Genomic DNA, 115,343 nt, shown 5'->3' with positions numbered 1-115,343 from the left:
ATCGGACACGTGTTTTACTACTGAATATCTTGGCCGGCAATGCAATTTAAAGATCAAACCATTTAAAAACCTGCCTTATTTTATAGTGGTATTTGAAGATAAGGAATACAATGATACCCGCGACACTGAAGCCTACTTTTTCACTTTTTCGATGCTGATTTGCCTGTTGTTATTCCTGATCATCCAATTTGGGGTGGTGTTTTTTGTATCAGCGAAACGATCATTCTTCAAAAAACAGCTATTCGACACCTCGTGGATCGGCCCAAAAGATTTTTCACATGAACAGTACAACATGGCTTCGATCGGCAACCTGATCATCATTCTGCTGCTTGGGGTTTGTTATTTTTTCAGTTCGTTCCTGCTTTACCTGTTTATCCTGCTTATTTCTATCACTTTTTCGTCACTCCTTCTTACCGGGTTGTTTGCACGTAAGTACCGCGACCGTAATTTATACCTTTTCAATTTCAAAAAGATAGCGGTAGGCTGGCTGTGCTTTTTTGCATTGCTTATCAATATAGCTGCCTGGTGGATCATGGGCCGGTCGCAAAACCTGCTGGGCCTGGGCCTGTACGAGTTAGTATTAGCAATACTTTATTTTACCTTCTATTTTTCGGGCTTTAAAGTACTTGCCCTTTGCTATGGTATCTTATCAGGCATAGGGCGCATAACTATCGGCGTGCGTAATTATGTTTTCAAACCTTACAAAAACAATTATGTGCTGCGCATCCCGTGGACCTACACGCACAGTTTTTCGTTAATGGCCACAACGCGCTTAGTTATTATAAGCGGCATCCCTGTAGCCGTGTTCTTTATCTATTCGTTCAATTATGAACAAAACCTTGACGCACGTTACCGCCAATTGCTTTTTGCCAGGCAGCTAAGCGGCAAAATATATCACCTTGCAAACAACGGAAAAGACGAATTAAAAAAAATAAACGAAGGCACGGCTTATACCTCAGGCATATATACAGACAACCACTTTATCAATGCAATTTCAGAACCCGACAAGAAATACCGGGATAGTATTAAACCCTACAACAGGGAATATTATGCTACTGCCTGCGTGCTGGACGCATTCAGGGCACACCTTAACAGCGTTGCTGTAAAAAATGATAAAATGAATTTGTCATCGATAGGGAACGAAGCGTATTTTAATTTCCCGGTTTCACATGCCTATCTTAGAAAGCTTCCGACAACAACGTTTTATCACCTGGGTGGCACCGACAGTTACATCCGTGTGAGTTCAAGACACCTCAGCTACTCATATCCAGAATGGTATCTTGGTCTTATATTTATCATTTCCATCGGTGCTTTTTATTACCTCATCCATAACATCATCCGGAAGCTGTTTGCCCTAAACCTGCCGTCGATGGGAGCATGGAAAAATATGGATGAGGAACTGATTAGCGATAGTGTATTGAATAGCCTGCTTTTTATAGTCGGCTCACCGGGTTCGGGCAAGCTGACAAAACTGAAAGAAAAGATCAGTTCGGGCCAATTGTGGGGACACGATAATCAGCAATTGACATTTGGCAGCGCCACCCAAAAAGGCAACGTTTACATAGCCGACATGATACTGATATCGCCAACCGGCGGCGAGAACGATCCGGAATGGAAGCGGTGTAAAAAAGAGGCCATGAAAGATCATGCCCTGGTTATTATTAATCACTTCGAATACAATATAAAAGACCTTACCACCAACAGCATCAAGCTCGATTTCCTGGAAATGCTGATGCACAAAGGCACCAGCAAGATCATCATCGTATCCACCGTTCATCCTGTAACCTTCCTGGATTCCTTTAACAATGATAACGCCTTCTTGTCAAAAGATGATAAGGGTCGCATTCCTGAAAATGAGCTCGAACGCTGGCACGTATTGTTGGGACATTTCAGGATAGTTATTGAACCACTTGTTTGCTCATCTATTCCCGACGATACAAGTGTGTTAAGAAGAATGGTGATGGAGGAAACGCAGTACAGCCATTTTCTGCACAAAATGCAGCCGATGACCTTATCACATATCCCTGCTTCGGAAGCTGACGGTATTGGCCCGATAAGCGACTCCCTGATATTTAAACTGCAATTAACCTCGCAATATTTCTACACCTACATATGGCAGTCGTTAACCAAAGAGGAAAAATTTTTGCTGTATGATCTTGCTGAAGACGGTTTGGTAAATCCATACGATGATCATAACCTGACCATGCTTATTTGTAAGGGCCTCATCATAAAGCCAAGCGGAACGCTTATGCTTTTCAACAAGGGTTTCCGGAATTTTATCCTGACGGCGATCGGGAACACCGAAGCTAACCGGATAAAAGAGCAGGTAAAAGACAACGGTAGCTGGGGCAGCCTGAAGACACCGATGAACCTGGTTATATTGGCCATCTTGTTTTTCCTGCTTTTTTCGCAACAGGAGGCCTACTCGCGAATCATTACCTACATCACTACAATAGGCGCAGGGCTTACAGCTATTTTGAGGATATTCCCGATGCTTAGTAATACCAATACACAGAAAACAGAATAGAAATTTCAGGCGACTAATGCGTCCTTATTATATTTGTTCCTGTAATCAACCGGCGGCATGCCGGTTATTTTTTTGAAAACATCCCTGAATGCTTTAATATCGGTATAACCAACATCGTACATCACTTCATAGATGGTTTTCCGGTTGCTTTCAAAGCTTTTTTTGGCGGCCTCTATTTTAACACGCTGTATATACTCCACTACCGTATTATGGGTCGATTTTTTGAACCGGCGTTCGAAGGTGCGGCGAACAATATTAAATCTTTCAGAAAGGTCATCCACGGAAATCTTCTGTTGAAAATTTTGCTCGATATATTCCTGCGCATTCTTTACTACCTCGTCTTCATGATCTTTTTGCCCCTTGAAAATAGTGAAAGGCGATTGATCATTACGCCCGATATCGACAACAAAATATTTGGCAGCCAGGATGGCCATTTCACGGTTGGTATATTTTTCTACTAAATATAGCAGCAGGTTCCAGTAAGAGTTGGCGCCGCCGCTCGAATAAACATGTCCTTCTTCGGTAATTATCTTTTCGTCAACCAGTTCAACCTCCGGAAACATATTGCGGAACTGGTTAGCAAAAAACCAATGTGTTGAACATTTTTTCCCGTTCAACAATCCTGTTGAAGCTAACAGGAAAGCGCCAATGCAAAGGCTGGCAACTTCGGCACCTGCATCGTATTGGTCAATTATCCACGGCAGAAGATCCTTATTTAATCTGATAGCGGCATTCAAATCGCCGAAAAGAGGCGGGACAATAACCAGGTCCGATTTCTTTACTTCATCCAGCAACAGGTCGGTATGGATGGAAAACGCACCGCCATTAAGTTTCACTTCATGCGTTCTGCCTACAAGCTGCACCTTAAATAAGGGAGATTTGCCGGAATTTTCCAAAAACTGGTTTACCGCGGTAAAAATGTAGCGCGGATCGGCAATACCCTGTAGAACCGAGCTTTCGGGCACTAATATCGAGACTGTTTTCATAAAGTAAAGTTAAACCTGGTTTCTGTCGCAATCAACCCGCCTGAATGTCGTATTTGCGCATTTTTTGGCGATGATAATCATACTAATTTGCATCAATCAATTTGTTAAACAAAATAAATATGAAAAATGACTTGGTAGCGGAGATCGAAAGCACAAAAGAAATGCTGCTAACAGCGCTTGGTTCCTTCACTCGGCAAAATATAAACACGGTACCTTTTGACGGGAGCTGGACAGCGGGCCAGGTTGGCGAACACGTGTTAAAATCGGCATCGGGTGTTTTGCAGACCATAACCGGGCCCGTAAAACCTGCCGGGCGCGACCCGGAACAAAATGTAAAACCGCTTGCCGATGCGTTTTTGAATTTCGAGATCAAATTTCAATCACCCGATTTTATTATACCATCCAATGAGCCTAAAGACAGGGACTACCTGCTAAGCGCATTGAACGAAGCTTTTGAAGGGATAAGAAAAGTGACCGGGTCAGCCGATCTGAACCTGGTATGCACGGGCTTCGAAATGCCCGTAATGGGACAGATGACCCGATTGGAATTTATCAATTTTACCGTATTTCACACCAAAAGGCATACACACCAGCTAAACAATATTCTGAAGTATTTTTAAAGTTTAATGCCATGACAACATTGAACCCATATATCAATTTTAACGGCAACTGCCGGGAGGCAATGCAATTTTACCAGCACTGCCTTGGGGGCGAGTTGAGTATACAAACAGTAAAGGGATCAGCCATTGAAGACCAGTGCCCGCCTTCCATGAAAAATAAAATACTCCATGCAACACTTTTGAACGGTGCGGTTTTTATTATGGCTTCGGATATGACCGGACCCGGCGGGGTTGCAAACGGCAGCTCGATAGCGATCTCTGTAAATTGCTGCAGTGAGGAAGAGATCAACGCGTTTTACAATCGCTTTGCTGAAGGCGGAAAGATAATCGACCCGCTAAAGACCCAGTTTTGGGGAGGGATGTTCGGTGTGGTGGCAGATAAATTTGGCGTAAGGTGGATGTTCAACTACAATAAAAACGAAGAGAACTAAAAACAGCGGTTTTTTATAACTTGATCTTTAACCAATTAAAACTCAAATAAAATGGCAATAGTAAATTCCTATTTAAACTTTAGCGGTAATACCGAGGAAGCTTTCAATTTTTATAAATCAGTGTTCGGGACCGAATTTTCAGCGCTGGTGCGTTTTAAGGACGGGCCCGGCGGTGATAGAATCCCCGCTGAATACCTGGACAAGATCATGCACATTGCCTTCCCCGTAGGTAACGGCAATTTGCTGATGGCGACAGACATGATCGAATCGATGGGGCAAATATTGAAAACGGGCAATAATTTCAGCCTATCCATTACCCCAGGCAGCGAAGAAGAAGCGCTGAAGTTTTTCAACGGCTTATCGGAAGGGGGAACAATAGAGGCGCCTTTTAAAAAGGAATTCTGGGGGGCGTACTTTGGCATGTTCGTGGATAAGTTCGGCATCCGGTGGATGATCAATTATGATCCTAATGCGAAATGATCATGAATATGAAAACGATCAAAATACTCTACTGGGTATTACTGGTAATCTTTTGCCTGTTCCATGTTGCGGATGGTTTCGGCGGAATTATGAAAACGCAGGCTGGTATCGATGCTATGAATAAATTAGGCATGCCTGCTTACTTAATGCCTTTTTTAGGTACGTTAAAAATATTGGGGGTTATTGCCTTAGTTCAAAACAAATTTAAAACCATTAAGGAATGGGCCTTTGCCGGTTTTGCGTTTACTTTAATGGGAGCGGCAGTAGCTAATGCCTGCGCAGCAAACAGCCAAACCGCTTTTGTTATTATGCCTATCGGCTTGCTCGCGGTGCTGTTTTTGATATACTACTGCTGGCGGAAACTGGAATTAAACACGGCAAAAAAATAATGGGGCGAACGCCCCATTATTTTCACTTCTTATCCTTTGGCTTTGGCGCGTCGTCATCGAGGCGCAATGTGTAGGCCGACTCCGCCGCATCAAATGACTGCTTTAGCAGATCAGCGTCCGCTTCTTTTCCCTTTTCCAGTTCTTCTTCGCTTGGATCTATCCCTGTCGAGTGGATATCCTGCTGACTCATCTGGTCTTCCTTGTCCGACCCTTCAAGGTCATCCAATGGCATTTCGTCTTTTGGTTCTATCATGGTGATGATGTTTAACGTTTGGTTGATAACAAATCTAAAGTACAAAAGGGGTTAATTAGATGATCAATATCAAAAAAAAAAAATGCTACTTCAACCCGTAAACCATAACCTGGTTTGAAAATGTGGCTACGTATACTTTACCATTGGCAATAGTCGGTGCGCAAAACTTGGCGTAGCTGCCGGGTGAATCGCCTATAGCCTGTGTACTGTTCCAGAGTTCCTTACTAACATTTGCCGCATCGAACGCCCTTAATATGCCCCCGCCTGATATTGAATAGTATGCCCAAACTATACCTGTTCCTGCGGTTGTACCTTTAGAAGAAACCGACAGGGAAGGCCCTGGATACTGCGGACCATTTGCAGCCGAAAATGCAGCGCCATAAGTAAGCTGCCCGCTGCCTGCGTTAAATGCAAGCGACTGCAACTGAGCATGTCCGGGCCATATATAAACAAACTCGTTAGCGCTGCCTTTGTAATACGCAGGCTGGCAATGCATCGATTGGTTCATGGGGATGGTCTGTGTAATTTGATTGGACGATCCTGAGTAGCCGCCCATATTATCTTTGTTTAACACGTACACATTGCCGTCCTTGCACGCTGTGAGGTAATAATTTGAATTCGGGATCAGCATTGAGCCCATTACACCATAATCAAGATCGTTAACATTCAGGTCGACGTAATTGGTGGGCGTAAAATAGCTGGTTACCTGCATCGTATTTCCGGAGGGTGTGAGGCGCAACGCGCTCTCGGCGCGGTTGGCCGGATTCGTCGGGTCAGGATTAGGTGTTCTTTCATCTGTCCCATTGGTTGTTGGGTTGTACAAATTACCCTTTCCAACGGTGCCGTTTCCGGTGGTGACGTACAAATTTCCTGCCTGGTCGGCTTTTATACCCATGCCGCATTCCCAAATTCCGCCGCCTTCGCCATCGGGTGTATCATTGTAGGCCACCGTCTGCTGCAATGTACCGGCATCATAACCAAGTATCCAGCCATGATACGGGTTCCAGTCGCAATGCGAAGAAAAGCTGATATAAACCACGCCGTTTACAAGCACCAGGCCCTGGCGCTGGTTATTCCGCATCGGATCAAACGACGACGTGCCCCCGCTGCTTCCGTCGCCGGTACCAGGTACACTGGCAGTAATTTTTACCGGGCTGCCCGACCGCTCGGCCCCGCTTGTAATATCAACTGCATGCAGGTATTGTACAAAGTTACCTTCGCCGGGACCCTTCGTGCTCCTGGCAACAAAATAAATTGTCTGCGCAGCCGAATCAATAACCGGCGTGCCGACGATGCCGATACTGTTAGCAAAATCGTTGTACGGATTACACCAGCTCGAATTCATGTCGCTGGCGATCGGCGGGCGCATACCATTGGCCGTATAGTTATTGCTCCAATATTTGGTACCATTATCGGCATCATAAGCATATACGGTATTGTTTACTGTGGCTATATATACAACATTGTGCGTACCCGAACTGATAGACACATTACCTACAACCAGGGGCTGGGCATATACCTGTGCATCAACCGAAAGGACGAACTTCCTGCCGAAATGCGCCGTGTTCACGTTGGAGGTGTTCAAGGCAGCTTCCTGGCTGTTCAACCCGGCCCTGGTATTATCATTGTGCTGGGTGAGTACAGACACATGTTGTACATTTGCCGAATCTTTAGTTGTACCGCCGCCGGTATTACCGGGATCGACTTTTTCCCTCTTTTTACACCCGAAACAAATGACCCCTACCAGCAAAACCGGCAACAGGGTATTTTTTAACATCATATACTTTTTTATTATTTGAGGTTTATATACACGCCTACCAGTTCATTAACGGTCGACGATCTGCATTTATCTATATCTAAGGGCAATATAAGAGTTTAATGGCTTATTTTTCTGACCAAATTATTTTGATAATCGGCTACATAAATATTGCCTTCCTTGTCAGCGGCGACGCCGAAGGGTTGGTTAAATGTCGCTTTAGCGGCATCACCATTATCTGCCCCGCGTTCGCCCGTCCCGGCTAAGGTAGTAACAACACCGGCGGGAGTTATCTTACGTATTTTGCTATTGCCTGCATCGGCAACATAGAGATTACCTTCCCTATCCACAGCAATACCGCAAGGATTGGAAAAAGAAGCGGTGGCACCTTTACCGTCTTTGGCGCCATTATTATGCTTACCCTGTTTGGCGGGTTTTCCTGCAATGGTGGTAACAACCCCCATTGGGTCCACCTTGCGTATCATATTATTGTAAGTATCAGCGATAAAAAGGTTCCCCTTGTCATCTAATGCAATACCCTCGGGTAAGTAAAATGACGCGGCGGTGCCCGTCCCGTCCTTTGAGCCGGGTTCGCCGGTACCGGCAATGGTGGCCATTTTGCCATCGGGAGTTATTTTGCGGATAACATCCTTTGCCCAATCGGTAAAATACACGCTACCATCTTTTCCTGCTACTATCCCATGCGGATTATCTAAACGTTCAGGATGTTCAGGGTTATCCTTCGTATCCGGTGTAAGGGCGCCTGCAATGGTGGTAACTGTTCCGTCGGACGCTATTTTGCGGATGAGGCTGTTGCGTGTATCAGCGACGTATACATTCCCCCCGGGCCCAACTGCCAGCGCAGCGGGGAAAAAGAACGACGCTCTATCCGCTTTCCCATCGGCTGCACCGGCTACACCGTTGCCTGCCAGCGTAGTCACTACACCATCCGTACTTATTTTGCGGATGAGGTTATTGCGGGAATCAGCTATGAATAAATTGCCTGCCGAATCTACAGCAATGCCCATCGGGTTTGCGAATGATGCTTCGGAAGCTTTGCTATTCGCAGCTCCAATAGCCCCGCTGCCTGCAAAAGTAGTGACCATAGCACCCTGGTGCTTTTTACCGCAGGCAAAGAGAAAGCCTGTGGCAATAAATATAAACGCGAACTTTCCTCTCATAAAAGGCAATGGAATGTTTTATAATGATGTCTTAAAACTAAGATTATTCCTTATAAAACTTACACTTTTTTATCCGCTACCATATCTGTATATACTTCTTCAAACGGCTTTCCCCTGTGCTGCTGCCACAGTGCAGAGAATTTGATCTCGATATTTTTTAACAGACTAATGCAAAGCTGTTTGTCGTCTTCATCCAGTTCCATGGTCATCATGCCGGCTACCTTCCGCATCTGCAACATACAGAGATCTATCGCCTTCGCCCCTGCCGCGGTTAATTCGATACGTTTGGAGCGTTTGTCTTCTTCGTCATCATATTCCTTTATCAGGCCGCGTGTTTTCAGCCGGTTCAGCATATCCGTTCCGCTGGACAGCTCGAATAAATTAGCATAAATGATGTCGGTTTTTCGCGGGTTGCCTTCCTGTTGCACCGTTAGCAATATGCCAAACTCTTCAACCTGGTTAAGGCCCGTTCCCTCAAGCGCGCGGCCCGCATAGTTCATATTGAGTTTATGGATGCGCCCTATCATTTTTAACAACAGTCCTTCGCTGGTAGGCGGCACAACACCACCGGTAAGCGGACCGGTAATTTTTTGCTGCTGATGACTTGCAAGGTAATGCCTGCAAAAGTCGTCGATACTGGCGCCGGGGTGTTTTTCCTCAAATAAGGCCCATTCGTTTACCAGTTCCACTGTCTTATTCATGTCATTTTATTTCGGTTTCGCAGTAAAGATATGAAATTTACTTCGCAACTATTGTTTATTACGAAACCGAAGCATAGTTTTGATTTATACAACGAAAACGAATCAATTATTATGAGCTCATCAACATTATTGCAAACCCTGCTTGTACTGCATATCAGCGGCTTTGTCACCCTTGCCGGCACTGTAGTGGCCGATACAGCTATTTACAGCCGGGTAAAGAAACATTTATTAACCGATAAGGGCAAAGCGTCGGTTATGCTTGACGGTTCGGCCCTTTTCCCTGTTTTGATCAGGATAAGCGCTATCGTGGTTATTATTACCGGCATGGGAATGGTGGGTATTGTGCATGCATTTACGGATATGCTGTGGTTCAGGCTGAAAATGCTAATGGTGCTGGGCATTATCATCAACGGAGCAATAGTTGGCCGGAGTTTGATGGCGAAACTAAGAAACCTGCTTTCTGGAGACATTACCAACGGCGTAGAAATTGAAAAGATACAAAGCAGGTTAAACCTGATGTACACCGTGCAGTTGATCCTGTTCCTGATCGTATTCACCCTGAGTGTTTTTAAATTTTGATCGTATGAAAATAGAACAAGCAAAAATTAACCTGCTGGTTATAGGCGCAAATGGAGGCATTGGCCGGCAAACAGTAGAACTGGCGCTTAGTTACGGGCATCATGTTACTGCGGTATTGCGCAACCCGGCCAAATTATCACTAACACATCCAAATCTGACCATAGTTAAAGGCGATATCATGAAGCCTGACGCCTTTGAAAAATACCTGGGGAACCAGGATGCGGTCATTTCAGCTATCGGCGCGAGCGGTGGCATAACTGGCGATGCACCAACTACGCTTTATTCGCAGGGTAATGCGCACCTTATACAGGCCATGAAAAAGATGGAAGTTAAACGTGCTTTTTTTATCTCGGCTTCGGCAGTAGAAATAAGCCCGGTACTCCCATTTTATGTACGTTTTGTAGCTAAATATATTCTTCAGAAGCTACTGAAATACATGTATGCCGATCTGCTGCGGATGGAAACCCTGGTAAAAGAAAGCGGTTTAAACTGGACCATAATACGCCCGCCCCGGTTGACCGATAAAGCAGGTACAGGCAAATACCGGGTTTCCATAAACAGTTTTTTGAAGAACGCCCTCAGCATTTCAAGGGCCGATGTCTCACACTTTATGATCAACAACGTGAACAATGAAGCGACTTACCGATCTACTATCGAGATCGCTTATTAGGTACAGGATCATGAAAGTGATCAAAGCCATAGTATTTAAACATCATATAGATTATGAAAAAAGATAAAAAAATTTACTGGTCGGCAACGATAATTATCAGCCTGATCATGCTTTTCAGTATTTACAAGATGTATACGCCTCTTTACGAGCACCTGGGGTTTCCGTCTTATTTCAGAACTGAATTACTTGTAGCAAAGATACTTGGGCTGACGGTATTGGTTGTCCCTCAATTTTCATTGCGGGTTAAAGAATGGGCTTACGCAGGCTTCGGCATTGTGCTTATTTCGGCTTCTGTGGCACACTTCAACAGCGGCGATGCTATCGCTAATGTTTTTGAACCGTATATATGGCTTGCAATACTGATTATTTCGAATATTTATTTGCACAAAGTTCGCGGCGCCAAACCTGCGGCAAAATAAGCGGTTATGGAAATATTAGTTTTTAAAACAAATGTAAATAGCAGGCGAAAAGCAAACCGGATAGGTAGTTTGCTGGCCGCTACTCCAACTGTCAGGCATTGGAACTTTGACCTGGATGATTGCGATAAAGTGCTGCGCATTGAAGCAACCGGGTTAGATACAAACATGGTAGCATCGCTGCTGCGCGCTGCGGGATTTGTTTGTGAGGAACTGGATTATTAAGGAGCCGGGTACAAAGCCACTCCACTGCGCATTACTCTGATACTTTTTGATGAGAATGAGAACCGCCCCCGTCGCCGGGCCGTTTCTTTTTCTTGAACTTGCTGCGGTTATTGTTTCGCCTGTTATCAGATGGGCTGCGCTCCCTGAATACCGGAGCTTCGCCTAACTCGGCCGGCAACGGGGTCGCTATTATCTCGCGACCTATCAATTGTTCAATGCTTTTCAGCTTGCGCGAATCACGTTCGTTAACCAGGGTTATAGCGGTGCCTGTGGTTTCGGCCCGGGCAGTACGGCCTATGCGGTGGATATAATCTTCAGGGTCGGAAGGCACATCGTAATTAATTACCAGGTCTATCCCTTCCACGTCTATTCCGCGCGACAATGCATCGGTACCTATGATTACGGGTAAAGTGCGGTTTTTGAAATCTAATAATATTTGCTCGCGTTCAGCCTGCTCAAAATCCGAATGAAAGGCATTTACTTTAATATGTGCACCTTTCAGCTCGCGCGCCAGGCGTTTTACCTCGTCCTTGGTATTAGCGAATATGATGGTGCTGGTATAATTGCCGTTTTTAAGCAACAGGGTTACCAGCTTTGACTTTTGTTCGTTATGTAACTTATATATCTGTTGATCGATACCCTGCGCCGGTTGCGACGTAGCCAGGTTGATCTGCTCGGGGTTTTTCATGATGGAGCCGGCCAGTTTGCGTATTGGTCCGGGCATGGTTGCTGAAAACAGCAGTGTTTGGCGATGAGCCGGTATATCGCGGATGATGCGCATGATATCGCCCATAAAGCCCATATCCAGCATCCGGTCGGCTTCGTCCAATATCAAATATTTGATATTATTGAGCTTTAGCACACCTGATGTAAGGTGAGCGATCAGCCTGCCGGGTGTGGCTATCAGTATATCTACATTGTTCTGGATGCCGCGGCGCTGTTGCTCGTAAACAATGCCATCGCCGCCGCCGTAAACGGCAATGGAGCTGAGGCCAGTAAAATAGGCCAGCCCCTCAACCTGCTGATCGATCTGCTGGGCTAGTTCGCGGGTTGGCGCCAAAATAAGCGTAGTGGTACGGTGGCCTTCATCAGCCTCGGCAATTTTATGCAGAACGGGCAATAAATAAGAGGCAGTTTTACCCGTACCGGTTTGGGCACAGGCTATTAGGTCCTTACCCTCTAATACCACCGGGATCGCCATTTCCTGTATTGGCGTGGGTGTGGTGTATCCCATGCTTAGGATACCTTCGGTAAGGTGTTCGTTAAAATTAAAATCCTGGAATGTCAAATAATTAATAAATAATGGTAAAGATACGAAAATTTACCGCTTCGCGCATTTTCCCTGTTTGCCCGGCAGCGGAATCAAATTAACATCACGTCCGTCGACAGGAGGCAACTACGAGGCCGCTTTCACTATAAACAGTCAACTCCATTCAAATTAGTGCAAATATAGTTGGGAAAGCCGAATTGGCATGTCAATTTATGGTTAACCTGTTTTTTGTCTATTTTAACACAATATTCTTATAATCAGATACTTATATTATTAATACAGAAAAAAGTATTAACCATGTTAACCCTACTGTATTAACTAGAGAAATGTCGAATGGCTTGATAGAGTACATGGTCTGAAAGCAATTTCTCCAGCAGTTGAACTATCCGGCAACATACTTGCCGATGTACGGTATTTTACTCAAAATGAATATCAACGCAAACGAAAGTATAAAACACACCAGGGCTATTAACGGGATACCCAGGTAAGGATTAAAAAGTTTATAACTAAAGTCCCAGTCGGCCAGTAAGGTTAAAAACAGGGCATGACAAAGATAGATACCCAGGCTGTAGTTTCCGATAAGATCGCGAATGGGGATAAGGAATTTAGGTATTTGATAAACTGTTATTCTTGCCAGCAAAAATATGCCGGCCGCATATAAAATAATGAACGGACCCAGGGGCTCGTACATCAGGGTACTGATATTTCCGGATGATGCCGTGGTGAAATACGTGCCAACGGTTATCCCGGCCAGGCATAAGAAATAAAAGATGACCAAACCGGTTTTATTTTGCTTTTCAGGCAGTTCCTTAAAAGCTAAGTAATGACCCAGTACCAGGTAACCGACGTATCCTGTAAAATAACGGACATCAACCTGCGGCCAGAAACGGGACAGGTAGGGCTGCGTAAATGAAATGACCGTGAACCAGACGACTAAAAAGTACAGTATTTCCTTTTCTGTAGCCGCACGCGCAAACCGGCCGATAACGGGAATGAAAAAGTACAGCCCAACGAGCATATACACGTACCATAAATGATAGTAGGCACCGTATTTGAGCTGGTGGAGAATCAGCAGAACGTTCTTCCAAACATCCGCTGTAAATACGATCTCTTCATCGTACAGCGAATAACCGACGTACACCAAGCTCCAGAACAGGAAGGGCCAGATGATACGCGAAAGGCGGCGTTTTAAAAAATCGCCGATCTCATATTCGCGGTGCAGCAATAAGGCGCCGGTGATCATCACAAAAACGGGAACAGCAAACCGGGTGAGCGCGTTGTACAGATCGGCCGCCAGCCAGTCGCTCAACGATGCTTTTTTGAAATCCATCAGTAACAGCGAAGCGGTGTGCAACACGATGACGGCGAATAACGAGATCACCTTCAGATTGTTTATCCAATCGATGGTTGGGGGTTTCGCTATCTCCGGATTAATTGTTTGTGCGGTTTCCAGGGTTGAAAGTTTCGATAAAAATAGCAAAACTTAGCTGACTAAGCCATGAACGGAAACCCGCTTAACTAAAAAACCCGCCCCGGTAGTAAACCGGGAACGGGCTCATTATAGGAACAGTTAATGTGTGCGTTGTTCTTATTTCTTCAACTCGTCTATCTGCATTTCAGGTTTTAGCACATTGTGTACTTTTTCGACAATGATGGTTTTTGGCAGATCAAATTTCTGTGACTTTTTAATGTCGGTTGACGAAGCGCCAACTTTTACGGTATAGGTACCTGCTTCGCTAACCCAGGCCGATTGTGCCGTGTTGAACGATTCGAGATCCTTCGCCGACAAGGTGAAACTCATGGTTTGCGACTCTTTAGGCTGCAGGGTTTTGGTTTTGCCAAATGCGCGCAGTTCTTCTTCGGGTTTCTGCAAAGTTGCTACGGGCGCGCTTACATAAAGCTCAACCACTTCGCGGCCGGCAACTTCGCCTGTATTGGTAACCGTAACAGTTGCAGTTACCGAACCATTGAAAGTTTTGGAGCTCAGCTTCAAATCGCTGTATTTGAATTTGGTGTACGATAAGCCATAGCCAAACTCATAAGCCGGTTTCACATCAAAGGTTGTAAAGTAACGATAACCCACGTAGATACCTTCTTCGTAAGTAACTACAGCAGGGTGACCGCGCATCGGGTTGGGTTTCTCACCTTCCGGCATTGGTAATTCCTTGCCCGGGAAGTTTTTGGCCGAAGGTTCATCTTCATATTTCACCGGGAATGTTGTAGCCAGTTTACCAGATGGGTTAACTTTGCCACTCAACACATCAGTAATAGCGTTACCGGCCTCAAGGCCCGGCTGCCATGCCAGCAGGATGCCGTCAACCTGATCGCGCCAGCTGGCGGTTTCAATAACGCCGCCAATGTTCAATACTACTACCAGTTTTTTGCCTTTAGCATGAAAAGCGTCCGAGATATTTTTGATCAGGGCCTGTTCAGAATCCATCAGGTTAAAATCATTTTCCACCTTACGGTCGGCACCTTCGCCGGCGTTCCTGCCGAGCGTCAGAATTGCCACATCGGCACTCTCAGCCTCCTGCGAAAGCATGTCAGGCGTTATCGCCATTTGCGGAATAGGCGGCGGCAGCATAAAAAACGACATCCTGTTCTTTGGCTGTTTGGCTTTTGCATCGTTTATATAAGTCTCATAAGCGCTTTTCAGGTTAGCATCAACAGAATAGCCGCCATTAGCAAGGCCCTGGATAAGCGAAATAGTATACGCCTTATTCACGTTACCGCTACCGGTCCCGCCAGCTATCAGATCGTAAGATGTGTTACCGAAAAGAGCAACTTTTTTACCTTTCAATGGTAGCGCTTTATCATCATTTTTTAGCAGTACCATACCCTGTGCCGCTGCCATACGCGATACGGCTGCATTCTTTTTCAGGTCGGGTTTGCTTGAGTATTTATACTTTTTAAACTCGGGCGACTTAAGGACAATATTCAATATCCTTTCGACATTGGCATCCAACTGCGACATCTTGATCTTGCCGCTATTAACCGCCTCTAAAATCGCCTTCGATTGCATGGTGGTGCCCGGCATCAAAAGGTCGTTACCAGCGTTCACCTGGGCAACCGCATCGCGGCCGCCAAACCAGTCTGTCATTACAAATCCTTTAAAGCCCCACTCCTTTTTTAGTATTGTGGTTAACAGATCAGGGTTTTCAGAAGTATAAGGGCCGTTCAGCTTATTATAGGACGACATTACTGTCCACGGGTGCGAAGCCTTAATAGCAATTTCGAAATCCTTCAGGTATATCTCGCGCAGCGCCCTTTGGCTTACAATAGTATTAACGCTGTTACGATTAGTTTCCTGGTTGTTTGCGACGAAATGCTTGATAGATGTCCCCACCCCCTGCGACTGAATGCCGTTAATGATAGCTGCCGCCATACTGCCCGATACCAGGGGATCTTCAGAATAGTATTCAAAATTACGGCCGCCGAGAGGGTTGCGATGGATATTGGCGCCCGGACCTAATATTACATCAGCACCGTACTCATGTATTTCGTTACCAAATGCAACACCCACTTTGTGCACCAGGTTAACATCCCACGAAGAGGCCAGCAAAGTGCCCACCGGAAAAGCTGTAGCGTAGTAGGTTTTTGAACTGTCGCCATTACGTATCGGGTCGATGCGGATACCAGCGGGACCGTCCGAAACGGTGATAGAGGGGATACCAAGCCTTTTTATAGCGTGTGTGCGTCCTGCAGCACCGGGCACCTTTTCAGGGATATCATCACTTGGATCGATTGGGGGTAAGGTAAAAGCAGGTGGCGTTGCCGCAGGTACTGCCGTTGTCCCGGTTTCTTTCTTTTTTGGGGCCGAGCTGGCGCCTGGCATTTTAAAGCCCATACCGACCACCAGTCTAACTTTTTCTTCCACGGTCATAGCTTTTATAACCGCCTTCAAAGGGCTTTTTCCAAGCTGCGGGGTGGCCGCAGCAGGCTTTTTTTGAGCCGATGCGCCCACACACCATACGATGGCAAGGATGGACAAAAAGGGTACTTTTCTTTTCATTGCGAATTTTATTTGGTTTGATCCGGAATAAATCACCGGCAGCACAATTGGTTTGACAAACTGATAGTGTCAATTAGACACAATGATAAATATTATTTTATGAAATATGAAAGACACTTATACTATTTTAAGAAATAATAGACGCGCAGCCCTCAAATGCAGATGAGGGTCCGTTTTTTATCTATCAACGCATAAGTAAAAACCGATGCGCTTTCGGCAGGTGAGATTTGATGCACACACAAGCGTGAATCGTTTTAATTGATTACTTTGCGCCACTTTATTATCAAAAACACAAATGACTTACTGCTTAGGAATCAAGGTAAAGGAAGGGTTGGTAGCCATTGCCGACACACTGATAACGTCGGGGACGGAAACGGTTTACAAAAAGAAAGTATTTGTAGAACAAAAGGACAATTTTTCGCTTTTTATCATGACAAGCGGGCTTAGGTCGGTGAGGGATAAAGCGGTGGTATATTTCAGGGAGCAACTGGATAACCAGGAATTCAATAAATTATACAAAGCGGTAAATGCTTTTGGCCTGCAGGTAAAGAAAGTGGCTGAGGAAGACAAGGATTCGCTTGAACATGCCGGGTTTAAATTCGATCTGAATACCATCATCGGCGGGCAATTGAAGGACGACAAAGAACCAAAATTATTTCTGCTGTATCCCGAAGGAAACTGGGTTGAACTGGGGCAGGGCGCACCGTATGTTATCATAGGTAATTCGGGGCACGGCAAGGCTATCCTTAACCGGACGTTAACGGAGGAGTCGAGTATGAAACTGGCGCTAAAGGCGGGGTTTCTCTCGTTTGATTCGACCAGGGTAAGTTCGAACAATGTGGATTTTCCGATAGATGTGGTGCTTTATAAAAAGAATAGTTTTTCGCTTACCGAGCAACGATACGAGCAAAAAGACCTGCAGACAATATCGGCGCAATGGGCCGAAGAATTGAAGAAAGCGCTGGAGGACATTCCCGATGAATGGATGGATGCCGCGTTCTCAAAATTGCCTCAGCAGGATGATTAACACCAGTCGATGACATATATTGTCAAGTGGTTAGTCATTTTTAATCCTTATCCAAACAAATCCCAACAAATCAGCTTAATGCAAGTTAGTCACTAATCAACTGAAGGATGAAATTCAATGTGTCTGCCCAAATGATTTATGATGTGCGTTCCGCAGGCACACTGATATTAAATATTCACGCCTTGCGTACTCCCGCGCAGGCAGTATTGGAGGAGACACTTACCGTAGACCCTTATTTGAAAGTTGAGGAATTATTTGCCGTTAATGGCGAAAACAGGATCATCCGCCTGGAAGTGCCCGAAAAAAGCATTGTACAGATAGCCTACGAAGCGATAGTAGACAATGATTTTGAGATAAAGGACCATACGGGCCGCGAGGAGATCCTGGTCGGCAAAATGGACCCGGCGGTACTGCCCTATTTATATCCAAGCCGGTATTGTCAATCGGATAAACTATTCAGGCTGGCTAATAACCTGTTCGGTCATATTTCGAACCCCTTTGAAAAAGTCGTCACACTTGCCAACTGGATCAACAAAAATGTAGAATACCGCAGCGGGTTCAGTAATGCGCAAACATCGGCTTATGATACCGTTACCGAGCAGGCGGGTGTTTGCCGCGATTTTGCTCACCTGGGCATAGCGCTATGCCGCGCGCTTACTATCCCGGCCCGTTATTACACCGGTTATGCATACCAGTTAAAACCAGGAGATTTCCATGCATGCTTTGAGGCTTACATTGGCGATGAGTGGATATTATTCGATGCCACGCGACTGGTACCGCTGAACGGCCTTATCAAAATTGCTACCGGCCGCGATGCCGCCGACACAGCCATAGCCAATATTTTCGGCGACATCCTGTTCACTTCCATGCTCGTGAAGTGTGAAGTGGCTGACGAGAATTTCGTACCGTTTTACTATTGATCCGGCTATACCCGTCTTTACACGTTATTCAGATCAAAAGGCAATTTTCTTACACGTTTGCCTGTTAGCGCAAAAACAGCATTGCATAGCGCCGGCGCTAAGGGGGGCAGACCGGGTTCGCCAACACCTTTGATAACCGGCCCGCCATCGGCAAGTATGTGTACTTCTATTTCGGGCATTTCGTCGATCCGCAACATGCGGTTATTATGAAAGTTCGACTGAACTGCCTTTCCATTTTCGAAGGTTATCGCATCTTTTGTGGCGGCGGTAAGGGCCATTGCAATACCTCCCTCAACCTGCGACCTTACATTGTCCGGATTTACCACTGTACCAAGATCGATCACCGAATATACCTTGTCTACTTTTACAGAATTGTCCTTCCGCCTTGAGACCTCAACAACATGGCCGCATAATCCTGCGAAAAAGTTCCATTGTGCCACTCCGCGCGCTTTGCCCGCAGGCAGCGGTGTATCCCAATGCGAGACTTCTTTAAGCTTCATCAGCACTTTTTTGCTGTCCGATGGTTTGTTAAGCATGCCCAGCCTGAACGCCATTGGATCTTTACCCGCGGCAACTGCCATTTCATCAATAAAACTTTCGTGTGCAAAAGATACTGTAGATGCGGTAACCGAGCGCCACCATGTTAACGGTAGATGAATTTCGGAATAGACATAGGCATTTCTTACATTCGGTATTTCATAGGGTTGAATGCTGATCCCTTCCACCATGTCCTCGTCGACCTTGCTTTTGTCGAACTTATCCATTATAGTAGCATTGATTGATGGAGAAACCACCTTATGTTGAAAGGCAACAGCCTTTCCATCGCCCGATAATCCACCCTTCATTGCTGAAAAAGTTGGTGGCCGGAATGGCCCGAGTGACGTGTCGTCTTCGCGGGTCCAGATCAGTTTGACAGGTTTATTAATTGCCTTCGCGATCGATGCGGCCTCTACCGCGAAGTCCTGCGATATGCGCCTGCCAAAGCCACCGCCGCTGAACAGCATATTTACCTTTACGTTTTCTTTAGGGATGGACAAGGCCTTTGCTATCTCGTCGCGTGTCCATGCCGCACCTTGCGACGATACCCATACTTCTATTTTACCATCTTTCCATTCAGCCGTACAATTCATTGGCTCCATCGGCGAATGAGAAACAAATGGGGTTTCGTACAACGCCTCAATTTTTTTCGCAGCATTGGCATAACCCGAATCAAAGTCGCCATCCTTGTGTGCGGTAAGCCCTTCCGTTTTGGAAAGTTCACGAAGGCTCTGTTCGTAATCCTTTGAGTTGAATTTATCAAGCCCCTGGTTATCCCAGGTCACTTTCAGTGCTTTCCTGCCCTGTAATGCCGCCCAGTAATTTTCGGCAATGACGGCAAGGCCCATATAGTGGTTTTTGAAAAATATGCGATCGGTTTTAACCACCTGTGTTACTCCTTTTATCTTAAGTGTATCGCTATCGTCGAAACTCACAAGTTTACTGCCCAACACCGGGCAGCGTTCGATAGACGCATAGACCATACCGGGCACATCAGCATCTATACCGAAAACAGCCTTCCCTTTCACCTTTAACGGAATATCATTTCGCGGCGATGATTTACCGAGTATCCTGAAGTCTTTAGGATCCTTTAACGCCGGTTTTTTTGGCACGGGCAGCTTCGAAGCTCTTTCGGCCAGGTCGCCATAGCTAATGCTTTTACCCGACGGTTTATGATGCACCATCGCATTTGCTGCATAGCACTCGGTTACAGGGGCTCCCCACTTTTCACTGGCTGCCTTTACCAGCATTTCCTTTGCTGCTGCTCCTGCTGTACGCAGGGGCAAATAGTTTGTGTTGACCGACGAGCTTCCCCCCGTCATTTGCTGATCATCCGGAAATTTCGCTTCACCGGAAGTTAATTTCACGGTCACCTGGTCCAACGACACCTCCAGTTCCTCGGCAATCAACGCCGGGACTGATTGGTAAGTACCCTGCCCCATCTCGGCCTTGGGATTCATCAGGGTTATCTTGCCCGATCTGTCAATAATAATGTAAGGGGTAAATTCCGACCCGGCGTCGACACCACTCATGTTCACCAGTTCGCCAAGTTTTGTTTCTTTTAACAGGGCGTATCCTAATACCAGGGCACCGCCTGCAATTCCCGAAATCGTAATAAATTTCCTGCGGTTTATCTTCGTTTTTTCTTCCATGGTGATCTCCGGTTATTTGGCTTCGGCTAAGTTATTTTGCCTGATCGTCTGTCCCGCAGCCTGGTGAATGGCTTTGCGGATACGCTGGTAAGTGCCGCAACGGCAAATGTTGCCCGACATAGCGACATCAATGTCGGCATCGCTGGGGTTAGGGTTCTTCGCAAGGAGTGCGACAGCCGACATGATCTGCCCCGACTGGCAATAGCCACACTGCGGCACCTGCTGATCGGTCCATGCTTTTTGTACAGGGTGGTCGCCGGTTTCAGATATTCCTTCGATGGTGGTTATTTTTTTACCATCGGCGATAGATACCGGAATGCTGCATGACCGCGTTGGGTCGCCATCGAGATGAATCGTACAAGCGCCGCACTGCGCTATTCCGCAGCCAAATTTTGTTCCCTTCAGGCCGATAACGTCGCGTATTACCCAAAGCAGGGGCATCTGAGAATCGATATCAACGGTATGGGATTGGCCATTAATAATTAGGGTGTGATCAGCCATGAGGTTGTGATTGAGTGTATAAAGCTACTTAATTACCATTAATAAACAATACATCAAAAGGCTGGCATCAACGAACTAAATCTTCAGGGTTATAATTTCGCCGCCAGCCTGATATGCTTGGTTATTTTCATTAATTTACCGGCAATTATTCAATCATCCCATGACTGAGACGCCTCTTATACAAATACGTAATCTTTCCAAATCCTATGGCCAGAAACAGGTATTAAAAAATCTTTCTCTCGATATTTACCCAGGTCAGGTTATCGGATATATAGGGCCCAACGGTGCCGGAAAATCGACCACCGTAAAAATCCTGACAGGACTCATTCCCGATTTTGAGGGCGAGGTACTGGTTGAGGGTATCAGCCTGGCAAAGGACCCAATGGCTATCAAAAAGCTTTTTGGCTACGTACCCGAAAACGCCGAGATATACGATGTGCTTACCCCTATGGAATACCTTGATTTCATAGGCAAGCTATACGGCATGGAAGAAAATGCATTGCAGGACAGGGCCCGGAAATTACTTGCTGCGTTTGGGTTAGGTGTTAATGCGGATGACAGGATGGATACTTTTTCAAAAGGGATGAAGCAAAAAGTGCTTCTTATTGCGGGCATAATTCACAACCCCAGGATCATTATACTGGACGAACCACTGTCCGGGCTGGATGCAAACGCCGTTATTATGATCAAAGAATTGATCACACGGTTATCGAAAGAAGGCAAAACCATATTTTACTGTTCGCATATGATGGATGTGGTGGAAAAAGTTTCGGACAGGATATTACTCATCAACAAAGGCGAGATAATTGCCGACGGGACATTTGAATCGCTCAAACAAAATCACAGCGACACGCTGGAACGTATCTTCTCCAAACTTACGGGAAGGGAAGATTCCTCCAGTGAAACGGACGCGATCATTAACGCTTTTGACTGACCTGCCTTATGATGGACAAAATATTTCTCCGCTTCATAACATTCCTTAATCCCATTTTGGCACGCACAGGTGTAGACACCTATCAGCTGAACGAGATATTACGGGTAAAACTTATGATCGATAACCGCAGGCCCCGCGTAGCATTCGCTGCACGAAAAAATGCGAAGAACAAGAAGCAATCCTCGTGGGTGATAAGTTTTTTCACTGTGTTAATGGGTTTTTTTATAAGCCTGGTACTTTTTTTAAATAAAATGCCCTATGTAGGGCAAACGCTGTATTTCAGTGTGTTTATGGTGTTAATGGCCCTGACGCTGATCTCGGATTTCACTACGGTTTTGATCGATGTTCGCGATCAGTTTATTATCCTGCCCCGGCCAGTCAGCGACCGTACAATGGCCGTATCCCGCATTTTGCATATCAGTATTTATGTTCTCCGCCTGGCCTTATTGCAAGGCGCCCCCGGTTTAATAATGATTGGCTTTATCGACGGGCCGCTTTCCATACCGGTTTTCTTTGTCCAGATAATTGAGGCTACTTTTCTCAGCATTTTCATTGTCAATATTGTTTACCTGGTGATCATGAAGTTTGTGAGCCCACAGAAATTCAAAGATATTATCAGCTATATCCAAATAGGGTTTTCTGTTATCATATTTGCCGCCTATTATTTGCTGCCACGATTGATCAATGTAGCAGTTATTGAAAATATCAGTATTCTTAGCCATTGGTATGCTTACATTTTGCCGCCTGTATGGATCACAGCATTAAATGAACTTCTCTTCCATCACGGCCCCACTAACCTGGTAAGCAGCCTGCTTGCCATTGCGGGCCTTGTGGTACCAGTATTCGGGCTATGGCTTGTTGCCAAAGTATTGGCGCCGGGCTTTAACCGGCGCCTGTCTGCCATAGCGACTTCGGATGGCAACAGCGGCTCACCTGCTATCGCAAAAAAGGAGAAGCGATCGGGATTATTGGATAAAATAGCAGGCATCGTGGCTCCGGATCCGGTTGAGAATGCCGGGTTCAAGATCACCTGGAAGCTTTCGGCCCGGACACGCGAATTCAAAATGAAAGTGTATCCGGCTTTTGCCTATATTCCTATTTATTTTATCTACTTTACATTAAACGGCAAAGGGCAAGACCTGGCCGAACGTTGGGAAAATTTAAGAAATGGGCATAACTATATAATTCTTGTATATCTCTGTACATTTATTCTTTCGGCGATATTGACGAATATCTCTATGTCAGACAAATACAAATCGGCATGGGTGTATTACTCTACGCCTATCAGCGAGCCAGGCAAAATATTGTCCGGGATGTACAAGGCTATTCTGACTATCTATTTTTTACCTTATTGCCTGGTTTTGGGCATCATTATTTTTTTCGTCTGGGGGCCTTCAGCGGTCAATGATATTATCCTCGCCATGCTGGTCTGCTCCATTTATGGTGTACTAATGGCCTTATTTTTGGTCAAAGGTTTGCCGTTTTCGAAGCCCGTTATAGTAAAACAAGGCGCCGGGCGTATCTTCACCTCTTTAATGGTAATGCTTTTCCTGGGCGGGATAGGCGTAGGGCATTATTTCCTGATGAAATGGGAAAATGTGATATGGATACTTTGTGCCTTATTCGTTCTTATAGCCTGGGTTATGTTGCATTATTATAAAAAGACAAGCTGGGAAAGTTTGGAAATGGCCGATGACTTGTAGGCTGAATTGAGTATGCTAATTTGCTGTTATACCCATATCGATCGCCAATGGACTGAGCAGGAGCTTAATGAAAAGCTTTTTTTGCTTCCTGATAGTCTGCACGGCGAAGCGTTGAGAAAGAGGCAATGGATAGATAAGCAGTTAAATATCACTGGAAAATTGCTGCTGATAGAATTGCTGAAACAGTTTAACTTGCCTTTATCATTAAGTGAACTCGAATACAATACTCATCACCGGCCTTATTTCGATAATAACTTTGATTTTAATATAGCTCACTCAGGGAATTTTGCTATTTGCTGCGGAACGGACGCCGGCAAGGTTGGCATCGATATTGAACAAGTCAAACCTATTAACCTGAATGATTACATTGATCACTTTACAAACAACGAATGGCGCGTCATCCGGAGTTATCAGGACATCGTTAAAGGTTTTTATATCTTCTGGACACGAAAAGAGGCTTTATTGAAGGCTATTGGTACCGGTTTTCATACGCCGCTATCCTCAGTAGAAGTATCGGGCGATACAGTTACCTACGATGGCGTTACCTATTATATACAACAACTCAATATCGTTGATGGTTATGTATGCCATATCGCTGCCACAACGCAACCGATCGGGGTTAAGCTGTTGGTAGTCAACCTTTAAAACATTATCTTGTGTTTTTGGTTATCTGTATCGTTCGATCTAACCTGTTATGGAAAACTATCATTCAAAAAGGATTCAATATTTCCCTTTGATCATCAGCATATTGATCACGCTCGCCATTGGTATCGGTGCATCATTTTTTACACGCCCCGAAATAAGCGGCTGGTTCGCCACATTGAAAAAGCCTTCGTTCAACCCGCCAAACTGGATATTTGCTCCTGTTTGGACAACTCTTTATATTCTTATCGGCATTTCGGCATACCTGGTATGGAAGCTGCGTGATAGTTCCGGTACATTTAAACTAACCGTTACCATCTACGTCGTTCAACTCCTGCTGAATTTTTCCTGGTCACTGGTATTTTTCAGGATGCACGAATTGTTTGGCGCACTTATAGTCATAAAGCTTTTATGGCTTACTATACTGGCCAATATTATTTATTTCGGAAAATTCAGCAAACCCGCTTCGTGGCTAATGGTTCCCTACCTGCTTTGGGTTAGTTTTGCTACTATGCTAAACTTTAGTATTTACCTGCTTAACCGATAAAAAATATTACTTTTATTTCAACATCGCGACCGGCCAGGCCGTACCCTGAAATATGAAAAAAATTTTACTGTTTGTCTGCCTTCTCGTATTTTCCGTGGGCGTATCTTTTGCTGATACCGTAACGATCAGGCACTTCGCCATTAAGGAAAACCCTTTTGCACAAAGCGAGATAGCTGTGGTTGCGGTAGATACATCAGGTAATATCCTCGAAAACGTGAACGGCATTTTCTCCTTTACCGTTAACGGTTTTCAGAAAGACCTTCGCTTTGATAAGGGCACGGCTTTCTATCACGAAAAGCTCGATAAATCAAGCTTCCTGTATGTGAAACATGTAGACGAAGCGGGTACACATTCCATACTTTACTACGTTTACAAAGGCGACCATAAATTGACCCCGGTCCACATTAGCTGGATCGTGCTACTGGCTATCCCGGTATTGCTCATTATATTGGGCTATATGTTCAAAAAGTTTATCGTTATAGCGGCGGTCATTTTTATTATATTTATTTATTTCAATTACAACCACAACCTGGGAGCAGGTACTTTTTTCGAAAGCATTATCGACGGCTTGAAGGGGATGTTCGGTAAGTGAGCTTGAAGCGGAAAGCCCTGAAGGCTGCTGCTATCAATAATTCAATAAATCAATAATTGATCAGAAAGGCATACCTACGCCAAAGTTTAGCTGCATAAAGTTATAGCTGTCGCCATTGGTTTGCCTGTAGGTGTTTTTGAATGTGCCGGAATGGAACAGCTCGTCGCCATGTTTTAGCAGCACCCACTGATCGGAGCCTGAAAACTCAGGATCCTTAAATTTAAAAGCAGCGTCCAGCCTGAATACGAAGAAGGTGAGGTCGAACCTGAGGCCGGTACCTACTGCCATAGCCGTAGAGGGCAGAATGTTATCTAGCCTGAACTCCTGGTTAGGGAACTGATCCTGTTTATGCAAACGCCAAACATTGCCTGCGTCTACAAAAAAAGCGCCCTTTAATGCCGATCCAAAAAAGTTGTTGGCAATCTTATACCGGTATTCGGCATTCGCTACGAATTTAATTTCGCCAAATTGGTCGAGGTAGCGTAAGCGGCTCCTGAGTTCATTAGCAGCGGCGTCTGAGCCATAACTTGCCCTGTTAAATTGGCCCGGCCCGAGTGTACGCGGTATCCAGGCCCTGATATCGTTGGCGCCCCCCACGTAGAAGTTTTTTTCAAATACCAATTGCGAACTATTGCCGTATGGGACACCTATTCCCGGATTAAGCCTCAAGATAAACTGCTGTTCGTGACCCAAATCTTTGTAAAACCTGACATCGACCTCCGCTTTGGAATATTGTGCAAAGGTGTAGCCGAAAAACGTGCGCTGCCCCGCCGTATCGCGCGGCGTATTGAAAACGTTGCTTAATAACGACAGCGTATTGCCGCCAATATCCAGGCTGCCTCTGAAGTAAATAAAGTTTTGATACGAATTCAGTTTATTGGCATTGAGCTGGTAGGTGTATTGCGAGCCCGACGTAAAAATGGTACGTCCGATAAGGTACACATACGAGTAGTACCCTTTGTTCAAAAGCGAGTCCCTGGCTTGTTCGTTTATTGTTCCTCTTGAAAATTCGATATCAATTGGTGTTACCGTATGTATTTTACTTGCCGTCTCTGTAAAATCATAGCTGATAGAGTTTACAAAACTCTGCCGTTCAACCAGACCTTTTTGGAAGAACAAAGAATAACTGCTGGCGAACGTAGTGTGCGGTACGCCATATTTTCCCAAAATAGGCAAATGAAAAGGAAAAAGTATTTGGGGGTAAGTAACGCTTGCTCCAAGTTTAAACTCCTGGTTCTCAACTGCGCCGCGCACCGTAGAATTGCTGCCGTTGTCGAACAGCGTATTATAGTTGAGCTTTACCTGTAAAATGGTGGCCGACTTGAACAGGTTTCTGTCAGTAAAAGTATTGCCAATGTTGAACCCATATCTGCCGCCGTTGAAAAGGAACTCGCCCTCCACCCTGTCCGACATCTGTTTCAATGGCACAAGGTCTATTCGCTTGTTAAGGCGGTTAGTACTATCGGCCAGCTTTTCATAGGCCGGGTTAGGCACATTCCTGAAAACGTTCAACTCGGCCAGGCGCGACGTTGTCAGTATTTGCCTGTCGATATTATAAAGTTCACCCTTTTTCTGGAAATCGTAAATGGTGATGATACGTGGGTTAAATTTATGCGAATAGTCGATAAATTTATATTGGGAATCTACTTTGAGGGTATCTGCAGGCCCGGTATTCCTGCCGCTGGTGTTGGATATCGTTATCGTGGTGTTGTTGATCTTATATGTGGGGTGTGTACTTTTGCCCTGCGGGTTATCAATAATCATTTTTACATCGGCAACGCTTTTGTTAAAGGTAGTATCGGCATCGAAAGTGATGTATTGGCGCAAAAAATCATAATACCCGTTCCGCTTCATCAGGGTGTAAATTCCATCGCGTTCGTACGCCAATGTATCAGCATCATATCGTCCGCCAGGCCTTACATGGGTAAATGAAGAAAGATATTGCCGGTAAAGGTGCTCCACCTTTTTATCCGCAATGCTATCGCTATATTTTCGAAACCTGAACATTGGGCCCTCGGTTGCTGTGAATATGAGTTCGGCCCGCTTATTTTTTACCTTTATGGTATCGGTAACGGCCGCTTTCAGGTACCCCTTATTCCTCAAAAATTTTTGTATCTGCTGTTTTGAAAATTCTACCAGAGACGTATCCACGATATTAGGCGGTTCGCCGATGTCTTTTTTCCCGTTCTTGCTGAACCAGTAATATAACCGGAGATTAAATTTGTTATTAGGCTGCTGGTCTTTATCTACATAGTTGATGGCAGCTTCAGAAAACTCTTTATCGACCCCTTTGATGGTAATTTTACGCACAAGCGCCTGGTTATCCTTAAGCCGCCGGGTTAAACTGCAGCCCGAAACCAGAAAGACAAGAAGAATACTTAATATTGTAAGGCGGTAACCTTCTGTACTATATGCTTTCAAAATCCCAAATCAATTTATTAAAGTCATTACAACATAAAAAGTTTCGCCGCGAAGCAGGTTTTTTTTTGGTGGAGGGCCACAAATCCATCATCGAATTTGTCAATTCGCCTTACCAAATAGAAACTATTTATCATATTCCCCGGTTCGATTCAAAAGTGCTGAAATTATCCCAAAAAATAAACTTGTGTGAAATTTCTGTTACCGACCTTGAGAAAGTAAGCAGCCTTAAAACGCCGCAGGATGTTGTAGCGCAAATCAAAATACCAGCATGGGGGGCTTTGGGCCACAACGAATTGAAAGGGAAGTTTTCGCTGGTATTAGATGGTATCCAGGATCCTGGTAATATGGGAACCATTATCCGCATTGCCGACTGGTTCGGCATTGAGCAGATCATTTGTTCAGAAGACACGGTTGATGTTTACAATCCGAAGGTGGTACAGGCCAGCATGGGTTCCCTGGCAAGGGTTAAGGTTTACTATACCGGTCTGAGTGCGTTTTTGCCGTTGGTTAAGCTGCCTGTATTCGGGGCTTTGCTAAATGGGAATAACATATATAACACTGATTTTGGTAATGAAGGGCTTGTGTTGCTGGGCAACGAAGGAAACGGGATCAGGCTTGAAACGGAAAAATTGATTACCAGCGCAGTAACTATACCGCGTGCCGGTAAGGCGGAATCATTGAATGTAGCGATAGCAACGGCGTTATTTTGTTCGGAAATAAGCAGAAAAGCTTTAAAATAAAATTGCCAGCCAATAAATATTTACTATTTTTGCACTCCTTAAAAAGGGTCGGATGGCCGAGTGGCTAGGCAGAGGTCTGCAAAACCTCCTACAGCGGTTCGAATCCGCTTCCGACCTCGAGGTTTACAATATTAAAATTACAACACCATGGGCGTTACACGTTTAAAAAGAAAAGACAGAAGAAATAAAACTTTCTCACGTTTAGAGGTTCAGGGCCTTAAGCTGGCTACCAACATCGAGCTGGGAAGCCGTTCGGCGGAGCCGAAAAAAAGCCAATTAGTGAAGAATAACGAAGCTATTGCGAAGGCTTTAGGTAAATAAGCCCCCTCTAAATCTCCCCCTGCCGGGGAGACTTTATTGATCAAGTTACAAATCCTGTTTGCTTAGGCAGACAGGATTTTTTTATTGATCCGGCTGATCAAACCGGGGCCTTCATAAATAAAGCCGGTATAAAGCTGCACCAGTGAAGCCCCAGCCTTTAATTTGTCCATGGCATCCTGTGCGGAATGGATGCCGCCCACCCCAATAATGGGGAAAGCACCCTTTGACCGTTGGGAAAGATAGCGTATCACTTCGGTGGAGTGTTCCGTTAGGGGTTTTCCGCTTAGTCCGCCTTGCTCCTCTGTATATTTTGCTGATCTCAACCCTTCACGAACGACGGTAGTATTGGTGGCAATCAAGCCGGCAATCTTTGTTTGGATAACGATGTCCACAATATCATCCAATTGCTCGTGGGTCAGATCGGGGGCGATCTTTAATAATATCGGCCGGCTGATACCATTTTTGGAATTTCGTTGCTGCAGGGTGTTCAATATATTCATCAACGGCTCCTTCTCCTGCAAAGCACGAAGGCCTGGCGTATTGGGCGAACTCACGTTCACAACGAAGTAATCAACCACATCAAACAGACGGTCAAAACATTTGATGTAGTCATTTACGGCTTCTTCGTTGGGTGTGACTTTGTTTTTGCCAATGTTACCACCTATGATCAACCCCTTTTGCAAGGGCTTGGCATTGCGGCGGTAAGCGGCAATACGCTCGGCTACTACATCAGCTCCCATGTTGTTGAAACCCATGCGGTTAATGAGCGCCTTATCTGCCGGCAGGCGGAACATCCTCGGTTTAATGTTGCCTGGCTGCGGTAAAGGAGTTACGGTCCCAACTTCAATAAAGCCAAAACCAAGGTCGGCCATCTCGCCTATCACTTCGGCATTCTTATCAAAACCCGCAGCAAGGCCCACAGGGTTTTTAAACTTAAGGCCGAATACCTCTTTCTCCAGGCGGGTATCCTGTATATCCCATATCAACCGGCTTACCTTTGAACCACCGGGAAAGCGATTGAAGCGTTTTAAATTACGGGTAACAAAATAGTGTATATTTTCAGGGTCGAACCGGAACAGCAGCGGTTTTATCAACTGGTACATGCCGCGAAGTTAGATTTTTTAGTTCATAGTTCACGGATCATAGTTCATGGCGTCTATCGCTTTTTGCTTTCTGCCTTAAGCTTTAAGCCTCAAAAACCGTATCTTTGCGCGCAAATGATCGCTATAAATAATCTTACGTTCGAGATAGGTGCGCGGGCTTTATATGATGAGGCTAACTGGCATATTAAACCGGGTGAAAAAATTGGCCTGATAGGTGCTAACGGCACCGGGAAAACTACCCTGTTGAAAATGATCGTTGGTGAGTATTCGCCAACGTCGGGTACTATATCCATGGCCAAGGACCTGACCATGGGCTACCTAAACCAGGACCTGCTCTCCTACTCTTCCGAAAAAAATATATTGCATGTGGCCATGGAGGCTTTTGAGCGCCAGAACCAGTTGCACGACGAAATAGAGAACCTGCTAAAAAAGCTCGAAACAGATTATAGCGAGGACCTGCTGCACAAACTGAGTGACAAGCAGCATGAATTTGAAGTGCTGGATGGTTATAACATCGAATACAAAGCGCACGAGATACTGGCCGGTCTTGGTTTTAGCGAACCGGACACCCATCGCAAGTTGAGCGAGTTTTCTGGCGGCTGGCGTATGCGTGTGATGCTTGCCAAGATACTTTTGCAGGCACCGGACATCCTGTTGCTGGATGAGCCTACCAACCATCTTGACTTACCTTCCATACAATGGCTCGAGGAATACCTGAAAGCTTTTGAAGGGGCAATAGTTATTGTATCACACGACAGGTGGTTTTTGGACAGAGTGATCAACCGTACGGTTGAATCGCGCAAAGGCAAGCTGACCGTTTATGCGGGTAATTATTCATTCTACCTGGAAGAAAAGGCACAGCGTGAAGAAATTCAGCGGGGCGAATTTAAAAATCAACAATCGAAAATACGGCAGGAAGAGCGTTTGATAGAACGTTTCAGGGCCAAAGCTTCCAAAGCTAAAATGGCGCAGTCGCGCATTAAAGCGCTGGACAAGCTGGAACGTGTGGATGATGTGGATGATGATAACCCGTCGGTGAATTTCAGCTTCCGCTTTTCGAAGCAATCGGGCAGGCACGTGGTAACACTGGATAACATCACCAAAAAATATCCTGCTATCGATATTTTAGAACATGCGGAGGCGGTAATTGAAAAAGGCGACAAAATTGCGCTGATAGGCGCAAACGGCAAAGGTAAATCAACCTTATTGCGCATTATTGCAGGTGCTGATAAAGATTTTACCGGCAAGGCTGAAACCGGCCACAATGTATCGCAAACCTTTTTTGCGCAGCACCAACTGGAAGCTTTACATTTGGAAAATACAGTTTTGCAGGAGTTACAGTCATTCGCCCCAAAACATACCGAAACAGAATTGCGGACTATTTTAGGTTCATTCCTGTTTACCGGCGATGACGTATTCAAGAAGATCAAAGTGTTATCGGGTGGTGAAAAGTCGCGTGTTGCTTTGGCGAAAGCTCTAACAGCAGACGCTAATTTCCTGGTACTGGATGAGCCGACGAATCACCTGGACATCGCATCAGTAAACATCCTGGTACAGGCGCTGCAACAATACCAGGGTACTTTCATCGTCGTATCCCACGACCGCTATTTCCTTGACAATGTGGCCAACAAGATATGGTTTATCGAGGACCACCTGATAAAACAATACCCGGGCACTTATGCCGAGTTTGACGAATGGAGCGCTAAACGTAAGTTTGCGCCCAAAGCCGCCACCCCTGCACCCCAGCCCAAAAAAGAAGAAAAGAAAGAGCCTTCTCCCGAAAAGCAACAATCGGACGAAAAATCCAAACAGATAAAAAAACTTAACCAGGACCTGGCAAAGATGGAGCAGGAAATAGCTGAACTGGAAAAGGCGGTGAAGGAGTTTGAGGCACAACTTGCCGACGATAAGTTGTATAACGATGCGAATAATGCAGCCAGGGTAACTGACAGCTACCAGCTAAAGAAACTGGAACTACAGGAAGTGCAAGTTAAGTGGGAAGCGCTGGCGGAACAAATTTTGGAACTGGAGGCTTGATTGTAGGGATTTGTGATTAGTGACCAAAGATTAGTAGAGTAAACCCAGGTAAACCATGAGGAGATTTGCGTTATGTTTCTGCATAGCTTTGTTTTTTAGCTTAGGTGGCTTTGCGCAAACTACGCCCTATACCGACCAGGTTTTTCTTCCGGAAATAAAAACCGTCGAATTATATAACACCAAAAAAGCAGCATCATTCCCTCTTATCGAGCTAAACTCGGGTGAGCAGCTTTTATTGGGCTTTGATGACCTGCAGGGCGGCAGCCGCAATTTTTATTATACCATTGAGCATTGCGACGAGAACTGGACCCCGACCAATATTTCGCCGGCAGAATACCTGCAAAGCTTCACCGAGGACCAAATACGCGACTACAGCTATTCATCGTCCACTATTCAAAAATACACTCACTACGAGCTTAAATTTCCGAACGATAATATCAGGCCAAAAATATCCGGCAATTATGTACTGAAAGTTTACGAGGACGGGGACAGATCCAAAATGGTGCTTACACGGCGTTTTTATGTGGTGGAGCCGAAGGTTTCTACTGTGGCCGAGGTTGTTCCGTCGAGTGATAATTCGTTAAGAGAAACCCATCAGAAGGTCAATTTCGAGATCAACTACGGGGCTTTGCGGGTACAGAATCCCAATTATGACATCCGTGCGCTTATCATTCAAAACCGGCGCAGCGAAACAGCTATCCTTAATTCGCAGCCCGCCAACATTCGCGGCAACACATTGGTCTACAATGACATCAGCACTAACAATTTCCAGGGACTAAATGAATTCAGGCATTTCGATACGCGCAGCCTGAAATTGAATTCGGACCGGGTATCGCACATTTACCGCGATACAGCGAATACGGTAGTGTTACTGATAGACCCGACCAATAACCAGCCTAACTACGCCTTCTATTACGACAACGACGGCAAATTCTTTCCGGGAAACCAGGATGGCGGCAGCGACCCGCGTGTAGACGCCGACTATGCACACATGTACTTCATGCTTGCAACAACCAGATCAGATAACGATGGCACGGTGTATATTGTAGGGCAATTCAATAATTACCGGCTTAGTGATGCAAGTAAATTAGTGTATGACCCAACGGATCATCACTTTCATATCCAGTTGTTCCTGAAACAGGGCGTTTATGATTATGAATATGTGTGGGTGCCTAAAGGATCGGCTAAGCCGGACAATACGGCTTTCGGCGGGTCACATTTCGAGACGGAAAATGAATATGAAATACTGGTTTACTATCACCCCTCGGGCGCAAGGTGGACCGAGCTGGTGGGGTACCGGCCGTTGAGTACTCAAAAGAGGTAAGGATTTGTATATTTACGGCAAAACCCCCAAATATGAAATCCAGAACGCCCAAAGAATCACACACCATTATGAACGAACTGGTATTACCCAACGATACCAACACATTGCATAACCTGATGGGCGGGCGCTTATTGCACTGGATGGATATTGCTGCGGCTATATCGGCGCAAAAGCATTGCAACCGTATAGTGGTTACTGCCTCTGTTGACAATGTCTCTTTTAAGCACTCTATCAAGCTGGGCGATGTGGTTACTATTGAGGCGAAAGTGACCCGCGCATTTACCACTTCGGTAGAGGTAAGGCTTGATGTATGGGCACAAAATATACCCTCGGCGACGAAAGTTAAAAGCAACGAGGCTTATTACACCTTTGTGGCTGTGGATCAAAGCGGGCGGACGATACCTGTACCGTCGCTGGAGCCGGAAACCGAGGAAGATAAACTGTTGTATGCCGGTGCATTACGCCGTCGTCAACTACGCCTTATCCTGGGCGGAAAAATGAAACCGGATGATGCTACAGAATTGAAGGCGTTGTTTTTTACCGATCAGAAAGAGTAAGTTTAAAATGCTCGTTTATTCGCCGGGCTGATTCGTTACGGGCTTTATCAGTCCGTCCTGGTTAATGGACCACGAGGATTTGCCGTCTTTATCTTTTACCAAAGCCATAAACTGGTAATCTGTTGCCTGAAGTGTTAATTCATTTGCCCTTCTATCGACACTAATCTCCTGGCCCAAACCAAGGTCTGTCAAGTTTTTATTGTAGCTGTGGTGTTTTTCATACCATTCCTTTTCACGGTAGTAGACGAGCCACAGGTATTGCTTTTGCAATTCTGCATATGGCATGGTAAAGAGTACCGAGCCAGACTCTTTTTTGCTGAATTGTAAATAGCCCCATCGTTCGGGGTAGTGCATATTGATAAGCCCCTGCGCCGACCATACCCAATTATGTTCGGGCAGTGGTTTACCTGCTTTATCGGTAAGCTTAACATTCTTACCGTCAATAACTTTGGTATCCCACTCAACCCGCGAAAAGTTAGCACGCCAAATTGTTCCTTCACGCGGCACGATAGGGCCGCCGCCCAGACGCATCGACCTGAATGGCACAGCCATTTCAATTGTCCAGCCCTCATCTTCGTCAGCCGGGTTATTAAGCGTGCCCTGTATCTTCACCGCCGACCGTAAGCCTTTAACATCCCAGCTGCTCAGAGGTGTTCCGCCGTCGCGATAGGCCTTATTCAGGAACAGGTCGAAAATGGTATTAAATGGGTTTATCTCGACCTCGAAATAATTATGCATTGTGTTATAGGGATCTATAAAAAATTCGAAATCATTATCATGAAAAATGACATCGTCCCTGTTCTTTAAGGTTGCCCACACCTGCGGCTCGGTTAGCTGAGCGGCAATGTAAAGACAGCTATCGTCCCAAAGCATCTTTATTTTGGTAGAAAGCGAAGGTTTGGGTTTGTCGGCGCCTTCAATGTCTACAAATTCGTTCGTCCAGGTTACGTGCTGCCAGGCTAATTCGTTAATATTGCCGTCGATTACCGGGGGAATTGCTGTGTGATAAACGATATAGTTCCCCGGTGTGGTAAACAAGTTTTCCAATCCCTTAAAAGGTGACTGCGCCCGGAGGGCAATTGAATTAAGAAGAAGAGCGGAGCAAAGCAGGTATCTGAACACGGAAAAAATTGAGACAGGTTGATGATGGACAATTAATTATGATTTAGCTTCCCATTTCCACTATCTTATCAAATTCCTCCCTTTTCACTGCGGAAACAGACAAGCGGCCGAGCTTTACTAATTGGATATCTTTTAATGCCGGTTCGGCTTTTATTTGCGCCAGTGTGACTGATTTTTTCAGGGCTTCGACAGGCACGAGATCAACCACCAGCCAATTGGTGTCGTCGGTAGTTGGGTCCTGGTACGATTCTTTGATCACTTTGGCTATGCCAACAACATCCTTACCCTCGTTGCTATGATAAAAAAACACCAGGTCTCCCTCTTTCATAGCTCTCAGGTTGTTACGCGCAGCAAAGTTGCGCACGCCGTCCCAAACGGCACGGCCATCCTTATTAAATTGTTCCCAGCTATACTTATGAGGTTCTGATTTGACGAGCCAATAGTTCATGATATAAGTTTTCACCAAATATAACAGTTGTCGTAAATATAAGGGGCGCGATTTTGACGATATTTTGCATGATAAAATGTTGCTGATAATGGCATTTCGAGGTATTTTTTTGACCAAATCAGCCCATAACCTGCCTGAAATTGGCGGTAAAGAACGGTGATTAGCACACTTCAGCAGTGCAGCCCATTTCGGCCCCAAAAGCGCCCGGGCGGGAACAAGGTTTAACATGGACGCGGTAGCGCTCTCAAAATCAGCCGATTATTTTTTCGAAAAAACAGCGCCAATCTCCTTAACAAGTCTATCTTTACCAACGAACATTTGCCACATGGGATTGCCTTTAAGAATAACCTTTAATGATACCGACTACGCGTATCAAATCGTCAATAGTAAGCTGATAGACCGGGACACGACCGAACTCGAATTGATTTTAAACGGAGAAACTATTGAGCTGCACCGCGATCAAAATAAAGGCTGGATACAAAAAGACAGCAATAGTTCCGTTAACCCTGATCTTATACAGGCACTTGGGCGTTCGGTATCCTTACGTTTGAGGATGTAGTTGTAACTGGTTTGCTGTCAGCCCTTTTTTCCGAAGAACACTTTTCTGTAATTTGTTGCCATAGGATGTTTTGACAACACAGGCGGAAACAGTACGTATTTATCGACAATAGCTTTATCGAAGAACTTTTCATCAACGGCAGTTACTTTGAAGCCCACTTTCGCCAACATATCAACAAAGTCATCACCGAATATTCTCATATGGTCATCCTGGCCAAAAAGCCTTTCGCGTTCTTTCGGGTCGGTAATGGTCAAGTCCTCGTAGGTTTTATCCAGGTGGTCCTTTTGTGGTACTGTCAGTATACAATAACCGCCATCGTCAAGCACCCGATAAATTTCGGTCAGGCCGTTATGAAGATTATAAACATGCTCTAAAACATCACAGGCAATAAGGCAATCAAAGCTTTTGTCGCCTATTTGCTTCATATCTGTGATGTCAAGGTTGTAATCTATATCGCCGTAATCGTAGCCCTCTGCAAGATAATCACCAGTTTTGTATACCGCCGGTTTTCCTTTTAAAACTCTTTTGGTAGCTTCTTCGGGTGCGCAATGAAGTACCCTTTTGCCCACGATCAGTTTGTTTTCACTGAACTCATCCAGCATGGTTAAAGCAGCTACCAATAAACGACTACGGACAGTAGAACCGCAATTAGGGCAGCTTGAATAGGCGTGCCAACTATTGCTTTTAAGTTTATTTGCCTTATAATGACATATGTTACACTCAACTTTATTGCCAGCCAGTTTGTAGTAAACCTGGGATGCCCCGATAAGCGTTTTTTCGGCTGCCCGTTTTCCTTTTTTTAGTATTGTTTTCATTCAGAGAGAGGTGGTGATGGGGTTTAAATTTTATCTATTCATTTGAAAAAATAATACTGTCTGGTTTGATATGAATGGAAATTTATACGACAATGACCTCAATATAGTAATTATTAACAGCTTATTTGCAATTAACTGGCTTTCCCTCAAAAAAAGGCTTTCTATGCAACGGCTAATTCGTATTGGATAACGCCTCTTTTTCGAGCTTTATTTCCACCTTTTTGCTGCGATTGAACCAAAAGATGCTGGCAGTTTTCATATACTCAACCTGTTTCTTAGGTTTCTTGAACGTGTATAACCACCACAAGCCGTACTTAAGGCAGAAGTTATAAAAAAATACGGGCAGCACTATACCCGATGTCCATACGATAAGCACTAACGCCGGAACGTAATACAGATGAAAGACGCTCATGCAAATGATACGGGTAAACGACATCGTAACGATTTGCATAACGTAAATAAACAGCGAGTGATAACCTACGATACGAATAAAGGTCAGCGCCTTGTACCGCTGAAGCAAAAACGAAAAACTAACCGAGGTTACGCACCCGATAAGCGCTTCGATGAGAAACCAAAAGGGCTGCTGGTATTCGACATATTGCATACCGAGCGGTGTCGGCTTGATGTTCAATTGCGTGAAATGATACTGAACGTACACAAATACAGCCAATAGGGGTAAGAATATTTTCCAGGAAGTAAAACGCTCTATATTCCCCTCTGCTAACATGATGTTCGATATCAGGTCGCCCAGGGCGAAAAAGAAATAATATTCGCATATGTCGTTCAAAAAGCCCTTGTCAATCTGATGCGTCTTCATATAAGCCGAAACCGAATACAGCGCAAAACCAAATATGATATGCAATACAGGGCTGATCTTCAGTTTCGATTTCAAAAGTGCATATATTCCTCCTATAAAGAATAAAGCGTTCAAATACCAAAATGGGCCGTTCTGTCTGGGGTCGGTGATTAGGTAGATGTAATTCCAGGGCGTGGTGCCATTGTTTGTAAATCGTGCGGCCAGCAATTGCAGGGTCACCTGGACTGAACCCCATATTAAAAGGGGGTACAAGATATTATTGACACGGTCGGAAACATAGCCGCCATACCCTTTTTTAGCGAGACTTTTGCCTACAAGCAAACCGGATATGATAAAAAACAACGGCATCCGGAAGCCATAAAGAAACGTATTAAGGTAATTAATAAAAGGGTAGTCGCTCAGGGGCAGGCCGTGACCGTTAAGCGTCAGGAAGCAATGCCCGAAACCGACGAACATAATACTGATGCCTTTATCGTAGTCGATCCAAAGCCATCTTTTTTCACTTAAAATAAACCGGGAATTAAAAGGATCCATTTTTAAAATTGCAAATTAGTTTTTCTGTTAATTCCGGCAAAACAGTAATGGTATTTATACGTTGTAGTAAATAATGTCTTGACAGCGATTTTAAACGGGATAATAGCAAATAATGTTCCACTTAGCTAAATTGCATTACTCCTTATTTTTCACCAAATTAAAATTGTCATGTAAAGTGCAGATTTATAAAAATTTAAATTTCACGAACGCGGAAATGTAACATTTAAATTACAAACCATTTTCATTTTACTATAATATTTTATTTTAAATTAATTATTATTTAGTTTTGTATTTAGTATTAACTAATAATAAATCTACCTAATGGATTTTCAGACAGTTGTAAGTGTGGGGAATGTGTACCAGAACATAGCGTTCTATACATTTTTGGCTCTAATGGTGATTATTTGCGTTGAATTGTTAAAACATAACTCAAAACAAAGAGATATTGGAGCTTCGTTCCACAATAAATGAGCATTTTTTACCCCGACCGGTTAGTGCAGTATCTTAAACATTAACTCTTTCATCAATTCGCCGGGGCCGTCGTTTGAATCAACTCCCTTACTTTTCAGATCGTATTCACGAAGCAAGCTTATTATTTGCATAGTTTTCCCATAGTTATAACTGCGCCCCGCCAGTTCATAATCTTTTACAAAATAAGGGTTCACCCCCAACTCGCGCGCCAGGCTTTGCGGCGACTTGTCTTTCGCGTAATGATATAACAACACCTTACTGAAGAAATTATTCAAATTCCCCAGCACCAGCACCATGGGATTGGATTTAGGGTTAGCTTCAAAATAATTAACGATCTGATTGACCTTTACAGGATCCTTACGGCTTAAGGCTGATTGTAATTCGAATACATTATACTCTCTGCTGATACCAATATTATCCTGCACGTGCTGTAAAGTTATAGCTTGCCCCTTAGCTACGTTCAGCATCAACTTATCGAGTTCATTAGCAATTTTTGAGAGGTCGTTCCCCAGGTATTCAGCCATCATCGCTGTTGCGGGCCCATCCATCTTGTAACCTCTTTCGCCGGCATATTCTTCTATCCATCCGGGTATCTTGTTATCATACAACGATGTTGACTCGAAAACGAGCCCGTTCTTATCTATCGCTTTATAGGTTTTTTTCCGCTTATCAAACTTGCCGTATTTATAACAAAAAATAAGTACCGTGCTGCGCAATGGATTTTCCAGATAGCTCAATACGGGGTCTATACCCTTTTTATCATCATCCTCCTTGCCCCATTTCATGTCCTGCGCCTCTTTAACCAGCACCAATTGATAATCGGACATCATTGGGTAACGCTTGGCAGCGTTAAGCACGGTCATTATATCCGTGTCCTTGCCGTAAAGCACTGTCTGGTTAAACCCCTTCTCGGCATCCGACAACAGTTTGTCTTCAGCATAGTTGCTCACAAGGTCGATAAAATAAGGCTCGTCGCCATGCAGAAGATACAGGGGCTTAAGCTTTCGGTTTTTAAAGTCTTTTATTATTTCGGTCGCCGTCATAGAGGAAGTCAAAAGTAAAAATTCAAAAACGAAAAGCCTGCTATTTTGAATTTTGAATTTTTACTTTTGGAACAATGCTTCAGCCACTTCATCTACCACCCTACTCTTTCAAGATCGTTGAGCAAAATGGCGTGTTGACCATTTTTGACGAGATACGCAAAAAGCATATCATCATAACCCCTGAAGAGTGGGTACGACAGCATTTTGTTCAATACCTCATCAACCAAAAAGGGTACCCGAAATCACTGATCAAACTTGAAGGAGCTTTGAAACTGCACGGCAAAGCGCGGCGAACCGATATAGTGGTTTTCAATTCTAAAGGAGAGCGGATACTCCTGATAGAATGCAAAGCTCCCTCGGTCAGTATCGACCAAAAAGTATTTGACCAGGTGGCCCGCTATAATATGGTACATAAGGTGTCGTTACTGGCTGTCAGCAACGGGCTTAAACATTATTATTGCCGAATTGATTTTGATAAACAGAGCTATAGTTTTATCGAGGAGTTACCCCAGTATAAAGAGGTTTATCTTAACTTATAGTTGCCACCAGGTTCTGTATCTTTTCCTTTAGCTCGTCGGGCTTGAATGGCTTGGACACATAGTCGTTCATACCGGAGTTAAATACGCGCTCTTTTATGTCGAACAGCGCCGAGGCGGTAAGGGCTATAATAGGGATATTAGCCTTACGGGGATCACGCATCTTTCGTATTTCCGTAGCCGCATCAAACCCGTTTAGAACGGGCATTTGCAGATCCATCAGGATGATGTCGAAATTGCCGTACTGCACCATCTCAATGGCGCGTTCTCCGTTTTCGGCTATAGTGGGTGTGATGCCCCATTTGGAAAAAAGCTTTTTCATCAGCATCACATTTACCATATTGTCCTCGGCAATCAGCACGCGCAACTGGCTTATTGAATCTATAGCGGCTGTTACGGATTCGGGCTGATCATTTTCTTCCGGCACCGGAGCGACTTCTGTAGAAACAGGGAATTCCATATCAAATGAAAATTCCGAACCCTCGCCAAGTGTACTTTGCACCTCCATATGCAAACCCTGTAGCTCGAGCAAACGCTTCACAATGGCCAGGCCTAAACCAGTGCCGCCGTATTGCCTGGTAGTACTAATAGACTCCTGGGTAAAAGGTTCAAATATCGTTGCAAGACTTTCTTTCTCGATGCCGATACCCGTGTCTTTGACCGAGAAATTAACATTTACGATATTATGCCTGTCCTCAACGCACTTAACATTTACCCAAACATTGCCGGACGGTGTAAACTTAATTGCATTACTTATCAGGTTAAATATGATCTGGGTTAGTCGTGTCGGGTCACCGATGACGATCTTATTTTTCAGGCTGTTATCAATAGAAACCCTGAATTCAAGTTCCTTCTCTTCAGCCTTCAGCCGCAGCCCGCCGCAAACGTTCTGCATCAGGTCGGGTATTTTGAATTTAATGTTCTCAAACACCACCTTGCCCGCCTCTATCTTGTTAAAGTCAAGCACGTCGTTTACAAGTGCAAGCAGGTTATTGGCCGAAAATTTCAAAATATCCAGGTTATCTTTCTGATCGGGCCGCGGGTTGCCCATCATCAGCAGGTTACCCATACCTATCACCGCGTTCAGCGGGGTGCGTATCTCATGCGACATGATGGACAGGAACTCCGATTTCGCCTGCGCTGATTTTTCCGCCTTTTCTATTACCTTTTCCAGCTCAACATTCAGGTTGCCGCGTTCTTCCGCAGTTGCCCTCAGTTGCTTCATACTTTTAATAAAGGCAGTGTAAAAATGGCTATGCATGAAGATAATGAGGATAAAGTTGGCACACACCGCAATGATGATTGTAGATTCATCTATTGTCATAGGCTTAATGCCTATCACATAGTTGTTATCGTATTCCAGTATCAAAAACAGCAATACCGGTATCAGGTTCATCAGCGAATAAAACATCCCGCTTACCTGGCCAAGCATATAAAAGCTGAATATAATGATCAGCAGTACGATCTGTGCAGTAATGATATCTACCGTTTGCAGGGTAATAAAAACATTGGTAAGGTTCACCACCGTAGCCATTACCAGCAAAATATGCGATATAATACCCCAGCGAGGGCGAAAGGTTAGGTATTTAAATAAGATGATAAAACTGACCAGCAATATCAGTGTGGTAAAGGCAAGCAGGTATTGATGATCGAGATAGATATTAACTACTAAAGCCGAAACCGCAATGATGGCGAGCCACAAACCATAATACAACAGGCGTATACGTGCCTGGTCAAGGATGGTCTGCTCCCTGGTCAATATCTTATTTACCGAGAAGTTAAAAAAACCTACGTCTCTGTTCATCGTGGGGTAGCCCTGATCTATTAAATATTAATTAAAAATACAATACCCAATCCTTTCGGCAGGTGCCGATTTTTCAAGGAGTCGCCCTTTTATTAACAATTAGCCTGCCAAGCCCCGTAAATTGTCTTCAATTATTTTCAATTTGGCCACCGCGTCGGCTTTTTTCTTAAGCTCATTCTCAATAATTTCCGGCTTTGCGTTTTGCATAAAACGATCATTGCCCAATTTTGCATCTACGGATTTTAAAAAGCCAAGCAGGTATTCCTTCTCTTTTTGCAACTTTTCTATTTCAGCGGCAGTATCCAGATCTTCTTCTATTGGGATAAAAAACTCGTCAGTAGAAACCCTGAATGCAATTGCACTCTCTATTTTGTTATTAGCCGGGCTAATATTGGATATATTGGCCGTCTTTGAAATAATGTTTTCGAACCTCCCGAAACTAATGCCTGAATTTGCTTTTATCGAAAGTTGAAGACTTTCTTTTGGCGATATTTTTTTAGTCTGCCTAACCTCGCGTATCTTCGTTATCAGTTCCTTAACAACCTCGGCTTCCCGTAGTAATTGGGTATCAATTTGCCCGATTTCCGGCATTTTAGCTACAATGCAGCAATCCTGTACGCTTCGTTGCCCAAATATATCTTCGTCATGCCATAACTCCTCTGTAATAAACGGCATAAAGGGGTGCAGTATTTTCAGCACACCTTCAAAGAATGAAACCGTGGCATCGTATGTTTCTTTGTCAATGGGTTGTTCGTAGGCCGGTTTGATCATCTCCATGTACCAGGCGCAAAAATCATCCCATACCAACTTATAAGTCGACATCAGGGCCTCCGATATCCTGTACTGAGCAAAATTGCTTTCTATCTCGCCCAGTGCCTCATTAAACCGGCTTTTGAACCAGGATATGGCTATCTCATTTTTATTTTCGAGCGAATCGTCAACCTGCCACCCTTTAAGCAGCCTGAAAGCATTCCATACCTTATTTGCAAAGTTGCGGCCTTGTTCGCAATGCTTTTCATCAAACATCAGGTCGTTACCGGCAGGCGACGAGAAAAGCATTCCTACACGTACGCCATCGGCGCCATATTTCTCCATCAGATCAAGCGGATCAGGCGAATTGCCCAACGACTTTGACATTTTCCGGCCGATCTTATCGCGAACGATCCCAGTCAGGTAAACGTTCCTGAACGGAAGTTCGCCCCTGAATTCGTGCCCTGCCATGATCATCCTGGCCACCCAAAAGAATAATATTTCAGGCGCCGTCACCAGATCATTGGTTGGGTAATAGTAGTTGATATCGTCGTTGTTCGGATCTTTAAATCCGTCAAATACCGATATGGGCCATAGCCATGAGGAGAACCAGGTATCGACAACATCGTCTTCCTGTCGTAAATCTTCAATCGTGATTTCTAAGTTGCCCGTTGTAAGTTTAGCGTGTTCTAACGCCTCTTCACCATTTTCTGCTATCACATATTGCCCGTCCGGTAAATACCAGGCGGGTATGCGCTGCCCCCACCACAACTGGCGACTGATGCACCAGTCCTTCACGTTTTCCATCCAGTAACGATAGGTGTTTACAAACTTTTCCGGGATCAGTTTGATATCGCCTTTTAACACGTAATCAAGCGCAGGCCTGGCCAATTCGGGCATTTTACAGAACCATTGCATAGAAAGTTTGGGCTCAATAACTGCGTCCGTCCGTTCCGAGAAGCCGATCTGCGACTTATAATCTTCTATCTTCTCCAGCGATCCCGCTTCTTCCAGCATCGGGACGATCTTTTTTCTGGCGGCAAAACGGTCTTCTCCTACCAAAATTTGCGCCTTATCATTCAGGGTCCCGTCATCGTTAAGGATATCAACAACTGGCAGGTTGTGTTTTATACCAAGCTCGTAGTCATTCAGGTCATGAGCAGGGGTCACTTTCAGGCAGCCCGTACCAAACTCCATATCTACATAATCATCCAATATGATCGGAATTTCCTTATTGATCAACGGAATAAACGCTTTTTGCCCATGAAGATGCTTATACCGCTCATCATTGGGATTGATACAAATAGCTGTATCGGCCATAATGGTTTCGGGCCGGGTGGTCGCTATCGTCAAAAAACCACCATCAGTTACGGCGTACCTGATGTAATAGAGCTTCTGATTTACTTCTTTACGAATAACTTCTTCATCTGAAACCGCAGTTTTTCCCTGCGGATCCCAGTTTACCATGCGAATACCGCGATATATCCACCCTTTCTTGTATAGGTGAATAAAGGTATCTGTCACCGCTTCGGACAGGTCCTCATCCATGGTAAAACGGGTGCGGTCCCAATCGCACGAGGCGCCGAGCTTTTTTAACTGTTCCAGGATAATGCCACCATACTTCTCCTTCCATTCCCAGGCATATTCCATAAATTTCTCGCGGCCGATATCCTTTTTATTGATGCCCCGTTCCTTCAGCATCGCGACAACCTTTGCTTCAGTGGCAATACTCGCATGGTCGGTTCCCGGCACCCAGCAGGCATTTTTGCCCTTCATGCGGGCACGACGTATCAGTACATCCTGTATGGTATTGTTCAGCATGTGGCCCATGTGCAGCACACCGGTAACATTAGGCGGCGGGATGACTATGGTATAAGGTTCGCGCTCATCCGGCACCGATCTGAAAAACCGGTGCTCCATCCAGTAACTATACCATTTGTCTTCTGCTTCTTTGGGCTGATACTTTGTAGAAATATTCATAACGCGCAAAAATAACCTTTTTGCTTCATAGTTGATGGCTCATAGTTTATTGTCGCAGCCAATTAGCAACGGTCATCCATAGACAGTATGTGCTGTTATCCATCACAATATTGTTACAAATTGATTAACACATTCATAGGGCTTCCAAAACCCACTTTCAGAACACTTTACAAAACAGTATTCCATCACTTAAGTTGCAGGCTTTGTATCTGTGACAGGTATTTTATTAAATTCAGCCCTTTCTCAAATAATTAGTATGAACGTCAAATTATCAAATGTACTGCTTGCAGGTGCAGTATTGGTTACAGCCGCCGCCTTCACTCCGGACGGTGGTAAAAAAGGCCCTATCGGCCCGCCTGCCAAATTCATCGATCCCGCGAATATGGACTTGTCCATCAAACCAGGTGACGACTTTTTCGATTATGCAAACGGCACCTGGATAAAGGATAACGCCATACCCGCCAAAGAAACGCGCTGGGGTAGTTTTAATATTCTTCACCAGGAAAATGTCGACAAACTACAGGGCTTATTAAGCGAGGTCAGTAAAATGTCCGGCCAGCCTAAAGGCAGCCTTAAACAACGTGTGGGCGATCTGTACGCCAGCGGCATGGATAGCCTTGCCATCGAAAAAAAAGGGTATGACCCGATAAAACCAGATCTTGCCCGTATTTCGAAAATATCCGACCTGAACGGTGTTATTGATGAAATGATCTACGAGCGCGTAAGCGGCGATGCCAGCCCGCTTTTTGGTGCAGGCGTAGGCGCCGACTCAAAGCACCCGATGCGCAATATTGTGTCGCTACGGCAAGGTGGCACCAGCCTTCCCGACCGGGATTATTACCTGAAGGATAACGACCGTAATAAAAAAATAAGGGAGGCTTATAAAAAATATATCGTCACCTTATTTACACTGACAGGCACTAATGCCGGTGAGGCCGATAAAGACGCTGCCACCATATTAAGTATTGAAACTGCATTGGCAAAAGCACAGTTGAGCCGTGTTGAAATGCGCGACCCTAACAAAACCTATAATAAATTCTCCGTTGCCGACCTTAACAAAACCACGCCACACCTCAACTGGTCGCAATTGCTGCCGATGATGAAAATGAATGGCGTTGATACGGTTATTGTTGGCCAGCCTGGTTTCTTCAAAGTGGCCGACGACATGCTGGCATCAACACCTGTTGCCGATTGGAAAGTTTACCTGCAGTGGAACATGCTGAAAGGGTCGGCCTCAGAGCTAAGTTCCCCATTTGTAAAAGCGAATTTTGAATTCAGCAGCGCACTTAGCGGCCAGAAAGTACAAACGCCACGCAAGGAGAGGATGTCGGGCCTGGTTGATGGTAGCCTGGGCGAACTGCTTGGGCAGCTTTATGTTGAAAAATACTTTACTCCGGCCGCCAAGGAATACATGGTGAACCTGGTGAACAACCTTAAAAGTGTTTTAGGTGACCGCATTAAAAGGCTTGATTGGATGAGCGCCGAAACCAAAGAACATGCACTTAAAAAACTGAACGCTTTTACGGTGAAGATAGGCTACCCGGATAAATGGCAGAACTATGATGGCCTGGTAATAAACCGAAACGACTATTATGGCAACCTGAAGAGCATATCCAGATGGCGTTACAACTATAACATTTCGCAATTAGGCAAACCTGTTGATAAGAAAAGATGGGGGATGACGCCGCCAACAGTAAATGCTTACTACAACCCGGTAAACAACGAGATCGTTTTCCCGGCAGGCATTTTGCAGTTCCCTTTCTTTGATTTTAAAGCAGACGACGCCGTAAACTATGGTGGCATAGGGGCCGTTATAGGCCACGAAATGACCCACGGTTTCGACGACCAGGGCCGCCAGTACGATGCAGATGGGTCATTACACGACTGGTGGACCAAAGATGATGCCGATAAATTTAAATTGCGTGCCGACCAGGTGGTTAACCAATATGATGCATTTACCGTAGTTGATACGCTGCATGTGAACGGCAAACTGACCTTAGGGGAAAACCTTGCCGATCTTGGTGGCATCAACATAGCGTACGAGGCATTTAAGAAAACAAAAGAAGGACAGTCAAACAAAAAGATCGACGGCTTTACGCCAGATCAGCGTTTCTTCCTGTCGTGGGCACAGGTTTGGCGCGGTTCGCAACGGCCCGAGGCTGCCGCACAACGCATACTGACCGACCCGCATTCACCGGAAAAATACCGCTGCAATGCACCCATCAGCAATGTGGATGCCTGGTATGCTGCGTTCAATATTCAACCGGGCGATAAAAATTATAAGAAGCCGGAGGATAGGATAAGAGTTTGGTAGTCCGAAGCCACACATCATAAGTTTAAGCCCGGTTAAAAATTAACCGGGCTTAGTTTTTTAATATACCTGCTCCAAATAGCCAAACCTTCCTTCTGCATCCATGCCTTGTATAATTACGCGGTAATGTTTGGCGTTGTCAGAATTGTAAAACGAAAATTTTGCCTCGCCGCGGTGTGTATCAAGGTCATGGTTCCAGTAAAGCGTCGTACGGTTATCGGTTGTATTTTTAATTGGTGGCTTACTATAATCAGGTGCTGCAAACTCGCGTGTTATGGTGTAGCCGTTGAAAGTATAACTGTTAAATTGCCCATAAGTATGTATGCTTCTCCTGTCGTCATTACTGTTTTTTGTATAAATAAGTATTGCTCCTATCGCCCCACCATTTAAGGGTGCAAACCATACTGGCGGTGGCACAAATCGGATCAAAGCTATTTCTTGCATTGGAACCTCTAATGCGTCGTCCAGGCTTACCGGTGCTTCATCTACGTAAAACGCAGGCCGTACAGCCTCGCTACCAATCAATACACTTGGGCCATGATACCTGAAAATTATTCCAATGACAGGGTCATGAGTTATCTGCAAACCGGGAACCCGCCCATTTAAGTAATCCAGAATATTAATGGTGGGCATAGGATAACTTATTAAATCAAATGATTCGGCATTATTTGTTTCCAGGCGCTTTACGTGATCCTTAATCAATTCCTCCGTAGGTGTCAGCCTTCTTTCGTGGATATTAACTGTATTCAATAGCCTGCCCTGCAATACCAATCGCTCTTGCCGTTCCCTTTGTGAGTTAGCCATAAAGGAATTGGTAATGGGAGGCGTGGCATCAAAAGCCGAATGCAGCGGCGAATAACGGGCCGCCTGCAGGCTATCTGCGTAAGTACTATAAAGGCTCACTTTAAGCTTCCCCGACCTGTCCTTTTTGTTTACGGCCTGCATCAGGATACTTGCGCGTCCGGCGCGGTTGTAGTCGCGTATAATGAATCGGCCCGCACTATCCGGCTCTACATAAGCAAAGTATTTGGTCGAGTCCTGGTTTTGAACCATCAGCTTTACCCTAAGCGGGTTTTTATTATTTAATTGCTCACTATAGCTGATGATCCGCCCGGCAATGAACTGTGATTTTTCGACAGGGTTTTTTAGAACAACGGAATCCTTATCCCACCTGAAACGCCGCCAGCCATTTGTCAGCATCACCAGGTCGAGTTGTTGCTGAAGGGTATCGCTGTTATTTTTAAAATAATAAGCAGGATGATAAACTTTGCCTGTCAATTCGGAGCTCATCAGCATATAAGAGCTGATATTGTCAGCAGCTTCATCCCCGCTTACCGCGTCCGCATCGGTTACCGAAACGGAAAAGTTGCCGTTTACGTTTTTACCATTAGCTTTCGACGAGTTTAAGGTAAATGTCGATCTCATTCGTGGATTTAACGAGACCGAATCCGGGCTAAGAGAAAGTTTTAGCTGGTCATTGTTATTGATAAAGGCGATCCTTTCTGCTTCAGGCACGCCCTGTTGATCGAAAAGAGTTAGCCGCAGTATACCTGTCAAAAAATCCTTCTTCTTAATATGGATAAGGTTTATGCCTTCACTAAGCCGCATGGGGTAAGTATTAAATGTGCCGTTATCCTGGAAAGCAGCCAGTACCACGTTTTGATAGTTATTACTATTTGCGCCACAGGTTATCCTCACTTCCAAATTATCGGCTGGTAGTGTATTTATCTTTAATACCAAGCCTTGTTTTTTGAAATCGGGCAGCGCAATAGTTTGCACTGATCTGTCCGGGAATATAACAGTCGCAACATTCGGATGTCCGAAACTACCCTCTATTTCGAACGATCCCATGCCGTCGTGAATGGTAACGATCCTTGCTACTGCTTTCTTGCCTTCGGTGAAAACATCGCCTTCTACATTTATAGGGCGTCCTTTTGCATCCCAGGCTTTAAACGCTATGTTGCAAAGGCCGCCTTCAACGGGATCGCCACCTTCGGGAAAAAAGGCGATATGATATTTGTTTTCCGCGGTTGCGTGAGGATCAGCAACTCTTTCGCTCAGATTTTGAACATATATCTTTTTATGAAATGCCCCTTCTTCTCCAAAATTCATTGTCCATGCCATAAATCCTATCAATTGATACCATCCCGATTTGAGACTGTCCGGCAGGCCGATGTTTCCAAAAGCCAGCCCGCCTTTCATAGGCAGTTTATTTTTGATGATCGCATTTCCAGCCGAATCGGCCAACACTATGTAAGCGATATTGCTCAGTTCCGAAGGTTTTCCATAAGCCACAGCGTATGCCTTATACCAAATTGTTTGCCCGCTTGCATAAAGGCCGGCATCTGTATGAAGAAATACCTTCTCCTGTGGATATCGCTTAAAATGATTAGCAAGTGAATTGCGCGTATTGGATTCTACTTGTTCGATATTTTGAGCACGTACTATTCCTGGCATCCAAAATCCAACGGATAGAATGATCAGCCCTATTTTAGTGGCAAGGTATCTCACAGAAAAGTATTTAGGATATAAGGTTTTATGAATTATCTAATATACGAATTTTAAATGAATTACGAAGTCCAAAAACTGACTTTTAAGTAATAAAATCATACGACCAGCGAATCAGGACACGCTGTAATGTTTTACCTTATCATGTGATTCTAACCTTCAGAAAAACTTATCTTTGCTTCAATTTATGATCATTCATCAATTTTACGACAAGGGCCTGGCCCATGCATCCTATGCAGTGATAAGGCTTGGAAAAATGATCGTTATCGATCCGGCCCGCGACCCGCAACCTTATTATGATTTTGCTACATTTAATGACGCTGAAATCATAGGGGTTATCGAAACACATCCGCATGCCGATTTTATAAGTTCGCACCTGGAAATTCATCAAACTACCGGAGCGACGATTTATGCAAGCAAACTTTTAGGTGCGGAATACCCCCATGAAACTTTTGATGATGGTGATATAATTCATTTGGCCGATATAAAGCTGAAGGCGTTAAATACCCCCGGCCATTCGCCTGATTCGATATGCATTTTGGTAGTAGACGAAAATGGCAACGATAAGGCCATATTTACGGGCGATACTTTATTTGTCGGCGATGTGGGGCGGCCAGACCTGCGTGAAAATGCCGGCAATATAACAGCAGCCAAGGAAGTGCTTGCCCGCCAGATGTATCATTCCACCCGCGAAAAGCTGATGACTTTACCTCATCATGTGATAGTTTACCCGGCGCACGGCCCCGGCTCGCTTTGCGGGAAAAATATCAGCCCCGACCTTGAAAGTACCATTGGCCACGAACTGCGGGAGAATTACGCGCTGAAGTTTATGAAGGAAAGCACTTTCGTAGATATCCTGGTATCCGACCAGCCTTTTATGCCAAAGTATTTTGGCCATGATGTTGAGATCAACAAAAAAGGCGCCGAACCATTGGATAAAAGTGTGTCGGCGGTGCCCCGGATAGATAAAAATAGCGCGTTGGAAAAAGGCATCGTCATAGTTGATACCCGTCCTGTGGATAATTTCAGGACAAGCCATTTACATGGCGCTATGAATATCCAGGACGGCGATAAATTTGAAACCTGGCTGGGTTCCATCATTGGACCGGATGAACCATTCTACCTTATCGGCACAGACGAGACCAGCCTTGATACCCTGATAAGGAAAGCGGCTAAGATAGGCTACGAAAAAAATATAAAAGCTGCTTTACTGCCGCCCGATCAAATGCCGGAAGTACTTCCCGAGATCGATCGGTCTGATTACAAATTCCATCCCGATCATTATTCCATCGTCGATGTAAGAAATTGGGGCGAGGTGAACGAAAACAAGATCTTCCCTCATTCAATCAGCATTCCCTTACCCGAGTTAAGAGAACGCCTGGGTGATATCCCAACCGACAAACCAATAGTAGTACATTGTGCTGCCGGTTACCGCTCTGCTGCGGCAACAAGTATAATAGCGGGCAAGATCAATTCCGTTCCGGTTTATGATCTTGGCGAGGCTGTGGTCGAGGTGGTAAGGCGTAAGGCTAAAGTTTGACCTGATGCTTGAAATCGTCACAACGGGGGACGGATCCAAAACGATCTATAACAGCGAGGTTGGCGAGAACTATCACTCCAAACACGGAGCCTTACAGGAAAGCCGTCATGTTTTTCTGAATTCCGGGCTCATCTATTTTTTGAATATCACGCAACGAAAAGAGGTATCAATACTGGAAGTAGGGTTTGGAACCGGGCTGAATTTTTTGCTTAGTGCCTATCATTGTGCCGAAAACAAGGTCGAACTTGAGTACACGGGCATAGAGGCATTCCCTTTAAGCGAAGAAATGATCCGTCAAACTGGTTACGACGAATACGTGCCAAAAAATACCTGGGACAACTTTATGCTCCTATACCCCGATTCCTTACATGGCCCTGTTATGATGGCTGAATTCTGCAAACTTCAAATCGCCGGCTGCAAACTGGCCGATTTTAAAAATAAAAGTTTGTTCGATGTCATCTACTTTGATGCTTTTGCATCGGCATATCAACCCGAAATGTGGAGCGCGGATTCTATTGCACACGCTATACAGTTTCTGAAACCGGGCGGCGTTTTTGTAACCTATGCCATCACCGGAAATCTCAAACGCACGATCAAATCCCTCGGCCTGAAAGTAGAAAAAGCGCCCGGCGCCCCCGGAAAGCGGGAAATGCTTCGTGCTACAAAGCCATTCTAAAAGCGGAAGCCAACATTAAATTTCATAGTAAAACCATTGCTCGCCGGCAACTCACGGGCGGCAGTATTATTTAAAAGTCCTGTACTGCGTGTTGCGTAAATAATAGGGCCTCCGCATAAAGTAAATGAGAACCGCGACGCGACGGGTACAAAATTTAACGATGGCCCTACGAGTAATTTCGCTCCTCCCTCAGCTTCATCGGTTTCCCAAAAACCTTCCAGGTCTTGCCCCACAGCCTCGATGCCGCCAAATAGCGACCCTGTTATTTGCCTGTGCACACCCAAACTGCTTATCACGTCAATACCATCCCTACCCTGGGCAAAAGCTTTTTCGAACCTAACATTCGCCCCCATTCGCCAAAAAGGGTTTTCGAAGGCGGCGGTGATCCTGCTCAAAGCAACTTTATCATTATTAAACTCACGCCTGAAGCCAAGACTTGCACCTATGCGAAAGCCAAAAGGCTGATTGCCGCCAACAAAATCGCGGAGCACTTCAACCTGCTGCAAGCTATTCACTTCGCCCCTGTTCGCAAATCCGACACCCATCGAGGCCATAAACGTGAATTTATCGCCTAAATACCCTTTGACAGCGAGGTTTTGATCGACGCCATCGTAACCAAGCGGTGTAATGGTGTGTTCGCCATAACCACCGGAATAGTTCACACTCCAGTTGCGCGCGCCGGGATTCAATGTGTTGATGGTAAATAAAAATGGCTGGGGCTGCTGCATAGCAACGGTTGCCTGTTGCTGGTTTATAGTTTGCGCTTTAACTCCGGTTCCAAAACACATTATTGCCGTAACAATAGCCAAAAAGTAAATCTTTTTCATAGTAGTACTGTAAGGTGATGTGCGTAAAATTATCGCTAATAATTATGATCCGGGTTAATTTAATATTAATAGTAAAAAAAATCTAAACACAACGATAAATAATTTATGGTTCTATTTCAGATCACTTTTTTACGGCCCGTTTTAAATCCCCACATTTGCATATCAGCAAAATTCGCACTTTATATGTCAATAACCCCTCCTGTTACCGGTAATACCCCGGCCATTGCATTTGAACGCCTGCTTACCATTATGGACGACCTGCGGCTTAATTGCCCCTGGGATAAAAAACAAACACTGGAAAGCCTGCGGCACCTTACCATTGAAGAAGTGTATGAACTTTCCGACTCCATTTTGAGCGCGGATATACCCGAGATCAAAAAGGAACTTGGAGATATTATGCTGCATCTTGTGTTTTATGCCCGGATAGCTTCTGAAACCAACGACTTTAACATCACAGATGTGCTAAACGGCATTTGTGATAAACTCATCAACCGTCATCCGCATATTTACGGCGATGTGGAGGTGAATGACGAAAACGATGTTAAGCGCAACTGGGAGCAGATCAAATTAAAAGAGGGGAACAAATCTGTTTTGGGCGGTGTACCCGCATCGTTACCTGCATTGGTTAAAGCTTCGCGTATACAGGAAAAAGCCCGTGGCGTGGGATTCGACTGGGAAGAAAAAGGCCAGGTTTGGGCGAAGGTTGAAGAAGAGATGCGGGAATTCAGGGATGAATTTAATGCTGAGGACGACAGCAAAATAGACCATGATAACGCCGAAAGCGAATTTGGCGATCTGTTATTTTCGCTCATCAACTATGCGCGGTTTATCAATATTAATCCTGAGGACGCGCTCGAAAAAACAAACCGCAAGTTTATTAAGCGTTTTCAATATCTCGAAAACAAGGCAAAAGAACAGGGAAAAGACCTGCATGATATGAGCCTGGCCGAAATGGACGTATTTTGGGATGAGGCAAAAAAATTATAAAATATACCATACCCCTGTAGCGTTCACTGCAATTTACGCGTATAGCCAATTATGAACCGAAATTTACTGTATCTGCTCCCCTTTCTGATGATTTTGGGAGCCGGATGCCTTAAAACCAATAACGACGTAACGCAACCGGGTACGCCATCGGGCACCTTTAGCGGGCAATTCCGGTATCTGCACCGGCATACCAGCAATGTTCCGTTCGATACGGTTAAGACTAACCTGACAATAACCATGGCAACTCCCGCAAATACCTATACGGTAACTGGAGACACATCGACGATACACGCAGGTAGCCACGGTACGTTTAGCATCGGCTCTCCATACATGGTTTTTAATGATGCTACTTTTCCACCCACCGGCACAACAACAAAAACTCACCTGGCCGGAGCTTATCTTTATTATTACGACGGTACAGTGTTCCAGTTATTGGCCTACAGCGCCGACACGCTGAGTTTGCAATACGACCTGAAAAGGACACAATAGCAGATATTTTTATTTTAAGTTTGAGGGGAAGGCCGGTAGCAGTACCGGCTTTTTTTGTTATTATGCATGTGAAAAATATTTTCATTTGCTGTTACGATAGCGCGATAACTATCGTAACAGATTAGTAAACGGTTGAATTATAGGCTGAATATTTAACATTTAATGCGTCCACCCCATCGCATTGCCGAAGACGAATTGATAAGGCAATGCAAATCAGGCAGCTTAAAGTACCAGGAACTGCTTTATAAGCATTTCTACGGCTACGCCATGGGTATCAGCCTGAGGTATTGCTTTAACAGGGACGATGCTATGGAGGCGGTTAACGATGCCTTTATTAAGGTGTTCAACTCGATGAAGAGTTTTGACACCGAAAAGCCTTTTAAAGCATGGTTACGGGCCATTGTAGTAAATACCGCCATCGACAGACGGCGCAAAGACCTAAAACTGTTACAAAATACTGATCTGGATGATGCCGGGCAATTAACACTTGGTATAACTGTAATCGATAATTTAAAAGCTCAGGATATACTAAACCTGATGCAAGATTTACCACCCATTCAGGCTACAATATTCAACCTATACGAGATAGACGGATATAATCATGATGAGATTGGCGATATGCTTAATATCCCGGCCAGTTCGTCGAGGGTATATTTAAGCAGGGCTAAAGAAAAATTGAGAAAAATTATTACGGTAGAAATAAAAAAACATGGATGACCAGCTTGACAATGAGTTAAAAAAGCGCATCACCGAAGTGTTTGAAAACTACGAAGACACTTCGGCCGATGATGGCTGGCTAAAGCTGAGGGAAAAGTTCCCTGAAGAAAAAAAACGCCGCGCGGCTGCCTGGTATTGGGCCGGTATGGCTGCGGCATTGCTGTTGCTTTTCCTGGGCATTTTATGGTTTACAACATCGGAGACAAATAACCAGCTACGACTTGGAAATAAAAAACCAGCACTTAAACACCAGGCTGAGCCGGCAACACAAATTGCAACGAATGCCGGAAAAGCCCATACTGACAGTTTACATAATGCATCGATAGCACGGCAGGCAGCAGCTATGAATGACACTGAACAAGCTGCCGCTCAGAAAACATCTCAACCGGCAACGCAAATAACCGCAAATGATAAACAGGAGGCGATAGCCGCCACGCCTCAGCAAAACACAACAGTTAGAAAAAACAGCAGGTTGGAAAATGGCCAAACAGGCAGGTCAGCACCTGTTAAGACGGAGACTATCGCCGCAACGCAGTCAACAAGTAAGGGTGCAAAACAATCCCGTTTGCAAATTTCGGCACCGGCTAAAGCCGCCATCATCGCCGCGGTGCAGCCTCAAAATAATGCTTCGGCACCCGCCGGCCTGCAAAACCCAGTAAAAGGGCAGGTTGACTCTGCCGTAAGAGTTCAATCTCAATCGGTAGTTGCTAATCAACCAGGTATAGATATGCGCTCGGAAGCCAAAAACAAAGCTCAGGTTAGTAAAACTATCGATGAGATGTTTGAGCAGGATAAACGCGCTACTGACCGGAAAGAAAAGAAAACATCAAAAGAAGATAAAATAATAAATCTTGGCGTTTACGCTGCCACTTATTTCAATTATGCAAAAGGGAGCAGTAACCAGTTTAATCTTGGCGCGGGCATAACCTCGGATGTTAAACTGACCCGGAACCTTAAACTGTCTACAGGAGTTTCCGTTGGTCAGAACAGCCTGACCTACGCCGGGCAACCTCCGCAGCAATCTAATTTATCTTACAACTCAATAGCCGCGGCCACAACATCAAATTTCAGCCCGGCTAAAATGCTGTATACAGCGTCGGCACCTACATTTAAGGACTATAGCGCTAATTTAGTTGGGCTGGATATTCCGTTAAACCTAAAGTTTGTTTTCGATCCGCAAAAAAGCGGGACCTACATATTGGCGGGAGTTAGTTCGGGTACGTTTATTAACGAAACTTATACCTATAGTTATAGCACTCCGTCGCTGTATTCTGCAAATGTTTCGCAGGTGCAAAATCAATCGACCAAAGATAGTTTCAATGGCTTTTATTTTGCTAAAACATTAAACCTTGCGTTTGGTACAGGCTACACTATAGGCCGCAGCCAGTTGATGGTTGAACCCTTTATCAAATATCCGCTCGACGGATTGGGCTCGCAACAATTGAAGTTTGGTGCAGGCGGGGTGAACCTTAAGTTCAACTTCCAGGTGAAGAAAAAATGAGGATAAGATTTCGGGATAATAAAGATCGCTTAAGATATTCAATAACAGCTCAAAAAAAGCTCAATTCAATCTTCTTAAATCTTATCATCGTGTCTTATTTAAAGCGAATTGCCTTTACCGGTGATATTTTAGCAACCAGCATGGAAGGTATAATGAGGACCAGCAGGCAGATCACCATAGTGCCAAGGTTGAGTAAGAGTACATCTGACCAATGTAATTGCATAGGCACAAATTTCATGTAGTACGACGCCTCGTCCAGTGTGAAGAAATGTGTGCGATGTTGAAAAAGGCTTATTCCGAGTCCGAATACATTGCCTAAAACGAGTCCGATTCCTACGAGGTAGCTTGCGTTATAAAGAAATATTTTCTGGATGGTCCAGTTCTTTGCCCCCATCGCCTTAAGTATCCCGATCATAGATGTGCGCTCCAGGATGATAATAAGCAAAGCCGATATCATATTGATGGTACCTACAAGTATCATGAGTATCAACATCACTTTAGCATTCAGGTCCAATTCGCTCAGCCATACAAATATGGTTGGGTACGACTCGATTACGGTATACGATTTTAACTTCAGCGGCATTGTATCGGCCAGGAAATCATTCGCTGCATCCAGCTTATCAAAATCCGTTACCTGTAACTGATACCCGCCGATCTCATCGGCATCCCAATTGTTCAATTTAACCAGCAGCGAAAGGTCGCCGATAACAAATGTCTTGTCAACCTCTTCAACTCCGACATCAAAGATCCCTTTAACATAAAAAGGCCTCTTTTTCAGTGGCTCCTGTACAAAATACATCAGAAACTTGTCACCCACCTTCAGCTTAAGCCGGCTGGCTGTATAACTGGATATCATCACTTGTTTTTGGGCATCAACCGTATCGCCAAAGTCGATCACATTACCTGCAACCAGCATCTTTTTGAAAAATGTCCAGTCATAATCCCTGTTTACACCCTTTATTACCACGCCCTCTATCTCGGTTTTGGTTTTGATAATCCCGGGTTTGGTGACCGTGGGCGCGATATTGGTAAAAAGGGGGCTCGACCTGACCTTCTTCATAAAATCATTATCCGTGTGTATAGGAGAGGCTTGATACGAGTTATTATTGTCGTAATTCTGCACCTCTATGTCGCCGGCAAATCCCCGCAGCTTCTGCCTTATCTCCTGTTTAAAGCCGCGTATAATGGCTACGGATAATATCATTACCCCAAGGCTCAGCATAATGCCGATTATCGCAATGCGAACGATCAGTTTGGAATAAGTACGGTTCGACTTAAAAGAAATCCGGGATGATATGAAAGAGGCGAAACTCAATGCGGAGCGTTTTTTGTAACTTCGCAAATATGCGGATTTCAGTTGAATTGCTGCTATCCGTGCTGCATTTACACCTTTCTGCTTATGAAACGATATTCTTTCATTGTATTCCTTCTTTTATCAGCTTGTACGCTGGCCGGCATAGCGCAGCATAAAGCAAAAAGCAAACATAAGATCAAGTATCACAGGCCAACCCGGCAAACTGTTCTTCCAGGCGCAGATCAGACCGGTTTGTATATTGGTTACCTGAAGAACAAGAGCATCGGCATGGTCATTAATCAAACATCGGTTATCGGCCCCAACCATGTTTCCAGTTTGGACAGTCTTGTGAAACTCGGTGTGCATGTAGTTAAAATATTCGGGCCCGAACATGGCTTTCGGGGTACCGCCAGCAATGGCGCCACGGTAAATGATACGGTCGATCCTAAAACAGGCATCCCGGCTATTTCGCTTTATGGCAAGCATTATAAGCCAACGCCCGACGATCTTAAGGGACTGGACCTCCTCATTTTCGATATACAGGATGTTGGCACCCGGTTTTACACCTACCTTTCCACGCTTCATTATGTAATGGAATCTTGCGCTGAAAATGATGTTGAGCTGATGATCCTCGATCGTCCAAACCCAAACGGGAATTATGTCGACGGCCCTGTGCTGGATACAGCGTACCGTTCATTCGTCGGGCTTGATGTCATACCAATTGTTCATGGCATGACATTTGGCGAATATGCGCAAATGCTAAATGGAGAAGGCTGGCTGAAGGGGCATGTACAATGTAAATTAAAAATCATTAAAGTAGCAAATTACAGCCATGCTACGGCCTACGTACCACCTGTCAATCCTTCGCCCAACCTTAACACTTACAATTCTATCATACTTTATCCCAGCCTGTGTTTGTTTGAGGGCACCACGTTAAGTCTGGGCCGGGGCACATTATTTCCCTTCCAGGTATTAGGGCATCCCCTGTTCAAAGGAAAATTCAGCTTCTCTTTTACCCCCGAAAGCATACCAGGCATGAGCGAGGACCCACCACAAAAAGGGAAAACGTGCTACGGAATTGACATGCGAAATTATGACCCTGAATCTATAAGAAATAAGGGCAAAATCGATATATTGTGGCTGATGAAATTATATAAGGATTTCCCTGATAAAGAGCACTTTTTTAACAATTACTTTACCAAACTGGCCGGCACTAGCGAATTAAGAAAGCAGATTGAAGCAGGCAAAAGCGAAGTGGAAATAAGGAAAAGCTGGGAACCTGCTTTAAGCAATTTTAAAACAATCAGAAAGAAATATCTCTTGTACAAATAAATATTAGAAAAAATCAAAATCCTGCAACCTGTTTATGAGGATAGTTTTTATGGGTACGCCCGAATTTGCCGTAGCATCGCTTGATGCGCTGATCGAATCGGGCGCCGAGATTGTAGGCGTGGTAACCGCGCCGGATAAACCTGCGGGAAGAGGACAAAAATTAAGCGAAAGCGCCGTTAAACAATATGCAGTAGCGCATGGCTTAAAGGTTTTGCAGCCCGAAAAGCTTAAAAACGAGCAATTTCTTGCCGATTTGCAGGCATTAAAAGCCGATTTGCAGGTAGTAGTGGCTTTCCGGATGTTACCCGAAGTGGTGTGGAACATGCCACCAAATGGAACCATCAACTTACATGCTTCGCTGTTACCACAATACCGCGGTGCTGCACCTATCAATTGGGTGCTGATAAATGGCGAAAAGGAAAGTGGTGTAACTACTTTCTTTTTAAAGCATGATATTGATACCGGCGACATATTATTTACCGAAAAAGTTACCCTTACCGGCAAGGAAACAGCTGGCGAACTGCATGACAGGCTAATGAATAAAGGCGCCGGGCTACTTGTAAAAACGGTTAAAGGCATTGAAAGCGGGCGGTATAAAGAACTGCCGCAGGCGCAACTGGTGGAAGGGGCCGAGCTAAAGCATGCCCCCAAGATATTTAAGGATGATTGCAAAATTGACTGGACAAAACCGGTACAAAACACCTACAATTTGATACGGGGCCTTAGCCCTTACCCCACGGCATTTACCACGCTGAATGATAAGACCCTTAAAGTTTTCGCCGTTGATTTTGAGATAACAGAACCCGGCATATCGCCCGGCGGTTTTCTGACTGATAACAAGACCTTCCTGAAATTTGCCGCAGCGGACGGCTTTATCAGCCTGACCGATCTACAACTGGAAGGAAAAAAGCGCATGGGCATTGAAGAGTTTTTAAGGGGCGTGAGATTGTAGATTTTCTTATAACTTATTCAGCTCGCCTATCAAACCTTTACTTAGTTGATTAAAATAACGTTTAACCCCAAAGCCCATTACCCATTGTATGCCGCGTGAGGCGTTGGTGAGAAAAACTTCATCGGCTTCATACAAAATATCGGGGTTAATTTCTGCTTCGGTAAATGGGATATTGCTTTGCCTGGCAAGTTTGATCACGATGTTCCGCATCACACCTTCCACGCACCCTTCGCTTAGTGCTGGGGTATAAAGATGGCTCTTATACCAGACAAAAATATTAGAGCTGCCGGCTTCGCACAAATTACCGCGCTGGTTAACCAGGAAAATATCGTCCAGCCGGTTCTGCGTTTTGAACAAGCCCGCCATCACAAAAGGCAACGAATTGCAGGTTTTGATATTTGAAAGATAGTTGACGGGCTTGGGCAGTTCCGTAAATACATCCATTATCAAACCCTTATCGTTCAAAAAATAACGCGGTTCGTCTATAGGCTGCAATTCCAGGCAATAACCCATTTTGTTTTGGGTGGGGGCATAAAGCCCTTCGGCGTCGCGGTAAACGGTTAAGCGCAAGCGTCCGTGTTTTATTCGGTTTCGCGTAGCCAGTTGCTCCACCTTTTCTTTCAAAAACCAAGTATCCATTTGCGAATAGCCGTCAATTTTCAACAGCTTCATACCGCGCTGCAGCCGGTCGGCATGCAGTTCGGCAAATTTGAGGTGCCCCTTCATCAGCCTCATACTTTCAAACAAGCCATCGCCGTACTTAAAGCCACGGTTGCCTACCGTCAGTAGTTTGCTGTCTGCCGCAAGTATTTCGCCATTAAAATTGATATATAAGGGGCCCATAAAATCAACACCAATTTAATTATCCTGCTCTTTCATTGTACCAGAATATCGACGCCATTTATCCAATACCATTTCGAAGTCTTGTGGTAAAGGCGCTTCAAAACCCATATATTTTTTGGCCGAAGGGTGAACAAACCCGAGCGTTGCTGCGTGAAGCGCCTGCCTCGGCATTAATTCAAAGGCATTATCGACAAATTGTTTGTATTTGCTGAAAACTGTTCCCTTCAAAATTTTATCTCCCCCATAAGTAGCATCGCTAAACAAGGGATGCCCGATATGTTTCATATGTGCCCTTATCTGGTGTGTGCGACCGGTTTCTAATTGGCATTCGATCAATGTTACATAATTCAAACGCTCCAATACCTTGTAATGTGTCACCGCCCATTTCCCTTTTTCCGGGTCGTCGTAAATAGACATTACCCGCCTGTCGCTATGGCTGCGCCCAATATACCCGGTCACCGTTCCATCCTGCTCAATATCGCCCCAAACCAGCGCGAGATATTTACGGGTAATGCTATGATCAAAAAACTGCCGGGCCAGGTAGGTCATGGAACGCTCGTTTTTACTAATGAGCAACAAACCAGAAGTATCCTTATCGATCCGGTGCACCAGGCCGGGGCGGCCGTCATTACCCGGCATGGTCGGCAACTGCTGAAAATGGTAAACCAGCGCATTTACCAGGGTGCCGGTATAATTATTATACCCGGGATGAACAACCATACCAGCTTCTTTATTCACCACCAGCACATCATCGTCCTCATAAACAATATTGACCGGTATATCTTCCGGATAAACTTCTGTATCACGCGGCGGATGTGGTAATACTACGGAGATAATGTCTAAAGGCTTTACCCGGTAGCTGGCTTTGATAGTTTTCTCGTTTACCAGGACATTTCCCTGCTCAATGGCGTTCTGTATGCGATTGCGTGAAGCATTTTCGACGCGGTGCATCAAAAATTTATCGATGCGCAACAGTGATTGACCCTTGTCGACGACCAACCGCAGATGCTCATATAAATCCTGTTCTTCCTGTTCTGGTAATTCGATCCCGGTTGTCATTATGGCAAAAGTACTCGTTTTTTCATTAGCGTAATTATCCCCGGCGATTTGTTTTTAAACGCGGCCTACAATGGCTGCAGGTTATTAAATATTGACGATTAGTTGTTCTAAATTTGCCGGATGGAGATCGATTTCGAAATTTTTAGTCCTGTTCAGCAAATACATGATAAGATGTTTGATGATCGGGCGCTCAAAGTTTTTATCAAGCGTGACGACCTGATCCATCCTATCATTTCGGGCAATAAATGGCGGAAGCTGAAATATTTACTTAAAGACGCCAGCGCCAGCGGAAAAACCCACCTGGTCACATTCGGCGGAGCCTACTCCAATCATCTGCTTGCTACGGCCGCGGCTGCTGCTAAATTTGGTTTTAAGGCGACAGGAATTGTGCGGGGCGAAGAAGTAAATAACGACACGTTGTTTCTCTGTACTCTGCATGGAATGGATTTGATATTTACCGACCGGGAAAGCTACCGCAATAAAGTCGCTTTATTTGATAAGCATTTTTCGTACGATCAATCGGTTTATTTTATAGACGAGGGCGGAGCGTCGCCATTGGGTGCACAAGGCTGCAGCGAATTAGTGGCAGAGTTAACAGAAAATTACGATCATATCTTTTGCGCCTGCGGAACGGGCACTACTGCGGCGGGGATTATTAATAGTTTAGCAGCTATGGGCTCTCATACCCGGTTTCACGGTGTGCCGGTTTTGAAGAATGGCGAATTTCTGAGAGCAGATATAAGTAAATACCTGGCTTCGCCAGTTGACTACGATCTGCATACGGATTACCATTTTGGCGGTTATGGAAAAGTAAACGATGATATTATCCATTTTGTCAAAGACTTTACTTCCTCCACCGGCATATTGATAGAGCCTATTTATACCGGCAAGATGCTGTTTGCTTTATATGACATGGCAGCTAAAAACTTATTTGTACCCGGTAGTAAAATTTTAGCTGTTCACACCGGCGGGTTGTGGGGTTTGCTGGGGATGAAGGATAAGTTTAAAAAGTAAATTTCAGGCAGAAATCTGCTTATTCCGATCCCCAAAATCGTCGCACCGGCATCTTAAAATTAGTCGACCAAAATAAAGTTCAGTCCAAAATATAGGTTTAAACAATTTAAAGTTACTTTTTTGCCAATCGGTTCAAAAATGGCCTAAATTGTTGTTTTTGAGGGTTTTTTTGTAAATTTGCCATAAACCAATTGCTTATGTATAACCTTCAGATCGCACCCGAGAACGTACAAGACACATTAAAAAAGCATATCCTCGCCGATGGCTTTGACTTAACTTTTGACATGGAAAAAAGTAAGGGCGTTTATATGTATGATGCCAAGCATAAACGCACCTATCTCGACTTTTTTACCTGCTTCGCTTCGGTGCCCTTAGGTTACAATCACCCCAGGATGGTAGATGACGAAGCGTTCAAAAAGAACCTGTTACTTGCGGCCCTAACGAATCCGTCAAACTCCGACATATACACCGAACAATATGCCCAATTCGTTGAAACATTCGACCGCGTCGGCATTCCCGATTACCTGCCGCATGCCTTCTTCATTGCCGGCGGTTCGCTGGCTATAGAGAACGCGTTAAAGGTTGCCATGGACTGGAAAGTTCAAAAGAATTTCGCAAAGGGCTATACCAAAGAAAAAGGTTTTAAAGTGCTTCATTTTGAACAGGCATTTCATGGCCGCAGTGGCTATACTTTAAGTTTGACCAATACCCTGCCGGTTAAAACCAAATGGTTCGCAAAGTTTGATTGGCCGAGAGTATCCATCCCTAAAATGGTGTTCCCTTATTCAGATGCCAATCATGAGGACTTGCTTCGCAGGGAGGGACTATCTATCAGCCAGATCAAAAAAGCCTTCGAAGTAAATAAGGATGATATTTGCGCCATCATCATCGAGCCAATACAATCTGAAGGTGGTGATAACCATGTAAGGCAGGAGTTTTTAGAACAGTTACGAATTTTGGCTGATGAAAACGATGCGATGCTGATCTACGACGAGGTGCAAAGCGGGGTTGGGCTTACCGGTAAATTCTGGTGCCACCAGCATTTTGGCGAAAAGGCGCGTCCGGATATCATCGCATTTGGTAAAAAAATGCAGGTGTGCGGTATACTCGCCGGTACACGTGTTGACGAAGTAGAAAATAATGTATTCAGGGTATCATCGCGGATCAACTCGACATGGGGTGGCAGTTTGGTAGACATGGTACGTTCGTCCAAGATCATGGAAATAATTGAAGAGGATCAGTTGTGCGACAATGCTGCAGAAGTTGGCGACTATCTTCAAAGCGAGTTGTTAAGGATATCTCAAAAAAATCCTGTCATTGGAAATGTACGGGGTAAGGGTTTAATGACTGCCTTTGATTTCCCCGACAAGAACAGGCGTGATATGTTTGTGCAGGAGGGAATGAAGCACAATGTAATGTTCCTGGGATGCGGCAATCAGACCATCCGGTTCAGGCCCGCGCTTATTATGGATAAGGAACATATTGATGAAGGGCTGTCCGTACTTGAAAAAATATTGACCATATTATAATACCGGTCGGTAATATTTTTGCGACAAGGCGCCTGTTTTCAAAACAATAGGCGCTTTTTTTATATTATAAATACTATAACAGGCGGTTTAAACGTATTAAACAAGTAGATATTAATATATACTATTTTTTAACCACAATAGGCAATATTCACAATTATTATGTGGGTTAACTTTGTGTTTTTTGTTGCCCCTTATTATCTACAATCTATCTATCATGAGCAAGCATATCGAAAAACTTAAAAAACAACTGATGGAGATATCCGAAGTTGTTAATTCCTTTAAATCGGAAGCAGTGCAGGTGAAAGTTATCGACCGCCTGCTGGATGCAATGGCTGAGTCAGAGAAACATGACCTGGAAGGTTCTGAGATCTATTTAAAAAGAGGGCGGAAACTGAGAACCGGGATTGACGACGAGAACTCATCATTTGGGCGAAAGAAGCCCGGGGCTACCAAGATACTGAACCAGTTATTAGCCACTGATTATTTTGATTCAAGGCATTCCATATCTGCTATCGCCGATTATTGCAAAGATCACTATGATTCCGATTTTAAAACTTCCGAGTTGTCCGGGATACTATTGAAACTTGCTAAAGAAAATAAGCTAAAACGGGAAAGAAGCCACGATAACAACCGGTTTGAATACGTAAAAGCATAGCAAGAGCCCCAGATGCCCAAATACTAAATCTTAGCGAAGATCGAACAAACTATCTATCCCCAGTATTTTTCTCGAGGTAAATCCTTCGGCATATTTTACACCTATGCTTTTACCAAATTCCCGTGCCCGCGCTTCTATCACGGCTATAAATTCGGGAGATGAAATATAGGTTTGCGGCTCGCCCTGCCAGTCGGGGTTGTAAAACTGCGAGCTGAACGCATTGATACTTGCTACTTTCTTATCCCAATGATCAGTAATATCGACCAGGATATCAGGTTGGATATAATTGTCCTGTATGAAGTGTAACACCAATTTTGGGCGCCATGCCTCTTGAAGTTCGTCGCCGTCAAAAGTCTCTATTTTTCTAAGGCCTGATAAAAACGTCGACGCTTCTACTAATTCACTGGCGCGGCCATGATCGGGGTGACGGTCGTGATATGCATTCGTGATAATAACCTCGGGCCGGTACTTTCGGATAGCCGAAATCACTGTTAATTGATACTGCCTGGTATTTTCAAAAAAGCCATCAGGAATGCCAAGGTTGTCCCTAACGGCAACACCCATTATTTTGGCTGCGGCTGTGGCTTCCTGTTCCCTTATTTCGGGGGTACCGCGCGTGCCAAGTTCACCGCGGGTAAGGTCGACTATACCAACACTTCTTCCGTTAGCAATTTCTTTTAATATGGTGCCAGCGCAACCTAATTCAGCATCGTCGGGATGGACGGGTAATACTAAGATATCTAATTTGGGCATAATAACAGGTGGGTTACTTGCGCGAGAGCAGGCGCGATATTTTCTTTCTTATTTTGCCGGATGTCGGCTTGGTAAATGGGTAAAAAAAGTCGGTAACAACGCCTGCCTTATCCACCAGGAACTTGTGAAAATTCCAGCGTGGCACCGATTTTACATTGCCGTTCTTTTTCCTGTCGGCAAAAAACTGGTAAAGCGGATGAGCATATGGACCCCTCACCCTGATCTTTTCAAAAACGGGATAATTGGCTCCCTCCTGTTTACAAAAAGCGGCTAGTTCTTCTCCTTCAAGAGGCTCCTGCCCGCCAAAATCATTTGAAGGGAAAGCTAATATCTCGAAGTCCTGGCCATTAAATTGGTCTTTCAGAGCTGCCAGGTCGTGCAACTGCGGCGTAAAACCACACCGAGATGCTGTATTAACGATCAGGAGTACCTTATCCTTATATTCGGAAAGACTGACCTCTTCCCCTTCTAACGTTTCGACGCTAAACTGGTAAATACTGGTATCGTTCATTATCAATTCTGATAGGAATAGTAGCCCGCCTCGCGTAAAATAGCCTCCATGTCTCTTTCTTCGTTGGGGTCGTATTCCTCCTTTAAGTTATGCCCGAATATACGGGCTACCGACTGGAGCATAAACGCTTTCAAGCCACCTTTCAACTCTTTTACCATTTGGTAGCTCGTATTGCCGGTTTGCCTGTCAATCAACTTTATAAGTATCTCTCCCTGACTAATTGTCAGGTTCTCAACCTCTTTCTTAAACAGGTCCTTTATCTGCGTTTCGCAGGTATCCACCATCCGTTTCTGTTGTTTCCTGTCGGCAGTTGTTGCCATGTCGCGCTGTAATTTCTGGTATCTTTCAGCTGCATACTTAGCATAGGGCAATACTTTGTAAATGTTATATCTCAAACGGCGGTAGGCATCACGTTCGGCCTGGGTTTTGAATATCCGTACGTCAACGATCTTCACTTCGTCGGTAACTATCATCGGCATCAATTCCCCATCCACCATCACTAAATAAGTGCGAATGGTATCATTTTTGCCCATTTCCAATGGGGTAGCTTTTTTATCCTGGGCATTCCCCAGAACCGTCAAACAGCAGCACAGTAAAAGAAACCCAATAAATTTCATAATTTTACGTATTACAAAAATAATGCAAATTTCTTTGGTATTTCATAAATAACTGGCAATTTGATTTTTTGTTGCCCATAGATGATATTATACGGAAGCGTGAACATGAAAGATATAGTGATAGATATTGAAGCCGAAAAAAACGAGATACTAAAAAGATACCGCGCTTTGCTGCGCGCCTGCAAATCGACCCTGCAAAAGGGCGATAAGCGCATGATACGCAAGGCGTTTGAGATGGCTTTGGAAAGCCATAAGGATATGCGCCGCAAATCGGGCGAACCTTATATATACCATCCTATTGCCGTCGCACAAATAGCAGCTGAAGAAATTGGCTTAGGAACAACCTCGATAGTGTGTGCACTGCTGCACGATGTAGTGGAAGATACCGATATGACCCTTGATGATATTGAAAGGGAATTCGGTAAAAAGGTGGCAAAGATCATCGACGGGTTGACCAAAATATCCGGTGTATTTGATACCAACAGTTCGTTGCAGGCAGAGAATTTCCGTAAGATGCTGCTTACCCTGGCGGATGATGTGAGGGTAATATTGATAAAGCTTGCCGACCGGCTGCATAACATGCGGACGATGGAATTTATGCCGCGGGATAAGCAATTGAAACTGTCGTCCGAAACAGTTTACCTTTATGCCCCTTTGGCGCACCGACTTGGTTTATATACTATAAAATCGGAATTGGAAGACCTTTCCATGAAATACATGGAGCGCGAAACCTACCAGTTCATCAAAAATAAACTTAACGAGAAAAAGGCTGAACGTGAGAAATTCATCCGAGACTTTATCGAACCATTAAAAAAAGTACTGGAAGGTCAGGGTCTTCATGCCGATGTTTTTGGTCGTCCGAAGTCCATACACTCCATCTGGAACAAGATGAAGAAAAAGGCTGTCCCTTTTGAGGAAGTATATGACCTTTTTGCCATCAGGATAATATTGGATAGCACGCCGGAGAATGAAAAGTCGGAATGCTGGAAGGCCTATTCCATCGTTACCGACCTTTACCGGCCAAACCCGGACCGCCTGCGCGATTGGATATCTTCGCCTAAAGCAAACGGGTATGAATCGTTACATACTACCGTAATGGGGCCAAAAGGGCAGTGGGTGGAAGTACAGATACGTACCAAACGAATGAACGAGATTGCGGAAAAAGGTTTTGCTGCGCACTGGAAATATAAAGAGTCGTCAACCGACAGCGGGCTGGACCTTTGGGTACAAAAGGTGCGTGAAATGCTGAAAAACCCGGAATTGAACGCCCTGGATTTTTTGGATGATTTCAAGATGAACCTTTTTTCGGACGAGATATTCATATTTACCCCGAAAGGTGCGCTCATCCAATTACCACAAAATGCCACCGCACTCGATTTTGCATTCGAGATACATACCGATGTTGGAGCGACCTGTATTGGCGCCAAAGTAAATCACAAACTGGTACCGCTGGGTTACAAACTACAAAATGGCGACCAGGTGGAGATCATTACCTCGAACAAGCAGACACCGAAGGAAGATTGGCTCAATATTGTAGTAACGGCCAAAGCCAAAGCCAAAATAAAGTCGGCACTAAAAGAAGAAAAACGTAAAGTGGCCGACGAGGGTAAGGAGATTTTGGAGCGTAAGATGAAATCGCTGAAGATCACTTACAATTCCGATAATATCCACAAGCTTAGCTACTATTTCAAACTACCGTCAACCCAGGACCTATTTTTCAATGTTGCGAGAGGGTTGATCGACATGAAGGACCTGAAGGAATACCAGGCTTCAGAAAAGGTGGTGGAAAACAAACCACAGGATAAAATAGAGAACGACCAGGTTCAGAGTTTGCTACGTAATATCAAAACTAAGGATAGCGACATATTGCTGATTGGCGAGGATATGCAGAAGATAGATTATAAACTGGCTAATTGCTGCAACCCTATTCCTGGTGACGATGTATTTGGTTTTATTACGGTTAGTGACGGCATCAAAATACACCGTACCAACTGCCCAAATGCTGCTAAACTAATGGCTAATTATGGTTATCGTATCGTAAAGGCCCGGTGGACCAACCAACAGGAACTGGCCTTCCTTACGGGCTTGCGCATCACGGGTATCGATGATGTCGGTTTGATCAATAAATTAACGACAGTAATCTCAAACGATTTCAAGGTTAATATCCGCTCGATAACGGTAGATAGCGATAACGGGATTTTTGAGGGCTCTATTATGGTGTATGTGAACGACACCGAGCATCTGGAAAACCTGATCAAGAGGTTAAAGACGGTTAAAGGGATCACTTCTGTTACCCGCTTTGATTCGGCTGTTGAGATAGCGTCCTAACCATACTAACTCATTAGATTCATCCGACACGTAACTTAAATATTATTAATAACTTTGGGCCTTAATAATCCACCATGCCCCAGCAGGAAACCATAGACATGATCAAAAAGATTTTCGAGGCCTACCTCGAAAATAAGAACCTAAGGAAAACACCTGAGCGTTTTGCCATCCTGGAAGAGATCTATTCGCGCAGCGATCATTTTGATGTGGAATCATTATATATCCACATGAAAAATAAAAAGTACCGCGTGAGCCGTGCCACGGTATATAATACGCTGGAATTACTTGTATCGTGCGACCTGGTAACCAAACACCAGTTCGGAAAAAACATGGCGCAGTTTGAAAAATCCTATGGCTATAAGCAGCACGACCATATCATCTGTATCGATTGCGGAAAAGTTGTTGAATTTTGCGACCCGCGCATACAGCAGATCCAAAGCATGATGGGAGGATTATTGAAATTTGAGATCAAACACCACTCGCTGAATCTCTACGGAAATTGTGAAAAACTTAAGGCAGGTTATTGCGACAGAAAAGCATAACTTTGCCCCCTTTGATTAACCATCCAATTATTATAAATGGCTGTTGACGTATTATTAGGCCTCCAGTGGGGCGATGAAGGCAAAGGCAAAATTGTTGATGTACTGAGTGCGGATTATGACTTGATCGCACGTTTCCAGGGTGGCCCTAATGCCGGACATACGCTGGAATTTGACGGAAAAAAATTCGTATTAAACACCATACCGTCCGGTATATTTTTTGAGAATACACTGAATTTGATTGGCAATGGTGTAATAATAGATCCTATAACGCTCAAAAAAGAGATAGAAAAATTGAAAGACGCTGGTCACGATCTGCTGGCTAAGCAGAATCTTGTGATTGCAAAAAAGGCGCACCTGATATTACCCACGCATCAATTGCTGGATGCGGCATCTGAAAAAAAGATGGGTGAAGGTAAGATCGGTTCAACTTTAAAAGGTATCGGCCCGACTTATATGGATAAAACCGGGCGAAACGGTCTGCGTGTAGGTGATGTGACCCTGCCCGATTTTAAAGAGCGTTACAAAAAACTAACAGACAAGCATTTGACCATGCTGGAGGCGCTTTACGGCGAAACGCCAGACCTAGCCGAGCGGAATAAAGCATTTTTTGAAGCAGTAGAACTAATTAAAAAATTCCCGCTGGTTGACTCGGAGCACCTGGTAAATAACTACGTAAAAGAAGGTAAGAAAGTACTGGCCGAGGGCGCACAGGGTGCAATGCTGGATATCGACTTTGGTTCGTATCCTTTTGTGACTTCATCTAATACAACTGCTGCCGGAGCCTGCACCGGGCTTGGCGTGGCCCCACGGCAAATAGGCGAGGTAATAGGTATTTTCAAAGCCTATTGTACCCGTGTCGGTGGTGGCCCCTTCCCCACCGAACTGGATAACGAAACAGGCGAAGAGCTAAGGAAAATAGGCCATGAGTTTGGAGCTACCACAGGCAGGCCGCGCCGCACCGGCTGGATAGATCTTCCGGCATTGAAATATGCTATTATGCTAAGCGGCGTAACACAACTGGTAATGACCAAGGCTGATGTATTAAGCGGCTTTGAAAAAATATATGCCTGCACCAATTATAATTATTTAGGCGAAAAGATAGATTACATGCCATATGATATATGCGCGGTGGAAGCGGTACCTGTATTAAAGGAAATAGATGGCTGGAAAGAAGATATCACGGGCATTACTGAATTATCGCAGATACCTGAAAGGTTGAAATCGTATATTGAATATCTTGAAACTGAACTGGGCGTGCCGGTTAAGTACCTTTCCGTGGGCCCGGACAGGAAACAAACACTCGTATTACACTAAAACACAATACTATTGTCATAATCAAAAGGCTCTTCGGTTACGGGGAGCCTTTTGATTTTACTTGGCTATTTTTACAGGGTGAAAATCAGGGTTGATGATCTTCAGGAATTTAAACTTAAAGCACTGCAATGGGCATCACCCTTTGACGTCGTCTGCTGTTTGGATTCGAATAACTTTAACGACCGATATTCAAAATTCGACTTTTTACTGGCGGCAGGCGTCCAGGATGAGCTGATTGTTAGCAATGGTTTGGGCTTTTCGGCGCTGGAAAAATTCCGGGAAAAACATCCCGGTTGGATGACCGGCTTTTTTACCTATGACCTAAAGAACGAGGTTGAGGTCCTGTCCTCGGCTAATGCTGATGGCTTGGGCTTTCCTGACCTTTATTTTTTTGTGCCGAAACATCTGATCGTGGTCAGCGGTGGCCAGGTTGACATCATTTCGGCTGCTTCGCAGCAAATTGCCGGGGAGATAGCATCGCAACAACCCGCCCTTCAAGTTATTCATGATGACATTCAGCTCAACTCGCGGTTTACCCGGGAGGAGTATATTGACACGGTTGGGAAGGTAAAGGAACATATCAATCGCGGGGATATTTACGTCACTAATTTTTGCCAGGAATTTTTTGCAGAAAATGCAAAGATCGATCCGCTCAAAATATTTTTTAAGCTGAACAGTATATCACCCAACCCATTTTCGGCATTTTTCAGGCTAAAGGACAAATATATTTTGACAGCCTCGCCAGAGCGATTTTTGGCGAAGCGTGACGATAAGCTGATCTCCCAACCCATTAAGGGAACCTCGAAAAGATATAGCGACCCGGCCGATGATGAACTGTCCAAAAAAAAATTGCGTGGGCACCCGAAAGAACAGCAGGAAAATGTAATGATCGTTGACCTGGTACGTAACGATCTGACCAGGTCTGCTGTGCCTGGCACCGTACAAACAGAGGAGTTATTTGGTATTTATAGCTTTAACCAGGTTCACCAGATGATATCAACAGTAGTGTGTGATAAAGACCAGTGTATAAGCGATGTTCACGCTATTAGGAACACTTTTCCGATGGGTAGTATGACCGGCGCGCCCAAGGTGAGCGCCATGCGATTGATGGAGCATTATGAGCGCAGCAAGCGTGGTGTTTATTCGGGTGCTATTGGGTATTTCAGCCCGGACGGTGATTTTGATTTTGGTGTGGTCATCCGCACATTATTGTATAACGAGACAGCGAAATACCTATCGTTCCAGGTTGGTAGTGCCATAACCTTCCATGCCGATCCGGAAAAAGAATATGAAGAATGCCTGCTGAAAGCGCAGGCTATTTTGGAGGCGCTTGGCCAGCACTTATCTTTTCCACTCCCCTGACTATGACTTCGGAACCATCGGCAAAGAAAGCTGAATAAGGCTTCCTTTCGAGGTAAGGGACAAATTCTTTGCCATACAACTGCGCCACGTCAGCCTCGAAAATAGGTTCGATTACATTGGCAGCATTCCAGGTAATATGTTCTACCTGGTATTCCCGGGTTTTAGTTTTGCTGATCTTATTATAGCCCCAGTAGTGTTCAAAGATAAATTCCTCCTGGCTGCCGGGAACGATAGGATGAATGTCAGCGTCGGACACGGTACCACCCAGACGATTATTCCACCTGCCGTCAAACTTCCATTCATATAGATATTTTGTGAGTCCACCGGGCATATCATCGATGGAATGACGCATAGGCATGGCCCTGTAATGCTCTTTATAAAGTAAATTCGCAATGGTGGCAATAAATGGCTTGGGTACTATCTCGCTGATAAAGACCGCTCCCCGCTTCCATTCTTTTCCGTTAAAATGCTTAACGTAAAAGCGCAGGTTTACTTCATCAAAATTGACATGCAACGGCCATTTTATACCCTTTACAGCCGTGTCCCTGAATAGGAAACCAACCATACTCACCAGCGCTTTACCCTGCCACAGGTCAAGCTCTGTCGCGGGCGGTATGTATGGTGCCAGCACAGCCGGATCGACCTCGTAATTAAGCATCAGCAGGTTGATCCAACGCGCTTTCAGGAATTCATTTTTCGGCATTTTTTCTATTGATGATAGTATTTCATAGCCTCGGGTAGATGATCTTTGATATTTTGTATCCGCGTTTGATCTGCCGGGTGGGTGCTTAAAAACTCCGGGGGTGCGCCGCCCTTGTTCTGAGCCGCCATTCTTTCCCAAAAGGACACTGCATTGTGCGGATCGTAACCGGCCATGGCCATAAATATAAGGCCAAGCCTGTCAGCTTCTGATTCCTGGTTCCTTGAATATTTCAGCAAAACAAGTCCCCCGCCTACGCCGTAAAGCTTGTTAACGATCAATTGTGTCGCCTGCGATTTGTCGGAAGTCGCAGCCCCAACCAGTGAACCGCCGGCCTGGGCCGCCATTTGCTGGGAGATACGTTCTGCCGAATGTCTCGCAATAGCGTGGCCTATCTCGTGCCCCATTACAGTCGCCAGCCCCGCGTCATCCGTCGTAATGGGCAAGATACCGCTATACACTGCCACTTTACCGCCCGGCATACACCAGGCATTCACCTCTTTGCTTTGAATTAGGTTGAACTCCCACTTAAAGCTGTATTTATCGCCATATCCGTTTTCCTTCAGGAAACGCTCGATGACGACAGACAATTTTTCACCTACCCGTTTAACACTTTCCGCGTCGCGTGTACCGCTAATTACTTTGGTTGACGGATCGGATAAAAGCTGGCGGTAACTTTGAGCTGCAGAAGTATTTATTTCAGCATCGCCAACCAGGCTGATCTGTTTCCTGCCGGTTAGAGGAACAGTAGAACATGAGGTAAAAAAGGCAATTAAAATTGCCAGTGATATTTGTTTTGAAAATTTCATATTAAGCGTCCTTTCTTTTAAAAAGATTGACCTTCGATTCGGTACCCTTGAGCAGGCGTTCGATATTCTTTTGGTGGGTGACCAATATCAACAGGCATATACACATACCAAATATGACCACCATATTGTTTGTATTTTTATTATAAATAAGACTGACCCCAACAAGATACGTAAACCCGCCGGTAATTGAACTTAGCGAAACATACCTGGTTACAAGCAGGATAACTATAAATACCACGATACACAACAAGGCGGCATTCAGATTTACGGCCAATACCATCCCGAATAATGTAGCTATTCCCTTACCACCGCGAAACCCGGCAAATACCGGGAACAAGTGGCCCATCACAGCCGCCATTCCCATAGCCAACTGGTAATTAATTAGATTGGAATGAGGCCCGCCTGTAATGGAAACGCCTATAAAATAAGCCAGGTTAGTAGCCGAGAATCCCTTCAAAATATCGAGCAACATTACCGGGATGCCCGCCTTTTTGCCCAATACCCTAAATGTGTTTGTAGCGCCGGCGTTGCCGCTGCCATACTCGCGCACGTCGATCCCGTAGAACGCTCTGCCTATCCAGACAGCGGTAGGAATAGACCCCATTAAATAGGCTAATATCAATAACGAAACAGAACCAACGGTAATCATTTCTGCACAATATTAATAAAATGATAACGCACTAACTATTTTACCCGTCATTCTTTAACCGCTTTAAGACTCATATCTAAACTTTTTACAGAATGTGTCAATGCGCCAACCGAAATATAATCAACACCGCATTCAGCATATTGTCTTATATTATCTATCGTAATACCGCCGGATGCCTCGGTATCAAAACGCCCGTTTATTATTTCAACAGCCTTTCGCAAATCTTGAAAATTGAAATTATCCAATAAAATACGGTTTATTCCACCTGCCTGCAGCACCTGTTCAAGTTCTTCAAGGTTACGTACTTCTATCTCGATATCTAATTTTTTGTTATTACGGAGCAAATACTGTTTCGTATTTTCAATGGCCGGCTTTATGCCGCCCGAATAATCGACATGATTATCCTTGATCAGGATCATATCGTACAAACCGATCCGATGATTTACCCCTCCGCCGATGCGAACCGCCCATTTTTCAAGATAACGGATGCCAGGCGTTGTTTTCCGTGTATCCAGCACTTTGGCATGGGTGCCTTGCAGCAATTTAACTATCTGGTGAGTTTTGGTAGCGATACCCGACATCCGCTGCATACAATTAAGCACAAGCCGTTCGGCCGTCAGTATGCTTTTTGCGTCGCCCTCTACCATGAAGGCGATGTCTCCCGGCTTGATCATGTCACCATCATGCATCAATATTGTTACTTTGAGGTGCTCGTCAACCCGTCTGAATATCTCAACGGCAAGCTCAACCCCACCCAATATGCCGTGATCCTTGATCAATAATTTGGCTTTGCCGCTTGTATTTTCGGGAATTGTAGCCAGTGAAGTGTGGTCGCCGTCGCCGACATCCTCGGCCAATGCATTGGTAATAAATTGGTAAATGTATTCTTTATCCAAACTTTTGATATTTACAGCTCAAAAGTAACAACAATTAAGGATTATTTTGTTTTTTCGGATTCGATATGAATATCATCCAGTTCGAAATGACCACCGGTATTCTTAAGATTAAACGATACCCTGAAAGTGCCGTTAGAAGTGGTTACCAGCACAACACCAAAACGATAATTAACATTGGACGAGATCCGGTGCAATATTTGAGCGGACTTGGGCTGGTTTTGTTTGAAAAAAATGGTTAATATTTCCTGGGCTTTTGCGGCCGGGTAATTATCCTCGTTACCCAAAATAGTAACATCAACGTCGGGCGCGAAGGTTTTTGCAAGCTCGGTTATGTTTCCTGATCTGAGAAATTCGGCGGTTTTGTCAATAGGATCCTGGGTGTCCTGGAACACTTTGGGTGCAAGCAACAGCAAAAACAAGTAAAGTACCTTCATAATTAACAGATAAAAGTCACTTTAGAAATTGACTGTAGTATATTCCTTAAACGTTTTTATTGTTAAAACGTTGCCTTTATATTTGCATTGTGGAAAAACATAAAAAAGTAGTACTCATTATACTCGACGGTTGGGGCTACGGCCGCAATGATAAATCAAATGCAATATACGCAGCAAACACTCCTTACTTTGATTCGCTGCTAAAAAAATATCCTAATTCAAAGCTGGAAGCATCGGGTACGGCGGTAGGTTTGCCTGCCGGGCAAATGGGAAATTCGGAAGTTGGGCATATGAACCTGGGTGCGGGTCGCGTTGTGTACCAGGAACTTGGCCGAATACACAAGGCGGTTGATGATAACGAATTTGTAACCAACCCTGTACTTAAAGAGGCCTTTGAATACGCTAAACAAAATGGGAAGGATGTACACTTTATCGGTCTTGTATCCGATGGCGGCGTGCACTCCCATATCCGGCACCTGGAAGGACTTTGCGATGCTACAAGCGAATTTGGGCTTGAAAATGTTTATATCCATGCCTTCCTCGACGGACGGGACACCGATCCTAATTCAGGCGTAAAATTTATCGGCGAACTGGAGGATCATATCAAAAACACTTCCTGCAAACTGGCGTCGGCTATAGGAAGGTACTATGCCATGGACCGCGATAATCGCTGGGAAAGGGTAAAGAAAGCTTACGACCTGCTTGTTAACGGTACAGGAAAGCCAACGCAGGATATATTGTCTTCGATAAAGGAATCGTACAACGCTGGAGTTACCGATGAGTTTGTGGACCCTATTGTGCGGACAAACGAAAATGGCCAACCATTAGCTGTGATAAAGAATGATGATGTTGTCATCTGCTTTAATTTCAGGACCGACCGCGGCCGTGAAATCACACAGGTTTTGACACAAAAGTCATTCCCCGAGCAGAACATGCATCCGCTGAATCTGCACTATATCACCATGACGACCTATGATGAAACATTCAAAAATGTACGCGTGGTTTTCCAAAAAGACGACCTGACAAAGACATTGGGCGAGATATTGCAGGATGCAGGCAAGAACCAGATACGAATAGCCGAAACGGAAAAATATCCGCATGTCACTTTCTTTTTTTCGGGAGGGCGCGAGAAAGAGTTCGATAACGAAAAACGCCTGCTGATACCGTCACCAAAAGTAGCAACTTACGACCTTCAGCCCGAAATGAGTGCGGAAGGCATACGCGATGCGATCATCCCCGAACTGAAAAACGGCTGGCCGGATGTTGTTATCCTCAACTTCGCCAACACCGATATGGTTGGCCATACCGGTGTTTTCGAAGCGGTGATGAAAGCCGCTGAAACTGCCGATAAATGCGCACAAGCCGTTGTTGAGACCGGCATCAGTAATGGGTATTCATTCATTATTATTGCCGACCATGGGAATGCCGACTATATGATAAATGATGATGGATCGCCTAATACAGCGCATACCACCAACCTTGTGCCTTGTATAGTAATTGATGATGACGTAAAGGAAGTAAAGGATGGCAAACTGGGTGATATAGCCCCAACGATATTAAAGATAATTGGCGTGCCCATTCCCGCTGAAATGACCGGAAATGTATTGGTTTAAAAAGCTCTTTATTGTTGCCTGCCCTGTAATTGCTGCTTTGCTGGTACAATCATGCAAAAGTGATATTCGTGCCGGCAATGACACCGGAAAATTCTTCGACCTGAAAAAATATTTTTCGGATGAATCTTTGCGCCTGACAAAAGCTGATCCACTAGTCTCAAAAACAGCTGCTCATAATAAAGTCAAACAAACCAAACAACTTCATATTACTGATTGGGCAACTGAGCTCGATCTGTTCAGTGAGTCGGATATCAATAAACCAGCCTGGAAAGCGAGCTACAAAGTAGTTAACTCAGACGGAATATTAAGCTATACAGCCAAAGATCCCGGTTTAAAAACACAGGACATCGTTATTAAAAAACAGGGAGACAAAATTAAGTGGATATTAATAGTGAATCATACCAAAAGCACCGTACTGGGCAAGGTATTATATGAGACTACTGAAAAACTAAGCTACATACCCGATTCAGTATATCAAATACAGAAAAAGCAGTTTGTGCGCACGCTGGGGTTTAACTTTTACAGCGTTAAGGGACTATTTAATTAATGGCGGGCTGCAATCGTTTCAGTTAGCCGTTGTTTTGATATTTCTATCTGGTTGGCTATATCCTGGCGGCCGGGGTTATCATTCAGCACTTTTTCCAGGTCGGCAATAGAGGCTTTGAGAGAATTCGTTCCGCGAACTTTATCGTAGAAGCGGGAACCTGCCTGTAGTTTAAAGTCGCCGTATTCCCGGTAAGCTATACCCCTGTTTTGGTAGTATTTGGTATTGTTTTGATTATCGGACGGATCAATCGAAATAGCTTTGGTAAAATCAACTATTGCGCCTAAAAGGTATTTTTCTTTGTCGGCATCAGACATCTGACTGTCCTTAGCGAAATAGCTCTTAGCCCTGGCCCGGTAATAATAAGCGGAAGCATCGGCAGGTTTCAAAGCGATAACATGAGTATAAGCGGTGATCGATTTTTTATAATTTTCACTGTGATAATAGGAATATCCAAGCATCCAAAGTGCGCTCGAATTAGTTGAATCGATAACACACGACCGCTCCAAATGGCTCACCGCAGCCTTAAAGTCACCATCGAAAAAAGCCTGCTGCCCCATCTTAAAATAGGCATTCTGGCCATAAACCGCTTGCAATGACGATAGTACCAATAAAGACGATATAACCGATAGCCGCATTAGGTGCTTTGAATTCTGTAACAAAAATAATATACTTTACCTTATGCTTATTAACTTATTTTAATTCAAAATATTATGGGTTTAGCTATTTTGTTGAAAAAAAGGCATTTCGCGGTTTAAAAGCCATAATTAAGAGTTACTGACTTTTTTTCCATTCCAACTTATCGTTCATAAACCGCGTAAAAAGGGTATATTCACTATAAGATCAACACTGCCACAGACTTACTGCTAATAAATAGCCGTTTGGTATAACTTGGCACAGGTCTTGAACTATAACGATCCCACAGGCAAAACCCCGGTTTTGCCTTGGTATTTTATTCCTGTACTTTTGCAGGCTGACATTATGACGCTACTTAACAGAAAGGGTATTAGATGAGTTTTGATCCGTTCGATATAAAAAATGCTTTACCAATTATAAATGAAGATTCCGAATTTTTTCCGTTGATGTCATCGGAAGATGAGGAAGAAATGAATAATGAACAAATGCCAGAGGTGCTTTCCATATTGCCATTGCGCAATACGGTATTGTTCCCCGGTGTTGTAATACCCATTACCGTAGGACGGGATAAATCGATCAAATTGATACGCGACGCCAATAAAGGCAAGCGCATGATCGGCGTAGTTGCACAGCAGGACGTGGCCATCGAAGACCCGACATTCAGCCAGCTGAACCAGGTAGGCACCGTAGCGCTTATTATCAAAATGCTGCAAATGCCCGATGGCAATACCACCGTTATATTACAGGGTAAGAAACGCTTTATCCTGAAAGACGAAGTGCAAAGCGAGCCTTACATCAAGGCTACCGTAGAAACTTTTAAAGAAATAAAGCCAAAAGAAGATAAAGAATTTAAGGCCATGATCTCGTCCATTAAGGACATGGCCATGAGTATTATCCAGTTATCTCCGAATATTCCGAGCGAAGCAGGCATTGCCATCCGCAATATCGAAAGCATTTCATTCCTGATCAACTTCATTTCGTCGAACATGAATGCTGATATGTCTGCCAAACAGCGTATGCTGGAGGTAGCTAACCTGCGCGATAGGGCCAAACTGGTGCTGGAGCATTTAACGCTCGATCTGCAAATGCTGGAGCTTAAGAACCAGATACAGAGCAAAGTACGCATCGACCTGGATAAGCAGCAGCGCGATTACTTCCTGAACCAGCAGTTAAAAACTATACAGGAAGAACTTGGCGGCAACAGTCCCGACCTGGAAATAGAAAACCTGCGCTTGCGCGCAGCTAAAAAGAAATGGGGAAAAGAGGTTAACGATCATTTCAATAAGGAACTCGAGAAACTGGTGCGCACCAATCCGGCGGCGGCAGATTATTCGGTACAGATCAATTACCTCGAACTATTGCTTGATCTGCCCTGGAACGAGTTCACAAAAGACAATTTTGATCTCAAACGCGCCCAAAAAGTGCTGGATAAGGACCATTTCGGGCTCGATAAAGTCAAGCAAAGGATCATCGAATACCTTGCCGTGCTTAAATTGAAGCATAACATGAAGGCGCCTATTCTTTGCCTGGTGGGCCCGCCGGGAGTTGGTAAAACATCGCTTGGCAAATCCATAGCAAAGGCTTTGGGTCGCCGATATGTGCGCATGGCGTTGGGCGGGATACGCGATGAGGCCGAGATACGCGGCCATCGTAAGACCTATATCGGCGCCATGCCGGGCCGTATTATACAGGCTATCAAAAAGGCAGGTGCGGCTAACCCGGTATTTATACTGGACGAAATTGACAAAGTGGGTAACGATTTCAGGGGCGATCCATCATCTGCATTGCTTGAGGTACTCGACCCGGAGCAGAACAGCACTTTTTATGATCATTATGTCGAAGTTGATTTTGACCTTTCGAACGTGATGTTCATAGCTACGGCAAATTCATTGAGTTCAATTCAGCCGGCATTGCTTGATCGTATGGAGATCATCGACGTAAGCGGTTATACTATCGAGGAAAAGGTAGAGATAGCCAAACAGCACCTGGTACCCAAGCAACGTGAGGCACATGGTTTGAAGCCCAAAGATATTACCATCAAAAATGATGTGCTTGAAAAACTGATAGAGGACTATACCCGTGAATCAGGTGTACGTTCGTTGGAGAAAAAGATAGGCTCGGTAGTGCGTGGCGTGGCCAAAACTATTGCTATGGGCGATGTCCATACTCCGCTTGTCAACAAAAAGGAACTGGAAAAGATACTTGGCGCGCCAATTTTTGACAAAGACCTATACGAAGGGAATGACGTTGCAGGCGTGGTAACCGGTTTAGCCTGGACACAGGTTGGCGGCGATATATTGTTTATTGAAGCAAGCCTTAGCCCCGGCAAAGGCCGACTGACCATGACCGGCAGCCTGGGCGACGTAATGAAGGAATCGACTTCCATCGCCTTAGCTTACTTACGGGCACACGCGAAAGACTTTAACATTGATTATAAGCTTTTCGATCAATGGGATGTGCATGTTCACGTACCTGCAGGCGCAACGCCCAAGGATGGGCCTTCAGCCGGTATCACTATGCTCACAGCGCTTACATCTGCCTTCACCCAACGCAAAGTAAAACCACACCTGGCCATGACAGGGGAAATCACGCTCCGCGGTAGGGTATTACCGGTTGGTGGAATAAAGGAAAAAATATTGGCTGCCAAACGTGCTAATATCAAGGATATCATCCTTTGTAAATCGAACCGGAAAGATATTCTTGAAATAAAAGAAGACTACATAAAAGACCTGCAATTTCACTATGTTACCGACATGCGCGAGGTGATAAACCTTGCTTTGCTCAACGAAAAAGTAGCTAATCCATTGGACCTCACAGTGAAAGATGAATTAAAACCTGTAATGAACTGATATAGAACATATCATATTTTCAGATTTTTTTCAGAATATCCGCGTCAAAAAACGCGGATATTCTTTTTTTATACCCTTTTAGCCCGAAACTTTTTAGTTAACACTATCGTAATACGCCGTAGCTAAACTAATTAGTGGATACAATTAAACTGAATATAATGAATCATCTGTTTACTTTTAAAGCCAGGATTATCCTATTTGCTCTGCTGCTTAGCTATATAGGATCGAAAGCCCAAACTACATCGGACACTGTGAAGAGTAGTAACCCGGCAATGAACATAGATACCTCGCTTGCGGCAAAATCTTCGAGCTCCCAGTTGATAAAAACGGATACCACGCTTGTTATAAGGGCCGGCGCCACCATCATGAAAAAAGCAGATACTACAATGGTGATCGACCCGGACGGCTCTCTTGCTAAAAAGTTCAACGAAATGGTTGCGGCAAAAGAAAAAGCCGACCTGGAAAAAAATCAATCGGGCGGCAACCCTGTAAAAGTTGATTCGTCGTCAGTACAAAAATCTGATGCACCTATTATTGCAAAACAGGATAATACTGCCGTGAAGACGGATAACCCTGCGGCAAATGCAATTGCAGTTGCTCCGGCTCCAACTTCCGAAACAACAATTCAAGTACACGGGACAACTCCGCCACCCAATACGTATCAGCAAGTGAGGTCGGCAACTAACCCGCTTGAAACACATCCGGCAGGTACCGACGATCAGCAGGCAGCCGCTCAACAGCAGCAAGCCGACAATGTGAAGTCTTCGGTTCAGCAACAGCAGGCAACTACAGATAATGCCCAACCTGCAACGCAGCAACAGGCAACTGCCGACAATGCCCAGTCTTCGACTCAGCAGCAGGCAAGTGCGCCGGTTGATACTTCGAAGAAAGCTGATTCGGCTATGGTAGCAAAGGTTGACACCACAATAAAACAGGATACCACGATAAAGAAATCAGACAGCACCATGATGTCGAAATCAGATACCAGCATGATGGTGAGCGATACTTCGGCAGCACAGCATGTAAAAGCTGTCAACGCTTATCTTGAAGTAGGCGGACCAGGCCTTGCCATATCGGGCAACTACGACGCACGTTTCAAAAAAGAACGCAATGGCTGGGGTTACCGGATAGGCGCAGGCTATTTTGCTTCGGGCGGTAACACGGTATTTACGGTTCCTTTTCAGATAAATTACCTGTACGGCGAACACAGCGCGTTACTGGAATTGGGTGCTGGAACAACGTTCCTCAATTCGACAGGAACCAACGTTGGTAACAGCAAGTGGGAATTCGACAAGGTTACGGGCTTTATTGCCACAGCCACCATAGGTTTCCGCTACCAACCTCAAAGCAGGGGCCTTAACTTCAGGATCGCATTTGTGCCTATCCTTTATGACGAAGGCCTGATAGCCGCTGGCGGTGTGAGTGTAGGATATACGTTCAAATAAAAAATATAAGATTTACTGGAAAAGCCCCGATAATACCGGGGCTTTTTCTATTTTAGGCCTTATTTCATCCTAAAAACCTGATGAACTGCAAGATATTCTTCTTCCTTGTGTGCTTTGCCTGCTGCGGTACAGCATTCGCACAAACGCATAGCAACGAAATTGGCGCTCAAAGCGACAATGATTCTTACCTGTTCCAGGGATCTGACCGTTATTACACCGATGGTATTTATATTTATTACCGGCATGCATTAAAGGTTGATGAAAAATCAAATCTTCAGAATAAAGTGCTGGGTTTTGAAACCGGGCAAAAAATATTCAACCCGCAAACCGGCAGTATATCGATCAACGGCATGCCCGACGACCCAAGGTATATCGACCGCCCTTTTGCTGCTTACCTGTATGTTGGGTCTACATTGAATCTGCTATACAAAAACGAAAGCAACCTGAAATTAGGCGCCCAGATAGGGATAGTTGGCCCCGGAGCGTTGGGTAAAGAAATACAGAATTATGTGCATGATAATTTCGGCTTCTATCACCCAAGCGGCTGGGAGTACCAGATAGACAATAACCTGGAGCTGAACTTATCTGCCGAATATAACCGCTTACTTGCCCGTACCTCATCGTTCGACGTCAGTTTAACAAGTTATGCCAATCTCGGTAACGGTTTTACCGGCGCAGGTGTGGGGCCATTATTCCGTTTGGGCAGTTTCAATCAATTATTCAATTCGGTAAGCACACAGAGCACCGCCATCAAATCGCGGGGGTTCACTCCCCTTAACCAGCACGAACTCTTTTTTTACTATAAACCCCAGTTAAATGCAGTGCTTTATGATGCAACCGTACAAGGTAGTTTGTTTGGCACCCGAAGCGCCGGCAGTATAGAGGTGACACAAAATATAGAACACCTGATGTTCTCCAATCAATTTGGCGTGGGATATTCGGGCAAACGTTTTGTGTTGGATGTTGCCGCCATTTTCCACACCAAGGATGTTAAGGAAATGGTGCGATCGCACCAATGGGGTTCGGTAACCTTATTGTATCGCTTTAATTAATCGTCGAAATTCTTTTTTCGGCTGGCTTTCTTAGTCGATTGCAGCTTTTTATTCTCGAGCCGGGCGGCTATCATCGCTTTACTTGGTTTGGTTGCTTTACGTTTTTTTGGCTGATGGAGTGCTTTGGTCAATATCAACACTAGCTTCTCTATCGCCTTTTCTTTATTCATAAACTGGCTCCGCTCCTCCTCGCTCATAACCTGTAAATGGCCATCGCGGTTTAATCTTGACTGCAGTTTTTCCAATAGGCGTTGCTTCTCTTCATCCGAAAAAAGCAACGACCGTTCAATATCAAACAGTAATTCGACCTTGGTAGATACTTTGTTTACATTTTGCCCGCCTTTGCCCCCGCTGCGCGATGTTTTGTAAATAACCTCCTTTTGCAGTTCAGCCTTAGAAAAATTCATGGCCAAATGTAATATTTAGTTGGCAGTTTGCTGTGTGCAGTTTGCATCCCCTTGACGACTGAAAACTGCGCACTGCAAACTAATTTTTGTATTTTAGCCCTTCAATGAGCAGTAATATTGTGATAGCTATCGACGGCTATTCTTCATGCGGGAAGAGCACCCTGGCTAAGGCATTGGCACAAAAGCTCCATTTCATTTACGTTGATAGCGGCGCCATGTACCGGGCGGTAACGCTTTATTTTATTCGTCATCATGTCGATCTTCATGATCATCAGCAAGTCGCCGAAGCATTAAAAAACATCCATCTTAATTTCCACTCGCGCGACTACCAGACCCATATAACGCTAAACGACGAGGAAGTATCGGAAGAGATACGCCGCATGCCTGTCTCGGACAATGTAAGCGCTGTAGCTGCATTACGCGAGGTACGCCACGAAATGGTAAAGCAGCAGCAGCGAATGGGTAAATCAAAAAACATTGTAATGGACGGGCGCGACATTGGTACCACAGTTTTCCCTGATGCGCAGTTAAAGATATTTATGACCGCCGACCCCAAGGTGCGTGCCGAAAGAAGATATAAAGAACTACACGAAAAGAACCCTGGCATAACCTTAGAGGAGGTATTTGAAAACCTGGCCCATCGCGATTACCAGGACACCACAAGGGAAGAAAGCCCGTTAGTAAGGGCGCAGGATGCCATCATACTCGACAACACTAATATGACGCCTGATCAGCAATTAGAGTTTACGTTAAATAAGATCAAGTCATTGCTCGATCCGGAGTAGAGAGGATTTCACCGAATCAGCCGCTTCACCCTAAATCCCTCTGCAAAAGAGAGGGACTTTTATAATTCCATCAAAATACTAATTAACCAATCACAGGTTAACTAATCACTAATAACCAACTTTCTCCGCATTAATGCCAAACCGGTTCAGAAAATCCACGCCCTCGTCGCTTGGCAGCCCTTTATATTCAGCGTAGGAATTCAGGAAAAATACATGCTTCACCCCGGCCGAAAATATCAGCCTTGCACAAGGCAGGCATGGGGATAGGGTGGTATACAGCGTAGCGCCCTCCAGGTTAGCGCCATTTTTTACAGCGTAAAGTATCGCATTTTCTTCGGCATGCAGCGCAAGCGAACAGCTGCCCCGCGCGTCGCGCGCGCAGCCGGTTTCGGGCCATTCCTCGTCGCAATTATGGGTACCCGCCGGCGGGCCGTTATAACCGATAGAAATGATACGGGTGTCCTTGGCTAAAACGGCACCGACCTGGGCCTTTACGCAGTGGGAGCGTTTGGCCAGGTCGGTTGCCAGGTTCATGAAAATATGGTCGAAACTTAGTTTGGTCATTGTTAATCAGTGATCTGTTAATTAGTGATTAGTTGCACTTGTCAAAACTAATCACCAGTCAACTAATCGCTAATCACTACATTTTTTAGTGTCCCCCGCCTGCTTCCAGGTTATCTACGTCGATACCTTGCTTTTTTAATTCGAAGCCCGCTTTCCAGGCAAAGAAAGCAAGGTAAGCGAAGCATATTACGGGTATCACATAAGATAAATGTATACCGCTGGTATCGGCCAATATACCCTGAACCGGAGGGATAATAGAACCTCCCAGGATCATCATGATCAAAAAAGCTGAGCCCTGGCTGGTGTACTTCCCTAAGCCTGCTATTGCTAAGGCGAATATCGATGGCCACATGATTGAGCAACACAAACCGCCGCTGATAAAAGCAAATAAGCCGACGCGGCCGGTTGTCATCAATCCGACAATCATAGCTAAAGCACCGAGAATTCCGAATATCGTGAGCGTACGTACAGGTTTCTCTTGTCCTATAAAAAATCCAACGATCAAAACGGCAACGCAAACCACATAGATGTACAAATTGCTTACATCCTTTCCGCTCAGGTAATTTACTAATAATACGACACCAAAGGCGAACAACGGAACAATAACCGTCAGCACTTGTTTTATTGATTTTGAAAGATTAAACACCGAGATAGCACCCGTCCAACGGCCTATCATCAGGCTTCCCCAGTAAAGAGAAATATAAGGGGCAATTTCCGATTCTTTAAACCCGCCAAATTCAGGTGTTTTCAATAAAGCGCCCATGTTACTTTGGATGGTTACTTCCACACCTACATACGTAAATATGGCTATCATACCATAAATCAATTGCGGATAGTGCATGGCCCCCCATCCTTCATTACTTTTACTCGAGGCTGAAAGTGACGCGATCAGGGTTATTAATATAATAGCTAACGATGCATAAACAAAATATGACCTGGGTAACCCTGTTGCCTGGGTTAACGGGCCCGCAGCCAAAATTAGACAAAACGCCACAAATATCACCAGCAGGGGTAAATTTGTCTTGGTGCCTGCTTCTATTTTTTCATCGCTTGTAACCTTCGGCAGATTTGATATCCAGAAAAATATGGCCACAGCAATATATAGTCCGGCCAATATAAAATAAAGGTTATTTACCGAAGAAATATTTACGTCGGCTGCGGGGATCAATTTACTTGCACTGCCAAACAAAACAATACTTACTATAACCGGTCCAAGTAATGTACCAAAGTTATTAACCCCTCCTGCTAGGTTCAGGCGATTAGAACCAGTCTCCGGGGAGCCCAGCGCGATCACAAACGGATTAGCTGCTGTTTGCTGTAAGGAGAAGCCCAAAGCGATGATAAAAAACGCGCCGAGGATGAATCCAAACGAGCCTGAATTGATGGCCGGGACCATGATCAAGGCGCCAACAGCCGAAAGGATCAAACCGTATATAATGCCATTTTTATACCCCAATTTGTTCAAAATGTCGACTTTGGTAGCCTGGGACGCAAAATACAATACGAGCGAGCCAATAAAATATCCGCCATAAAAAGTAAAGTCAATCAGCTGAGATTCAAATTGGGTAAGATGAAAATGTGCTTTACAGAACGGGATGAAAATTCCGTTCGACGCGGCCAGAAAGCCCCAAAAGAAAAACACGGTGATGATAGTATACAGAGCCGATCCGTAACTTTTTGTTTTGTTTTGTTCCATTTGTTAGTTAGGTTGTCAGAGAGTGTTTACAAATCACTAACATAAAGATTATTTTTACAATTTGCCGCATAGTTTTTTTAAATAATAAATCCCAATTTTAACTTGGTTATTCATTATATAAAATCGCATATTCGTTCCCTGTATAGGGGGAATTTTATATTCCTAAGCCAGAATTAATGATAGAAGCTATAATTAGGGGTATTGGGATTGGGTTGGTGCTTACTTTTCTTACAGGCCCGGTTTTTTTTGCTTTGATAAAAACAAGCATCGAGAAAGGGTTTCATGCCGGGGTTTCAATGGCACTGGGTGTGGTTACCAGCGATGTAGTATTTGTGGGGGCGATATTGTTTGGGTCGCAATACTTCGATATTTCGAGCCAGGATAAACGCAATGCAGGGGTAATTGGTTGTGTTGTACTGTTTGCGCTTGGTATCTATTATATCTTCAAAAAATCAGAGGTCAATTATGATAATAAGGTCCCTTCGAAGCTAAAACGAACAGGGTATTTTTTTAAAGGCTTCCTGATGTGTATCCTTAACCCTACCCTTTTGTTTCACTGGACAGTTGTTATCGGTACCGCCAGTACGCTTTACATTTATGGGGTGCCAAATCGTTCGTTAAAGATCGCGGTGATGTTTCTTACCATATTAGTGGTTCAATTCGGGCTGGATACTACAAAAGCTTTCTATGCAAATAAACTGCGCGACCGTATATCAGTTAATTTTGTACACCGCCTAAACGAGGTTGCGGGTATAGCATTGATCATAGCCTCGCTGATACTTTTCGATAAGCTGGTTACCCATTATGTATTTGCGGCGTTCAGCACCTAGGTGAACGGTCAATAGTGAATGATGGCTTTTTGATTGACCGTTGACTACTCACAATTCACCACCTTACATATAGCCCCGCTGGTTTTTGCCTTCCATCCAGTTGACAAAAGCGCGGTTAACAACTTTGTTTCCTCCGGGCGTAGGGAAATTGCCTGAGAAATACCAGTCGCCGGTATGGTCAGGACACGCAACGTGCAAATTTTCCAGCGTCTGGTAAATCACTTTAACCTCGGCGTTTATTTCCTTTGGGGTGATGATCCGTGCAATGCGGTCAGATATCTGCTGATCGGTAAACGGCTCGTAGATCGCTTTAACGTAGTTCTCCACTTCTTCTTTAGGCAACGGCGCGGTGTCTTTACATTTTTGGTACACCCCAAGAATAACATCTTCTTTACCCGCTTCTTTCAACAGGCTGATGGCGGCTTCAAAAGCGACAAATTCGCCCATGCGCGACATATCGATACCATAACAATCCGGGAAGCGGATCTGCGGAGCTGATGAAACCACCACTATCTTTTTAGGACCAAGCCGGTCCAGGATTTTCAGGATACTTTGTTTTAAAGTAGTACCACGAACAATTGAATCGTCCAAAACCACTAATGTATCTTCACCTTTTTTTATAAGGCCATAAGTGGTATCGTACACATGGGCCACCATTTCGCTGCGGTCGGCATCCTGTGTAATAAAAGTGCGAAGCTTAACGTCTTTGATAGCGATCTTCTCGACACGCGGCGCCAGGGCAAGCACTTCGGTCAATTCCTCGTCGCTTATCTTGTCGGCCCTGTTCAACAGTTTGTCGCGCTGGTACTGCTTAATGTATTTATGCATCCCTTCTACCATGCCATAAAAAGCCACTTCGGCTGTGTTAGGGATATAAGAGAATACCGTGTTTTTAATATCCTGGTTAACCGCATCCAATATCTGCGGGCAAAGCAGGCGGCCCAATTGTTTACGTTCGCGGTAAATGGAAGCATCGCTCCCGCGCGAAAAATAGATGCGTTCGAACGAGCAGGATTTCTTTTCCAGCGGTTCAAAGAACATTTCTTCTTTTACTTTTCCACTTTTTTTAACGATCAGCGCATGGCCCGGCTGTATTTCTTTGATCTCCTCTATCGGGATATTGAAGGCAGTTTGCAGCGCAGGGCGTTCGGACGCCGCTACCACGATCTCGTCATTATAATAATAGAATGCCGGCCTGATACCGCTTGGATCGCGCATAACAAAGGCATCCCCGTGACCGAAAATGCCCGCTATGGTATACCCCCCATCCCAATTCCTGGCTGATTTCCGCAGAATTTTTGCAACATCAAGGTCTTTGGCTATCAGCTTGCTGATCTCAACATTGTTATCGTGCCCTTCCCGCTTGTATTGGTCGAACAATCCCTGGTTCTCTGTATCCAAAAAGTGCCCGATCTTTTCGAGCACAGTAATAGTATCGGCCTTTTCTTTCGGGTGCTGGCCCAGGTCGTAAAGCTGCTGCAGCAACTCATCAACATTTGTCATGTTGAAGTTACCTGCAATAACCAGGTTACGCGTTTGCCAGTTGTTCTGTCGCAAAAACGGGTGGCAGTTCTCAACACTATTCTTACCATGTGTACCGTACCGAAGGTGGCCAAGCAAAACCTCGCCGGTAAAGCTTACGTTCTGCTTTAACCATTCGGCATCGTTCATCTTCTCCGGCGTTTCCTTTTGGATATCGGCAAACTTTTTCTGGATGTATTCAAATATGTCTGCAACGGCATTGGAGGCCATTGAGCGGTGCCTGCTGATGTAGCGCTTGCCCGGTTCAATGTCAAGTTTAATGGTGGCAACACCCGCACCATCCTGGCCGCGGTTATGTTGTTTTTCCATTAAGAGATACAGTTTGTTTAAGCCATACAGCGCCGTGCCGTATTTTTTTTGGTAGTAGGAGAGCGGCTTTAACAGGCGGATGAACGCCACGCCGCATTCGTGTTTTATCTGATCACTCATGATTGGGAACGAGTCCGCAAAAGTACAATATAAATGTTGAAACTCTAAATTAACAATGTCATTAAAATGCATTAATATTAGGGCAGTGAATAGTCAATAGTGCGTAGTGAATTGTGCATGACCGGAGGCGAATAATGCATTGATTTTAACATTTCGTGTTCAAATATTGCCAGGTAAGTACGCATTTACTTTGTTATTGTTATTTTGGATGCACCAACTAACAGATTATGAAAAAGCTATTATTAGTTACAGCCTTTTTTATCGGCGCAGTTACGAGTAATTGCTGCGCGCAAAAGGGCAAACCGCTTTTTACCGCCCCTATCGGCGTACAGTCTTATACTTACCGTAACAGCTTTCCAACAGGGGTGGCGGCAACTTTGGATACCATCAAAGCGCTTGGGATAACCGAAATGGAAGGGCCCAATCCTAAAAATACCTCGCCGGAAGAATTTAAAAGGATGCTGGATGAACGGGGTATAACGATGCCGTCGCTTGGCGCCGATTATGGTGCAATAACCAAAGACCCGGAACAATTTATCAAACTGGCTAAGACCTTCGGATGCAAATATATTATGGTGGCCTGGATACCGCATGGCAAGACATTTACTATTGACGATGCGAAAAAAGCAGCGGAAGATTTTAACAGGGTTGGTAAAGTATTGGCAGAAAGCGGCATTACCTTATGCTATCACGATCATGGGTATGAATTCGGGCCCTATGAGGATGGCACTTTGTTCGATTATATCGTCAAAAATACCGACCCAAAATATGTATCCTTCGAGATGGATATGCTCTGGACCTTCCACGGCGGCGGCGACCCGGTTAAACTGCTTTATAAGTACAAGGACCGCTGGAAACTGATGCATCTGAAGGACATCCGCAAAGGTATAGCCAACGACCTGACCGGCGGCACCGATACCAGGAACGACGTAGCCTTAGGCACCGGCCAGATCGATGTTTCCAAGGTATTGAAAGCCGCGAAGGCCATCGGCATCAAACATTATTTTATCGAGGATGAAAGCCCGAACCATGCGGCACAGATTCCCGTCACGATAGCCTATATCAAAAGCCTGGAAGAATAAACTATTTAGCGCCGAGCAAGGTGACATGCGCCGCGACCGCATACCAGCGGCCATGGCGTTTTTCATAAACGTCCATATAGTTGGTGCGTACGGTATCTGTTTTGCCATTTGCTTTGATAGCTACGGTTATTTCGGCGTTGATAATACCTATATTGCCAAATAGGCGCACACTTACCGTATCAACTTTCGAGGAAAGACATTGCTGGCCGGGGGATACTACGCCTTTCAGGATGTCCTGCTTATGAAAGGTCTTGCCGGAAGGATTTGTCAAAACCAGGTCCTCGCCAAACACGCTTCCCATTTTCACAGTATCCCGGGTGACATAGGAGGCTATCCAATCAGCATTCAATTGTTTCAATGTGGCGGCGTCCTTGCTTTGTGCCAGGCAATTTTGAAATAACAAAACCCCGATAAATAACATCAATAGCCTTTTCATATATCTTATTCCATTACAATTACTTTATCACCATCCTTGCGCCGGATGGTTAGCACTCCCCCATTTGCCAATACACTCCAGCTGTACCCGGCGCCTGTAGCAGCTTCCTGCATAGGCTTGTCATTCAATAACACCTGCGATGGTTTGGCCTTCATCCTGATCTCTTCGGTTCCTTCGCTATCAAAGGCCCGGTAAAATAATCGGACTTTATTGGTATCCGCATTGAAATTGAGATAGATAAATTTCTTGAAAAAGCCTTTATAATCCACCTGCTGGATCACAGAGGTGCTTGAAAGGATATGATCCTGCGCCGGGGCGAGCGACGGATAAGTAGCCATAGCCCTCAAATAGTGCCGTACGTAATCGCCGTAGCCATCGGTTAGCCAGGGTTCATCAAAAGGAAAACAATTTTTTCCATCTACATCAACCGAATAAGTGGCCCAATTCAGTTCGAGCAATGCATTCTTATAAAAGCTGGTGTCGCCGGAAAGTTTAGTATACAACAACTCATCTGCCGCCTGCCTTGAACAATGGCTATTGCCCGGAACCGGGTAAACCGTTTGCTCTTTGGTGACGATAACTCCGTATTTTTTCCAGCGGTCATCGCCAAAGTTCTTATGTACCCAATTGATAATATTTTTAACATCGGTTTTCCATTCGGGAAAGTATTGCGGGTGTTCCATCATAAACCGGGCACAGGTCATAGCGTTGATCTGCGTTTCGCTCCATATACCCACATCTTCAAAAAACGGGCCCCATTTGTTGGTTTTTGCGGGATATTTCCTTATCCACTTAACTATTTTATCCGCCGCAATTTTATACGACGCCACATTACCTTTTTTCAATTCCGCCAAATCCCAAAATAGCTGCACCGTTGGCGTAAGGTTGCTGGTATAGCAAGCGGTATCTTTTGAATTGCCTTCCAGTTTACCCGTGGTGTTCAACAGAACGGTTTTGCCTGTAAACACATTAACCTTAAACGGCAATGGCGAATGCTCGTTATTACCTGCCCTGACGTTCGGCGCAAGTGTGTTGGCGATCTTGATGGCTGCGTCGAGAAACATGGGATCACCTTTGATCTTGTAAAGATGTACCAGTTCTAAGCCTAACGAGCCTGCCTTATCCAACTGCGCAACGTCTTTGCCATTGCGCATATCGCCGTCGTATATGCCCGAATAGATCAATGTATTATAAGGGAACGGGATGTTCGGCCATTTACAATTAGCAGGCGACAAGCCATGGGTAAGGTAATAGCCTGCAAGAAAACACATGTTCTCCTTAACATTTTCATCGCCGGTGTAAGCGTACCAAAGCCGCCACGACGACATGGCCATCATTAACTGGTCGCCGCCTATGCCGCGCGGGTCGTCAAAATTGGCGTTCCAAACCTGGTGGTTCATATAATACGGCAGGCCGTTCATATCCCGCCGCATATTGAACCAAAAATTCCAGATGGTATGCAGGTTATGGTCAAAAGCTATTGCAGGGTCGTCGTTATACCAGGGTACGATATTGCCGCCCTTGTCTGTTTTTATAGGATGATAGATCAGCATTTCTGCCTGTTGGGCAAGCAAACATCCCGTTGCAAAAGACATTATTACTGTGAAGAAGATAAATTTCCGGATCATGGTTCTTTTGAAAGGCAATAAGTAATTGGTTTGATAAAGTTAAAAACAATTAGGAGATACAGGTAAAAGCATGATACTTTCTGAAACCACATAATTGTTACACAGCGAATAGGATTTTGCACTATATTTATTTTATCCATAACCGGTTATCGTAATTATGAAAAAAGAACAAGAAAACCCCAACGCTATTAACAGGCGGCAATTTTTAACAAAGGCTTCTGTGCTATCTGCCGCGGTTATCCTGCCACGGTACGTAATAGGCTGCAAAGCCATGGCATCGCCGGGCGACCAAATAACCCTCGGTTTTATTGGCACCGGCAAACAGGCAATGGGCCTGCAGGATGCATTTCTGAAAACAGGGGAAGTAAGGATTTTGGCCGCGGCCGACGTATATGAGAGCAAACTCAAGTTATTCGCCAGCAAGTTGACTGGCTGCGACATGTATGCTGATTTCAGAAAAATACTCGACCGTAAGGATATCAACGCCGTTGTAATAGCCACGCCCGATCACTGGCATGCCGCTATAGCCGTTATGGCCGCTAAAGCCGGCAAAGATATTTATTGCGAGAAGCCATTGTCGCTAACTATTAAAGAGGGGCGCGCTATGGTAAAAGCGGCAAGGGAGCATAAAAGGGTCTTTCAAACCGGCAGTATGCAGCGTTCGTGGCCCGAATTCAGGCAGGCGGTTGAACTGGTGCGGAACGGCTATATCGGCGAGATCAAAACAGTAAGAGTTAACGTAGGTCCGCCGCCCATACCTTACAACCTTCCGCAGGAACCCATGCCCGCAGGATTGAACTGGGACATGTGGCTGGGGCCGAATGTAACGCCGCAGGTGTTTAACCATAACCTGGCACCCGGCTTAACTGATGATTTTTGGGCGCATTGGCGCGATTACAGGGAATTTGGCGGCGGCGGCATGACCGATTGGGGAGCACACATGTTCGATATCGCGCAATGGGGATTGGATATGGATAGCAGTGGCCCGGTAATGATAACGCCGCCCGATAAGGACCATAAATTCCTTACCTATCAATATGCAAACGGTATTACCATGACCCACGAGCCTGAGGGCAACCAGGGCGTAACCTTTGTAGGTACCAAAGGCGACATTCATGTGGTTCGCGGCAAACTGGAAACCAACCCCGGATCGTTACTTAATCAAACTATCGGGGATAATGAAAAGCATGTTTACCACAGCGATGATCACTATAAAGACTTTCTGCAGGCTATCCGCAAGCGCAGCAAACCCATTGCCGATGTGGAAATAGGCCATCGCACAGCTACGGTTTGTAACCTGGGCAATATAGCTTATGAGCTAAATCGCCCGCTAAAATGGGACCCGGCAAAAGAAGTTTTTCTTAATGACGACGAGGCGAACAAGTTGACCGGCAGGGAAATGAAGAAAGAATGGAATGTGTTATAAGCCTCACCCCAGCCCCTCTCCAAAGGAGAGGGGCTTAGAGTAGTTGTTATTTACTAAATCCTACCAGTTTATGCAGCGGCCCGGGTTCATAAATATGCCCGGCTTTTATCACCGTTGTTACGTTACGGATATCTCTTATATTTTTTATCGGGTCACCATCCACAATAATCAGATCGGCTTGTTTGCCTTCTTCTATCGAGCCGCTGTTTTTATCCAGTTTCATCACCCTGGCCGGTGTTATGGTGGCGGTTTGTATGGCATCGGCCGGCGTAAGCCCTGCTTGTACATATAGTTCCAATTCACGCGCTACGCTAAAGCCGGGGAAACCCTGGTCGGTGCCGGCTACAACAGTTACACCTGCCTCATGCAGCTTTTTCACGATGGTTACCATGCTTTGATAGAGCGGTTCAAGTTGTTTGGACTGTGCCGGTTCCATGCCAAAATTCTTTAACAAAGCCTTCAAAGGGACGGGCAGGGTGTTGAAAGCAGGTTCGATCTGGGTGATATCATCCTTTACATTCCGGAAGCTCAGCTCAAAAACACCAACTGTCGGATCGATGACCGTATGATGCTGTTTGATGAATTCGATCGCGGCTTTACTTACCGAATCCTCAAAATTAACAGAACGGTCTTTATTACGCTTCATAATGGAATACACATACTGTACGTGGTTCACCATATCCATTCCCGAATCGACACCCGCTCTCAGCGTCATTCCGTTAGGAATATGCCCGGTAACTGTTAAACCCTGTTTATGCGCCTCGTCGCAGATAGCTTTTACTATCGCCGGTTTTACCGAGCTGTATATCTTTATCTGGGCAAAATCATTATTCTTATACCGGTCTACCGCTGCTATGGCTTCTTCTTTCGTGTCCGCCTGGATAATGCCCAGCGCCATTGGCCCTTTGCCGTCGATGATCCCCGCTTTCAATATCAGCGGACCAACACCTTTTCCACCATCGATGGAGGTCTTAATCGCATTTATAAAGTCGAATTCGTTGCCGCAATCGCGAACAGTGGTTACACCGGCAGCAAGATAAGCCGGCCCCCATTCGGCCTGTTCAAAGTGGGCATGCATGTCCCACAAACCCGGAAATATCATTTTCCCTTTGGCATCGATCACTTTTGCACCGGCAGGCACCTGTACCCAGCCCGTTTTTCCTATCTTTTTAATAACACCGTCTTCAATAACGACCACCGCGTCGGGTATCGGCTTCTCATTCACTACATCGTACACCGTCCCGCCTGTTATCACTATCAGTTTATCGGCCTTGCTGCCCAATGAAGCTGATTTGGTAAAAAGGCGCATGCTATAAGTAGCCGTTTTACCTATCAGCGTGGGCAATAGATCTTCATACGCTTCGCGCATTGCTTCAAACTTGTCAAACTCTGCGTCGTTTTCTATAACAGCTATTACCTGCCCTTGCTTATCTGTCCACACAAATACATTTCCCCAAATCAACCCGCCTATCGTATAACGTTCCAGCATCAGCGGCTTTCCGGCAAAGGTTAGCGTGTCAGACCCGTCGCGCCTGATCTGCACCGAGCCAACGGGCAAAATATCTATACTCGCAGGTTCGTGGTGCTTCTTCCAGTATTGGATCAATACCTGCTGACCGATAATCGGCGCGTAACCCGCGACCGGGAAGGTAAGCGGTTTTATTTTTTGATCGTGAACCGAATCATCTACCTGGATATGCGCCTCGCCATTTGCGATATTTATCTTGTCGTTAATAGTGGAAAAACGGGAGAACTGCCCTTTGATATTGAATTCCAGTGGTTCCAACGCCGGTGTTACTTTTAATTCCGCTTTAAATGGCACGGGAGAGCCGCGATCCGTAAATTTAAAATCGGAGGTATAGGTTACAGCGTCCTTGCTTTTACTGACGTGGTAAGTTTCCTTCCCAATGTGCTGCTGGAATTTATGCAGTAGAAATACACCGCTATCCACGCTTCCCCCCAGGGCGTAAGCACCTAAACAAAAACTTGATAACGAAATAAAAAGTAAGGTCTTTTTCATTGCTGTGAGATAAAATACTGATTGTAAATTTATTATTAATTTCCAATCCGGCTAAAATAAACCAGGCAATTAAACCATTTTGAAATTTATCGTCTAAAAATCCGGTACCCCACCGTCAACCGATCCTGCAACACTATGAAAAAACTTATCCTATTTGCATTTGTCATTTTTATCATTCAACCTTCATCGGCCCAGCTAAACATCAAAAGGCCCGATGGCGGTTCGATGACGGCGTCGTCTATCGACAGAATAGTACACAAACTGATGGACACCGCCGAAGTCACCGGTTTGTGTATCGGTATCATCAACAATAACCAGCCTGTTGATGTAAAAGCATATGGTTACGCCAACAAGGCAACCGGCCAAAAGAATGATACTGCGACAAACTTCTACGCGGCATCGCTATCGAAAGCGTTGTTTGCTTATACCGTTGTTCAGCTGGCGCAGGATGGGGTGATCGACCTTGATAAGCCATTATATACTTATCTTCCCAAGCCCCTGCCAGATTATGAGGCCTACAAAGAATTGGCCGGAGACGAACGATGGAAATTAATAACTGCGCGCGATTGCCTGCGGCATACAACGGGATTCCCTAACTGGCGGAGTACGGAGCCGAACGGCTCTCCTAAGATGGGTATCTACTTCAGGCCGGGAAGTCATTATGCTTATTCGGGCGAAGGGATACAGTTGCTGCAGATGGTGATCGAGGCCATCACGCGCCGCAGCCTCGAGGACATTGCCCGCGAAAAAATATTCGTCCCATTCGGTATGACCAAAAGCAGTTACCTATGGCAACCCCGGTTTGAAAATGATTTTGCTGTGGGGCACAACATCGCGGAAGACACGATACATAAGGATAGGTATAAGAATGTTTATGCAGCAGGGTCGATGGAAACGACCATTGCCGACTATACACGTTTTATCTCCGCCGTGCTGCAGCATAAAAAGCTTACTGATAAATACTGGAACCAGATATTTTCGCCGCAGATAGTGATTAATTCGAAGACACAGATGTTTTCGCTCGATACCACTTCGATAGCGGATAACAGCAAAATACAATTAGCCTACGGCCTGGGCTGGGGGCTTTTTCAAACACCTTACGGGCGCGCATTTTTTAAGGAAGGACATGGCTTTGGATGGCAACATTATATGATCGCCATTCCGCAACAAAAAACAGCCCTGATCATTATGAGCAACAGTGATAATGCCGAAAGCATTTTTACCGAACTAGTCCAAAAGCTAACCGGTGTAACCATCCCTTATGAATGGGAAAGTTACCATGCTTACCGCGGTACAACTAAACTAACTGACGAGCAATTAAAACAATTTACCGGAGTATGGCACAATGAACGATATGATGCCACTATTAGCCTGGTAAATGGTAAACTGAAAGTAGAGGCGCCGAAAGTTGGGTTACCACCAACGAACATTTACCCCCAAAACGATCACCATTTATTTTTGAAGATAATGGAAGCCGATTTTGAATTTGTGAAGGGGCCGAATGGAAAATTTGACAAAGCGGTTGCGGATGATGAAGGGGAACATTATGAACTGACCAGGGTGAAATGATACAATGTAGAGACGCAAGATTTTGCGTCTCCCACCACAGGCGAGGATCCTTTCGTAGAGAGACGCAAAATCTTGCGTCTCTACAAAAAAATTCAAATTATAATTTTTCGCCGTGCTGGCTTATATCCAGTCCGATAGTTTCTTCTTCAGGCGACACACGTAGCGGCGAGATCATATCTGTTATTTTCAACAACAACAAAGAACCAAAGAAAGAAAATACCGACGCGACAACCAGGGCAATACATTGAACAAAGAATAAGTGCGTATGACCAAAGAATAAGCCGTTGCCGGTTACGTTGGCTGCATTTACGTTCTGATGGGCGAACACGCCGGTAAGCAGCATACCCACCATACCACCGACACCGTGGCAGGGGAACACATCCAGCGTGTCGTCGATTGAAGTGCGGGTGCGCCATTCAACCACCAGGTTACTAACAACCGCGGAAATAATACCAATTGCCAGCGAATGCGGTATCGACACAAAACCGGCCGCCGGCGTAATGGCTACCAAACCAACCACCGCGCCTATACAGGTGCCCATGGCCGAAGGTTTTTTGCCACGCAGCATATCGAAAAATATCCAGGTTAAGCCTGCCGCTGCTGAGGCAGTAGTGCTTGTTGCCAGCGCGTTCACCGCCAAATGATTGGCCCCAAACGCTGAACCGGCGTTAAACCCAAACCACCCGAACCACAGCAAGCCAGTACCGATGATAACATAAGTAACGCGTGCCGGGGCGTGATTAGCTTCGCTGCGCCCTTTGAGGTAAATGGCCGACGCAAGCGCAGCCCATCCTGCCGACATGTGTACAACCGTTCCGCCCGCAAAATCAAGTACGCCTAATTTTGCCAGTATACCATCCGGATGCCAGGTGGAATGCGCCAATGGAGAAAAGATGAATATCGAGAATAAGCAAAGGAATATGATGTAACTGTTAAAGCGTATGCGTTCGGCAAAGGCGCCGGTGATCAGCGCGGGAGTTATAATGGCGAATTTTAGCTGATACATGGCAAAAAGCAATAATGGAATGGTTGGCGCCAGTTTCCACGTAGCGTTACCCAGCATACCCTTCATCATGAAGTAGGTAGATGGGTTACCGATTATTCCCCCGATAGAATCGCCGAAGGCAAGACTAAAACCAAAAATACCCCACATTACTGTTATAATTACCATACAGATAACACTCTGAAGCATGGTGGAGATCACATTTTTCTTGTTCACCATACCGCCGTAAAAGAAGGCCAGGCCGGGCGTCATGATCAAAACCAACGCGGTCGACATCAGCATCCAGGCTATGTCGCCGGTGTCAAATTTTGGATTGCCGGCTACATTGTGAAGATCGACGGAAGGAAAGATAAAAGTTAAGACCAGTACGCCTGTTATAAGCAGGAAGGGAAAATAACGTTTCATAATTTGGTTAAGTAATCGGTTTATATTGCAGCTTGCAAATTACTATTTTTTCCAAAAAATGACCAATTTGTTTAAAATTTTATAAGAATATTCATTTTATTTTGATAATTACAAATTTTTAAGCAAAATATCCGGGAAAAAGCCCAAATAAATAACCAATATTGTAATTATTGCAACACTTGCCAGCAAATACTTGTTTGGAGAAGCAAAACCGGCGCTCCTTTCTGTTTTACGAAGGAATAAGTTGAGCGGAATTTTAATATAATAGAACAAAGAGACTACAGTTGTAACGGCGCCGGTTATCATTAATAACAATGTCCAGATATAATGGCTTTGCTGGTAGGCCGAATATGCCGCCGAAAAAACAACCAGTTTTCCGTTAAACCCTGCTGTAAGCGGTATTCCTGTCAGTGATATCAACAGGATAACAAATAATACCCCGGCAAGGGGATATTTAAATCCAAGCCCTTTGTAGCTGGTCATGTCTTCGGCCTTTGCCGCATCCGCAAAATAAGTTGCCAGCATCCAAGTGCCAATGCTTGCGAGTGAGTAAGCCACCAGGTAAAAAGACAGGGCAGTTTTTCCCGCATCGTTAAAGGCTGCGAGCGCCATCAAGGCAAACCCGGTATGCCCGATGCTGGAATAAGCCAGCATTCGTTTGACATTATTTTGAAGCACGGCGGCAAAATTACCCGCAACCATGGTAACAATGCCTGCTGCCGATAGCGCCAATTTAAAATCGTGCATATCCCATTTGGGATAATACAGGAACGGGATAAAGAAATTGATAAGCAGGCAAAAAGTAGCAATTTTGGGCACGGTAGATAAGAACGCCGAGACCGGCGTAGGCGCGCCCTGGTAAATATCGGGCACCCAAAAATGCATAGGAACGAACGACAATTTAAAGCCGACACCCACAAACACCAAAGCAAATGCCAAAGAAACCGCCATTGCGTTAGTGTGTAACAGGCCCGGCAACATATTACCGGTCAGCAGGTTCAATGACCCGGTGAAACCGTACAGCAGTGATATACCATACAACATAACAGCTGAAGATGCCGCGCCAAAAAGCACGTACTTTAAGCCAGCCTCGCTGCTCAGTTTGTTTTCCGTATGATAGGCCACCATTAAATATGATGCAATGGAGACCATCTCGATAGACAAGTAGATCGATAACAGGTTTATGGACATTGCCATTAAATGCAGACCAAGAATAGCAGCAATAGCGATGGCGTACAAACCTGACAATTTTTTGGTGTGCGACCGCAGCTCGTCGTCCCATTCAAAGTACAGCAAAAGTATAATGGAGAAAATATCAATAAGCGCCTTAAAGGTTACCGATGTACGGTGCAGCAACAGCATCTCGTTAAAAAACGGGAAGCCATTGTTCACTACGAGCCCGAATTGCTGAAGATCCTTTATAAGGACAACGACCAGCCCAGCGCACGCTAATATCCTGCATAACCAGCCCGAGTTTTTACCGAACAAAATATCGGTTACCAGTATCACCAGGAATAGCCCTGACAGGTATAGCTCTGGTATCAGCAAAGTAATGCCATCTAACACCTGGTTCAACTGGCCGGGAAGGAATGGTAACAGATCGTGCATATCTATGAATATGTTATTTTAAAAAATGCACCAACGCCAACACCGAATCATTGATCTTATCAAATACCAGCGAAGGCATCACGCCTAAAACGAGTGTCATCAACGCTAAAGGCATCAAAGCCAAAATCTCGCGCGAGTCCAAATCGGTCAGGGCGGTTTTCCATACGTCGCCGCCTTTAAGAGACAGCGTGCCGAAAAACATACGCTGCAAGGTCCACAGGAAATAAGCCGCGCTTAATATTATGCCCACCGAGCCGCATATAGCCATCCAATATGGCAAATAGCCATTGACCGATGATGATTCGAATGCGCCTAATAAAGAAAATGCCTCACCAATAAAAGCAGATAATCCAGGTATGCCGAGCGATGCAAAAAATGCGATCATGACAAATGTGGTATACTTGGGCATCAGTGTTCCCAGGCCGCGAAAATTATAAATATCGCGGTCGTGCACCCGGTTGTAAACCACCCCGACCAGGAAGAATAACATAGCTGACAGGAAACCGTGGCTCACCATCTGCATCAGCGCACCGCTTATGCCTTCGGGCGTTTGCGAAGCTATGCCCAGCAAGACAAAGCCCATGTGCGATACGGATGAATAGGCGATCAAACGTTTCAGGTCGCGCTGTGCAAGCGCATTCAAAGCACCGTAGATAATGGAGATCACCCCCAGCAAACCGAGCCAGAACGCACCGGATGAGGCGATCTCAGGAAAAATACCCAGGCAAATACGGATGATGCCATATCCCCCAACTTTTAGCAATATGCCGGCAAGGATGATAGAAACCGGTGTCGGCGCTTCCACGTGGGCATCCGGCAGCCAGGTGTGCAACGGTACTATTGGTACTTTGATGGCGAATGCGATGAACAGCACCACAAAGCCTACCGTACGGGCGGGCATACCCAAAATAGTTTTATGAGCCAGGACCGAAAATACCGAACCCTGATCATAATTGGCCGGGTTCATCATCTGGATGATGTTGAATGTATGACTGCCGGTAGCCGGGTCTTTCACGGATAGGTACAGGCCCACCATTACCAACAGCATAAATACCGAGCCGAATAAGGTATACAGGAAGAACTTGATAGCCGCATATTCGCGCCGGGCGCCGCCCCACATGCCTATCAGGAAATACAGCGGCAGCAACATTAGTTCGTAAAAAATATAGAACAGGAAGAAATCGAGCGCGCAGAATACACCAATAACAGCTGTGTTGAGCAACAGGAAAAGACTGAAAAAACCTTTCAGATTACTTTTTATCTCCCACGAAGCCAGCGCAGCGATAACCATTACCAGCGATGTCATCAGCACCAGCGTAATGGAAATACCATCGATCCCCACAAAATAATCGACCTGCATTTTACCCATGTTACCAAGACTAAGGTCGATCCAGGGTATTTTTTGGACAAACTGAAACTGTGCTTCGTTGTTCACCCCGCCAAAATGTCCCCCGGTTTGAAAATGCAGGTACATCCATATACTGATACCCAGCTGGACAAGCGTCGCCAGCAACGTAATATACTTGAACCCAGCGCGCATAGATGACGGCAGCACAATGATGGCAAGCGCAAACAGCAGCGGTATGAATATGAGCAGCGATAATATGTTCATCGGGTTCAGATCAACGTCTTTAAAATAAATATAACCAATATAACCGCCAGCATACTAAACAGATAATACTGCACCCTGCCGTTCTGGAACCTGCGGGCAAAATTACCTATCGCCATTACCAATGAGCCAGTAAGGTGCAAAATACCGTCGATAATATAACGGTCGCACCATTCTGCTACCTTCGACCCGGCGAGCCCAATATTTGCCAGCAAATGTATAAAACCGTCGATAATATTAAGGTCGGCCCAGCGGGTAGTTTTGCTTAACGCCATTACAGGCATTATGATAACCTTTTGATAAAGCTTGTCGATATACCATTCATTGTAGGATAGCCTGAACAGGAAGCCGGATTCGGGCAATGGCAGTGCTTTTAACTTGATATAAACACTCCAGGCCCAATAAAGCACCAATACTGCAACCAGGTTAACCAGTACCGGGATTATGGTATGATAAATATTCACCCTATCCAGCCCGGTTATATTGGGGAAGCCGGTTAATATCCAGGCCCGTTCATATAAAATAGGGTTAAGCGAGAACAGCAGGAACAAGCTGCAGATAGTTAAAAATATCAGCGGAACACGGTATTGCCAGCCGCCGTCGCTGATGTGCAGTTTAATGGACGGGTGGAATTGCAGCATCTTAAATTCGCCAAAAAAAACCTTGGCAATTAATCGGGCCACATAAAATGCAGTGAGCCAGCTGGTAACTAAGGCCCCTATCGGGATAAGTTTAAATACCCAGCTTTTACCTTCGGACCATTCAAAGGATTGTATCAGGATGCCATCCTTAGAAAGGTAGCCGGAAGTAAACGGCAAGCCAACCAAAGCCATGCCGCCAATGATACAGGCGATGAATGTCAATGGCATTTTTTTACGTAAGCCACCCATATACAGGATATTCTGCGGGTCGATGGTTAATTGATACTCGTCTTTAACGTGCTGAACTTCGTGAATGATGATACCTGCCGCTAAAAATAAAAGACATTTGAAAAAAGCATGTGTAGCCAGGTGAAACAGCGACGACGAATAAGCGCCGATACCCATGGCCATTACCATATAACCCAATTGCGATATGGTGGAATAAGCGAGAATGCGCTTCAGGTCGTTTTTGGTGAGTGCGATAGTGGCGGCCATAAACGCGGTAAAGCAACCCACAATGGCGAGTATGGTCAACTCGTGGTGTGTGAAAACCGGATAAAACCGGCCCAGCAAAAACACACCGGCGGCAACCATGGTAGCCGCATGAATAAGGGCCGAAATAGATGTAGGGCCTTCCATAGCGTCGGGTAGCCAGGTGTGTAACGGGAACTGCGCGGACTTAGCGGCGACAGCCAAAAACAGGCCGCCAAAGGCTATATATTGCCAAACACCCGTTACCTGGCCGGCGGCGGTTTTAACCAAAGCATTTGTGCCGAACAATTGGTTGATATCAAAACTGCGGGTAGTGGTGTAAATGATAATAATGGCCGAAAGAAGCCCGATGTCCCCTATCCTGTTCATGATAAAGGCTTTTTTGTTTGCCAGAACAGCCGCTTGCTTTGTGCGCCAGAAACCAATAAGCAGGTAGGATGAAAAGCCCACCAGTTCCCAGAAAGCATAGAACAATACCAGGCTATCTGTAACTACCAGCGCCAGCATACTGAAACAGAAAAAACTGAGGTAAGTAAAATAACGCCCGTACCGTTCGTCGTTTTTCATGTAGGCGGTGGAGTAAATATGCACCGGCAAGGCTACAACCGATACCAGCACCAGCATTAATACCGAAAGGTTATTGAGCAGGATACCAGCGTAAACTTTTGTTTCGCCAATGGTAAACCACAATTGCTGCTGATGAACAGGGTGCTGGTTCCAGACTTTTGAAAAAACAGCGACAGACAGGACAGCGCTTAACAAAATAGCAAGCGTAGATAGCCAGCCGGAAACTTTAGACCGTGCAGGAAGACAAAAGCCAATAACAGCAGCCAACAAAGGCAGCAGTACAGCTCCCATTGCGAAACTAATTGTTAAAGTATCTATCTGCTGCAGGAAATCTTCCAATGTTTATTTTTTTGTAGCTATCTCCAAAACTCCGTTAACTGCCTTTTGCCCGTACTTATCTGTGGCGTTTTTATTTTTTAGCACATTGATACTTACAATTGTATGAGGGTCGATGGTTTTCAAATCCTTTGTATATTCTTTGCCATCTAAGATAATGAGAGGCCTTTTATCCACAGCCGGGTCTGTATTCAGTGGCGGCGATAATTTTGAGGTATCAGCCTTTGCTTCATAGTTTTTTGTCCGTATTACTACCGCACCGTCCGAAGCGTCCGAACCATAAACTGAGGTTGCGTTGTTCCCTTTTAAGATTGTAACATCCATAATGGTATTAGGATCGATGCTTTTCAGGTCGCCTTTATAGGGTATTCCATCCAAAATAATCAATGGCTTAGTGTCGCCGGTAAATGAAGTTTTTGAAGGATTTTTTTGTACCGTGTCAACGTTTTGGGCCGAAGTATTTAGCGAGAGGAATAAAAAAAACATAACGGCGATCGTACCTATAAGAGCGCTGTGATGCTGAAGTACCCGAAGCATCCGGGCAAAGGCCTTACCACGCTCATCCTTCGAGAGACTCAGGATGACACCCTTATTTTTACTATGCGCGTTTTTTTTCATTTTCAATCTTTTAAATGATCCGTTTTTGACGGGTCGATGGTTTTATAACGTTTGTATAAGTTCAATATAATAGCTAATGCCACTGCAGTGGTGGCGGCTGCCAGTGTTATTGAAAACAGGGTAAAAATTTGCCCGCCGTTTGCCAGGCGGTCGTATTTGCCAAAGGCCACCAGGTTAAGGTTAGCCGCATTCAGCATAAACTCTATCCCTATCAAAACCAGTATGGCGTTCCTTTTGGTCAGCACGATAAACAAGCCCGTGCAAAACAGGGCCGCGCTTACTACCAGGAAATCAGTAAGCGGGATCATAAGCTTTTCTCCTTTCTCGATATGTGCGCAGCGCCTACCAGGGCCATCAGCAATAAAATGGATACTACCTCAAACGGGAGCAAATAATGGCTCATCAGGTTAATGCCCAAATTATTAACGGTTGCATCGCCGGATTTAACCATATTTTTCTCGCTTACAGCTTTTTGAACCCATTGCAAATGATCGGGATCTGTTTTCAGCAATATATTCAGCATCAAGATAAAGAACAACGCCGCAAGCAGTACGGCAGATAATTTATTTATACTGATAAAGCGGCTTTCCTGTTGCTGAAGCCCCGCAAGGCTCTCTCTGCCCGAAAGCATAAAGGCAAATATGATCAATACCAATATACCGCCAACATATACCACAATTTGGGTAATGGCCACAAAATCGGCACTGGCCAGCACGTATAACCCGGCCAGTGCCATTAAGGTTACAAAAAACATGAATACACTGCGCACCAGATTCCTACTTGCTGCCACGTACAGACCGGATGCAACGGCGATAAAACCCATCAGGTAAAATAAAGCTTTCACCATCGTCATGCGCCACCCTCCTTTTGCTTCAGGGCTGCCTCTTTGGCGGCTTGCTTTTCGGCCAGTTGCCTTTCGAGCAGCAAGCGCTTTTCCGCAGCGTCTTGGGGTGTCATGTCCGAAAATTCGTAATTCAGATCTTTCAGCTCAAAAACCGTCCTGTCGTACTGATTGGTCATGATGATGCATTCGGTAGGGCAAACGATGGTACACAAACCGCAGTACATACATTTAGCCATGTCAATATCGAACTTGGCGGCATAAATACGCTTGGGACTACCATCCGAGGTATGGCCTATCAATTCGGTTGCTTTTATCTGCTCGATATCAATACAATCAACCGGGCATATTTTGGCGCAAAGGTCGCATACAATGCAATCGTCTATTTCAACCTCTAACTGGTAGCGGCCAACTTCGGGCACGGGCAGTTGCTGTTTAGGGTATTGGATGGTGTTGGTACCCTCCATCTGTTTAAAATAATTGTCAGAGCTAACTGGCATTACTTTCCGTTTGGTGTTTTTAGAAAATAAATGCCTGATGGTAAGAGCAAGTCCCTTCCATCCTGTTTTAAACGCATTTATTGTTGTCTTCACTGATCTTTTTTTATTTTGATTTCACTGATTTTGCCTCACCCTAAATCCCTCTCCAAAGGAGAGGGACTTTTAGTTATATTCATTATTTCTTCCGGTCTTCCGGTCTTTCCGACTTACGGACTAACTCATATCACCCACAAACGCCATACACCCGATACCAGCATACAAATAAATGCAAGCGGAGTAAGCACTTTCCAGCATAGGTTCATTAATTGATCTACACGCAATCGGGGCAATGTCCACCGTATCCACATTTGTACGCCCACCAATAACAACACTTTTATAACTGTCCATAACACCCCCCAGGCCGTTCCGGTTGTCCAATCGGCCAGGCGCACCACTCCCATATTTGGCAGAGGCGTATTCCAGGCGCCCAAAAACAAAATGACCGCCACCATGGAAACCAGGAACATCATCGAATATTCAGCCAGGAAAACAAATGCAAAACGCATGCCTGTAAATTCGGTATGGAAACCGGCCACCAGCTCCGATTCCGCCTCGGGTATGTCAAAAGGCGCCCTGTTGCTTTCGGCCAGCGACGCTATAAAATAAATACCAAACGCGATGATGAGATGCGGCGCGCGGAATATATTCCAGGATAATATCCCTCCTGTCGCCGACACATCCCATATCCCCAGAAACTTTGATTGTTCGTGCGACAGGATGCCCTGCTGCGCTGCAATAGTTTGCAGGTTAAGCGACTGAGCGATCATCACCACCGATATTATGGCAAAGCCGGCGGGTATCTCGTACGAGATGATCTGTGCAACTGAGCGCATGGCGCCCAAAATGGAATACTTGTTGTTCGATCCCCAGCCTGCCATCAGGATACCCAACGTTTCGATGGAGATGATGGCGAAAATATAATAGAGCCCAAGATTGAGGTTTGATGGTGCCAGGCCGTTGGCCCAGGGAATAGCCGCAAAACCCATATACACCGCTATAAAAATTATGGCAGGTGCGAGCATAAACAGCCACTTATCAGCCGCCGCAGGCACAATAAGTTCCTTCATCAGCAGTTTGATGACATCGGCCAGCGTTTGAAGAACGCCGTATTTACCGGTTTCCGTTGGCCCGAGCCTGTCCTGTATAAACGCTGATACCTTACGTTCGGCATAAACGCCGAATAGCGCAAAGAAGCCTGAAAAACCAAACAGGCCGGCAGCGATAATAAAGTATTTGAGGTAAAAGTTCAAGGATCAGTTCGCTTCAACTGCAAACTTAATCATTTTTGCTTTTATTGAACCGGGGCAGCGCTGAATACTTGATTAAGTTTATAGACCTTGTATGATACATTCGGTTATCACAGCTTAATTAAAATGACAATTTATTTCAACAAGTGTTCACGAAAACATGCAAAATGAGATACTTTTTTGGCAGTGTTTAAATCAAAGCAATTGATAAACAAATACTTAAGTCGATCAAACTGTTGGCAAGCGGCGGTAGTATGAACACCTGTTATTTAAGGGCTGTGTATTCGGAAGTTACGGCTTCGCCGAAGAATATGGAGGCATGATGATCGAAATCCATGGTATCATCGGATGTGGTGAAGAATTGCCTGCTTCCATTTTTGGTTAATCGCTGTTCCATTTCGGGATGGCGCTGCAGGTAATCCTGCAGGCTTGCGGCAACAATATCTCCCTGCGGCACAACTTTGATATTTTCGGGCAGGTACGCTTTGATCTTATCCTGCAACAAAGGGTAGTGCGTGCAGGCGAGTAACAGGGTATCTATATGGGCAGACTGCGCAAGCACCTGGTCCAGGTATTTTTTCACAAAATAATCGGCCCCTGGCTGGTCGTATTCGCCGTTCTCGATAATCGGAACCCATAGCGGGCAGGCCTGCTGGTAAACTTTAACATCCGGAAAAAAGTTATTGATCTCGATAAGGTATGAACCTGACTGGACAGTGCCTTTCGTACCGAGAACTCCTATCTCTTTGGAAGCGGTATAATTCCCAATGATCTCGGCAGTTGGCCTGATAACGCCAAGCACCCGCTTTGCCGGATCTTCATTGAGCAGGTCGCGCTGCTGTATAGTACGCAGCGCCTTGGCCGATGCGGTATTACACGCCAGTATAACCAGCGGGCAACCCATATCAAAAAGCATCTGCACGCATTCCCATGTATATTGATGTATGGTATTGAACGAACGGTTACCATAGGGGGCGCGGGCATTATCGCCAAGGTAGATGTAATCGTATTGCGGCAAACTATCCGCTATAGAACGAAATACGGTAAGGCCACCATAGCCTGAGTCGAAAATGCCTATCGGTTGGTTATCCATCACGCTGTAAAAATAAAAAAAGCGGCCCGTATCGGTGCCGCTTTGTATGTTTTAATCTTCGTTTTTACTTAATGCCTAATTTGGCTTTCACATCGTTCATCAGGTTGTCACCCGGCGGCGATACGATCAGTTCAACCTGAGCGGTATTAATAACATAAGTATAGCCTTTTTGCTGTGCCGCCTGCTTTACCGTTTCGCGCATTTTTTCAAAAAGCGGTTTGGCAAGCTCATTCGTTTTGGTTTCTACTTTTTGCTGGGCATCGTTAGAGTAGCTTTCCATCCGTCGCTGCAAATCGGCCAGTTCTGTTTCTTTGGCGGTCCGTATTGCGTCGGACATTGTCGATTTCTGCGCAACATAGTCCTTACCCTTCTGCTGATACTCGGTATTCATCGCCGTCAGTTGGTCCATAAACTGCTTACTGTAAGCATTTATTTGCTCCTGCAGGTTTTTTGTTTCGGGCATCTGCTTCATTAACTCCTGGAAATCAATATAAGCAATTTTAGCCTGAGCGTTAGCAACATTACCGCCAAGTGTTATGAGTGACACAATAACGGTAATTTTTAATAGCCTTCCCAACATAAATTTTTCCTGATTGATAATACTATCCTGCCGAATTTATAAAACTACGCCCGACGGCTATTCTATAAAGGGTTGTGACTACCTATTTTAAGCCTAATTTCGCCTTTACATCGGCCAGCATATCGTCTCCCGGCGGCGAAACGATCAAAATGTCATTTTGCGAAGAATTGATTACGTAAGTGTAGCCTTTTTCCTTGGCAACCTGGGCAACAGCAGCACGGGCTTTATCAATTAAAGGCTTTGACAACTCATCCTGCCTGCTGGCTATTTTCTGCTGTGCATCTGTTTGGAACGCCTGGATACGTTTTTGAAGATCCTGCAATTCGCTCTCCTTTGCCGAACGTATAGCATCAGTCATGGTGGCGCGTTGTGCTTCGTATTGCTGGCCTTTTGACTGTAACTCAGTCGTCATAGCTGTGTATTGATCCTGGAATTGTTTGCCGTATGTTTCAAGCTGTGTCTGAACAGTTTTGGCTTCGGGCATTATCTGGATGATCTGGGCAAAATTGACATATCCAATTTTTGTTTGGGCCTTAGCGATATTCCCTGCGAACACAATACACACCGCAACTAAAGCTACTTTCAATAGTTTTTTCATTTTTTGTCTTTGGGTTAATAATAGTCTAATTTATCTATAAATTTTTACTTAGCAAATACTCCGGGTTTTAATCCCAGGCGGGTTATTACATCCGCGCTTTTGTCGTAGCGCGGGTTTGCATACAGCATTATCACTTCACTATTCTTATCAAATATCATATCCAGGCTTTCACTTTCAGCAACAGCCTGTATAGCTTTGGTAAGCCTATCCTGTATAGGTTTAATCAGTTCGTTACTTTTTTTTGCCAGTTGGCCGTCCGGCCCAAATTTCTGGCGCTGAAAATCCCTGACTTCTTTTTCCTTATCACTTATCTCGGCCTCGCGCCTTTTTTTCATATCAGCCGTCATCAAAATCTTATCTGCCTCGAACGCCTTATACATGCGCTCAATTTCCTGCGATTTTGCGTCAACTTCCTTTTGCCACTGATCGGAAAGTGCAGCCAGTTGCTTTTGTGCAGCGGCGTATTCCGGTATGTGTTTCAGGATATAATCTGAATCTACAAAAGCAAACCGTTGCGCAAATGTAGTAAACGCCGCAAACGTAAAAAATATTACTAAGATTATCTTTTTCATTGCCAGGCGCAAATTAATTAAACCCTCCGCTTAAGCTCTGTGAAATTGAAAAATGGAACTGGCCCTTGTTAGCATCCGGAATACCCGGTATCTTATCAAAGCCATAACCATAGTCCAAACCAAGCAGGCCAAAAATAGGCAAAAATATCCTTGCTCCAAATCCTACTGAACGCCTGACATTGAACGGATTAAACTGGCTGAAACTGTTCCAAACGTTACCACCTTCGGCAAAGGCCAAAACAAATATCGTTGCCGACTGGCTGGCGATAACAGGGTGGCGCAATTCGAACGTGTACTTGTTGTATATTGTGCTTCCTGGGTTGTTGTTCACATTGTAATTGGTACCTACCGGGATAACCGAGAAGTTTTGGTAACCGCGTAACCCTATGATATCACTACCCTGTAAAAATTGATAACTCTGCATACCGTCGCCGCCCAGTTTAAACCTTTCGAACGGAGAAGCAGGCACCGCCGAATTGTACTCGCCCAGGAAACCAAACCTCACCTGCGACATTAACACCAGCTTGCCATAAATCTTCTGGAACCACTGTGCATCGTATTTAACCTTGTAGTACTCAACAAAGTGATAAACTTCTTCCTGGGTAGGCGGCAGCTTATAGTTGATGTGATTAAATAATGAATATGGCGGTGTTCCCTGGATAGTAAGCATGATATTTGACCCCTGCGTAGGGAATATCGGCACATCCAATGAGTTACGTTGCAGTGTCTGGGTTAATTTAATATTGTATGATGTACCGTTGGTAAATATATAACCCGGATAATTATCCAAACTATAGTGGTCAAAATTCACCGAATAATTCAGCTGGAAATAGTTGTCCGGCCAGTTCAGCCTTTTACCTAATGTAACACCGATACCGTTAATACGCAGGTTATTATATCTTGAGTCGTTTTTGGCATAATATTGACCGGTTGAACTTAACTGTGTATAGGCCGACAGAGAGAAAAATATCGGCTTTTTACCTCCCAGCCACGGCTCGGTGAAAGTGAACGAGTAGTTTTGATAGATACGTCCGCTCGATTGCCCCCTGATGCTCAGTTTCTGTCCATCGCCTTTTGGCAGCGGGCGGTATTCTTTCAGGTGGAAAATATTCCTGAGCGAAAAGTTATTAAATGTTAGCCCGAGTGTGCCCACTAACTGGCCGCCACCAAAACCACCTGAAAGCTCGATCTGGTCCGATGGCTTTTCAACTACATTATAAATTATATCCACAGTACCATCGGACGGGTTGATGTTGGTAGGTCTTGGTTCGGTTTTCTGCTCGTCAAAATTTCCTAACTGGGATATTTCGCGCGTGCTGCGGATGAGCGCTTCCTTGCTAAATATCTGGCCCGGTTTGGTCCTTATCTCTCGCCTTACCACTTTATCATTAGTTACATCGTTCCCTTTCAGTATGATGCGGTTCAGTGTGTAACGGGGCCCTTCATATACCCGGATATCCAGGTCGACGGTGTCGTTATATATCCTGGTTTGAACAGGATCGGCACTGTAAGTAAGGAAACCGTTATCGAGGTACAATGTCGAAACGTCGTCGTTATTTGGTGTAGGACCTACAAGCCTTTTATTCAGCTCCTCTTCGCTAAAAACGTCGCCTTTACGAACACGGAGCAACTTATTAAGCAAAGTTGCCGGATATTGCGCATTGCCCGACCATGTAATGTTCCCGAAATAATATTTATGTCCTTCAAATAATTTTATTTTGACATTGACCGTGTTATCGTCGTGCCGCCAAACCGAGTCGCTAATGATCTCTGCATCGCGGTAGCCCTTGTCCTGCATTTTTTCAACCAGGTTTTGCTTATCGTCCTCGTATTTATCACGCAAAAACTTCCTCGACCCGAATAGATTATACCAATGGCGCTGGCGTGTCTTTTTCAGAAATTTTCTTAATTTCTTTTGGCTGAAGGCGGTATTGCCTTCAAACGTCACGCTATTTATTTTAACCTTTTTCTTCTTGTCTACTGCAACATCCAGAATAACGCTGTTAGCATCGCCCGGGTCTTTACGTTGTTTAATATCAACTGTTGTATTTAAATATCCTTTTTCAGCAAAATGCTTTTTGATGATGGCGGTAGTTGTACTCAATAAGTTTTCGTTAACGATCTTGGCATTTTTGTCGCTCAGTTTCTTTTGCAGATCCTCGATCTCGCCTTTCCGCGGACCGGTTATATGCATTCTGGATAAACGCGGGCGCTCTACAACAGCTATTTCGAGGTAAACGGTATCAAGGTTTATTTTAGTAATGTTCAACTGCACGTCGTCAAAAAGCCCCTGGTCGTACATGCGTTTTACTACAGCCGCATTTTGTTCGCCCGGAAGATTTATCCTGTCGCCCTTATTCAATTTCGATATCTGTACCAGCACATCCTTATCCAGGTTTTTAGTACCGGTAACCGTTACCCCGCCAATAATATAGTCCTTGGGGTTAAGGTAGCTTAAACTATCGGGGGAAATAGATTTTTGAAGTGCCGGCCTCGGCTGATTAGAGACCTGTGCCAGCGCAGCGGTACTTATAACAGTGAAAAGAATAGCAAAAAGAAGTTTATTCATTCGAATATTTTAGTGGGCTAAAAATAATTTATACAGTTGTTAAAAAGTGTTAAAAGTAAAAATTTAGTTCAGTTGCTCGCTGATCATACCAAAACGCCGTTCGCGCTTTTGATAATCAATGATGGCTTCGTACAGGTCCTCGCGCCTGAAATCGGGCCAAAGTTTCGATGTAAAATACAATTCAGCGTATGCAATTTGCCACAGTAAATAATTACTTATGCGGTATTCGCCGCTGGTTCTTATCAGTAATTCCGGGTCGGGCATTTCACTTGTATATAAATTATTTCCGAAAGTGTCCTCATTTATATCATCTAAACTCAACTCTCCCTGTTGTACCTTGCGGGCTATGTTAGCCGCTGCATGTGCAATTTCACGTCTCGAGCTGTAACTCAGCGCCAGGGTCAATGTCAAACCTGTATTACCAGCGGTTTTATTCATCGCGCTTAATAGTTCCTTATGACATTTGGCAGGAAGCATCTCCAATTCACCTATCGCATTCAGCCTTATATTATTCCTCATAAAGTTGTCTATCTCTTTATTGATAGTAGCAACCATCAGCTCCATTATAGCAGATACCTCCAGTTTTGGCCTGTTCCAGTTTTCGGATGAGAAAGTATATAATGTAATATATTTAATACCCAGCTCCGCAGAGGCTTCAACCACATCACGTACTGATACAACCCCATTACGGTGGCCAAACACCCTTAACTTTCCTTTGCCCTTTGCCCAACGTCCATTGCCGTCCATGATGATAGCTATATGCTGAGGTAACCTGGAAAAATCTATCTGGTCTTTATATCCCATTTTGTCTGCTTCTTAAAAGCCGGCTATGGCTAAAAAGATATACTCTAAATAAAAAAATTGGTCCGCCCGACGGTAACAGGTGTTCCCTACAGCAAAGTAATCAATCACTTAAGCCGTGTTTTTTTCAGGGTACAAAGGTAAAACTTACTTTGTACTTTTTTAGTATCACTCAAAAAAGAAAAATTGACAGACAAATTACGCTTGTTGAGCGGGGAAATGACCTTTATAAAAGCAAACCACCGGACAATCAGGAAGAAAGCCGGCGTTTACATATTGTGATAAGGATAGGTTAGAAAGCTCCTTGCTGTTTAAGCATGTCTATATCTTTAGGGGTGATATCGGCAACTGCGTATGTTTGAATACTGGTTATATTAAACTCATCCAAAGCTGATACGAAGTTGGAATAAATAGAGTGATCACTTGGTTTTAAAATAACGATAAGTGGTTTACCGGATGATTTCAACAGTTCCTGATTTTTGTTTATAAGCATTGCCCTCAATCCGGACTTACTAAAGCTAACCAACCTTGGTGCGGTTAAGGGCTTATCTGGCATGCCCATATAACACATTACTTTATTGTCTTTTCC

General features: G+C 44.8%; 104 protein-coding genes, 1 tRNA gene and 1 pseudogene (1 of these 106 running past the window's edge). 50 read left to right on the top strand and 56 right to left on the bottom strand.

What is annotated here, in order from left to right; translation table 11 throughout:
• Nucleotides 1–2,527, top strand: the 3' portion of a protein-coding gene (locus tag VL525_RS02935; protein WP_325383135.1) for a hypothetical protein. Its footprint begins 1,580 nt before the window's first position; 2,527 of the gene's 4,107 nt are visible here — the last part of the coding sequence; the start codon falls outside the window, past its left edge; the stop codon is at nt 2,525–2,527.
• Nucleotides 2,528–2,532: 5 nt separating this feature from the next.
• Here VL525_RS02935 and VL525_RS02930 read toward each other — a convergent pair whose 3' ends face one another.
• Complete coding sequence (locus VL525_RS02930; RefSeq protein WP_325383133.1) at nt 2,533–3,513, bottom strand: GlxA family transcriptional regulator; 981 nt, start codon at nt 3,511–3,513, stop codon at nt 2,533–2,535.
• Nucleotides 3,514–3,632: 119 nt separating this feature from the next.
• Between VL525_RS02930 and VL525_RS02925 the strand changes: the two genes are divergently transcribed.
• From VL525_RS02925 to VL525_RS02910, 4 genes are read left to right on the top strand one after another with little or no spacing between them, the layout of a single operon-like run.
• On the top strand, nt 3,633–4,133 hold the full coding sequence (locus VL525_RS02925) for a DinB family protein (protein WP_325383131.1): 501 nt from the start codon (nt 3,633–3,635) through the stop codon (nt 4,131–4,133).
• Nucleotides 4,134–4,144: 11 nt separating this feature from the next.
• Nucleotides 4,145–4,564 (top strand): VOC family protein, encoded by a 420-nt coding sequence (locus tag VL525_RS02920; RefSeq protein WP_325383129.1) that lies wholly within the window; start codon nt 4,145–4,147, stop codon nt 4,562–4,564.
• Nucleotides 4,565–4,615: 51 nt separating this feature from the next.
• Nucleotides 4,616–5,044, top strand: a complete 429-nt coding sequence (locus tag VL525_RS02915; RefSeq protein ID WP_325383127.1) for a VOC family protein — start codon at nt 4,616–4,618, stop codon at nt 5,042–5,044.
• An 8-nt stretch (nt 5,045–5,052) separates the two neighbouring features.
• Nucleotides 5,053–5,433, top strand: coding sequence for a DoxX family protein (locus VL525_RS02910; RefSeq protein WP_325383126.1), 381 nt, complete (start codon nt 5,053–5,055; stop codon nt 5,431–5,433).
• A 22-nt stretch (nt 5,434–5,455) separates the two neighbouring features.
• On the opposite strand, the gene VL525_RS02905 is transcribed toward VL525_RS02910, so the two are convergent.
• The 4 genes from VL525_RS02905 to VL525_RS02890 form a co-directional block, all read right to left on the bottom strand.
• Nucleotides 5,456–5,686, bottom strand: a complete 231-nt coding sequence (locus VL525_RS02905) for a hypothetical protein (RefSeq protein WP_325383124.1) — start codon at nt 5,684–5,686, stop codon at nt 5,456–5,458.
• Between the two features lie 85 nt (nt 5,687–5,771).
• Nucleotides 5,772–7,466: a hypothetical protein gene (locus VL525_RS02900; RefSeq protein WP_325383122.1), complete on the bottom strand. Its 1,695-nt coding sequence runs from the start codon at nt 7,464–7,466 to the stop codon at nt 5,772–5,774.
• A gap of 95 nt (nt 7,467–7,561) precedes the next feature.
• The gene (locus tag VL525_RS02895) at nt 7,562–8,623 is read right to left on the bottom strand and encodes an NHL repeat-containing protein (protein WP_325383120.1); all 1,062 of its coding nucleotides are present in this window, start codon (nt 8,621–8,623) and stop codon (nt 7,562–7,564) included.
• 59 nt (nt 8,624–8,682) lie between these two features.
• The gene (locus VL525_RS02890; protein WP_325383118.1) at nt 8,683–9,324 is read right to left on the bottom strand and encodes a MarR family winged helix-turn-helix transcriptional regulator; all 642 of its coding nucleotides are present in this window, start codon (nt 9,322–9,324) and stop codon (nt 8,683–8,685) included.
• Nucleotides 9,325–9,435: 111 nt separating this feature from the next.
• Here VL525_RS02890 and VL525_RS02885 point away from each other — a divergent pair, with 111 nt between their 5' ends.
• From VL525_RS02885 to VL525_RS02870, 4 genes are read left to right on the top strand one after another with little or no spacing between them, the layout of a single operon-like run.
• Entirely contained in the window at nt 9,436–9,903 is a 468-nt protein-coding gene (locus VL525_RS02885; RefSeq protein WP_325383116.1) for a hypothetical protein, read from the top strand.
• Between the two features lie 4 nt (nt 9,904–9,907).
• The gene (locus tag VL525_RS02880; protein ID WP_325383114.1) at nt 9,908–10,573 is read left to right on the top strand and encodes an SDR family oxidoreductase; all 666 of its coding nucleotides are present in this window, start codon (nt 9,908–9,910) and stop codon (nt 10,571–10,573) included.
• A gap of 53 nt (nt 10,574–10,626) precedes the next feature.
• Nucleotides 10,627–10,992 carry a DoxX family protein gene (locus VL525_RS02875; protein ID WP_325383112.1) on the top strand — a complete coding sequence of 122 codons (366 nt, stop codon included), beginning with the start codon at nt 10,627–10,629 and terminating at the stop codon, nt 10,990–10,992.
• A 6-nt stretch (nt 10,993–10,998) separates the two neighbouring features.
• Complete coding sequence (locus VL525_RS02870) at nt 10,999–11,214, top strand: hypothetical protein (protein WP_325383110.1); 216 nt, start codon at nt 10,999–11,001, stop codon at nt 11,212–11,214.
• Between the two features lie 31 nt (nt 11,215–11,245).
• On the opposite strand, the gene VL525_RS02865 is transcribed toward VL525_RS02870, so the two are convergent.
• The 3 genes from VL525_RS02865 to VL525_RS02855 all read right to left on the bottom strand — a co-directional run bounded on the left by VL525_RS02865 (nt 11,246) and on the right by VL525_RS02855 (nt 16,496).
• Nucleotides 11,246–12,502 carry a DEAD/DEAH box helicase gene (locus VL525_RS02865; protein ID WP_325383108.1) on the bottom strand — a complete coding sequence of 419 codons (1,257 nt, stop codon included), beginning with the start codon at nt 12,500–12,502 and terminating at the stop codon, nt 11,246–11,248.
• Nucleotides 12,503–12,866: 364 nt separating this feature from the next.
• Entirely contained in the window at nt 12,867–13,964 is a 1,098-nt protein-coding gene (locus VL525_RS02860; RefSeq protein ID WP_325383106.1) for an acyltransferase, read from the bottom strand.
• 108 nt (nt 13,965–14,072) lie between these two features.
• Nucleotides 14,073–16,496, bottom strand: a complete 2,424-nt coding sequence (locus VL525_RS02855) for a glycoside hydrolase family 3 C-terminal domain-containing protein (protein WP_325383104.1) — start codon at nt 16,494–16,496, stop codon at nt 14,073–14,075.
• Between the two features lie 295 nt (nt 16,497–16,791).
• Between VL525_RS02855 and VL525_RS02850 the strand changes: the two genes are divergently transcribed.
• Both VL525_RS02850 and VL525_RS02845 read left to right on the top strand, forming a co-directional pair.
• Nucleotides 16,792–17,523 (top strand): peptidase, encoded by a 732-nt coding sequence (locus VL525_RS02850; protein ID WP_325383102.1) that lies wholly within the window; start codon nt 16,792–16,794, stop codon nt 17,521–17,523.
• Between the two features lie 107 nt (nt 17,524–17,630).
• The gene (locus tag VL525_RS02845; protein ID WP_325383100.1) at nt 17,631–18,443 is read left to right on the top strand and encodes a transglutaminase family protein; all 813 of its coding nucleotides are present in this window, start codon (nt 17,631–17,633) and stop codon (nt 18,441–18,443) included.
• Nucleotides 18,444–18,460: 17 nt separating this feature from the next.
• Here the strand turns inward: VL525_RS02845 and VL525_RS02840 are convergent, their stop codons facing one another.
• Nucleotides 18,461–20,632 (bottom strand): xanthine dehydrogenase family protein molybdopterin-binding subunit, encoded by a 2,172-nt coding sequence (locus tag VL525_RS02840; protein ID WP_325383098.1) that lies wholly within the window; start codon nt 20,630–20,632, stop codon nt 18,461–18,463.
• Nucleotides 20,633–20,644: 12 nt separating this feature from the next.
• Nucleotides 20,645–21,133: a (2Fe-2S)-binding protein gene (locus VL525_RS02835; RefSeq protein WP_325383096.1), complete on the bottom strand. Its 489-nt coding sequence runs from the start codon at nt 21,131–21,133 to the stop codon at nt 20,645–20,647.
• Nucleotides 21,134–21,293: 160 nt separating this feature from the next.
• Here VL525_RS02835 and VL525_RS02830 point away from each other — a divergent pair, with 160 nt between their 5' ends.
• Genes VL525_RS02830 through VL525_RS02810 form a run of 5 tightly spaced genes read left to right on the top strand, consistent with a single transcriptional unit; the run spans nt 21,294 to nt 25,551 of the window.
• A complete protein-coding gene (locus VL525_RS02830; RefSeq protein ID WP_325383094.1) occupies nt 21,294–22,067 on the top strand; it encodes an ABC transporter ATP-binding protein in 774 nt (257 codons plus the stop codon).
• A gap of 56 nt (nt 22,068–22,123) precedes the next feature.
• Nucleotides 22,124–23,770 carry a hypothetical protein gene (locus VL525_RS02825; protein ID WP_325383092.1) on the top strand — a complete coding sequence of 549 codons (1,647 nt, stop codon included), beginning with the start codon at nt 22,124–22,126 and terminating at the stop codon, nt 23,768–23,770.
• 12 nt (nt 23,771–23,782) lie between these two features.
• Nucleotides 23,783–24,415, top strand: a complete 633-nt coding sequence (locus VL525_RS02820; RefSeq protein WP_325383090.1) for a 4'-phosphopantetheinyl transferase family protein — start codon at nt 23,783–23,785, stop codon at nt 24,413–24,415.
• Nucleotides 24,416–24,464: 49 nt separating this feature from the next.
• Entirely contained in the window at nt 24,465–24,959 is a 495-nt protein-coding gene (locus VL525_RS02815; RefSeq protein ID WP_325383088.1) for a TspO/MBR family protein, read from the top strand.
• A 52-nt stretch (nt 24,960–25,011) separates the two neighbouring features.
• A complete protein-coding gene (locus tag VL525_RS02810; protein ID WP_325383086.1) occupies nt 25,012–25,551 on the top strand; it encodes a hypothetical protein in 540 nt (179 codons plus the stop codon).
• Between the two features lie 60 nt (nt 25,552–25,611).
• On the opposite strand, the gene VL525_RS02805 is transcribed toward VL525_RS02810, so the two are convergent.
• Complete coding sequence (locus VL525_RS02805; RefSeq protein WP_325383084.1) at nt 25,612–27,972, bottom strand: BamA/TamA family outer membrane protein; 2,361 nt, start codon at nt 27,970–27,972, stop codon at nt 25,612–25,614.
• On the opposite strand from VL525_RS02805, the gene VL525_RS02800 reads away from it, so the two are divergent.
• The 3 genes from VL525_RS02800 (at nt 27,963) to VL525_RS02790 (ending at nt 29,033) form a co-directional block, all read left to right on the top strand.
• Nucleotides 27,963–28,712 carry an RNA methyltransferase gene (locus VL525_RS02800; RefSeq protein WP_325383082.1) on the top strand — a complete coding sequence of 250 codons (750 nt, stop codon included), beginning with the start codon at nt 27,963–27,965 and terminating at the stop codon, nt 28,710–28,712. The genes VL525_RS02805 and VL525_RS02800 overlap by 10 nt on opposite strands.
• 46 nt (nt 28,713–28,758) lie before the next feature.
• Nucleotides 28,759–28,829 (top strand) — tRNA-Cys (locus VL525_RS02795).
• Between the two features lie 30 nt (nt 28,830–28,859).
• Nucleotides 28,860–29,033, top strand: a complete 174-nt coding sequence (locus VL525_RS02790; protein ID WP_325383080.1) for a spore protein — start codon at nt 28,860–28,862, stop codon at nt 29,031–29,033.
• A 62-nt stretch (nt 29,034–29,095) separates the two neighbouring features.
• On the opposite strand, the gene VL525_RS02785 is transcribed toward VL525_RS02790, so the two are convergent.
• The gene (locus tag VL525_RS02785; protein ID WP_325383078.1) at nt 29,096–30,136 is read right to left on the bottom strand and encodes a quinone-dependent dihydroorotate dehydrogenase; all 1,041 of its coding nucleotides are present in this window, start codon (nt 30,134–30,136) and stop codon (nt 29,096–29,098) included.
• Between the two features lie 114 nt (nt 30,137–30,250).
• On the opposite strand from VL525_RS02785, the gene VL525_RS02780 reads away from it, so the two are divergent.
• The 3 genes from VL525_RS02780 to VL525_RS02770 are packed head-to-tail and all read left to right on the top strand — an operon-like array spanning nt 30,251 to nt 34,054.
• Nucleotides 30,251–32,173: an ABC-F family ATP-binding cassette domain-containing protein gene (locus VL525_RS02780; RefSeq protein ID WP_325383076.1), complete on the top strand. Its 1,923-nt coding sequence runs from the start codon at nt 30,251–30,253 to the stop codon at nt 32,171–32,173.
• A 55-nt stretch (nt 32,174–32,228) separates the two neighbouring features.
• Nucleotides 32,229–33,497 carry a DUF5103 domain-containing protein gene (locus VL525_RS02775; RefSeq protein ID WP_325383074.1) on the top strand — a complete coding sequence of 423 codons (1,269 nt, stop codon included), beginning with the start codon at nt 32,229–32,231 and terminating at the stop codon, nt 33,495–33,497.
• Nucleotides 33,498–33,529: 32 nt separating this feature from the next.
• Complete coding sequence (locus tag VL525_RS02770) at nt 33,530–34,054, top strand: acyl-CoA thioesterase (protein WP_325383072.1); 525 nt, start codon at nt 33,530–33,532, stop codon at nt 34,052–34,054.
• Between the two features lie 15 nt (nt 34,055–34,069).
• Here the strand turns inward: VL525_RS02770 and VL525_RS02765 are convergent, their stop codons facing one another.
• Together VL525_RS02765 and VL525_RS02760 are read right to left on the bottom strand one after the other, a co-directional pair.
• Nucleotides 34,070–35,101 carry a carbohydrate-binding family 9-like protein gene (locus VL525_RS02765; RefSeq protein ID WP_325383070.1) on the bottom strand — a complete coding sequence of 344 codons (1,032 nt, stop codon included), beginning with the start codon at nt 35,099–35,101 and terminating at the stop codon, nt 34,070–34,072.
• 118 nt (nt 35,102–35,219) lie between these two features.
• Nucleotides 35,220–35,624: an EVE domain-containing protein gene (locus VL525_RS02760; RefSeq protein WP_325383068.1), complete on the bottom strand. Its 405-nt coding sequence runs from the start codon at nt 35,622–35,624 to the stop codon at nt 35,220–35,222.
• Between the two features lie 325 nt (nt 35,625–35,949).
• Here VL525_RS02760 and VL525_RS02755 point away from each other — a divergent pair, with 325 nt between their 5' ends.
• On the top strand, nt 35,950–36,183 hold the full coding sequence (locus VL525_RS02755; protein ID WP_325383066.1) for a hypothetical protein: 234 nt from the start codon (nt 35,950–35,952) through the stop codon (nt 36,181–36,183).
• 17 nt (nt 36,184–36,200) lie between these two features.
• On the opposite strand, the gene VL525_RS02750 is transcribed toward VL525_RS02755, so the two are convergent.
• The 3 genes from VL525_RS02750 to holA all read right to left on the bottom strand — a co-directional run bounded on the left by VL525_RS02750 (nt 36,201) and on the right by holA (nt 39,863).
• The gene (locus VL525_RS02750) at nt 36,201–36,998 is read right to left on the bottom strand and encodes a methyltransferase domain-containing protein (protein ID WP_325383064.1); all 798 of its coding nucleotides are present in this window, start codon (nt 36,996–36,998) and stop codon (nt 36,201–36,203) included.
• Between the two features lie 172 nt (nt 36,999–37,170).
• The gene (locus tag VL525_RS02745; protein ID WP_325383062.1) at nt 37,171–38,349 is read right to left on the bottom strand and encodes an acyltransferase; all 1,179 of its coding nucleotides are present in this window, start codon (nt 38,347–38,349) and stop codon (nt 37,171–37,173) included.
• Between the two features lie 491 nt (nt 38,350–38,840).
• On the bottom strand, nt 38,841–39,863 hold the full coding sequence (holA, locus tag VL525_RS02740; protein ID WP_325383060.1) for a DNA polymerase III subunit delta: 1,023 nt from the start codon (nt 39,861–39,863) through the stop codon (nt 38,841–38,843).
• A gap of 74 nt (nt 39,864–39,937) precedes the next feature.
• On the opposite strand from holA, the gene VL525_RS02735 reads away from it, so the two are divergent.
• Nucleotides 39,938–40,402 carry a type I restriction enzyme HsdR N-terminal domain-containing protein gene (locus tag VL525_RS02735; protein WP_325383058.1) on the top strand — a complete coding sequence of 155 codons (465 nt, stop codon included), beginning with the start codon at nt 39,938–39,940 and terminating at the stop codon, nt 40,400–40,402.
• Here VL525_RS02735 and VL525_RS02730 read toward each other — a convergent pair.
• Complete coding sequence (locus VL525_RS02730) at nt 40,392–42,203, bottom strand: ATP-binding protein (RefSeq protein ID WP_325383056.1); 1,812 nt, start codon at nt 42,201–42,203, stop codon at nt 40,392–40,394. The two genes, VL525_RS02735 and VL525_RS02730, sit on opposite strands and share 11 nt — an antisense overlap.
• Nucleotides 42,204–42,302: 99 nt before the next feature.
• Entirely contained in the window at nt 42,303–44,933 is a 2,631-nt protein-coding gene (locus tag VL525_RS02725; protein WP_325383054.1) for a valine--tRNA ligase, read from the bottom strand.
• 256 nt (nt 44,934–45,189) lie between these two features.
• Here VL525_RS02725 and VL525_RS02720 point away from each other — a divergent pair, with 256 nt between their 5' ends.
• On the top strand, nt 45,190–47,247 hold the full coding sequence (locus VL525_RS02720; RefSeq protein WP_325383052.1) for a M13 family metallopeptidase: 2,058 nt from the start codon (nt 45,190–45,192) through the stop codon (nt 47,245–47,247).
• Between the two features lie 57 nt (nt 47,248–47,304).
• Here the strand turns inward: VL525_RS02720 and VL525_RS02715 are convergent, their stop codons facing one another.
• Entirely contained in the window at nt 47,305–49,755 is a 2,451-nt protein-coding gene (locus VL525_RS02715; RefSeq protein WP_325383050.1) for a hypothetical protein, read from the bottom strand.
• A 184-nt stretch (nt 49,756–49,939) separates the two neighbouring features.
• Here VL525_RS02715 and VL525_RS02710 point away from each other — a divergent pair, with 184 nt between their 5' ends.
• Together VL525_RS02710 and mnmD are read left to right on the top strand one after the other, a co-directional pair.
• Nucleotides 49,940–51,292: an MBL fold metallo-hydrolase gene (locus VL525_RS02710; protein ID WP_325383048.1), complete on the top strand. Its 1,353-nt coding sequence runs from the start codon at nt 49,940–49,942 to the stop codon at nt 51,290–51,292.
• Nucleotides 51,293–51,296: 4 nt separating this feature from the next.
• The gene (mnmD, locus tag VL525_RS02705; protein WP_325383046.1) at nt 51,297–51,968 is read left to right on the top strand and encodes a tRNA (5-methylaminomethyl-2-thiouridine)(34)-methyltransferase MnmD; all 672 of its coding nucleotides are present in this window, start codon (nt 51,297–51,299) and stop codon (nt 51,966–51,968) included.
• Here the strand turns inward: mnmD and VL525_RS02700 are convergent.
• A complete protein-coding gene (locus tag VL525_RS02700) occupies nt 51,965–52,795 on the bottom strand; it encodes a hypothetical protein (RefSeq protein ID WP_325383044.1) in 831 nt (276 codons plus the stop codon). The two genes, mnmD and VL525_RS02700, sit on opposite strands and share 4 nt — an antisense overlap.
• Nucleotides 52,796–52,978: 183 nt before the next feature.
• On the opposite strand from VL525_RS02700, the gene mazG reads away from it, so the two are divergent.
• From mazG to VL525_RS02680, 4 genes are all read left to right on the top strand, one after another.
• Nucleotides 52,979–53,782, top strand: a complete 804-nt coding sequence (gene mazG / locus VL525_RS02695) for a nucleoside triphosphate pyrophosphohydrolase (RefSeq protein ID WP_325383042.1) — start codon at nt 52,979–52,981, stop codon at nt 53,780–53,782.
• A 51-nt stretch (nt 53,783–53,833) separates the two neighbouring features.
• Entirely contained in the window at nt 53,834–54,271 is a 438-nt protein-coding gene (locus VL525_RS02690) for a hypothetical protein (protein ID WP_325383040.1), read from the top strand.
• 162 nt (nt 54,272–54,433) lie between these two features.
• Nucleotides 54,434–54,988, top strand: a complete 555-nt coding sequence (locus VL525_RS02685) for an RNA polymerase sigma factor (protein ID WP_325383038.1) — start codon at nt 54,434–54,436, stop codon at nt 54,986–54,988.
• The gene (locus VL525_RS02680; RefSeq protein WP_325383036.1) at nt 54,981–56,489 is read left to right on the top strand and encodes a hypothetical protein; all 1,509 of its coding nucleotides are present in this window, start codon (nt 54,981–54,983) and stop codon (nt 56,487–56,489) included. The genes VL525_RS02685 and VL525_RS02680 overlap by 8 nt, the downstream gene beginning before the upstream one ends.
• Before the next feature lie 94 nt (nt 56,490–56,583).
• Here VL525_RS02680 and VL525_RS02675 read toward each other — a convergent pair whose 3' ends face one another.
• Nucleotides 56,584–57,831: an ABC transporter permease gene (locus tag VL525_RS02675; RefSeq protein WP_325383034.1), complete on the bottom strand. Its 1,248-nt coding sequence runs from the start codon at nt 57,829–57,831 to the stop codon at nt 56,584–56,586.
• A gap of 57 nt (nt 57,832–57,888) precedes the next feature.
• Here VL525_RS02675 and VL525_RS02670 point away from each other — a divergent pair, with 57 nt between their 5' ends.
• Both VL525_RS02670 and fmt read left to right on the top strand, forming a co-directional pair.
• Nucleotides 57,889–59,115, top strand: coding sequence for a DUF1343 domain-containing protein (locus VL525_RS02670; protein WP_325383032.1), 1,227 nt, complete (start codon nt 57,889–57,891; stop codon nt 59,113–59,115).
• Between the two features lie 34 nt (nt 59,116–59,149).
• Nucleotides 59,150–60,067, top strand: a complete 918-nt coding sequence (gene fmt / locus VL525_RS02665; protein WP_325383030.1) for a methionyl-tRNA formyltransferase — start codon at nt 59,150–59,152, stop codon at nt 60,065–60,067.
• Nucleotides 60,068–60,073: 6 nt separating this feature from the next.
• Here fmt and VL525_RS02660 read toward each other — a convergent pair whose 3' ends face one another.
• Both VL525_RS02660 and VL525_RS02655 read right to left on the bottom strand, forming a co-directional pair.
• Nucleotides 60,074–60,910, bottom strand: a complete 837-nt coding sequence (locus tag VL525_RS02660; RefSeq protein ID WP_325383028.1) for an aminotransferase class IV — start codon at nt 60,908–60,910, stop codon at nt 60,074–60,076.
• Between the two features lie 15 nt (nt 60,911–60,925).
• Nucleotides 60,926–61,969 (bottom strand): RluA family pseudouridine synthase, encoded by a 1,044-nt coding sequence (locus tag VL525_RS02655; protein WP_325383026.1) that lies wholly within the window; start codon nt 61,967–61,969, stop codon nt 60,926–60,928.
• Nucleotides 61,970–62,089: 120 nt separating this feature from the next.
• On the opposite strand from VL525_RS02655, the gene VL525_RS02650 reads away from it, so the two are divergent.
• The 3 genes from VL525_RS02650 (at nt 62,090) to VL525_RS02640 (ending at nt 65,167) form a co-directional block, all read left to right on the top strand.
• Nucleotides 62,090–62,983, top strand: coding sequence for a 1-aminocyclopropane-1-carboxylate deaminase/D-cysteine desulfhydrase (locus tag VL525_RS02650; RefSeq protein WP_325383024.1), 894 nt, complete (start codon nt 62,090–62,092; stop codon nt 62,981–62,983).
• A 197-nt stretch (nt 62,984–63,180) separates the two neighbouring features.
• Nucleotides 63,181–64,512, top strand: a complete 1,332-nt coding sequence (gene lat / locus VL525_RS02645; RefSeq protein ID WP_325383022.1) for an L-lysine 6-transaminase — start codon at nt 63,181–63,183, stop codon at nt 64,510–64,512.
• Between the two features lie 214 nt (nt 64,513–64,726).
• A complete protein-coding gene (locus VL525_RS02640; RefSeq protein ID WP_325383020.1) occupies nt 64,727–65,167 on the top strand; it encodes a hypothetical protein in 441 nt (146 codons plus the stop codon).
• A gap of 30 nt (nt 65,168–65,197) precedes the next feature.
• Here VL525_RS02640 and bshB1 read toward each other — a convergent pair whose 3' ends face one another.
• Genes bshB1 through VL525_RS02625 form a run of 3 tightly spaced genes read right to left on the bottom strand, consistent with a single transcriptional unit; the run spans nt 65,198 to nt 67,048 of the window.
• Nucleotides 65,198–65,920: a bacillithiol biosynthesis deacetylase BshB1 gene (gene bshB1, locus VL525_RS02635; RefSeq protein WP_325383018.1), complete on the bottom strand. Its 723-nt coding sequence runs from the start codon at nt 65,918–65,920 to the stop codon at nt 65,198–65,200.
• Nucleotides 65,921–65,933: 13 nt separating this feature from the next.
• Nucleotides 65,934–66,431 carry a glutathione peroxidase gene (locus VL525_RS02630; RefSeq protein WP_325383016.1) on the bottom strand — a complete coding sequence of 166 codons (498 nt, stop codon included), beginning with the start codon at nt 66,429–66,431 and terminating at the stop codon, nt 65,934–65,936.
• A 2-nt stretch (nt 66,432–66,433) separates the two neighbouring features.
• Nucleotides 66,434–67,048: a DUF4294 domain-containing protein gene (locus VL525_RS02625; RefSeq protein WP_325383014.1), complete on the bottom strand. Its 615-nt coding sequence runs from the start codon at nt 67,046–67,048 to the stop codon at nt 66,434–66,436.
• A gap of 105 nt (nt 67,049–67,153) precedes the next feature.
• Here VL525_RS02625 and VL525_RS02620 point away from each other — a divergent pair, with 105 nt between their 5' ends.
• The 4 genes from VL525_RS02620 (at nt 67,154) to VL525_RS02605 (ending at nt 72,594) form a co-directional block, all read left to right on the top strand.
• On the top strand, nt 67,154–69,376 hold the full coding sequence (locus VL525_RS02620; RefSeq protein ID WP_325383012.1) for a bifunctional (p)ppGpp synthetase/guanosine-3',5'-bis(diphosphate) 3'-pyrophosphohydrolase: 2,223 nt from the start codon (nt 67,154–67,156) through the stop codon (nt 69,374–69,376).
• A 74-nt stretch (nt 69,377–69,450) separates the two neighbouring features.
• Nucleotides 69,451–69,918, top strand: coding sequence for a transcriptional repressor (locus VL525_RS02615; protein ID WP_325383010.1), 468 nt, complete (start codon nt 69,451–69,453; stop codon nt 69,916–69,918).
• A gap of 36 nt (nt 69,919–69,954) precedes the next feature.
• Nucleotides 69,955–71,232 (top strand): adenylosuccinate synthase, encoded by a 1,278-nt coding sequence (locus tag VL525_RS02610; RefSeq protein WP_325383008.1) that lies wholly within the window; start codon nt 69,955–69,957, stop codon nt 71,230–71,232.
• 78 nt (nt 71,233–71,310) lie between these two features.
• The gene (locus tag VL525_RS02605; RefSeq protein WP_325383006.1) at nt 71,311–72,594 is read left to right on the top strand and encodes an anthranilate synthase component I family protein; all 1,284 of its coding nucleotides are present in this window, start codon (nt 71,311–71,313) and stop codon (nt 72,592–72,594) included.
• Here VL525_RS02605 and VL525_RS02600 read toward each other — a convergent pair.
• The 5 genes from VL525_RS02600 to VL525_RS02580 are packed head-to-tail and all read right to left on the bottom strand — an operon-like array spanning nt 72,548 to nt 76,082.
• A complete protein-coding gene (locus VL525_RS02600) occupies nt 72,548–73,297 on the bottom strand; it encodes a DUF2071 domain-containing protein (protein WP_325383004.1) in 750 nt (249 codons plus the stop codon). The two genes, VL525_RS02605 and VL525_RS02600, sit on opposite strands and share 47 nt — an antisense overlap.
• 5 nt (nt 73,298–73,302) lie before the next feature.
• On the bottom strand, nt 73,303–74,103 hold the full coding sequence (locus tag VL525_RS02595; RefSeq protein WP_325383002.1) for a M48 family metallopeptidase: 801 nt from the start codon (nt 74,101–74,103) through the stop codon (nt 73,303–73,305).
• 1 nt (nt 74,104) lies between these two features.
• A complete protein-coding gene (gene plsY, locus VL525_RS02590) occupies nt 74,105–74,752 on the bottom strand; it encodes a glycerol-3-phosphate 1-O-acyltransferase PlsY (RefSeq protein ID WP_325383000.1) in 648 nt (215 codons plus the stop codon).
• A gap of 47 nt (nt 74,753–74,799) precedes the next feature.
• Nucleotides 74,800–75,648, bottom strand: coding sequence for a carboxylating nicotinate-nucleotide diphosphorylase (gene nadC, locus VL525_RS02585; RefSeq protein ID WP_325382997.1), 849 nt, complete (start codon nt 75,646–75,648; stop codon nt 74,800–74,802).
• Between the two features lie 41 nt (nt 75,649–75,689).
• Nucleotides 75,690–76,082, bottom strand: coding sequence for a DUF4783 domain-containing protein (locus tag VL525_RS02580; protein WP_325382995.1), 393 nt, complete (start codon nt 76,080–76,082; stop codon nt 75,690–75,692).
• An 89-nt stretch (nt 76,083–76,171) separates the two neighbouring features.
• On the opposite strand from VL525_RS02580, the gene gpmI reads away from it, so the two are divergent.
• Together gpmI and VL525_RS02570 are read left to right on the top strand one after the other, a co-directional pair.
• Nucleotides 76,172–77,695 (top strand): 2,3-bisphosphoglycerate-independent phosphoglycerate mutase, encoded by a 1,524-nt coding sequence (gpmI, locus tag VL525_RS02575; RefSeq protein WP_414684722.1) that lies wholly within the window; start codon nt 76,172–76,174, stop codon nt 77,693–77,695.
• On the top strand, nt 77,682–78,242 hold the full coding sequence (locus VL525_RS02570) for a hypothetical protein (RefSeq protein ID WP_325382993.1): 561 nt from the start codon (nt 77,682–77,684) through the stop codon (nt 78,240–78,242). Before gpmI ends, VL525_RS02570 begins: the two co-directional genes overlap by 14 nt.
• Here VL525_RS02570 and VL525_RS02565 read toward each other — a convergent pair.
• Nucleotides 78,239–78,877, bottom strand: coding sequence for a hypothetical protein (locus tag VL525_RS02565; RefSeq protein ID WP_325382991.1), 639 nt, complete (start codon nt 78,875–78,877; stop codon nt 78,239–78,241). The genes VL525_RS02570 and VL525_RS02565 overlap by 4 nt on opposite strands.
• Before the next feature lie 372 nt (nt 78,878–79,249).
• Here VL525_RS02565 and lon point away from each other — a divergent pair, with 372 nt between their 5' ends.
• The 3 genes from lon to VL525_RS02550 all read left to right on the top strand — a co-directional run bounded on the left by lon (nt 79,250) and on the right by VL525_RS02550 (nt 84,221).
• Complete coding sequence (gene lon, locus VL525_RS02560) at nt 79,250–81,724, top strand: endopeptidase La (protein WP_325382989.1); 2,475 nt, start codon at nt 79,250–79,252, stop codon at nt 81,722–81,724.
• 158 nt (nt 81,725–81,882) lie between these two features.
• On the top strand, nt 81,883–83,169 hold the full coding sequence (locus VL525_RS02555; protein ID WP_325382987.1) for a hypothetical protein: 1,287 nt from the start codon (nt 81,883–81,885) through the stop codon (nt 83,167–83,169).
• An 80-nt stretch (nt 83,170–83,249) separates the two neighbouring features.
• Nucleotides 83,250–84,221, top strand: coding sequence for a lipid A deacylase LpxR family protein (locus tag VL525_RS02550; protein WP_325382985.1), 972 nt, complete (start codon nt 83,250–83,252; stop codon nt 84,219–84,221).
• Here the strand turns inward: VL525_RS02550 and arfB are convergent.
• On the bottom strand, nt 84,218–84,628 hold the full coding sequence (gene arfB / locus VL525_RS02545) for an alternative ribosome rescue aminoacyl-tRNA hydrolase ArfB (protein ID WP_325382983.1): 411 nt from the start codon (nt 84,626–84,628) through the stop codon (nt 84,218–84,220). The two genes, VL525_RS02550 and arfB, sit on opposite strands and share 4 nt — an antisense overlap.
• Nucleotides 84,629–84,732: 104 nt before the next feature.
• Here arfB and cmk point away from each other — a divergent pair, with 104 nt between their 5' ends.
• On the top strand, nt 84,733–85,413 hold the full coding sequence (cmk, locus tag VL525_RS02540; RefSeq protein WP_325382981.1) for a (d)CMP kinase: 681 nt from the start codon (nt 84,733–84,735) through the stop codon (nt 85,411–85,413).
• 108 nt (nt 85,414–85,521) lie between these two features.
• On the opposite strand, the gene VL525_RS02535 is transcribed toward cmk, so the two are convergent.
• Both VL525_RS02535 and VL525_RS02530 read right to left on the bottom strand, forming a co-directional pair.
• Nucleotides 85,522–85,977, bottom strand: coding sequence for a dCMP deaminase family protein (locus VL525_RS02535; RefSeq protein ID WP_325382979.1), 456 nt, complete (start codon nt 85,975–85,977; stop codon nt 85,522–85,524).
• A gap of 85 nt (nt 85,978–86,062) precedes the next feature.
• Nucleotides 86,063–87,673 (bottom strand): MFS transporter, encoded by a 1,611-nt coding sequence (locus VL525_RS02530; protein WP_325382977.1) that lies wholly within the window; start codon nt 87,671–87,673, stop codon nt 86,063–86,065.
• 176 nt (nt 87,674–87,849) lie between these two features.
• On the opposite strand from VL525_RS02530, the gene VL525_RS02525 reads away from it, so the two are divergent.
• On the top strand, nt 87,850–88,503 hold the full coding sequence (locus tag VL525_RS02525) for a LysE family translocator (protein WP_325382975.1): 654 nt from the start codon (nt 87,850–87,852) through the stop codon (nt 88,501–88,503).
• A 63-nt stretch (nt 88,504–88,566) separates the two neighbouring features.
• Here the strand turns inward: VL525_RS02525 and VL525_RS02520 are convergent, their stop codons facing one another.
• Complete coding sequence (locus tag VL525_RS02520) at nt 88,567–90,474, bottom strand: class II glutamine amidotransferase (protein ID WP_325382973.1); 1,908 nt, start codon at nt 90,472–90,474, stop codon at nt 88,567–88,569.
• A gap of 227 nt (nt 90,475–90,701) precedes the next feature.
• Here VL525_RS02520 and VL525_RS02515 point away from each other — a divergent pair, with 227 nt between their 5' ends.
• Nucleotides 90,702–91,556, top strand: a complete 855-nt coding sequence (locus tag VL525_RS02515; RefSeq protein WP_325382971.1) for a sugar phosphate isomerase/epimerase — start codon at nt 90,702–90,704, stop codon at nt 91,554–91,556.
• A 1-nt stretch (nt 91,557) separates the two neighbouring features.
• Here VL525_RS02515 and VL525_RS02510 read toward each other — a convergent pair whose 3' ends face one another.
• Together VL525_RS02510 and VL525_RS02505 are read right to left on the bottom strand one after the other, a co-directional pair.
• Nucleotides 91,558–91,992 (bottom strand): nuclear transport factor 2 family protein, encoded by a 435-nt coding sequence (locus tag VL525_RS02510; protein ID WP_325382969.1) that lies wholly within the window; start codon nt 91,990–91,992, stop codon nt 91,558–91,560.
• Between the two features lie 5 nt (nt 91,993–91,997).
• On the bottom strand, nt 91,998–93,587 hold the full coding sequence (locus VL525_RS02505) for a hypothetical protein (protein ID WP_325382967.1): 1,590 nt from the start codon (nt 93,585–93,587) through the stop codon (nt 91,998–92,000).
• Between the two features lie 190 nt (nt 93,588–93,777).
• Between VL525_RS02505 and VL525_RS02500 the strand changes: the two genes are divergently transcribed.
• On the top strand, nt 93,778–95,046 hold the full coding sequence (locus tag VL525_RS02500) for a Gfo/Idh/MocA family oxidoreductase (protein WP_325382965.1): 1,269 nt from the start codon (nt 93,778–93,780) through the stop codon (nt 95,044–95,046).
• 46 nt (nt 95,047–95,092) lie between these two features.
• On the opposite strand, the gene VL525_RS02495 is transcribed toward VL525_RS02500, so the two are convergent.
• Nucleotides 95,093–97,066 (bottom strand): amidohydrolase family protein, encoded by a 1,974-nt coding sequence (locus VL525_RS02495; protein WP_325382963.1) that lies wholly within the window; start codon nt 97,064–97,066, stop codon nt 95,093–95,095.
• A 135-nt stretch (nt 97,067–97,201) separates the two neighbouring features.
• Between VL525_RS02495 and VL525_RS02490 the strand changes: the two genes are divergently transcribed.
• Nucleotides 97,202–98,635 carry a serine hydrolase domain-containing protein gene (locus VL525_RS02490; RefSeq protein ID WP_325382961.1) on the top strand — a complete coding sequence of 478 codons (1,434 nt, stop codon included), beginning with the start codon at nt 97,202–97,204 and terminating at the stop codon, nt 98,633–98,635.
• A 97-nt stretch (nt 98,636–98,732) separates the two neighbouring features.
• Here the strand turns inward: VL525_RS02490 and VL525_RS02485 are convergent, their stop codons facing one another.
• From VL525_RS02485 to VL525_RS02410, 16 genes and pseudogenes are all read right to left on the bottom strand, one after another.
• Complete coding sequence (locus tag VL525_RS02485; protein WP_325382959.1) at nt 98,733–100,043, bottom strand: ammonium transporter; 1,311 nt, start codon at nt 100,041–100,043, stop codon at nt 98,733–98,735.
• A gap of 108 nt (nt 100,044–100,151) precedes the next feature.
• A complete protein-coding gene (locus VL525_RS02480) occupies nt 100,152–101,651 on the bottom strand; it encodes an NADH-quinone oxidoreductase subunit N (RefSeq protein ID WP_325382957.1) in 1,500 nt (499 codons plus the stop codon).
• Between the two features lie 13 nt (nt 101,652–101,664).
• On the bottom strand, nt 101,665–103,263 hold the full coding sequence (locus tag VL525_RS02475; RefSeq protein WP_325382955.1) for an NADH-quinone oxidoreductase subunit M: 1,599 nt from the start codon (nt 103,261–103,263) through the stop codon (nt 101,665–101,667).
• A 5-nt stretch (nt 103,264–103,268) separates the two neighbouring features.
• Nucleotides 103,269–105,299, bottom strand: coding sequence for an NADH-quinone oxidoreductase subunit L (locus VL525_RS02470; protein WP_325382953.1), 2,031 nt, complete (start codon nt 105,297–105,299; stop codon nt 103,269–103,271).
• Between the two features lie 3 nt (nt 105,300–105,302).
• Nucleotides 105,303–105,914 (bottom strand): TonB-dependent receptor plug domain-containing protein, encoded by a 612-nt coding sequence (locus VL525_RS02465; protein WP_325382951.1) that lies wholly within the window; start codon nt 105,912–105,914, stop codon nt 105,303–105,305.
• A 2-nt stretch (nt 105,915–105,916) separates the two neighbouring features.
• Entirely contained in the window at nt 105,917–106,222 is a 306-nt protein-coding gene (nuoK, locus tag VL525_RS02460) for an NADH-quinone oxidoreductase subunit NuoK (protein ID WP_325382949.1), read from the bottom strand.
• Nucleotides 106,219–106,767, bottom strand: coding sequence for an NADH-quinone oxidoreductase subunit J (locus VL525_RS02455; RefSeq protein ID WP_325382947.1), 549 nt, complete (start codon nt 106,765–106,767; stop codon nt 106,219–106,221). The genes nuoK and VL525_RS02455 overlap by 4 nt, the downstream gene beginning before the upstream one ends.
• Nucleotides 106,764–107,348 (bottom strand): 4Fe-4S dicluster domain-containing protein, encoded by a 585-nt coding sequence (locus VL525_RS02450; protein ID WP_325382945.1) that lies wholly within the window; start codon nt 107,346–107,348, stop codon nt 106,764–106,766. Before VL525_RS02450 ends, VL525_RS02455 begins: the two co-directional genes overlap by 4 nt.
• A gap of 125 nt (nt 107,349–107,473) precedes the next feature.
• Entirely contained in the window at nt 107,474–108,544 is a 1,071-nt protein-coding gene (gene nuoH / locus VL525_RS02445) for an NADH-quinone oxidoreductase subunit NuoH (RefSeq protein ID WP_325382943.1), read from the bottom strand.
• A 262-nt stretch (nt 108,545–108,806) separates the two neighbouring features.
• Nucleotides 108,807–109,634: a glutamate racemase gene (gene murI / locus VL525_RS02440; RefSeq protein ID WP_325382941.1), complete on the bottom strand. Its 828-nt coding sequence runs from the start codon at nt 109,632–109,634 to the stop codon at nt 108,807–108,809.
• Nucleotides 109,635–109,698: 64 nt separating this feature from the next.
• Entirely contained in the window at nt 109,699–110,181 is a 483-nt protein-coding gene (locus VL525_RS02435) for an OmpH family outer membrane protein (protein ID WP_325382939.1), read from the bottom strand.
• Nucleotides 110,182–110,296: 115 nt separating this feature from the next.
• Nucleotides 110,297–110,812 (bottom strand): OmpH family outer membrane protein, encoded by a 516-nt coding sequence (locus tag VL525_RS02430; protein WP_325382937.1) that lies wholly within the window; start codon nt 110,810–110,812, stop codon nt 110,297–110,299.
• Nucleotides 110,813–110,856: 44 nt separating this feature from the next.
• A complete protein-coding gene (locus VL525_RS02425; protein ID WP_147033857.1) occupies nt 110,857–111,384 on the bottom strand; it encodes an OmpH family outer membrane protein in 528 nt (175 codons plus the stop codon).
• A gap of 13 nt (nt 111,385–111,397) precedes the next feature.
• Nucleotides 111,398–113,953 carry an outer membrane protein assembly factor BamA gene (bamA, locus tag VL525_RS02420; protein WP_325382932.1) on the bottom strand — a complete coding sequence of 852 codons (2,556 nt, stop codon included), beginning with the start codon at nt 113,951–113,953 and terminating at the stop codon, nt 111,398–111,400.
• Between the two features lie 63 nt (nt 113,954–114,016).
• Complete coding sequence (locus VL525_RS02415) at nt 114,017–114,757, bottom strand: isoprenyl transferase (protein WP_325382930.1); 741 nt, start codon at nt 114,755–114,757, stop codon at nt 114,017–114,019.
• A gap of 289 nt (nt 114,758–115,046) precedes the next feature.
• Nucleotides 115,047–115,343 (bottom strand): annotated as a pseudogene (locus VL525_RS02410) (biopolymer transporter ExbD); the annotation flags it as partial.

The sequence above is a fragment of the Mucilaginibacter sp. genome (genome assembly GCF_035492695.1).
Taxonomy (GTDB): Bacteria; Bacteroidota; Bacteroidia; order Sphingobacteriales; family Sphingobacteriaceae; genus Mucilaginibacter.
The sequence above is the reverse complement of the archived record's forward strand: the minus strand, read 5'-3'. Positions and strand labels throughout refer to the sequence as shown.

What these genes read in the sequence shown, in the direction of transcription:
- VL525_RS02930 (WP_325383133.1), bottom strand. Translation starts at nt 3,513, where the DNA reads ATGAAAACAGTCTCGATATTAGTGCCCGAAAGCTCGGTTCTACAGGGT.
- VL525_RS02925 (WP_325383131.1), top strand. Translation starts at nt 3,633, where the DNA reads ATGAAAAATGACTTGGTAGCGGAGATCGAAAGCACAAAAGAAATGCTG.
- VL525_RS02920 (WP_325383129.1), top strand. Translation starts at nt 4,145, where the DNA reads ATGACAACATTGAACCCATATATCAATTTTAACGGCAACTGCCGGGAG.
- VL525_RS02915 (WP_325383127.1), top strand. Translation starts at nt 4,616, where the DNA reads ATGGCAATAGTAAATTCCTATTTAAACTTTAGCGGTAATACCGAGGAA.
- VL525_RS02910 (WP_325383126.1), top strand. Translation starts at nt 5,053, where the DNA reads ATGAAAACGATCAAAATACTCTACTGGGTATTACTGGTAATCTTTTGC.
- VL525_RS02905 (WP_325383124.1), bottom strand. Translation starts at nt 5,686, where the DNA reads ATGATAGAACCAAAAGACGAAATGCCATTGGATGACCTTGAAGGGTCG.
- VL525_RS02900 (WP_325383122.1), bottom strand. Translation starts at nt 7,466, where the DNA reads ATGATGTTAAAAAATACCCTGTTGCCGGTTTTGCTGGTAGGGGTCATT.
- VL525_RS02895 (WP_325383120.1), bottom strand. Translation starts at nt 8,623, where the DNA reads ATGAGAGGAAAGTTCGCGTTTATATTTATTGCCACAGGCTTTCTCTTT.
- VL525_RS02890 (WP_325383118.1), bottom strand. Translation starts at nt 9,324, where the DNA reads ATGAATAAGACAGTGGAACTGGTAAACGAATGGGCCTTATTTGAGGAA.
- VL525_RS02885 (WP_325383116.1), top strand. Translation starts at nt 9,436, where the DNA reads ATGAGCTCATCAACATTATTGCAAACCCTGCTTGTACTGCATATCAGC.
- VL525_RS02880 (WP_325383114.1), top strand. Translation starts at nt 9,908, where the DNA reads ATGAAAATAGAACAAGCAAAAATTAACCTGCTGGTTATAGGCGCAAAT.
- VL525_RS02875 (WP_325383112.1), top strand. Translation starts at nt 10,627, where the DNA reads ATGAAAAAAGATAAAAAAATTTACTGGTCGGCAACGATAATTATCAGC.
- VL525_RS02870 (WP_325383110.1), top strand. Translation starts at nt 10,999, where the DNA reads ATGGAAATATTAGTTTTTAAAACAAATGTAAATAGCAGGCGAAAAGCA.
- VL525_RS02855 (WP_325383104.1), bottom strand. Translation starts at nt 16,496, where the DNA reads ATGAAAAGAAAAGTACCCTTTTTGTCCATCCTTGCCATCGTATGGTGT.
- VL525_RS02850 (WP_325383102.1), top strand. Translation starts at nt 16,792, where the DNA reads ATGACTTACTGCTTAGGAATCAAGGTAAAGGAAGGGTTGGTAGCCATT.
- VL525_RS02845 (WP_325383100.1), top strand. Translation starts at nt 17,631, where the DNA reads ATGAAATTCAATGTGTCTGCCCAAATGATTTATGATGTGCGTTCCGCA.
- VL525_RS02840 (WP_325383098.1), bottom strand. Translation starts at nt 20,632, where the DNA reads ATGGAAGAAAAAACGAAGATAAACCGCAGGAAATTTATTACGATTTCG.
- VL525_RS02835 (WP_325383096.1), bottom strand. Translation starts at nt 21,133, where the DNA reads ATGGCTGATCACACCCTAATTATTAATGGCCAATCCCATACCGTTGAT.
- VL525_RS02830 (WP_325383094.1), top strand. Translation starts at nt 21,294, where the DNA reads ATGACTGAGACGCCTCTTATACAAATACGTAATCTTTCCAAATCCTAT.
- VL525_RS02820 (WP_325383090.1), top strand. Translation starts at nt 23,783, where the DNA reads ATGCTAATTTGCTGTTATACCCATATCGATCGCCAATGGACTGAGCAG.
- VL525_RS02815 (WP_325383088.1), top strand. Translation starts at nt 24,465, where the DNA reads ATGGAAAACTATCATTCAAAAAGGATTCAATATTTCCCTTTGATCATC.
- VL525_RS02810 (WP_325383086.1), top strand. Translation starts at nt 25,012, where the DNA reads ATGAAAAAAATTTTACTGTTTGTCTGCCTTCTCGTATTTTCCGTGGGC.
- VL525_RS02800 (WP_325383082.1), top strand. Translation starts at nt 27,963, where the DNA reads ATGCTTTCAAAATCCCAAATCAATTTATTAAAGTCATTACAACATAAA.
- VL525_RS02790 (WP_325383080.1), top strand. Translation starts at nt 28,860, where the DNA reads ATGGGCGTTACACGTTTAAAAAGAAAAGACAGAAGAAATAAAACTTTC.
- VL525_RS02785 (WP_325383078.1), bottom strand. Translation starts at nt 30,136, where the DNA reads ATGTACCAGTTGATAAAACCGCTGCTGTTCCGGTTCGACCCTGAAAAT.
- VL525_RS02780 (WP_325383076.1), top strand. Translation starts at nt 30,251, where the DNA reads ATGATCGCTATAAATAATCTTACGTTCGAGATAGGTGCGCGGGCTTTA.
- VL525_RS02775 (WP_325383074.1), top strand. Translation starts at nt 32,229, where the DNA reads ATGAGGAGATTTGCGTTATGTTTCTGCATAGCTTTGTTTTTTAGCTTA.
- VL525_RS02770 (WP_325383072.1), top strand. Translation starts at nt 33,530, where the DNA reads ATGAAATCCAGAACGCCCAAAGAATCACACACCATTATGAACGAACTG.
- VL525_RS02760 (WP_325383068.1), bottom strand. Translation starts at nt 35,624, where the DNA reads ATGAACTATTGGCTCGTCAAATCAGAACCTCATAAGTATAGCTGGGAA.
- VL525_RS02755 (WP_325383066.1), top strand. Translation starts at nt 35,950, where the DNA reads ATGGGATTGCCTTTAAGAATAACCTTTAATGATACCGACTACGCGTAT.
- VL525_RS02750 (WP_325383064.1), bottom strand. Translation starts at nt 36,998, where the DNA reads ATGAAAACAATACTAAAAAAAGGAAAACGGGCAGCCGAAAAAACGCTT.
- VL525_RS02745 (WP_325383062.1), bottom strand. Translation starts at nt 38,349, where the DNA reads ATGGATCCTTTTAATTCCCGGTTTATTTTAAGTGAAAAAAGATGGCTT.
- holA (WP_325383060.1), bottom strand. Translation starts at nt 39,863, where the DNA reads ATGACGGCGACCGAAATAATAAAAGACTTTAAAAACCGAAAGCTTAAG.
- VL525_RS02735 (WP_325383058.1), top strand. Translation starts at nt 39,938, where the DNA reads ATGCTTCAGCCACTTCATCTACCACCCTACTCTTTCAAGATCGTTGAG.
- VL525_RS02730 (WP_325383056.1), bottom strand. Translation starts at nt 42,203, where the DNA reads ATGAACAGAGACGTAGGTTTTTTTAACTTCTCGGTAAATAAGATATTG.
- VL525_RS02725 (WP_325383054.1), bottom strand. Translation starts at nt 44,933, where the DNA reads ATGAATATTTCTACAAAGTATCAGCCCAAAGAAGCAGAAGACAAATGG.
- VL525_RS02720 (WP_325383052.1), top strand. Translation starts at nt 45,190, where the DNA reads ATGAACGTCAAATTATCAAATGTACTGCTTGCAGGTGCAGTATTGGTT.
- VL525_RS02710 (WP_325383048.1), top strand. Translation starts at nt 49,940, where the DNA reads ATGATCATTCATCAATTTTACGACAAGGGCCTGGCCCATGCATCCTAT.
- mnmD (WP_325383046.1), top strand. Translation starts at nt 51,297, where the DNA reads ATGCTTGAAATCGTCACAACGGGGGACGGATCCAAAACGATCTATAAC.
- VL525_RS02700 (WP_325383044.1), bottom strand. Translation starts at nt 52,795, where the DNA reads ATGAAAAAGATTTACTTTTTGGCTATTGTTACGGCAATAATGTGTTTT.
- mazG (WP_325383042.1), top strand. Translation starts at nt 52,979, where the DNA reads ATGTCAATAACCCCTCCTGTTACCGGTAATACCCCGGCCATTGCATTT.
- VL525_RS02690 (WP_325383040.1), top strand. Translation starts at nt 53,834, where the DNA reads ATGAACCGAAATTTACTGTATCTGCTCCCCTTTCTGATGATTTTGGGA.
- VL525_RS02685 (WP_325383038.1), top strand. Translation starts at nt 54,434, where the DNA reads ATGCGTCCACCCCATCGCATTGCCGAAGACGAATTGATAAGGCAATGC.
- VL525_RS02680 (WP_325383036.1), top strand. Translation starts at nt 54,981, where the DNA reads ATGGATGACCAGCTTGACAATGAGTTAAAAAAGCGCATCACCGAAGTG.
- VL525_RS02670 (WP_325383032.1), top strand. Translation starts at nt 57,889, where the DNA reads ATGAAACGATATTCTTTCATTGTATTCCTTCTTTTATCAGCTTGTACG.
- fmt (WP_325383030.1), top strand. Translation starts at nt 59,150, where the DNA reads ATGAGGATAGTTTTTATGGGTACGCCCGAATTTGCCGTAGCATCGCTT.
- VL525_RS02660 (WP_325383028.1), bottom strand. Translation starts at nt 60,910, where the DNA reads ATGGGCCCCTTATATATCAATTTTAATGGCGAAATACTTGCGGCAGAC.
- VL525_RS02655 (WP_325383026.1), bottom strand. Translation starts at nt 61,969, where the DNA reads ATGACAACCGGGATCGAATTACCAGAACAGGAAGAACAGGATTTATAT.
- VL525_RS02650 (WP_325383024.1), top strand. Translation starts at nt 62,090, where the DNA reads ATGGAGATCGATTTCGAAATTTTTAGTCCTGTTCAGCAAATACATGAT.
- lat (WP_325383022.1), top strand. Translation starts at nt 63,181, where the DNA reads ATGTATAACCTTCAGATCGCACCCGAGAACGTACAAGACACATTAAAA.
- VL525_RS02640 (WP_325383020.1), top strand. Translation starts at nt 64,727, where the DNA reads ATGAGCAAGCATATCGAAAAACTTAAAAAACAACTGATGGAGATATCC.
- bshB1 (WP_325383018.1), bottom strand. Translation starts at nt 65,920, where the DNA reads ATGCCCAAATTAGATATCTTAGTATTACCCGTCCATCCCGACGATGCT.
- VL525_RS02630 (WP_325383016.1), bottom strand. Translation starts at nt 66,431, where the DNA reads ATGAACGATACCAGTATTTACCAGTTTAGCGTCGAAACGTTAGAAGGG.
- VL525_RS02625 (WP_325383014.1), bottom strand. Translation starts at nt 67,048, where the DNA reads ATGAAATTTATTGGGTTTCTTTTACTGTGCTGCTGTTTGACGGTTCTG.
- VL525_RS02620 (WP_325383012.1), top strand. Translation starts at nt 67,154, where the DNA reads ATGAAAGATATAGTGATAGATATTGAAGCCGAAAAAAACGAGATACTA.
- VL525_RS02615 (WP_325383010.1), top strand. Translation starts at nt 69,451, where the DNA reads ATGCCCCAGCAGGAAACCATAGACATGATCAAAAAGATTTTCGAGGCC.
- VL525_RS02610 (WP_325383008.1), top strand. Translation starts at nt 69,955, where the DNA reads ATGGCTGTTGACGTATTATTAGGCCTCCAGTGGGGCGATGAAGGCAAA.
- VL525_RS02600 (WP_325383004.1), bottom strand. Translation starts at nt 73,297, where the DNA reads ATGCCGAAAAATGAATTCCTGAAAGCGCGTTGGATCAACCTGCTGATG.
- VL525_RS02595 (WP_325383002.1), bottom strand. Translation starts at nt 74,103, where the DNA reads ATGAAATTTTCAAAACAAATATCACTGGCAATTTTAATTGCCTTTTTT.
- plsY (WP_325383000.1), bottom strand. Translation starts at nt 74,752, where the DNA reads ATGATTACCGTTGGTTCTGTTTCGTTATTGATATTAGCCTATTTAATG.
- VL525_RS02580 (WP_325382995.1), bottom strand. Translation starts at nt 76,082, where the DNA reads ATGAAGGTACTTTACTTGTTTTTGCTGTTGCTTGCACCCAAAGTGTTC.
- VL525_RS02570 (WP_325382993.1), top strand. Translation starts at nt 77,682, where the DNA reads ATGTATTGGTTTAAAAAGCTCTTTATTGTTGCCTGCCCTGTAATTGCT.
- VL525_RS02565 (WP_325382991.1), bottom strand. Translation starts at nt 78,877, where the DNA reads ATGCGGCTATCGGTTATATCGTCTTTATTGGTACTATCGTCATTGCAA.
- lon (WP_325382989.1), top strand. Translation starts at nt 79,250, where the DNA reads ATGAGTTTTGATCCGTTCGATATAAAAAATGCTTTACCAATTATAAAT.
- VL525_RS02555 (WP_325382987.1), top strand. Translation starts at nt 81,883, where the DNA reads ATGAATCATCTGTTTACTTTTAAAGCCAGGATTATCCTATTTGCTCTG.
- VL525_RS02550 (WP_325382985.1), top strand. Translation starts at nt 83,250, where the DNA reads ATGAACTGCAAGATATTCTTCTTCCTTGTGTGCTTTGCCTGCTGCGGT.
- arfB (WP_325382983.1), bottom strand. Translation starts at nt 84,628, where the DNA reads ATGAATTTTTCTAAGGCTGAACTGCAAAAGGAGGTTATTTACAAAACA.
- cmk (WP_325382981.1), top strand. Translation starts at nt 84,733, where the DNA reads ATGAGCAGTAATATTGTGATAGCTATCGACGGCTATTCTTCATGCGGG.
- VL525_RS02535 (WP_325382979.1), bottom strand. Translation starts at nt 85,977, where the DNA reads ATGACCAAACTAAGTTTCGACCATATTTTCATGAACCTGGCAACCGAC.
- VL525_RS02530 (WP_325382977.1), bottom strand. Translation starts at nt 87,673, where the DNA reads ATGGAACAAAACAAAACAAAAAGTTACGGATCGGCTCTGTATACTATC.
- VL525_RS02525 (WP_325382975.1), top strand. Translation starts at nt 87,850, where the DNA reads ATGATAGAAGCTATAATTAGGGGTATTGGGATTGGGTTGGTGCTTACT.
- VL525_RS02520 (WP_325382973.1), bottom strand. Translation starts at nt 90,474, where the DNA reads ATGAGTGATCAGATAAAACACGAATGCGGCGTGGCGTTCATCCGCCTG.
- VL525_RS02515 (WP_325382971.1), top strand. Translation starts at nt 90,702, where the DNA reads ATGAAAAAGCTATTATTAGTTACAGCCTTTTTTATCGGCGCAGTTACG.
- VL525_RS02510 (WP_325382969.1), bottom strand. Translation starts at nt 91,992, where the DNA reads ATGAAAAGGCTATTGATGTTATTTATCGGGGTTTTGTTATTTCAAAAT.
- VL525_RS02505 (WP_325382967.1), bottom strand. Translation starts at nt 93,587, where the DNA reads ATGTCTTTTGCAACGGGATGTTTGCTTGCCCAACAGGCAGAAATGCTG.
- VL525_RS02500 (WP_325382965.1), top strand. Translation starts at nt 93,778, where the DNA reads ATGAAAAAAGAACAAGAAAACCCCAACGCTATTAACAGGCGGCAATTT.
- VL525_RS02495 (WP_325382963.1), bottom strand. Translation starts at nt 97,066, where the DNA reads ATGAAAAAGACCTTACTTTTTATTTCGTTATCAAGTTTTTGTTTAGGT.
- VL525_RS02490 (WP_325382961.1), top strand. Translation starts at nt 97,202, where the DNA reads ATGAAAAAACTTATCCTATTTGCATTTGTCATTTTTATCATTCAACCT.
- VL525_RS02485 (WP_325382959.1), bottom strand. Translation starts at nt 100,043, where the DNA reads ATGAAACGTTATTTTCCCTTCCTGCTTATAACAGGCGTACTGGTCTTA.
- VL525_RS02480 (WP_325382957.1), bottom strand. Translation starts at nt 101,651, where the DNA reads ATGCACGATCTGTTACCATTCCTTCCCGGCCAGTTGAACCAGGTGTTA.
- VL525_RS02475 (WP_325382955.1), bottom strand. Translation starts at nt 103,263, where the DNA reads ATGAACATATTATCGCTGCTCATATTCATACCGCTGCTGTTTGCGCTT.
- VL525_RS02465 (WP_325382951.1), bottom strand. Translation starts at nt 105,914, where the DNA reads ATGAAAAAAAACGCGCATAGTAAAAATAAGGGTGTCATCCTGAGTCTC.
- nuoK (WP_325382949.1), bottom strand. Translation starts at nt 106,222, where the DNA reads ATGATCCCGCTTACTGATTTCCTGGTAGTAAGCGCGGCCCTGTTTTGC.
- VL525_RS02455 (WP_325382947.1), bottom strand. Translation starts at nt 106,767, where the DNA reads ATGACGATGGTGAAAGCTTTATTTTACCTGATGGGTTTTATCGCCGTT.
- murI (WP_325382941.1), bottom strand. Translation starts at nt 109,634, where the DNA reads ATGGATAACCAACCGATAGGCATTTTCGACTCAGGCTATGGTGGCCTT.
- VL525_RS02430 (WP_325382937.1), bottom strand. Translation starts at nt 110,812, where the DNA reads ATGAAAAAACTATTGAAAGTAGCTTTAGTTGCGGTGTGTATTGTGTTC.
- VL525_RS02425 (WP_147033857.1), bottom strand. Translation starts at nt 111,384, where the DNA reads ATGAAAAAGATAATCTTAGTAATATTTTTTACGTTTGCGGCGTTTACT.
- bamA (WP_325382932.1), bottom strand. Translation starts at nt 113,953, where the DNA reads ATGAATAAACTTCTTTTTGCTATTCTTTTCACTGTTATAAGTACCGCT.
- VL525_RS02415 (WP_325382930.1), bottom strand. Translation starts at nt 114,757, where the DNA reads ATGGGATATAAAGACCAGATAGATTTTTCCAGGTTACCTCAGCATATA.